The 115,343-nt window shown below is 55.6% G+C and carries 106 protein-coding genes, 4 tRNA genes and 1 pseudogene; 37 read left to right on the top strand and 74 right to left on the bottom strand.

Annotated features, from left to right (window positions below; genetic code table 11):
* Nucleotides 1-42: 42 nt before the first annotated feature.
* Both ACG98I_RS02965 and ACG98I_RS02960 read right to left on the bottom strand, forming a co-directional pair.
* Nucleotides 43-1,041 carry an NADP-dependent oxidoreductase gene (locus ACG98I_RS02965; RefSeq protein WP_394718256.1) on the bottom strand — a complete coding sequence of 333 codons (999 nt, stop codon included), beginning with the start codon at nucleotides 1,039-1,041 and terminating at the stop codon, nucleotides 43-45.
* Between the two features lie 50 nt (nucleotides 1,042-1,091).
* Complete coding sequence (locus ACG98I_RS02960) at nucleotides 1,092-1,478, bottom strand: DUF1304 domain-containing protein (protein ID WP_394718254.1); 387 nt, start codon at nucleotides 1,476-1,478, stop codon at nucleotides 1,092-1,094.
* A gap of 133 nt (nucleotides 1,479-1,611) precedes the next feature.
* On the opposite strand from ACG98I_RS02960, the gene ACG98I_RS02955 reads away from it, so the two are divergent.
* Nucleotides 1,612-2,187 carry a TetR/AcrR family transcriptional regulator gene (locus ACG98I_RS02955; protein ID WP_394718252.1) on the top strand — a complete coding sequence of 192 codons (576 nt, stop codon included), beginning with the start codon at nucleotides 1,612-1,614 and terminating at the stop codon, nucleotides 2,185-2,187.
* Between the two features lie 163 nt (nucleotides 2,188-2,350).
* On the opposite strand, the gene rplL is transcribed toward ACG98I_RS02955, so the two are convergent.
* From rplL to ACG98I_RS02900, 11 genes and pseudogenes are all read right to left on the bottom strand, one after another.
* Nucleotides 2,351-2,740 (bottom strand): 50S ribosomal protein L7/L12, encoded by a 390-nt coding sequence (gene rplL, locus ACG98I_RS02950; protein WP_394718250.1) that lies wholly within the window; start codon nucleotides 2,738-2,740, stop codon nucleotides 2,351-2,353.
* Between the two features lie 76 nt (nucleotides 2,741-2,816).
* On the bottom strand, nucleotides 2,817-3,332 hold the full coding sequence (gene rplJ / locus ACG98I_RS02945; protein WP_394718248.1) for a 50S ribosomal protein L10: 516 nt from the start codon (nucleotides 3,330-3,332) through the stop codon (nucleotides 2,817-2,819).
* 258 nt (nucleotides 3,333-3,590) lie between these two features.
* A complete protein-coding gene (locus tag ACG98I_RS02940; protein WP_394718819.1) occupies nucleotides 3,591-4,106 on the bottom strand; it encodes a DUF1990 domain-containing protein in 516 nt (171 codons plus the stop codon).
* 202 nt (nucleotides 4,107-4,308) lie between these two features.
* Nucleotides 4,309-5,013, bottom strand: coding sequence for a 50S ribosomal protein L1 (gene rplA / locus ACG98I_RS02935; protein WP_394718246.1), 705 nt, complete (start codon nucleotides 5,011-5,013; stop codon nucleotides 4,309-4,311).
* Nucleotides 5,014-5,095: 82 nt separating this feature from the next.
* Complete coding sequence (rplK, locus tag ACG98I_RS02930) at nucleotides 5,096-5,539, bottom strand: 50S ribosomal protein L11 (RefSeq protein ID WP_394718244.1); 444 nt, start codon at nucleotides 5,537-5,539, stop codon at nucleotides 5,096-5,098.
* A 164-nt stretch (nucleotides 5,540-5,703) separates the two neighbouring features.
* On the bottom strand, nucleotides 5,704-6,666 hold the full coding sequence (gene nusG / locus ACG98I_RS02925; protein WP_394718242.1) for a transcription termination/antitermination protein NusG: 963 nt from the start codon (nucleotides 6,664-6,666) through the stop codon (nucleotides 5,704-5,706).
* Between the two features lie 120 nt (nucleotides 6,667-6,786).
* Nucleotides 6,787-7,104, bottom strand: coding sequence for a preprotein translocase subunit SecE (gene secE, locus ACG98I_RS02920; protein ID WP_394718240.1), 318 nt, complete (start codon nucleotides 7,102-7,104; stop codon nucleotides 6,787-6,789).
* A gap of 137 nt (nucleotides 7,105-7,241) precedes the next feature.
* Nucleotides 7,242-7,317 (bottom strand) — tRNA-Trp (locus ACG98I_RS02915).
* A gap of 74 nt (nucleotides 7,318-7,391) precedes the next feature.
* Nucleotides 7,392-7,463, bottom strand: a tRNA-Met gene (locus ACG98I_RS02910).
* A 48-nt stretch (nucleotides 7,464-7,511) separates the two neighbouring features.
* Nucleotides 7,512-7,584: transfer RNA gene (locus tag ACG98I_RS02905), tRNA-Thr, on the bottom strand.
* A gap of 155 nt (nucleotides 7,585-7,739) precedes the next feature.
* Nucleotides 7,740-7,940 (bottom strand): annotated as a pseudogene (locus ACG98I_RS02900) (helix-turn-helix domain-containing protein); the annotation flags it as partial.
* A gap of 23 nt (nucleotides 7,941-7,963) precedes the next feature.
* Here ACG98I_RS02900 and ACG98I_RS02895 point away from each other — a divergent pair.
* Nucleotides 7,964-8,947 (top strand): SLC13 family permease, encoded by a 984-nt coding sequence (locus ACG98I_RS02895; RefSeq protein ID WP_394718238.1) that lies wholly within the window; start codon nucleotides 7,964-7,966, stop codon nucleotides 8,945-8,947.
* A gap of 131 nt (nucleotides 8,948-9,078) precedes the next feature.
* On the opposite strand, the gene ACG98I_RS02890 is transcribed toward ACG98I_RS02895, so the two are convergent.
* Nucleotides 9,079-9,161, bottom strand: a tRNA-Tyr gene (locus ACG98I_RS02890).
* Nucleotides 9,162-9,280: 119 nt separating this feature from the next.
* Entirely contained in the window at nucleotides 9,281-10,270 is a 990-nt protein-coding gene (locus tag ACG98I_RS02885) for a polyprenyl synthetase family protein (RefSeq protein ID WP_394718236.1), read from the bottom strand.
* Nucleotides 10,271-10,379: 109 nt separating this feature from the next.
* Here ACG98I_RS02885 and ACG98I_RS02880 point away from each other — a divergent pair, with 109 nt between their 5' ends.
* Nucleotides 10,380-11,594 (top strand): geranylgeranyl reductase family protein, encoded by a 1,215-nt coding sequence (locus tag ACG98I_RS02880; RefSeq protein WP_394718234.1) that lies wholly within the window; start codon nucleotides 10,380-10,382, stop codon nucleotides 11,592-11,594.
* 12 nt (nucleotides 11,595-11,606) lie between these two features.
* Here ACG98I_RS02880 and ACG98I_RS02875 read toward each other — a convergent pair whose 3' ends face one another.
* The 8 genes from ACG98I_RS02875 to ACG98I_RS02840 all read right to left on the bottom strand — a co-directional run bounded on the left by ACG98I_RS02875 (nucleotide 11,607) and on the right by ACG98I_RS02840 (nucleotide 19,226).
* The gene (locus tag ACG98I_RS02875; protein WP_394718232.1) at nucleotides 11,607-12,296 is read right to left on the bottom strand and encodes a demethylmenaquinone methyltransferase; all 690 of its coding nucleotides are present in this window, start codon (nucleotides 12,294-12,296) and stop codon (nucleotides 11,607-11,609) included.
* Nucleotides 12,297-12,306: 10 nt separating this feature from the next.
* Entirely contained in the window at nucleotides 12,307-13,494 is a 1,188-nt protein-coding gene (locus ACG98I_RS02870) for a glycosyltransferase family 4 protein (protein ID WP_394718229.1), read from the bottom strand.
* Nucleotides 13,495-13,589: 95 nt separating this feature from the next.
* A complete protein-coding gene (locus tag ACG98I_RS02865) occupies nucleotides 13,590-14,024 on the bottom strand; it encodes a DUF3592 domain-containing protein (protein ID WP_394718227.1) in 435 nt (144 codons plus the stop codon).
* The gene (gene menD, locus ACG98I_RS02860) at nucleotides 14,014-15,642 is read right to left on the bottom strand and encodes a 2-succinyl-5-enolpyruvyl-6-hydroxy-3-cyclohexene-1-carboxylic-acid synthase (protein WP_394718225.1); all 1,629 of its coding nucleotides are present in this window, start codon (nucleotides 15,640-15,642) and stop codon (nucleotides 14,014-14,016) included. The genes ACG98I_RS02865 and menD overlap by 11 nt, the downstream gene beginning before the upstream one ends.
* Nucleotides 15,643-15,678: 36 nt before the next feature.
* A complete protein-coding gene (locus tag ACG98I_RS02855; protein WP_394718224.1) occupies nucleotides 15,679-16,137 on the bottom strand; it encodes a hypothetical protein in 459 nt (152 codons plus the stop codon).
* Between the two features lie 11 nt (nucleotides 16,138-16,148).
* Nucleotides 16,149-17,117 (bottom strand): S41 family peptidase, encoded by a 969-nt coding sequence (locus ACG98I_RS02850; RefSeq protein ID WP_394718222.1) that lies wholly within the window; start codon nucleotides 17,115-17,117, stop codon nucleotides 16,149-16,151.
* Nucleotides 17,110-18,543, bottom strand: a complete 1,434-nt coding sequence (locus tag ACG98I_RS02845) for an FtsX-like permease family protein (RefSeq protein WP_394718220.1) — start codon at nucleotides 18,541-18,543, stop codon at nucleotides 17,110-17,112. Before ACG98I_RS02845 ends, ACG98I_RS02850 begins: the two co-directional genes overlap by 8 nt.
* Entirely contained in the window at nucleotides 18,540-19,226 is a 687-nt protein-coding gene (locus ACG98I_RS02840; RefSeq protein WP_394718218.1) for an ABC transporter ATP-binding protein, read from the bottom strand. Before ACG98I_RS02840 ends, ACG98I_RS02845 begins: the two co-directional genes overlap by 4 nt.
* A gap of 114 nt (nucleotides 19,227-19,340) precedes the next feature.
* Here ACG98I_RS02840 and ACG98I_RS02835 point away from each other — a divergent pair, with 114 nt between their 5' ends.
* Nucleotides 19,341-20,066, top strand: coding sequence for a sensor histidine kinase (locus tag ACG98I_RS02835; protein WP_394718216.1), 726 nt, complete (start codon nucleotides 19,341-19,343; stop codon nucleotides 20,064-20,066).
* Nucleotides 20,067-20,070: 4 nt separating this feature from the next.
* Nucleotides 20,071-20,727, top strand: coding sequence for a response regulator (locus ACG98I_RS02830; protein WP_394718214.1), 657 nt, complete (start codon nucleotides 20,071-20,073; stop codon nucleotides 20,725-20,727).
* Between the two features lie 11 nt (nucleotides 20,728-20,738).
* Here the strand turns inward: ACG98I_RS02830 and ACG98I_RS02825 are convergent, their stop codons facing one another.
* Both ACG98I_RS02825 and ACG98I_RS02820 read right to left on the bottom strand, forming a co-directional pair.
* The gene (locus ACG98I_RS02825; RefSeq protein WP_394718212.1) at nucleotides 20,739-22,640 is read right to left on the bottom strand and encodes a VWA domain-containing protein; all 1,902 of its coding nucleotides are present in this window, start codon (nucleotides 22,638-22,640) and stop codon (nucleotides 20,739-20,741) included.
* Between the two features lie 98 nt (nucleotides 22,641-22,738).
* Nucleotides 22,739-23,764 (bottom strand): o-succinylbenzoate synthase, encoded by a 1,026-nt coding sequence (locus tag ACG98I_RS02820; RefSeq protein WP_394718210.1) that lies wholly within the window; start codon nucleotides 23,762-23,764, stop codon nucleotides 22,739-22,741.
* 35 nt (nucleotides 23,765-23,799) lie between these two features.
* Here ACG98I_RS02820 and ACG98I_RS02815 point away from each other — a divergent pair, with 35 nt between their 5' ends.
* Together ACG98I_RS02815 and ACG98I_RS02810 are read left to right on the top strand one after the other, a co-directional pair.
* Nucleotides 23,800-24,747: a 1,4-dihydroxy-2-naphthoyl-CoA synthase gene (locus tag ACG98I_RS02815; RefSeq protein ID WP_394718208.1), complete on the top strand. Its 948-nt coding sequence runs from the start codon at nucleotides 23,800-23,802 to the stop codon at nucleotides 24,745-24,747.
* Nucleotides 24,748-24,934: 187 nt separating this feature from the next.
* Nucleotides 24,935-25,396, top strand: coding sequence for a DoxX family protein (locus ACG98I_RS02810; protein ID WP_394718206.1), 462 nt, complete (start codon nucleotides 24,935-24,937; stop codon nucleotides 25,394-25,396).
* A gap of 218 nt (nucleotides 25,397-25,614) precedes the next feature.
* Here ACG98I_RS02810 and ACG98I_RS02805 read toward each other — a convergent pair whose 3' ends face one another.
* Complete coding sequence (locus tag ACG98I_RS02805) at nucleotides 25,615-25,914, bottom strand: hypothetical protein (protein ID WP_394718204.1); 300 nt, start codon at nucleotides 25,912-25,914, stop codon at nucleotides 25,615-25,617.
* 43 nt (nucleotides 25,915-25,957) lie between these two features.
* Nucleotides 25,958-26,638, bottom strand: a complete 681-nt coding sequence (locus ACG98I_RS02800; RefSeq protein WP_394718202.1) for a metal-dependent transcriptional regulator — start codon at nucleotides 26,636-26,638, stop codon at nucleotides 25,958-25,960.
* A gap of 93 nt (nucleotides 26,639-26,731) precedes the next feature.
* Here ACG98I_RS02800 and ACG98I_RS02795 point away from each other — a divergent pair, with 93 nt between their 5' ends.
* Genes ACG98I_RS02795 through ACG98I_RS02770 form a run of 6 tightly spaced genes read left to right on the top strand, consistent with a single transcriptional unit; the run spans nucleotide 26,732 to nucleotide 32,577 of the window.
* Complete coding sequence (locus ACG98I_RS02795) at nucleotides 26,732-27,670, top strand: metal ABC transporter substrate-binding protein (protein ID WP_394718200.1); 939 nt, start codon at nucleotides 26,732-26,734, stop codon at nucleotides 27,668-27,670.
* Nucleotides 27,667-28,377: a metal ABC transporter ATP-binding protein gene (locus tag ACG98I_RS02790; RefSeq protein ID WP_394718198.1), complete on the top strand. Its 711-nt coding sequence runs from the start codon at nucleotides 27,667-27,669 to the stop codon at nucleotides 28,375-28,377. The genes ACG98I_RS02795 and ACG98I_RS02790 overlap by 4 nt, the downstream gene beginning before the upstream one ends.
* Nucleotides 28,378-28,387: 10 nt before the next feature.
* Entirely contained in the window at nucleotides 28,388-29,275 is an 888-nt protein-coding gene (locus ACG98I_RS02785) for a metal ABC transporter permease (RefSeq protein ID WP_394718196.1), read from the top strand.
* Entirely contained in the window at nucleotides 29,259-30,101 is an 843-nt protein-coding gene (locus ACG98I_RS02780) for a metal ABC transporter permease (RefSeq protein ID WP_394718194.1), read from the top strand. The genes ACG98I_RS02785 and ACG98I_RS02780 overlap by 17 nt, the downstream gene beginning before the upstream one ends.
* A gap of 15 nt (nucleotides 30,102-30,116) precedes the next feature.
* Nucleotides 30,117-31,256, top strand: coding sequence for an o-succinylbenzoate--CoA ligase (menE, locus tag ACG98I_RS02775; RefSeq protein WP_394718192.1), 1,140 nt, complete (start codon nucleotides 30,117-30,119; stop codon nucleotides 31,254-31,256).
* A gap of 49 nt (nucleotides 31,257-31,305) precedes the next feature.
* Complete coding sequence (locus ACG98I_RS02770; RefSeq protein WP_394718190.1) at nucleotides 31,306-32,577, top strand: alpha/beta fold hydrolase; 1,272 nt, start codon at nucleotides 31,306-31,308, stop codon at nucleotides 32,575-32,577.
* 31 nt (nucleotides 32,578-32,608) lie between these two features.
* Here ACG98I_RS02770 and ACG98I_RS02765 read toward each other — a convergent pair whose 3' ends face one another.
* Both ACG98I_RS02765 and ACG98I_RS02760 read right to left on the bottom strand, forming a co-directional pair.
* Entirely contained in the window at nucleotides 32,609-33,790 is a 1,182-nt protein-coding gene (locus tag ACG98I_RS02765) for an NADP-dependent malic enzyme (protein ID WP_394718188.1), read from the bottom strand.
* Between the two features lie 232 nt (nucleotides 33,791-34,022).
* On the bottom strand, nucleotides 34,023-35,198 hold the full coding sequence (locus ACG98I_RS02760) for an MFS transporter (RefSeq protein WP_394718186.1): 1,176 nt from the start codon (nucleotides 35,196-35,198) through the stop codon (nucleotides 34,023-34,025).
* 170 nt (nucleotides 35,199-35,368) lie between these two features.
* Between ACG98I_RS02760 and ACG98I_RS02755 the strand changes: the two genes are divergently transcribed.
* The 3 genes from ACG98I_RS02755 to ACG98I_RS02745 are packed head-to-tail and all read left to right on the top strand — an operon-like array spanning nucleotide 35,369 to nucleotide 38,368.
* Nucleotides 35,369-36,241, top strand: coding sequence for a 1,4-dihydroxy-2-naphthoate polyprenyltransferase (locus ACG98I_RS02755; RefSeq protein ID WP_394718184.1), 873 nt, complete (start codon nucleotides 35,369-35,371; stop codon nucleotides 36,239-36,241).
* Nucleotides 36,242-37,141 (top strand): AEC family transporter, encoded by a 900-nt coding sequence (locus tag ACG98I_RS02750; RefSeq protein ID WP_394718182.1) that lies wholly within the window; start codon nucleotides 36,242-36,244, stop codon nucleotides 37,139-37,141.
* Between the two features lie 12 nt (nucleotides 37,142-37,153).
* Nucleotides 37,154-38,368 carry an alpha/beta hydrolase-fold protein gene (locus ACG98I_RS02745; protein WP_394718181.1) on the top strand — a complete coding sequence of 405 codons (1,215 nt, stop codon included), beginning with the start codon at nucleotides 37,154-37,156 and terminating at the stop codon, nucleotides 38,366-38,368.
* On the opposite strand, the gene ACG98I_RS02740 is transcribed toward ACG98I_RS02745, so the two are convergent.
* Nucleotides 38,365-38,691, bottom strand: coding sequence for a DUF4229 domain-containing protein (locus ACG98I_RS02740; RefSeq protein WP_394718179.1), 327 nt, complete (start codon nucleotides 38,689-38,691; stop codon nucleotides 38,365-38,367). The genes ACG98I_RS02745 and ACG98I_RS02740 overlap by 4 nt on opposite strands.
* Before the next feature lie 49 nt (nucleotides 38,692-38,740).
* Between ACG98I_RS02740 and ACG98I_RS02735 the strand changes: the two genes are divergently transcribed.
* Complete coding sequence (locus ACG98I_RS02735) at nucleotides 38,741-39,085, top strand: hypothetical protein (protein ID WP_394718177.1); 345 nt, start codon at nucleotides 38,741-38,743, stop codon at nucleotides 39,083-39,085.
* Here ACG98I_RS02735 and ACG98I_RS02730 read toward each other — a convergent pair.
* The 8 genes from ACG98I_RS02730 to ACG98I_RS02695 form a co-directional block, all read right to left on the bottom strand.
* Nucleotides 39,082-39,342 carry a helix-turn-helix domain-containing protein gene (locus ACG98I_RS02730; RefSeq protein WP_394718175.1) on the bottom strand — a complete coding sequence of 87 codons (261 nt, stop codon included), beginning with the start codon at nucleotides 39,340-39,342 and terminating at the stop codon, nucleotides 39,082-39,084. The two genes, ACG98I_RS02735 and ACG98I_RS02730, sit on opposite strands and share 4 nt — an antisense overlap.
* A gap of 5 nt (nucleotides 39,343-39,347) precedes the next feature.
* On the bottom strand, nucleotides 39,348-40,442 hold the full coding sequence (gene ccsB, locus ACG98I_RS02725; RefSeq protein WP_394718173.1) for a c-type cytochrome biogenesis protein CcsB: 1,095 nt from the start codon (nucleotides 40,440-40,442) through the stop codon (nucleotides 39,348-39,350).
* A 136-nt stretch (nucleotides 40,443-40,578) separates the two neighbouring features.
* A complete protein-coding gene (locus ACG98I_RS02720; protein WP_394718171.1) occupies nucleotides 40,579-42,213 on the bottom strand; it encodes a cytochrome c biogenesis protein ResB in 1,635 nt (544 codons plus the stop codon).
* Between the two features lie 27 nt (nucleotides 42,214-42,240).
* Nucleotides 42,241-43,032 (bottom strand): cytochrome c biogenesis CcdA family protein, encoded by a 792-nt coding sequence (locus tag ACG98I_RS02715; RefSeq protein ID WP_394718169.1) that lies wholly within the window; start codon nucleotides 43,030-43,032, stop codon nucleotides 42,241-42,243.
* Nucleotides 43,033-43,037: 5 nt separating this feature from the next.
* Nucleotides 43,038-43,652 (bottom strand): TlpA disulfide reductase family protein, encoded by a 615-nt coding sequence (locus ACG98I_RS02710; protein WP_394718167.1) that lies wholly within the window; start codon nucleotides 43,650-43,652, stop codon nucleotides 43,038-43,040.
* Nucleotides 43,653-43,709: 57 nt separating this feature from the next.
* Nucleotides 43,710-44,318, bottom strand: coding sequence for a histidine phosphatase family protein (locus ACG98I_RS02705; protein WP_394718165.1), 609 nt, complete (start codon nucleotides 44,316-44,318; stop codon nucleotides 43,710-43,712).
* A 3-nt stretch (nucleotides 44,319-44,321) separates the two neighbouring features.
* Nucleotides 44,322-45,653: a glutamate-1-semialdehyde 2,1-aminomutase gene (gene hemL / locus ACG98I_RS02700; protein WP_394718164.1), complete on the bottom strand. Its 1,332-nt coding sequence runs from the start codon at nucleotides 45,651-45,653 to the stop codon at nucleotides 44,322-44,324.
* A 729-nt stretch (nucleotides 45,654-46,382) separates the two neighbouring features.
* On the bottom strand, nucleotides 46,383-46,697 hold the full coding sequence (locus ACG98I_RS02695; protein ID WP_394718163.1) for a DMT family transporter: 315 nt from the start codon (nucleotides 46,695-46,697) through the stop codon (nucleotides 46,383-46,385).
* 39 nt (nucleotides 46,698-46,736) lie between these two features.
* On the opposite strand from ACG98I_RS02695, the gene ACG98I_RS02690 reads away from it, so the two are divergent.
* On the top strand, nucleotides 46,737-47,573 hold the full coding sequence (locus tag ACG98I_RS02690; RefSeq protein ID WP_394718162.1) for an NAD(P)-dependent oxidoreductase: 837 nt from the start codon (nucleotides 46,737-46,739) through the stop codon (nucleotides 47,571-47,573).
* 110 nt (nucleotides 47,574-47,683) lie between these two features.
* On the opposite strand, the gene ACG98I_RS02685 is transcribed toward ACG98I_RS02690, so the two are convergent.
* From ACG98I_RS02685 to ACG98I_RS02645, 9 genes are all read right to left on the bottom strand, one after another.
* The gene (locus ACG98I_RS02685) at nucleotides 47,684-49,105 is read right to left on the bottom strand and encodes a protoporphyrinogen oxidase (RefSeq protein WP_394718161.1); all 1,422 of its coding nucleotides are present in this window, start codon (nucleotides 49,103-49,105) and stop codon (nucleotides 47,684-47,686) included.
* Complete coding sequence (gene hemE / locus ACG98I_RS02680) at nucleotides 49,106-50,164, bottom strand: uroporphyrinogen decarboxylase (RefSeq protein ID WP_394718160.1); 1,059 nt, start codon at nucleotides 50,162-50,164, stop codon at nucleotides 49,106-49,108. It abuts the gene before it with no gap.
* Nucleotides 50,165-50,228: 64 nt separating this feature from the next.
* On the bottom strand, nucleotides 50,229-50,714 hold the full coding sequence (locus tag ACG98I_RS02675; protein ID WP_394718159.1) for a hypothetical protein: 486 nt from the start codon (nucleotides 50,712-50,714) through the stop codon (nucleotides 50,229-50,231).
* Nucleotides 50,715-50,762: 48 nt separating this feature from the next.
* Nucleotides 50,763-51,665: a hypothetical protein gene (locus ACG98I_RS02670; protein ID WP_394718158.1), complete on the bottom strand. Its 903-nt coding sequence runs from the start codon at nucleotides 51,663-51,665 to the stop codon at nucleotides 50,763-50,765.
* Nucleotides 51,666-51,729: 64 nt separating this feature from the next.
* Entirely contained in the window at nucleotides 51,730-52,719 is a 990-nt protein-coding gene (hemB, locus tag ACG98I_RS02665) for a porphobilinogen synthase (RefSeq protein ID WP_394718157.1), read from the bottom strand.
* Nucleotides 52,720-52,787: 68 nt separating this feature from the next.
* Nucleotides 52,788-54,512 carry a uroporphyrinogen-III synthase gene (locus ACG98I_RS02660; RefSeq protein WP_394718156.1) on the bottom strand — a complete coding sequence of 575 codons (1,725 nt, stop codon included), beginning with the start codon at nucleotides 54,510-54,512 and terminating at the stop codon, nucleotides 52,788-52,790.
* Nucleotides 54,513-54,827: 315 nt separating this feature from the next.
* Complete coding sequence (hemC, locus tag ACG98I_RS02655; protein ID WP_394718818.1) at nucleotides 54,828-55,721, bottom strand: hydroxymethylbilane synthase; 894 nt, start codon at nucleotides 55,719-55,721, stop codon at nucleotides 54,828-54,830.
* A gap of 41 nt (nucleotides 55,722-55,762) precedes the next feature.
* Nucleotides 55,763-57,115, bottom strand: a complete 1,353-nt coding sequence (locus ACG98I_RS02650; protein ID WP_394718155.1) for a glutamyl-tRNA reductase — start codon at nucleotides 57,113-57,115, stop codon at nucleotides 55,763-55,765.
* A gap of 234 nt (nucleotides 57,116-57,349) precedes the next feature.
* Complete coding sequence (locus tag ACG98I_RS02645; protein ID WP_394718154.1) at nucleotides 57,350-57,592, bottom strand: glutaredoxin family protein; 243 nt, start codon at nucleotides 57,590-57,592, stop codon at nucleotides 57,350-57,352.
* A gap of 112 nt (nucleotides 57,593-57,704) precedes the next feature.
* Between ACG98I_RS02645 and ACG98I_RS02640 the strand changes: the two genes are divergently transcribed.
* A complete protein-coding gene (locus tag ACG98I_RS02640; RefSeq protein ID WP_394718152.1) occupies nucleotides 57,705-58,769 on the top strand; it encodes an HAD family hydrolase in 1,065 nt (354 codons plus the stop codon).
* Between the two features lie 64 nt (nucleotides 58,770-58,833).
* Here the strand turns inward: ACG98I_RS02640 and ACG98I_RS02635 are convergent, their stop codons facing one another.
* The 5 genes from ACG98I_RS02635 to ACG98I_RS02615 all read right to left on the bottom strand — a co-directional run bounded on the left by ACG98I_RS02635 (nucleotide 58,834) and on the right by ACG98I_RS02615 (nucleotide 62,782).
* Nucleotides 58,834-58,935, bottom strand: coding sequence for a 30S ribosomal protein bS22 (locus ACG98I_RS02635; RefSeq protein WP_003855542.1), 102 nt, complete (start codon nucleotides 58,933-58,935; stop codon nucleotides 58,834-58,836).
* A gap of 364 nt (nucleotides 58,936-59,299) precedes the next feature.
* Entirely contained in the window at nucleotides 59,300-59,491 is a 192-nt protein-coding gene (locus ACG98I_RS02630; RefSeq protein ID WP_006823560.1) for a helix-turn-helix domain-containing protein, read from the bottom strand.
* A gap of 254 nt (nucleotides 59,492-59,745) precedes the next feature.
* A complete protein-coding gene (gene proC / locus ACG98I_RS02625; RefSeq protein WP_394718149.1) occupies nucleotides 59,746-60,543 on the bottom strand; it encodes a pyrroline-5-carboxylate reductase in 798 nt (265 codons plus the stop codon).
* Nucleotides 60,544-60,633: 90 nt separating this feature from the next.
* Complete coding sequence (locus tag ACG98I_RS02620; protein ID WP_394718147.1) at nucleotides 60,634-61,848, bottom strand: CPBP family intramembrane glutamate endopeptidase; 1,215 nt, start codon at nucleotides 61,846-61,848, stop codon at nucleotides 60,634-60,636.
* Nucleotides 61,849-61,852: 4 nt separating this feature from the next.
* A complete protein-coding gene (locus ACG98I_RS02615) occupies nucleotides 61,853-62,782 on the bottom strand; it encodes a hypothetical protein (RefSeq protein WP_394718145.1) in 930 nt (309 codons plus the stop codon).
* A gap of 34 nt (nucleotides 62,783-62,816) precedes the next feature.
* Between ACG98I_RS02615 and ACG98I_RS02610 the strand changes: the two genes are divergently transcribed.
* Nucleotides 62,817-63,749: a hypothetical protein gene (locus tag ACG98I_RS02610; RefSeq protein WP_394718143.1), complete on the top strand. Its 933-nt coding sequence runs from the start codon at nucleotides 62,817-62,819 to the stop codon at nucleotides 63,747-63,749.
* A 25-nt stretch (nucleotides 63,750-63,774) separates the two neighbouring features.
* On the opposite strand, the gene ACG98I_RS02605 is transcribed toward ACG98I_RS02610, so the two are convergent.
* The 7 genes from ACG98I_RS02605 to mshA form a co-directional block, all read right to left on the bottom strand.
* Nucleotides 63,775-64,527: an ABC transporter permease gene (locus ACG98I_RS02605; protein WP_394718141.1), complete on the bottom strand. Its 753-nt coding sequence runs from the start codon at nucleotides 64,525-64,527 to the stop codon at nucleotides 63,775-63,777.
* 2 nt (nucleotides 64,528-64,529) lie between these two features.
* On the bottom strand, nucleotides 64,530-65,459 hold the full coding sequence (locus ACG98I_RS02600) for an ABC transporter ATP-binding protein (RefSeq protein ID WP_394718139.1): 930 nt from the start codon (nucleotides 65,457-65,459) through the stop codon (nucleotides 64,530-64,532).
* Nucleotides 65,459-65,704 (bottom strand): AbrB/MazE/SpoVT family DNA-binding domain-containing protein, encoded by a 246-nt coding sequence (locus tag ACG98I_RS02595; RefSeq protein WP_394718138.1) that lies wholly within the window; start codon nucleotides 65,702-65,704, stop codon nucleotides 65,459-65,461. Before ACG98I_RS02595 ends, ACG98I_RS02600 begins: the two co-directional genes overlap by 1 nt.
* Nucleotides 65,705-66,076: 372 nt before the next feature.
* Nucleotides 66,077-66,769: a response regulator transcription factor gene (locus ACG98I_RS02590; protein WP_394718136.1), complete on the bottom strand. Its 693-nt coding sequence runs from the start codon at nucleotides 66,767-66,769 to the stop codon at nucleotides 66,077-66,079.
* Nucleotides 66,766-68,019, bottom strand: coding sequence for a sensor histidine kinase (locus tag ACG98I_RS02585; protein WP_394718134.1), 1,254 nt, complete (start codon nucleotides 68,017-68,019; stop codon nucleotides 66,766-66,768). The genes ACG98I_RS02590 and ACG98I_RS02585 overlap by 4 nt, the downstream gene beginning before the upstream one ends.
* 135 nt (nucleotides 68,020-68,154) lie before the next feature.
* Entirely contained in the window at nucleotides 68,155-68,901 is a 747-nt protein-coding gene (locus ACG98I_RS02580) for a phosphoglyceromutase (RefSeq protein ID WP_394718133.1), read from the bottom strand.
* 51 nt (nucleotides 68,902-68,952) lie between these two features.
* On the bottom strand, nucleotides 68,953-70,221 hold the full coding sequence (mshA, locus tag ACG98I_RS02575) for a D-inositol-3-phosphate glycosyltransferase (protein ID WP_394718131.1): 1,269 nt from the start codon (nucleotides 70,219-70,221) through the stop codon (nucleotides 68,953-68,955).
* 23 nt (nucleotides 70,222-70,244) lie between these two features.
* Here mshA and ACG98I_RS02570 point away from each other — a divergent pair, with 23 nt between their 5' ends.
* The 7 genes from ACG98I_RS02570 to ACG98I_RS02540 all read left to right on the top strand — a co-directional run bounded on the left by ACG98I_RS02570 (nucleotide 70,245) and on the right by ACG98I_RS02540 (nucleotide 88,137).
* Entirely contained in the window at nucleotides 70,245-70,721 is a 477-nt protein-coding gene (locus ACG98I_RS02570) for a YbaK/EbsC family protein (protein ID WP_394718130.1), read from the top strand.
* A 280-nt stretch (nucleotides 70,722-71,001) separates the two neighbouring features.
* On the top strand, nucleotides 71,002-72,714 hold the full coding sequence (locus ACG98I_RS02565) for a long-chain-fatty-acid--CoA ligase (RefSeq protein ID WP_394718129.1): 1,713 nt from the start codon (nucleotides 71,002-71,004) through the stop codon (nucleotides 72,712-72,714).
* Nucleotides 72,715-73,029: 315 nt separating this feature from the next.
* Nucleotides 73,030-74,745 carry a long-chain-fatty-acid--CoA ligase gene (locus tag ACG98I_RS02560; protein WP_394718127.1) on the top strand — a complete coding sequence of 572 codons (1,716 nt, stop codon included), beginning with the start codon at nucleotides 73,030-73,032 and terminating at the stop codon, nucleotides 74,743-74,745.
* A gap of 187 nt (nucleotides 74,746-74,932) precedes the next feature.
* Nucleotides 74,933-76,636: a long-chain-fatty-acid--CoA ligase gene (locus tag ACG98I_RS02555; RefSeq protein WP_394718126.1), complete on the top strand. Its 1,704-nt coding sequence runs from the start codon at nucleotides 74,933-74,935 to the stop codon at nucleotides 76,634-76,636.
* Between the two features lie 43 nt (nucleotides 76,637-76,679).
* The gene (locus tag ACG98I_RS02550) at nucleotides 76,680-77,846 is read left to right on the top strand and encodes an AAA family ATPase (RefSeq protein ID WP_394718124.1); all 1,167 of its coding nucleotides are present in this window, start codon (nucleotides 76,680-76,682) and stop codon (nucleotides 77,844-77,846) included.
* A gap of 471 nt (nucleotides 77,847-78,317) precedes the next feature.
* Complete coding sequence (locus ACG98I_RS02545; protein ID WP_394718122.1) at nucleotides 78,318-87,518, top strand: fatty acid synthase subunit beta domain-containing protein; 9,201 nt, start codon at nucleotides 78,318-78,320, stop codon at nucleotides 87,516-87,518.
* Nucleotides 87,519-87,678: 160 nt separating this feature from the next.
* On the top strand, nucleotides 87,679-88,137 hold the full coding sequence (locus ACG98I_RS02540) for a hypothetical protein (protein ID WP_394718120.1): 459 nt from the start codon (nucleotides 87,679-87,681) through the stop codon (nucleotides 88,135-88,137).
* 13 nt (nucleotides 88,138-88,150) lie between these two features.
* Here ACG98I_RS02540 and ACG98I_RS02535 read toward each other — a convergent pair whose 3' ends face one another.
* Nucleotides 88,151-89,263, bottom strand: a complete 1,113-nt coding sequence (locus tag ACG98I_RS02535) for a UDP-N-acetylmuramate dehydrogenase (protein WP_394718118.1) — start codon at nucleotides 89,261-89,263, stop codon at nucleotides 88,151-88,153.
* A 24-nt stretch (nucleotides 89,264-89,287) separates the two neighbouring features.
* On the opposite strand from ACG98I_RS02535, the gene ACG98I_RS02530 reads away from it, so the two are divergent.
* The 3 genes from ACG98I_RS02530 (at nucleotide 89,288) to ACG98I_RS02520 (ending at nucleotide 91,516) form a co-directional block, all read left to right on the top strand.
* Nucleotides 89,288-89,779, top strand: coding sequence for a DUF2505 domain-containing protein (locus ACG98I_RS02530; protein ID WP_394718116.1), 492 nt, complete (start codon nucleotides 89,288-89,290; stop codon nucleotides 89,777-89,779).
* Nucleotides 89,780-89,824: 45 nt separating this feature from the next.
* A complete protein-coding gene (locus ACG98I_RS02525; RefSeq protein WP_394718115.1) occupies nucleotides 89,825-90,643 on the top strand; it encodes a class I SAM-dependent methyltransferase in 819 nt (272 codons plus the stop codon).
* 63 nt (nucleotides 90,644-90,706) lie between these two features.
* The gene (locus tag ACG98I_RS02520) at nucleotides 90,707-91,516 is read left to right on the top strand and encodes a DUF2993 domain-containing protein (RefSeq protein ID WP_394718113.1); all 810 of its coding nucleotides are present in this window, start codon (nucleotides 90,707-90,709) and stop codon (nucleotides 91,514-91,516) included.
* Nucleotides 91,517-91,589: 73 nt separating this feature from the next.
* Here the strand turns inward: ACG98I_RS02520 and ACG98I_RS02515 are convergent, their stop codons facing one another.
* From ACG98I_RS02515 to ACG98I_RS02480, 8 genes are all read right to left on the bottom strand, one after another.
* Complete coding sequence (locus ACG98I_RS02515; RefSeq protein WP_394718111.1) at nucleotides 91,590-92,108, bottom strand: deoxyribose-phosphate aldolase; 519 nt, start codon at nucleotides 92,106-92,108, stop codon at nucleotides 91,590-91,592.
* A 101-nt stretch (nucleotides 92,109-92,209) separates the two neighbouring features.
* Complete coding sequence (locus tag ACG98I_RS02510) at nucleotides 92,210-92,509, bottom strand: DUF2516 family protein (protein ID WP_394718109.1); 300 nt, start codon at nucleotides 92,507-92,509, stop codon at nucleotides 92,210-92,212.
* 201 nt (nucleotides 92,510-92,710) lie between these two features.
* A complete protein-coding gene (locus ACG98I_RS02505; RefSeq protein ID WP_394718107.1) occupies nucleotides 92,711-93,283 on the bottom strand; it encodes a CGLAU_01105 family protein in 573 nt (190 codons plus the stop codon).
* 141 nt (nucleotides 93,284-93,424) lie between these two features.
* A complete protein-coding gene (locus ACG98I_RS02500; protein ID WP_394718817.1) occupies nucleotides 93,425-94,699 on the bottom strand; it encodes a DUF445 domain-containing protein in 1,275 nt (424 codons plus the stop codon).
* 242 nt (nucleotides 94,700-94,941) lie between these two features.
* On the bottom strand, nucleotides 94,942-95,316 hold the full coding sequence (locus ACG98I_RS02495) for a hypothetical protein (protein WP_394718106.1): 375 nt from the start codon (nucleotides 95,314-95,316) through the stop codon (nucleotides 94,942-94,944).
* 58 nt (nucleotides 95,317-95,374) lie between these two features.
* Nucleotides 95,375-96,124, bottom strand: a complete 750-nt coding sequence (locus ACG98I_RS02490; protein ID WP_394718104.1) for a succinate dehydrogenase/fumarate reductase iron-sulfur subunit — start codon at nucleotides 96,122-96,124, stop codon at nucleotides 95,375-95,377.
* Nucleotides 96,124-98,139 (bottom strand): fumarate reductase/succinate dehydrogenase flavoprotein subunit, encoded by a 2,016-nt coding sequence (locus ACG98I_RS02485; RefSeq protein WP_394718102.1) that lies wholly within the window; start codon nucleotides 98,137-98,139, stop codon nucleotides 96,124-96,126. The genes ACG98I_RS02490 and ACG98I_RS02485 overlap by 1 nt, the downstream gene beginning before the upstream one ends.
* A 33-nt stretch (nucleotides 98,140-98,172) precedes the next feature.
* Nucleotides 98,173-98,928 (bottom strand): succinate dehydrogenase cytochrome b subunit, encoded by a 756-nt coding sequence (locus tag ACG98I_RS02480; RefSeq protein ID WP_394718100.1) that lies wholly within the window; start codon nucleotides 98,926-98,928, stop codon nucleotides 98,173-98,175.
* A 412-nt stretch (nucleotides 98,929-99,340) separates the two neighbouring features.
* On the opposite strand from ACG98I_RS02480, the gene ramB reads away from it, so the two are divergent.
* Nucleotides 99,341-100,750, top strand: coding sequence for an acetate metabolism transcriptional regulator RamB (ramB, locus tag ACG98I_RS02475; RefSeq protein ID WP_394718098.1), 1,410 nt, complete (start codon nucleotides 99,341-99,343; stop codon nucleotides 100,748-100,750).
* Nucleotides 100,751-100,886: 136 nt separating this feature from the next.
* Here the strand turns inward: ramB and lpdA are convergent, their stop codons facing one another.
* Nucleotides 100,887-102,299 (bottom strand): dihydrolipoyl dehydrogenase, encoded by a 1,413-nt coding sequence (gene lpdA, locus ACG98I_RS02470; RefSeq protein WP_394718096.1) that lies wholly within the window; start codon nucleotides 102,297-102,299, stop codon nucleotides 100,887-100,889.
* A gap of 844 nt (nucleotides 102,300-103,143) precedes the next feature.
* On the opposite strand from lpdA, the gene ACG98I_RS02465 reads away from it, so the two are divergent.
* The 6 genes from ACG98I_RS02465 (at nucleotide 103,144) to rfbA (ending at nucleotide 110,600) form a co-directional block, all read left to right on the top strand.
* Nucleotides 103,144-104,556 (top strand): alpha/beta hydrolase-fold protein, encoded by a 1,413-nt coding sequence (locus ACG98I_RS02465; protein ID WP_394718094.1) that lies wholly within the window; start codon nucleotides 103,144-103,146, stop codon nucleotides 104,554-104,556.
* A gap of 170 nt (nucleotides 104,557-104,726) precedes the next feature.
* Nucleotides 104,727-105,803: an alpha/beta hydrolase gene (locus ACG98I_RS02460; RefSeq protein ID WP_394718093.1), complete on the top strand. Its 1,077-nt coding sequence runs from the start codon at nucleotides 104,727-104,729 to the stop codon at nucleotides 105,801-105,803.
* A gap of 41 nt (nucleotides 105,804-105,844) precedes the next feature.
* Entirely contained in the window at nucleotides 105,845-107,200 is a 1,356-nt protein-coding gene (locus ACG98I_RS02455; protein ID WP_394718092.1) for a M1 family metallopeptidase, read from the top strand.
* A gap of 50 nt (nucleotides 107,201-107,250) precedes the next feature.
* Complete coding sequence (rfbB, locus tag ACG98I_RS02450; protein WP_394718090.1) at nucleotides 107,251-108,252, top strand: dTDP-glucose 4,6-dehydratase; 1,002 nt, start codon at nucleotides 107,251-107,253, stop codon at nucleotides 108,250-108,252.
* A gap of 44 nt (nucleotides 108,253-108,296) precedes the next feature.
* Entirely contained in the window at nucleotides 108,297-109,715 is a 1,419-nt protein-coding gene (locus ACG98I_RS02445; RefSeq protein ID WP_394718088.1) for a sugar nucleotide-binding protein, read from the top strand.
* An 18-nt stretch (nucleotides 109,716-109,733) separates the two neighbouring features.
* Nucleotides 109,734-110,600: a glucose-1-phosphate thymidylyltransferase RfbA gene (rfbA, locus tag ACG98I_RS02440; protein WP_394718086.1), complete on the top strand. Its 867-nt coding sequence runs from the start codon at nucleotides 109,734-109,736 to the stop codon at nucleotides 110,598-110,600.
* 24 nt (nucleotides 110,601-110,624) lie between these two features.
* On the opposite strand, the gene ACG98I_RS02435 is transcribed toward rfbA, so the two are convergent.
* The 5 genes from ACG98I_RS02435 to ACG98I_RS02415 all read right to left on the bottom strand — a co-directional run bounded on the left by ACG98I_RS02435 (nucleotide 110,625) and on the right by ACG98I_RS02415 (nucleotide 115,318).
* Nucleotides 110,625-111,245, bottom strand: a complete 621-nt coding sequence (locus ACG98I_RS02435) for an MBL fold metallo-hydrolase (RefSeq protein ID WP_394718084.1) — start codon at nucleotides 111,243-111,245, stop codon at nucleotides 110,625-110,627.
* 58 nt (nucleotides 111,246-111,303) lie between these two features.
* Nucleotides 111,304-111,972 carry an SDR family NAD(P)-dependent oxidoreductase gene (locus ACG98I_RS02430; protein WP_394718082.1) on the bottom strand — a complete coding sequence of 223 codons (669 nt, stop codon included), beginning with the start codon at nucleotides 111,970-111,972 and terminating at the stop codon, nucleotides 111,304-111,306.
* 18 nt (nucleotides 111,973-111,990) lie between these two features.
* Nucleotides 111,991-113,097, bottom strand: coding sequence for an S-(hydroxymethyl)mycothiol dehydrogenase (locus tag ACG98I_RS02425; RefSeq protein ID WP_394718080.1), 1,107 nt, complete (start codon nucleotides 113,095-113,097; stop codon nucleotides 111,991-111,993).
* A 111-nt stretch (nucleotides 113,098-113,208) separates the two neighbouring features.
* Nucleotides 113,209-113,964 carry a GDSL-type esterase/lipase family protein gene (locus tag ACG98I_RS02420; protein ID WP_394718815.1) on the bottom strand — a complete coding sequence of 252 codons (756 nt, stop codon included), beginning with the start codon at nucleotides 113,962-113,964 and terminating at the stop codon, nucleotides 113,209-113,211.
* Between the two features lie 152 nt (nucleotides 113,965-114,116).
* A protein-coding gene (locus ACG98I_RS02415; protein WP_394718078.1) for an IS3 family transposase occupies nucleotides 114,117-115,318 on the bottom strand; the annotation gives its coding sequence in 2 pieces (ribosomal slippage) (nucleotides 114,117-115,024 and nucleotides 115,024-115,318; 1,203 coding nt in all).
* Nucleotides 115,319-115,343: the final 25 nt, after the last annotated feature.

The raw sequence follows: 115,343 nt of genomic DNA, 5'->3' as shown, positions 1-115,343 counted from the left end.
CACCCGGACACGCTAGACGCAGAAGCGCTAGACGCTGGCATGCTAAACGCGGACGAGCATCTTTCCGATATTCGCCCCACGCATCATGTCTAAGAAGGCCTCCACGGTGTTCTCTATACCCTCCACGATGGTTTCGTCATAGACGATTTTTCCTTCAGCGAACCATGCGGACATTTTCTCCCGGAACTCCGGAGCAATGTGCAGGTAATTGGCAAGCGTAAAGCCTTCGAGCTTCAGACCGCGGGTGATGATATTAGCCATATTATCCGGACCAGGCGTGCGGTCAGTGGAGTTGTATCCTGCGATGGCGCCACACAGGGCAATGCGCCCACCGTCGTTCATTACGTCCAGCGCCGCTTCCAAGTGATCACCGCCGACGTTATCGAAGTACACATCCACGCCTTCCGGCGCGGACAGCGCCAACTGCTCACGAACGCTTACTTCCTTGTAATTAAAGGCCTCGTCATAGCCATACTTCTCAGTCAGCAGCGCAACTTTTTCCGCAGAGCCGGCTGAACCAATTACGCGGCCAGCGCCCAGATGCTTGGCAATCTGACCAACGGCAGTACCCACCGCACCAGCCGCGCCAGAGACAAAGACCGTGTCCCCTTCCTTCAGACCCGCGATCGCCGTCAGCCCGACATATGCGGTAAGCCCCGTCATTCCCACAATATGCAAGTGCACGGACAATGGCTGACCTGGAATCTCCGGCACTGGGCGGAAAGTCTCAGCATCCGCTTGAATGACATCCGTCCAACCATGCTGGTGCAGAACCGGCGTACCCACAGGTAAAGAGTCAGATGCTGACTCAACCACACGGCCAACCGCACCACCAGTAATGGTTTCTCCCAGGGCAAAAGGAGCGACATAGCTACGCGCATCATTCATGCGTCCGCGCATATAAGGATCAACTGAGACAAACTCATTGCGGACCCGCACCTGCCCAGGCGCAAGCTCGCCATACTCCACCGTGGCTACACGGAAATCATCATGGGTAGGCCATCCGCTGGGACGGTTCATGAGTTGGATCTGTGTGCTCATAGAGTTTGTCATTTGCTTAAACTTCCTAAAATTTCCGAATTGATGTGGATTTACAGCACCAGAGATATCGCGAGGAGCACAACACCGACAGCAGGAATCACACCTTGCTTCAACGCAGCGCCCCGCTTATCAGCACTAGAAATGAACAGAATAGCGGCCGCTGCCACCATAGAGCCCGCGCCAACAAAAATCAGAGTCGCACCCACTGCTTGGTTGCCCAAGCCCAGAAAGACCGCCCCGACGAAGACCGCAATAGCCAAAAAGAGGTTATAAAGGCCCTGATTAAACGCCATCTCCTTGGTGTTTTCCGCATCCTGCGCAGACATGCCGAAGAGCGCACGTACACGATCGCTAGTCCACGCGAGAGATTCCATGTAGAAGATATACACGTGGATAAGGGCAGCTAGCCCGGTGAGAACAACTCCGGTGATAAGCATGGCGGTGGCTTTCTGGCAATTGCGACAATCTGCGGCCGCTTATTGAACTGAACGGTTCAAATATATACTGAAACGGTCAGTTCAGCTAGTCTGCTGGTAACTACCATTGGCAAAATCACGAGGAAGTACCCGAATGTCACGCACTGCAGCATTTGATAGAGAGGCCGCTATTAGGGCAGCTCGTGACGTATTTTGGCGCGATGGATACGCAGAAACCGCGCTGCCAACGCTGGAAAAGGCAACTGGGCTGAACCGCTCGAGCATCTACAACAGTTTTGGTTCCAAGCGTGGGCTTTTTGATGCCGCCGTGGACAACTATCTGGATGAAGTAGTTCGTCCCCGCCTGCGCCCTTTGCATGCTGATGTCGTCGCTGCCAACGCGCTCAACGACTACCTCACAGGATTAAGCACAGCTTTTGAAAACTTCGATCCCGCTCCCGGATGCCTATTGGTCAACGCTTCCGGTTCCAGCCTGGTGCTCGATGCGGAAGTTACTCGGGTTATCACCGACTACTTAGAGGAGCTCCGCCGGGCTGTCGAACGCGGAGTAAACGCAGCCCTCCCCGAGTTGGAGCCACTTGAGGCACAACGGCGAGTCGATGCCGTCGCAGGGCTCATCATCAGTGCCTTCACACTGGTACGACTTAACCCCGAGTCAGCCATCCAAACGCTGGATACCGCACGAGCCCTCATTGAACCGAATCGCTAGCTCTCCCGCCCCTCGCCTAACGCTCCGCTCCCAGGCCACGCGTCATGCGACCACTAGACGCTAAGCCTAGAATTCAAGGGAAACTCAAAGGATCGAAAAATCCCCCGGCAACCATCGGTGTGAACCAATAGTTGGCGGAGGATTTTTGAAATTAAGCTCTAAATTACTTGAGCTCGACGGAAGCGCCAGCTTCTTCCAGCTTAGCCTTAGCAGCCTCAGCGTCGTCCTTGTTTGCGCCCTCGAGGATAGCCTTAGGTGCGCCCTCAACGAGCTCCTTAGCTTCCTTCAGGCCCAGGCCGGAAACGATTTCGCGAACAGCCTTAATAACGCCGATCTTCTTTGCGCCTGCATCGGTCAGGACAACGTCGAACTCGTCCTTCTCCTCAGCAGCGCCAGCGCCTGCATCAGCACCTGGTGCAGCAGCAACTGCAGCAACTGGAGCAGCAGCGGTTACGTCGAAGACCTCTTCGAATTCCTTAACGAACTCAGAGAGCTCGATGAGGGTCATTTCCTTGAACGCTTCAATGAGCTCGTCCTTGGTGAGCTTAGCCATGGTAGGCATCCTTTCTGTAAACGGATTCTTCACAATCCGATTGCGTGTGGTTTATGTTGCGCACGATGTGTGCGACTTAAGCTTCCTTCTTCTCCTGCAGTGCAGCCGAGAGGCGTGCAACCTGAGAAGCAGGGGCGTTGAACAGGCCAGCGGCCTTTGCCAAGTTGCCCTTCATAGCGCCAGCCAGCTTTGCGAGAGTGGTCTCGCGGTTGTCCAGGTCAGCGATAGCCTTAACTTGGTCAGCAGACAGTGCGCTGCCATCCATGTAGCCAGCCTTAACAACGAGTGCTTCGTTGTCAGAGCTGAACTTCTTAATGACCTTTGCAGCGTCAACTGCTTCGCCCTTAATGAAGGCGATAGCGGTTGGGCCAGTCAGGTGCTCATCAAGGCCTTCGATGCCAGCTTCGTTGGCAGCGATCTTGAAGAGGGTGTTCTTGGCGACGGAGTAATCTACGTCAAAGCCCAGGTTGGTGCGCAGCTCCTGGAGCTGTGCAACAGACAGGCCACGGTACTCGGTGATAACGATGGAGTCAGATTCTGCAATCTTCTCCTTCAGCTCAGCCAAGTCAGCAGTGTTCTTTGGGTTTGCCATTTTCTTACTCGCCTCCTTTCAAAACATCTCTTATATGTTCCGCCGGAGCCTTTGAGATGCATAACATCAAAAAAGCCCCGTGCAAGAGCACGAGGCCACACAATCAAGTCTTTTAGACTCTGTAGTGCAACAAGTGTCTCCTGCGTGGGCTGCCCCAGTGAGTGCGGGGACCTTCGATCTGATTATTGCTCAGATAACCTACGGTCTTCGGTGAAACTTGAGCACGAACCATTTAAAGGTTCGTTCAAACTTCGACGCTTACTTTAACCGCCCACTACCATATTTTCCAAATCGCGGTTTCATTCCCCGCACATAACGCCGCGTTGCCCACCTTTGCACGACCCCCGCTGGACCGCTAAATAACCGCGCTAACCACCAGGAATGCTGCGAAAACGCCACGCATCTGCCAATAACTTCGCCTTCCAAATTCATCTCAATAATGAAGGCTTCCTCACCGCATTCTATGTGTCCATACTCAGTGCCATAGACCAGAACGGCCTGCCGAGTACCGTCCTCCCCCTCAGTCCGCGAGGCCGAAATAATCCGACACGGTGACACCGTTGGCCCAAAGTGCAGCTGCACAGTGCTTCCCTGCTGAGGCTTCCCGACCACACGCACTCCTACTGCTTTATGCGCCCGCCATGCAAAGAGGTTGTCCACCGCGCACTGGAAGTCCTGCTCCCCGTGTCCAATTACCTGCGCATAATCCACAACGTGCCACGGCTTCCCCGGTTCCCACGTCCCCGCGGTCAGGCACACGCTCGCCCCCACCATGTCGCGGGGGTAGGAAAGATTATGTGCCCTCCCCACATCGGCTTTCTCCATTAATCCTCCCAACAAGCACAGCTCCACGGTGAATGCCGTTGCCCCGATACTATCCGGCAGCATCCAAACACTCACCAGGATCGCAAAAGCGCCCCCACACAAATGGAGGCGCTGAGCGTTAGCTAGAAACTAGCAAGACAGAGTGTCTAAATTACTCTGCGAAGTTCTTCTGTACAGAACCATCGACTGGGATACCAGGACCGTTGGTGGTGGACAGGGTGACCTTCTTCAGGTAGATGCCCTTGGAGGAAGATGGCTTGATACGCAACAGCTCTTCGAGCAGTGCGCCGTAGTTCTCAGCCAGCTTCTCAGCATCGAAGGATGCCTTACCGATCATTGCGTGCAGGTTTGCAGCCTTGTCAACGCGGAAGGAGATCTTACCGCCCTTAACGTCAGCAACAGCCTTAGCAACGTCAGCGGTAACGGTGCCGGTCTTAGGGTTAGGCATCAGACCACGTGGGCCCAGGACACGTGCAACACGGCCAACCTTAGCCATCTGGTCTGGGGTTGCAATAGCAACGTCGAAGTCCAGGTTGCCAGCGTTGATTGCCTCGAGCAGTGCTTCGGTGCCAACGATGTCAGCGCCTGCTGCCTCTGCCTCGGTAGCCTTCTCGCCTTCAGCGAAGACAGCTACGCGGACATCCTTACCGGTGCCGTGTGGCAAAGAAACGGTGCCGCGAACCAGCTGGTCTGCCTTACGTGGGTCAACGCCCAAGCGGATAGCAACATCAACGGTTGCGTCGTAGTTCTTGGAGGAGGTTTCCTTAGCCAGCTTGGCTGCCTCGATTGGACGGTACAGGCGGCCAGCGTCAACGAGCTCAGCTGCTGCCTTGTATGCCTTGGAGTTCTTGCTCATTTAAATCAAATCCTTATTGATAAATGTGGTGGATTGTTGTGGTTTTAGCGGGCCGGAGCTGGCCCTGCCACATGAAATTGTCTTACGCAGGAGCGCCGTCAACGGTGATGCCCATGGAGCGAGCGGTACCAGCGATGATCGCTGCGCCAGCCTCGATGTCACGAGCGTTGAGGTCTGCCTTCTTGGTCTCTGCGATTTCCTTGCACTGATCCCAGGTGACGGAGCCAACCTTGTCGGTGTGTGGAACGCCGGAGCCCTTCTTCAGGCCTGCAGCCTTCAGCAGCAGCTTTGCTGCTGGTGGGGACTTCAGGATGAAGTCGAAGGAGCGGTCTTCGTAGACGGTGATTTCTACTGGGACAACGTTGCCGCGCATGGATTCGGTTGCAGCATTGTATGCCTTGCAGAATTCCATGATGTTGACGCCGTGTGCACCCAGTGCAGGACCGACTGGAGGAGCTGGGTTAGCAGCGCCTGCTTCGATCTGCAGCTTGATGAGGCCAGAAACCTTCTTCTTCTTAGGAGCCATCGAATTACCTCTTTCCGTGATACCGGAAACACATCACGATGAATAACGTGTCCCGTCCGGATGCCACCTTCGTGGCCACCGGGGAGTTGAATGAAAAAATCGGCGTGCGTAAAAAAATTACACACGCCGACTAACACTAATCTAGTAACTAGGTATTACCCAAATTAGCTTACGCGCTCAATCTCCGTTGGGGACAGCTCGACTGGGGTCTCACGGCCGAAGATGGATACCAAGCCGACCATCTTGCCAGTTTCTGGGTCGATCTCGGAGATGGTCGCAGACACGGACGCGAATGGGCCGGACAGGATGGTGACTGCCTCGCCAACTTCGTAGTCGTGCGCGTACTTCTTGGCTGCTTCCTGCTCTGGCATGGAGATGACCTGCTCGCCTTCAGCGGCATTCGCTGCAGCTTCGCCTGCCGATGCCGCGCCTTCCTTAGGCAGCAAGAATTTCGCAACGTCGCGGTGCTTAACTGGGGTTGCATTGCCCTCATTGCCCACGAAGCTGGTAACACCTGGGGTATCGCGAACAACCGACCACGCGGCATCGTTAAGCTCCATGCGAACAAGGACGTAGCCCGGAAGCAGCTTGCGCTTCACCAGCTTCTTCTTGCCATCCTTGTTTTCAATGACCTGCTCAACTGGAACAACCACGTCGAAGATGGAGTCTTCTACTTCCAGGGTCTGGGCACGCATGTCCAGGTTAGTCTTCACCTTGTTTTCATAGCCAGCGTAGGACTGGATGATGAACCACTGGCCAGGAAGCTTCTTCAGCTCCTTGGTGTACTGACGCAGACGGCGACGGTAGTCAGCTTCTGCTTCCGACTCGCCTTCAACTGCTGGTGCCGCTTCACCCTCAATAGCCGGTTCATCCGTAGCAGGAGTTTCACCGTGTTCGTCCTCGGCATTTTCATCCAGGACATCAGTGGTCTCAGAGTCGGCCACAGCTGCACCGGCATCGTCGAAGCCGGCGGCTTCAGCTTCTGCCTCGTATTCGGCGGTAACTGCTTCGGTCTCAGCGTCTGCTGCCTCTACCGCTTCAGCGGCCTGGGACTGCATGGATTCAATGAAAGCCTCGCCAACATTGTTGCCTTGGGATTCGTTGTTCTCTGCGTTGTTCTCGGTCATAATGTGCTCCATCTTCAATAAATTATCCCGCTGTTCCACGGGAAGGAACTAGCGGGATGATAGTGAACTTATTAGCCACTCTACTGCAAAAGCGTCACGTGGCACAACGTTAGCTAGCGGTTAGTTAACCAGTACTGCTTCTACGCCCATACCAACGAGGGTATCGACGCCCCAGACCAAAGCGGTCAGGATGATGAGGAAGGCGAAGACCACGATGGTGTACTGCACCATTTCCTTTGCGGTCGGCCAGACGACCTTCTTAATTTCGGTAACGACCTCAGGCACGAACGTTGCTACGCCGCCGCCTGGCTTGCTGTCACCTTCGCCGCCCTCAACGCGGACTACACGCTTGTTGCTGTATGCATCGGTTGACGTCTCAGCTGCGCCAGACATTTGGCGCTTACCTGTAGGGCGTTGTGCCCCCGTATTGTCAGTCACAGCGAGAATGCTCCCTAATGAAAAGTGCTAACTAAAAATCTTGCCAGATCTTGCGAACTTGAACGAGTCTATCAAAGCCCACCATAGCGATAAAAGTTTAGGCCCAGCCGGTTGGCTGGGCCTAAACTTTAAAACTGTGGCAGGGGCGACAGGACTCGAACCTGCAACCTACGGTTTTGGAGACCGTTGCGCTACCAATTGCGCCACGCCCCTTCGAGACGATGGTTATATTACCATCAGTCATCTTCTGGGATATAAAAAGCACCTGATAGACACTTTCAACCCGGTAGCGATGGCGAGAATTGAACTCGCGACACAGCGATTATGAGTCGCTTGCTCTACCACTGAGCTACACCGCCAGAGGCCATTTACTGACCCCGGCCGAAACCGTAGCCATAAATGAACAGAGCCCCCTGACAGAATCGAACTGTCGACCTTTTCCTTACCATGGAAACGCTCTGCCGACTGAGCTAAGGGGGCTTAGCTTCTTTGATTATACGCTTTCGCGCTCTCTCTGAAGCCTTGAAAAGATTAACCCGAAACGACATACAAACACAAATCGCCAGTTAAACCATGTTTTTCTCCGCATCTGATCAGCCCACAAATGGTCTTGAAATACGGCGTCCATCCCCGCCCTAGACTGGCTTGGAGTAGAAATGCTCTGGGCGCCCTGTTGCGCCATAACGAAGACGCACCTGCACGATTCCCTGACGAGCCATCGAAGCCAGGCGCCGCTGCGCTGTAGCCCGGGACACTCCGGCTGCTTCTGCCGCCGACTCCGCTGAATACTCACCATCACCCAAGGCATCGAGCAATAGTTGCTCCGTCGACGACCCCGTCACCGCTGCCGCCCTGGGCGTTGACCCCGCTGAGATTTTCCTACCGACGGTCCCTTCGCTCATCGTCGGCGTTATCGTCGTCTTCGCTTTCGCTTGGTTCCTCGGCATCTCTGAGCGCAACCGCCTCGGCGACTCCATCGATGACTCCCGCATCAATGACAGCATCGGCGGCGCCCCCAGTCGGTGGCTCCGCTGGCGGTTCTGGCTCCCGGAACACCGATGACAAGACCCCACACTCTGGCGGTCCTAACGGTGGCGGCGCAGCCACCGAGGTCCGTGAAAATAAGGTCGAACATCACCTCTCTGCTAACGCTCTGGAGGAAGAAGATCCACACGATGGCCTCACTGACACCATGTTGGATTCTCACCGCGCGACGCTTCGCCCGAAGCTAATTTGGTTCAACCTGATTTTGACCATCATCGTCATGGTCGCGCTCATCGCAGATATTTTCCCGCTGGCATTCATCTTCATGGTCGCCACTGCTTTGGCATTAACCGTGAACTTCCCCAAGGTCAAAGACCAAGCCACGGAGATGCTCTCACACACTCTTCTTCAATCGTTGGCGTGGGTCTCCATGGCTATTGCCGCAGGCGTCCTCGTGGGCGTGTTCTCCGGCACGGGCATGGTCGATGCCATGGCCTCCTGGATCACCTCCGTCATCCCGATCTCCATGGGTTCCTACCTCGCCGTCATCACCGGCCTGCTGTCAATCCCAATGACGTTCTTCATGTCCAACGACGCCTTCTACTTCGGCATCCTGCCGGTCCTCGCCGAAAGCGCCTCCCGTTTCGGTATCGAACCTGTCGAGATGGCCTGTGCCTCCATCACCGGCCAGCCAGTGCACATGCAGTCGCCTCTGGTTCCCGCCATCCTGCTGCTGGTGTCTTTGGCTAAGGTCAGCCTCGGCGATCACCACAAGAAGGTCCTGTGGCGCGCTGTGATTGTCTCCCTCGCGATGCTGGCCTCCGGCGTCCTGTTCGGAGTCATCCCACTCTCCGCCTAATCGCTTGAGCCCCCACACGCCGGCCCCGGCATCAACACCGTGAAGGCCGGCTTACCCCCCAAGCTCAAGCAAACCGCATCCGCAGATGCGAAAAGACCTCATCTGAATCTCTCAGATGAGGTCTTGTGTTGTGCCAGGTAGAAGATTCGAACTTCTGAAGGCATACGCCGGCGGATTTACAGTCCGCTTCCTTTGGCCGCTCGGACAACCTGGCAAGCACTACTTGGTGCGCTTCAATACTCTACTATGAGCACCCACAGTTAAAGCAAATCGGCAGGTAAATCACCGCTAAAGCGGGCGATTTACGGGAGAACGATGAGCCGCGAAAGCGGTTTACCCCACGCGTGCAGCAGTAAACGTTGCCAAGCTCAACAACGCGCGAGTAGCCGCAGTATCAGGCAAGCCAGCACACTCGGCAGAGACGATGTCCAGGTAGCGCTGAACATCCTCCAGCGCGCGCTCACGACCATTTGAAACGCGCAGCAGCTCCAAGGCTTGCTCAACCTCAGCATCGGTCTGCAAAGGACCAGTCAGCAACGCACGCAAGCCCTCCCCGGCCTCAGAGTCCTCCTCCAAGGCATAGAGGACGGGCAAGGTAAATACGCCTTCACGCAGGTCTGTGCCTGGAGTCTTACCGGACTCATGAGACTCGGAGTAGATGTCAATGATGTCATCAACAATCTGGAAGACCATGCCAATCGCACCGCCAATAGTGCGCAGGGCAATCGCATGCTCCTTCGAGGCACCACCGTGATAGGCGCCAAGGTAGCCAGCGGAAGCAATCAGCACCGCGGTCTTTTCTTTGATGACCTTGGTGTAATGCTCAATTGGATTGGCTTCACCCGCGCCGATGGTCTCGCGCATCTGGCCGGTAACTAGCTCTTCGAACGTCTCAGCAAAATGCTCAACAGTGTGGGTATCCAACTGACTCATCAGGCGGGATGCGTGCGCGAGCAACGCGTCACCCGCCAAAATAGCTACCGAGTTATTCCATCGTGAGTTCGCCGATTCCACGCCGCGGCGACGGTCCGCCTCATCCATCACGTCATCGTGATAGAGAGTTGCCACGTGCACCATTTCCACAACGGTGCCCGCTTTGACAACATTCTCGCTGCCCGCTGCGTTGCCATACTCGGACGCTAAAAGAGCCATGATGGGTCGGAAACGCTTGCCACCAGCCTCAGATAAGTGCTGTGCTTTGTCGGAAACAAAGGTCTCACCGCGGTTGGTTTCATCGTGCAGCAAGCGTTCAACGGCGGCAACGCCGGCAGCAATGCGATCATTGAGCTGGTCATCCCCCAGATCCACGGCGTGGTTGCTCATTGTTAACAAGTCCTTGTGCTCGATAAAACTAAATTTAGACAAACAATAACCGTAGTCGAACTAAGACGCATAACCCACTTCAGGGTACCCGCATGCGACAATAATCAGCATGGTTGAGCTTTTTGATGTTGCTGTCATCGGTGCGGGCCCATCGGGGGCGGCCGCTGCTTTGCACTCTGTGCGCCGCGGTTTCGATACGATTTTGATTGATTCTGCGACATTTCCGCGTGATAAGACCTGCGGCGATGGACTTACCCCACGTGGGTTGCACCAGCTTAACAAGCTTGGCGTTGCCGTCAATGAAACTTACCGCAATAAAGGCTTAAAACTTCATGGATTCGGCACTTCTGCGACCGCGCCGTGGCCAACAACGTATCCATGCGCCGAGGGCACAGCGTTGCAGCGGGAAAAGTTGGATGCATTACTTGCCGATGCCGCCCGTACCGCCGGTGCCACCCTTCTAACCGGAACTCCGGCCACCGACCCGATATTAGAGGGCAACCGGTTGGTGGAATTTAGTGTGGGCGATAAGCAGATCCGTGCACGTGAAGTCATTATCGCTGATGGTGTGCGCTCACCCTTTGGGCAGCAGCTGGGACGCATCTGGCACAAAGATGAGGTCTTTGGCATTGCTGCACGTTCTTATTGTGATTCTCCTTATTCTGATGAGCCGTGGATGCACTCACACGTGGAGTTACGTGATGAAGATGACGTCGTTCAACCTGGCTATGGCTGGATTTTCCCGATTGGTGATGGCTCAGTCAACCTTGGCTGTGGTGCACTTTCGACTGCGAAGCGCCCAGCGAAGGTCAATACCAAGAAACTGCTTGCGCAATACGCCAGCCAGCAGCGCGAACAGTGGAAACTCGGCCCTGAGAAATTTGTCACATCAGCTGCCTTGCCGATGGGAGGTGCGGTCTCCAATGTTGCTGGCGCCAACTGGATGATTATTGGTGACGCCGCCGCATGCGTGAACCCGCTCAACGGCGAAGGCATTGATTATGGCCTCGAAACCGCTGCCCTCGCAGCCGAGATTTTGGGCACAAAGAAAGACCTCACCTTGGTATGGCCAGATCTACTCCGCCAAAACTATGGTGAGGCCTTCATGCTTGCACGGACCGCCGCACGCGTGCTGACCTATCCGCAATTCCTGCCTATCGCGGGCCCGGTTGGCCTGCGCGGCCCCATGCACATCGCAGCGCGGCTCATGGGCAACCTCATAACTGACGAAGACCGCGACTTCACCGCGCGACTATGGCGTAGCGCTGGCTCCATCGTCGCTACTGCCCGTGCAGGCTCCCCGCTGTGGGACTCGAAGCTCTAAAGCCTTGACCGTCTAAGGCTTGACCGCAGAATGCAGAGCCACGATTCCGCCGGTGAGATTCTGCCAACCAGCTTCGGACCAACCATTGCGGTTGATAATCGCCGCGAGCTCTTCCTGCTCTGGCCACGCACGGATGGATTCCGCGAGGTAGACATAAGCATCCGGGTTCGAGGATACAAAGCGCGCAATCGGCGGCAGCAGGCGCATCAAGTATTCCTTATAGAAGGTACCGAAAACCGGGATGACGGGCTTGGAAAACTCCGCTACTGCTAAACGCCCACCAGGCTTGGTCACGCGAGCCATCTCACGCAGACCGAGCTCAAAGTCGTGGATATTGCGCAGACCATAAGAGATGGTCACCGCATCAAAGGTGTTATCGGCAAAAGGTAACTGCATGCCATCACCAGCCACCTTCGGCACGTTGCGGTCAGTACCGGCGGCAAGCATGCCACGAGAGAAATCACACGCCACACACCATGCACCAGACTTGGACAATTCCACGGTGGACACGGCGGTACCAGCAGCCAAATCAAGTACCTTTTCACCGGGCTCCAGATTCAGACGCTGACGCGTACGCTTGCGCCAACGGCGGTCTTGCCCAAAGGACAACACGGTGTTGGTGATGTCGTATTTTTCCCCGACGGCGTCAAACATGGACGCAACATCGACGGGCTTCTTGTTTAAATCTGCCTTTTTACCCACGCACACAAGTTTAAGCTACGCGCGCACCCAGAGCGCGAGCAGCCCACCGCGGCAGTTCCGGACGCTGGCCAAGGATGGTCAACGGCACCTTACGGGTAGATTCCAGCACTTCCTCGTAATAGCCCATCAGTTGACAGCACAACGCATCCCACGTCTTATTCTCAATCGAGGCACGAGCACGAACGCCGAATTCTGGATCATTAATGGCATCGACCGCCGCGGGTAGATCCTCAACGAAGGTGTCTACCTCCAGCAGGTAGCCGTTATAGCCTTCATCAATCAGATCAACGGGCCCGCCAGCGCGTGGACCGATGGTGGGAACGCCAGAGGCTTGAGCTTCTTGAATCGCCTGACAGAAGGTCTCAAACTCACCGGCATGAACGAAGACATCCAAAGATGCATATGCATGAGCAAGGTCTTCCCCGCCGAGTGCGCCGGTAAATACTGCAGTGGGCAGCTGTGCTTCCAGAAGTGGACGCTCAGGCCCATCACCGACGATGACTAACTGAATATCTTTACGGTCATTAAGTGCAGACAGACGGTGCACGCCCTTTTCCGCAGCGAGGCGACCAACAAAGCCGACAATCTTCTTCTTAGCGCTTGGGTCCCACTGCCGGCGTAGTTTCTCAGAGCGCTTGGAGGGATGGAAACGCTCGGCGTCCACCCCGCGTCCCCAGTGGCGCACGTTTTTAATGCTGTGCTTTTCTAAGTCGTCGATAGTCAACGAGCTGGGCGCCAGAGTCATCTGACAGGAATTGTGGATGGTGCGCAGCCACTCCCAGACGCCAAATGCAAGCGCTGATGCGTGATACTTAGTTGCGAATCCCGCGACATCTGTTTGATAAAGCGCGACTGCTGGAATGCGCAGCTGACGCGCGGAAAAAGCCCCCGCTGCACCGAGCACGAAAGGGCTAGCCAAGTGAATGATGTCCGGTTGGAATTCTCGCAGTTCACTATCCACCACCGAAGTAGGGACGCCCACGGGCAAAGAGTCGATGAGTGGAACCTTGACTGTGGGCACGCGGCGAATCGGGAACCCCAGATAGTCCGATACTTCCTCTTGGCCATCACGTGCGCCGGGTGCGATAACGAGTGCTTCATGGCCTTCCGCATGCAGGTGCTCAAGCACTCGCAAGACCGAATTAGTCACGCCATTAATATTTGGCAGGAAGGACTCTGCAACAATCGCTACACGCATAATCTCTCATCTTCGGCGTAAAAGGTTATCTTTGCGTAAAATCTGCACGAAATCGTGGAAAATTTAGCGTGCAGCATGCGCACCCGTGCCCCATACTAGCCATGAGTTTTGGTTTTGGTGCCACCCTTACGGTAGTTGACCAGCCACCATACACCACCCGCTATGAGTGAGCTCACAACCGCAACGGATATCGCCGGAATGATGGACAATGTCCATTCGCGGCCCTCAACTTTGACTAGTTCCGGATTATCGCCTGAATATGTCACCCAGACCTGCTGCCCGGGGGCCAGTCCTGTGGGATACAGCAGCCCCGTCGACGGCTGGTAATAGATTCCCTCGGCGTCCTGGTATTCCACTGCGGTGCGCATCCAATCAACGCCGGTAATGGTGCCCAGAGCACGCTGCGGGTCAGCGTTGATCTTCTGGTCATTAATGAAAGGACCAATCACCATCGCCGCAGATCCCAGCAGTGCGGCAGCATACAGTGCCACAATCAGCTGGTTGATGCGGCGGCGGAGTCTAAAACGCATTCTTGGAAGAAATCTCTTCGTGTAGTGCCCTGCGCGAGCTGCGGTTCACGCGGGCTTCCACAACCGTAATGCCCACGGCAAACTCTGCGAGCTCTGCCATCGTATCCAGTAATTCTTGGGCGGTGTCGGCGCGACGGTAGTCCAAGCCGAGGCCTTCAACGATTGGTTCAATGTCCACATCATGTGGGGTGCCAAATGCCTTCTCGAAGTCCCCACGCAAGGAGTTGTGTCCGGTCTCTAACGTTTCAAAGATGCCGCCGCCATTGTCATTGGCGATGACGATGGTGAGGTTTTCGGGACGGACTTCATCCGGTCCGATGATTAGGCCCGTTAGATCATGCAGGAAAGTGATGTCGCCGAGGAGTGCCACGGTGCGAGGTGCACGCGCGACATCGCGCTCGCGGCCTTGGATACCAATGGCGACGCCGATGGCTTGCGACAGCGAACCATCGATACCCGCAGCACCTCGCGCGGAGAAGGCATCAACACCATCAAAAGGCAAGCCCACCAGGGCCATGTCGCGAATCGGATTGGAAGAGCCGATAAAGACGGCATCGCCCACAGCGAGTGTATCGGCGACCGCAGCTGCCGCGTGCAAACCGGTAAAACCGTGGTCATCGTTTTCTAGTGCTTCACGCACGGCATCGGAACCAGCCTTCGCAGCGCCATCGCAAATCTGCATCCAATCGCTGGTTGGCTCCCCCGTTACTTTCACGGTGGTGCCAATGCGCGCGTGTTCCCCACGCGGGTTGGTGACCTGAGGAGTGCGTGAAAGACACACGAGATCCACGTCGGGGTCAGAGATCAATGCCAGCACATCACGGTGCAAAGTAGGATGGCCCACCACAATGACCTGGTCCACACGCGTGTTGACCACATAATCATTGGCCGAGACCTGGTCTTTGCGGAAGACGCGCGCGGCTGCTGGGTGCACCGGGTAATACGGTGCTGGCGCGGTGGGCTCAGCAATGGTCGGGACATCTTCCAGTCCCTCCACTGGCCAGGCTTCATCACCGGCAATCACCAAAGTATTACGCCTGAGGTCTACCTCGACCTCACCGTGGTTAACCCACCCTGCGACAGGTGCCCGCTGTTGAGTGATATCACTGGGTTTATCCAAAGCAGAATCACTCAACAAAGGTGCATCTAATTCCACGTTGATGTGTACCTGACGCTTGGAGGTAAATGCCTCTGCCATCGCAGGGATGTCCATGGCTTCGCTCACCTGAATCGTGTCGGCATAAACACCGAAAATGCCCTGCTGCTCAATGGTCTGGGAAGCGCCGGTGCCCACCAAGCGTTGCGGACGGTCAGCGCTCACAATAGCGAGCGGCACATGACTGTAATGAGCTTCAATCATGGCTGGCAATGTATTGGCCACCGCGGTGCCCGAGGTCATCACCACAGCCACGTGGCGTCCAGATACCCGTGCCAGACCCAGCGCCAAAAATGCGGCGGTGCGCTCATCAATGCGGGTATGAACGCGAATGTCCTCGCGCGCCAGAAGCGCCAAAGATAATGGCGAATTCCGCGAACCCGGGCACAGCACCACATCGGTGACATGCCTGGACAATTGCGCGGCGACGGCTTGTGCGAGAACTAAAGACTGCGAATCCATGTCTCTAATCTACTGTGTGTGGCAAATCAACTAATGCTACTGCCCAAAAATGTCATTGACCCAGTCTTCAACGTCTTCTGGATCTTCCGGAACCTCCGGCAAATCAGAGAGATCCGGCACCGGGCTATCAGTCACCGTAGAGGTTTCGGTTTCAGTTTCCGTGACCGTTTCGGTCTGCATCTCAGTTTCAGTTTCCGTGACCGTTTGGGTTTCGGTCACCGGTGCTGGGTCAGGCGCATTCGCCTCTTCGACGGAAGTGCGCCACAGAAAGAGCAATGCACCAGCTGCTAGCAGAGCTAGCGCCGCAATCACGCCCAACGTAACTGTCAGACCCTTGCCGCTGCTTTCACCAGCAGGTGCTTGCTGCCCATAGCGCTGTTCATCATTGGGGAAGTTATATTGCTGCTGGTATTGCTGCTGCTCATAGTTTGGCTGCTGCGGCTGCTGGTTTGGGTCGTCATCGCCGGGGAAATATTGCCGTGGTCGATCATTCATGGTGTAACAACCTACCGGCAACCGTGTTCCGAAAGCCAAGCCTGGGCTGAGGCCATTGCATCATCCACCTGATGATCAGGCGCAATGGGGTCATCGCCATAAACCTGACCATTCCGGTCCTTATCCTGCGCGATTGTCAGCATTAAATAGCTGCCATCCGGATAATCATAAACGGTATTTGCCGTGGCAAACCCCGCGGTCGGTTGACCAAAAGACACAGCATTTTCCAAGCCTTTAAACGCCAACATGGTAGCTTCGCCCGACGATGCAGTCTTTTCATCCACCAGCACAGCGATGGGGATATCGGTGTTTTTCTCTGCTTCCACGCTGAGTGCTGTGCCACCGCCGGATACCGAGGTACCATCGACGGTCACGGCGCTCTCAGTGTAGGGAGAGTGAAAGAACATGGCGTCGCCATCGGGGAGTAATGGCGAAAGACCTGCCACCATCGGCCCCATGTCACCGCCAGTATTGCCACGCAGATCCACCACGGCGCACGTGGCATTCTGCACGCCTTCGGCAATGGTGTCAGCGTAGGCCTGCACATCAGCGTTGCGGTTAACCGCTGGCAGCGTCGCAACAACCATCCCTCCTTGGCGCTTAATAGTTGGCTGCTCATCGGTTTCGATGTCTTCGGATTGGGCCGCGGATTCCTCCGGGGTAAACAGGCTGGAGTGTTTGCCGCCGGCGGCTTCTACTGCTTTACGTAGTGGTTCGTAGAGCTCCTCGCGGGTATTCGCGGATTCAATCGCGGCTTGGGCTTCGACCTTCGCGCGGGCGAATTCTTGCGAATCCGCGTGAATGCCTTGGGTCTCTGCCATGGTAAGCACCGAATTACCGTAGCGCTTAGGGCTATCGTGGCCTAAGAATATCGGCTTGCCCGTGTACATGGCACCCACGGTGGGGCCAAGGAAATACACGGCAGCTGCGATTGCCGCAAGGAGAAGCACAGAGACGGAAAGTACTATCTTCTTAACCATTATCGCGTCCAATCTCGAGGGTGTTTGTCCGAAGCGGTTCCACAGCGACGATGGCGATGAGCGTCATCAACCAACCAATGCCTAAGAACGTAATCGCCATGGCGACGCGGCCTAATACATTGACGTCGGCTAGGGCTCCGGCGAGCATTGTTGAAGCAACCAGCACGCCGAAAGAGAAGCCAATAAGTGAGACGATGATGATGGGACCAAGCGTTTCAGCGATCTGCGCGCGCAGGTAGAAGCCACGGTTGACACCGATTAAGTGCAGCGAGCGATTAAGGCTGGCCTGTTCAAAGATGTGTGAAGACAGGCTCAAGAAGATAGCCATTGATGACAGCACGAAGCCGAAGCCCAAGGTGAGCAGCCCACCGGTGGTGACATCGCCGAACATCATATAGGTGCCGCGTTCTTCCTGGATGAGGCTTGCCAGGCCGTCATTTCCAAATGGCGAAATGATGAGGAAACCAGCAATCACGCCAAAGAATGCAGTGGAAGCACTGCGGCGCCAGGTGGTCTTCGCATCTGCGACGATTCGCTGGCTTGCCACAAAGTGTGCGTTGCCGGGCAATAGCGCCAGCATGCGGTAGATAACCTGCAGTACAAACGGGGCGAGCCAATTGATCAGCAGCACGTTAACCGCGATTACGCCTGCGACAATAGCCATTGCGAATGCGCCGTCATCCATGCTGGTGTTGCGCACCAAAAGCAGCGTGCCGATGGTCACCACCGCAAACATGATAGGGCCCCGGTATTTAAGCGCCGGCGGCATTTCCTTGCGGGTCACGCCAAGGGGCGAGACACGCACGCGCTGCATACCGGCAATTGATGCGCCAACAGCCAGCAGGAAAATCACGGCGGCGACCACCGCGTATCCCCACCACGGCAAGATGAGCTCAGCCGCACCAATAGACACTTCCTGGAAGGTGAGATTGCTAAACACAGGAACAAGTAGGAAGCTAAGCAGCCCGCCGAGAACAATGCCGATGATTGCTTGGACTGCGGTCTCCAACATGGTCATCCGCGTGATATCGCCAGATGACAGCCCAATAAGGCGCAGGGTGGCCAGACGCTTTTCGCGTCCCGATGCCCCCAGCACCGCGGCCTGGGCGGTCAGCGAAAAGATGGTTGGTACCAGGAATGCACACGCAAACAGCGCGAGCACAACCCATGGCGCCATGACTCCGTTTTGCAGCTCAGGGCCGGCATCATCAAGCCCGAGTGCTTCCATAACGACCTGAAAGTCTTCCGGACGCTGCGCCCGCTCATAAAACATCCAGGTGCCACCGGCGACGAGGAAAGCAACGGTGGAGCTTACGGTCAGGCTCATAATCGCCAAGAGCGTGACCACGCCGGTGCCGGTGCGGGTGCGCAGCGCGGCTTTATGCAAATCCAGGACCAAAGTGCTGGTCTTCATCGTGGTGCTCATCGGCGGCCTCCTACCAGTCGATCGTCGTGAATGATGCCGTCGCGGATTTCGATACGGCGCTCCATCCAGTCGGCCACGCGCGCATCATGCGTGACCATCACTAGGGCTGCGCCGGTGCGCTGCACGATGGCGGTCATCATCTGCATGACCTCATGGCCAGTGGCTTGGTCCAGCGCGCCAGTCGGCTCATCGGCAAAAATCACCGATGGCGAGGTGACCAATGCGCGGGCAACCGCGATGCGCTGTGCCTGGCCGCCAGAGACCTGACCCGGGCGACGGTCCATCAGCGTTCCCAATCCCAGCTGGTCCAGTAATTCTTGTGCTTTCGCCCGCGCTTTGGCGCGCGAGGTGCCGTTGAGCATCGCTGGCAGCGCGACATTATCTATCGCGGAAAGCTCGGGCAACAGCTGATGGTCTTGGAAGACAAAGCCGAAATCCGAAAGGCGGGTACGGGAGCGGGTGGCATCAGGGGAATCGGAAAGCACGTGCTCTTTGAACACCACCTTTCCCGACGACGGCGTGAGCACGCCCGACATGCAATGAAGCAGCGTGGACTTGCCAGAGCCCGACGGTCCCATGACAGCGACGGTCTCACCGGCGCGAATATTGAGCGTGATTCCAGACAGAACAGGTGCGCCACCAAAGTCTTTGGTGACGTCATCAAGGTGCAGTAAATTTTCCATGTTCACTATTTCACTCGGATGGCCAGATATAAACCATGGTGCCAGCGTTGCACTTTCCGGTAGTGCTAGCACTACCTTGGGAGCGCTAGGCCTGGCCGCGCTACGCTGGGCTGCATGTGGTTTAAGCGCGGACAACGCACATCAGCTTCAACTTATGAAGAAGCCCAAGCTCAGCGCATTGCTGAGCTGACCAAATCCCGGCGCGCTATTGCTGATGCCTATGAGGTTGAGCGCCAACGCATTGAGCGCGACCTGCACGACGGCACGCAGCAATACCTGGTGGCAGCGTCGATCAAACTTGGAGAGGCCCTGCTCGATGCCCCACCGGAATCAGCAGAGCTCATCAAAACGGCACAGCACGATCTCAACCGCGGGCTCGAAGCACTGCGAAAAACCGTACGCGGTATCCACCCGCAAGTCTTGGCCGAGCGCGGACTGGTGGCCGCGGTCAAAGACATGGCTGCCGGCTACGGCCCACACGTCATGGTGGCTGCGCCGCATCCATTGCCGAAGCTCTCCCCCAGCGTGCTGGCCTCCGGCTATTTCTTCTGCGCCGAGGCTTTAACTAATGCCGCGAAATACGCGCCGGGCGCGGATGTCTCTGTCTTATTGGTTGCCGATGAGAATCTCCACATCACAGTCGTTGACCAAGGCCCCGGCGGTGTGCGAATGGTAGAAGGCGCAGGGCTCGCGGGCATGCGCGATAGACTCGATGCCTTTGGTGGATGGTTGGAAATCACCTCTCCAGCAGGTGGGCCCACCAGTTTGTCCGCGCGGATTCCGCTATTGGTTGAACGCGGTACCCCGACTTTCACACGCCACGATGAGGAAGGAAAATAGAGTTATGACACAACTTTCCATCGTCGTTGCTGATGACTCCGCGCTGCTACGGGAGGGAATCGCCGGGCTTTTAGAACGCCGTGGACATAATGTCATCGGCCAAGCTTCTAGCGCGCCCGAACTCATTGAGGTGGTCGAACGCCAGGTGCCTGATGTGGTTATCACCGATGTGCGCATGCCACCTTCGATGTCCGATGACGGGCTTCAGGCCGCGGTCCAATTGCGCGGGATATACCCGGATTTAGCTGTCATGGTGGTCAGCCAATACGTCGCGCCCGTGTATGCATCAGAGCTTTTCGCCGATGCCACCGGTGGGACCGGCTACCTGCTCAAAGACCGCATTAGTGAGGTGGCATCCTTCCTGGATTCTTTGGCGATTGTTGCCTCCGGCGGAACGGTCATTGACCCCTCGGTGGCAAGCGCCTTAATGTCCACCTCGCGTTCAGGCCTTGCCACATTAACTCCGCGGGAACAAGAAGTCTTAGAACTCATGTCCCAGGGGCTGTCCAACAAGGACATCGCTGCCAAGCTCGTGCTGTCGTCTGCGGCCGTGGCCAAGCACGTGTCCAATATCTTTATGAAATTAGGCCTTGACGCATCCGAGGATAACCGCCGCGTCAAAGCCATTTTGGAGTACCTGTCAGCGCAGAATCTGCACTAACTATTCACTAGCTATTTCTGACGACGAATCAGAACCACGGCCGCACCGATGAGCACCAGCACGCCGACGCCGCCGAGCGTCCAGCCCATCGCGCCGAACCCGCTATCGGATTCTTCGGCTGCTGCCTGCGGTTCGTCTTCAGAGGAATCTGCTGCTCCCGCTTCTCCTTCAGCTGGTGCGGAAGTTTCTTCGCTCGCCGCGCTGAAGGTCGGTCCGGGTTGAGGTTCACCGTCGATGAGAGCTGCGAGTGAGTAACGGGCGGTGTGCTGCTCACCGTCCCCGACTTCTCCATTCTCCCCGCCGCCGATGCGCCGGTAGTTCACGGAAATGTATTGCTCGCCGTCTAGCCATAGACGATTAGTTGTTGAAGTCCCGTCATCAATGTTGCGGTAATTCAATGGGGCTGCGTGTCCGATGGTCGCTACAGAGTCATTAGATGGTGATGCTGTCTCTGCGTTCGCAGTCGGTTGGCGCGCTGCGTTGAAAAGCTTGATCTCTAGCTGGTCAGCACTGACGCCAGCGGCGCGTTCGACGTCAGTGCCGTCGGGACGAAGGGTTGCGGCGAGGCGCTGGCCATACTCGGCGGGCACTTTATAGAAGTGTGTTTCACCTGGCACGATGTCGGTCTCCACTGCTTCTACGCCATCCGCAGGTATCTCAGCTGCATCATCAAACCAGGTGCCGGGGTTTGTATCGCTGGTCTTAGCGGGCAAAGAAACCTCTGCGACATCGGAATCTGCTTCAGGTTCAGGTACGTCCGAAACATCTTCGCCGGCCATGCGGGTAATGGTCAGCTCCAGCGGGATGTCTTCGCCTTCCATGAAATTGCCGCGCCGTGAGACGGAGAAATCCACATGACCATCAGCACCGCATTCCTCACTTGTTTGCTTGCTGATTAACGCGCCTGCCTGCACACCCTGGGCAGATGTAGAATCTACTGAATTCCAATCAGCAGCACGGCATGCAGAATTAGCAAAATCAATGCTCAATCCAAAGCTGCTATCGGCGAGTCCGCCGAAGCTTGGCGGCTGTACAGTCAGCGCGGAGATTGCGATACGCTCGCCTTCCTCAACGGGGATCCGCCAGTGTTGGGCATCGCCATTGATCTCATTGAGCGCCGCACCTGGATCGTGCAGCGGGGTTGAGAATGACGTGACGTCTGCGGGGACCTCAGTTGGCGTGGTCTCACTATCGGAGCCCTCGTATTCCTCCAAGTCAGACTCATACGCGTTAATGGAGCGCGTGTGCAGCACCCGCATGGATTCCGCCAAAGAATCTGCGTCATTGGCATCCAAGTATTGCCCGCCGCCAGCTTCGGCAATGCACTCAAGCTCAGTGCGAGCTTCATCATCAACCAGGAAGCCAACGGTGTTGATGATTAAATCGATGCCTTGTTCATGCAGGTCCTTAGCCACATCACACACCGGCGGCGGCGCGCAGGTATCAATGCCATCAGAGACTAACACGACATTGCGGGGGCCCTCATCCGGTAATTCATCAGCGGCCTGACGCAGTGCCGGGCCCATTGGTGTGTAACCGGAGGCCTCGATGTCATCGACCTCCCCGCGGATATCCTCTAGTTGACCAGCGCCAACCGGCGCCAGCGTGGTGACATCCTCACAGCCGGCCTCGCGTTCCTCGGGCGCATTTGAGGTTCCCGTGCCGTAAGTAATGAACCCGAGCTCCGAATCATCACTCACTCCGTCAAGGAAGGTATGGGTTGCTTCTTTGGCGGCATCCATGCGGGTCTGCCCACCTGCATCGGTTTGTTCCATCGATCCCGATGCGTCGAGGATAACCATGGTGGGCGGGACATCAGATTCCTGTGATTCCTGCGCCACCGCAGCGGGGGCGCAGCTTATTGCAAGACCAATAGCGGCAATAATGCTCGCAATAGCTTTTCCTTTGACCATGCGCCCTAGACTAGCTAGCGGTTATTCACCTCACAATCACCAAAGATTATGAGAAACTGAACACCAGTTGAACAAGCGCTGGTCAGGTACGGGAAAAATTATTTTGAATTCAATAGTGAATAGCATTCCCGGGCGCGGTTAAACCACCAATCGCGGCGCTCCGACGGTGCTGCCAAGGCCACCACGCGGTCCAGGTCAGCAGCAACGGGCGCGGCAGGCAGTGCACCATCCACCAGCTTGTGCGGCACGGCAACATCTTCGATGAACAAGGAACCAGTGGCCAAACCCGCCGCGGCAGGAAGGACATCAATATCTTCATCGTCATAGATGATCGGCAGCGCCGCCACGGTAGCCAGCCCCATATTCATGCCAACGGCCGTATCCAGCGCTGATGCAACAGTGATATCCATGTGGCGCTCGCGCAGCTGGCGCGCAATCTCCAGGGTCTTGCGAACACCGCCCAAGGGCGCGGGCTTAACAATGGCCACGTCTGCCGCCTGCAAATCCGCCACCTTGAATGGATCCTGTGCTTTTCGAATGGACTCATCAGCAGCTACGCGCACAAATAGTCCATTGCGCATGAGCTGACTGCGCACCTCAGCGAGCTCTTCCGCCGTGCGGCAGGGCTGCTCCATGTAATCCAGCGGCATCATTTCTTTCGCCGCGGCGATAGCTTCTTCAACGCTCCAGCCACCGTTGGCGTCCACGCGAATAATGGGAGACAAACTCGGGTTATGTTCCTGGGCATATTCGCGCACTGCATTCACACGCGCGATGTCATCTTCCAAGGTTTGTCCTGGCTCAGCGACTTTGACCTTCCACGTGCGTACACCTGGGTAGCGGTTCATAACGTCTGGAACTTGCGCCGCATCGACCGCGGGGATGGTGCCATTGACCTCGACGGTGTCACGCACCAGTTCCGGGAAACCTTCATATGCTGCTTCCAGGCCCGCTGCCAGCCACGGCGCGGATTCCTGGGCACCATATTCGAGGAAGGGGGCGAACTCGCCCCAGCCGGCGGGGCCATCGATAAGCAATGCTTCGCGGGTGGTCACTCCACGGAACTTGACGGCCATGGGAAGGGCGACCACATGGGCGCGGTCTAGAATATCGTCGATCTGCATGCTTGCTACTTTAGGCGGCGACTAGATTAGAGTGCATGACTGCAACCCGAACTTATAGCACCGAAAATCCTTTTGACGCTTCCCAGTGGAAAACCGTGGAGGGTTTTTCCGACCTCACCGACATCACCTACCACCGTCACGTGGGCGAAGGCCGCGCCAATGGCATCGTGCGTATCGCTTTTGACCGACCTGAGGTCCGCAACGCTTTTCGCCCACACACCGTGGACGAGCTCTACCGCGTACTCGACCATGCGCGCCGCACCCCGGACGTGGGCACCGTGTTGTTGACCGGCAATGGTCCGAGTGAAAAAGATGGCGGCTGGGCTTTTTGTTCCGGCGGCGACCAACGCATCCGTGGCCGCTCCGGCTACCGCTACGCCGACGGCGAGACCGCTGACACCGTCGACACCGCCCGTGAGAAGGTTGAAGGCGGCCGCCTGCACATCCTGGAAGTCCAGCGCCTCATTCGCACCATGCCGAAGGTGGTCATTGCTGTGGTCAATGGCTGGGCTGCTGGCGGCGGCCACTCCCTGCACGTGGTCTGCGATCTCACCATCGCATCCCGCCAGGAAGCTGCATTTAAGCAGACCGACGCCGATGTCGGATCCTTTGATGCCGGCTATGGCTCCGCCTACCTGGCCAAGATGGTCGGTCAGAAATACGCCCGCGAAATCTTCTTCCTCGGCCGCACCTACTCCGCTGAGCGCATGCAGCAGATGGGCGCGGTCAACATCGTGGCCGACCACAAGGACATTGAACAAGAAGCAATCGAGGCCGCCCGCGAAATCAACACCAAGTCCCCCACCGCGCAGCGCATGCTGAAGTTCGCCTTTAATCTCACCGATGACGGCCTGATGGGCCAGCAAGTATTCGCCGGCGAAGCCACCCGCCTGGCCTACATGACCGACGAAGCCGTCGAAGGCCGCGATTCCTTCCTGGAAAAGCGCGACCCGAACTGGGACGAGTTCCCTTATTACTACTAGGAAATACAACAGCCCCGCGCGAATTACTCACTCGGGGCTGTGGGGTACCTTGCGCCGACCTTTGTCGACGCCATCTACCGCAAAATTACCCCGACACGTTACTACGTCCAAGCTACGTTAGAAGACGTTAGAAAATTAGTTAAAGCTTTAAGTTGACGCGACAACATCGATGATTTACACTTTCGCCATGCTGAATTTCACTTCAACCTTTAAGTCTCCAACTGAGTCCGCCGGCCTCCTCATTGCACGCATCATCCTAGGCGTAGTTCTCATTGCCCACGGCTGGCAGAAGTTCAACGAGTGGACCATTGCGGGAACTACTGATACCTTCACCGGTATGGGCGTTCCTGCCGCTGGCATCGCAGCACCTATCGCAGCTGCCATTGAACTTGTCGGTGGCATCTTGATTCTCACCGGTCTGATTACCCGCATTGCTGCCGCACTCGTTGCACTGCAAATGGTTGGCGCCGGTATCTGGGGCGGCCACTTCAGCTCCGGCGTCATGGTTACCGAGAACGGCTGGGAGCTAGTTATGGTTATCGCCGCTGTTGCAGTAATTCTTCTCGCAGCAGGCCCTGGCCAGTACGCCGCAGACAACTTCATCTTCAAGAACAAAGAAGCTGCAGCCAAGACTCCAGTAGCTGCCTAACCTCAAATCCCGGACAATCTACCAAGGCACCTCACCTGGCTTGGTTCCGCAATGAGTCCGCGTCATTTTCCGCCGGCACCTTCAGGTGCCGGCCTTTTAGGTTTTCCCGCGATTAATGTCGATTAATCCTCAATCCCACATGAGAAGGCAATCCGCAGCGGCTGTACGAATGGGCGTCAACTTGATTATGTTGTCCCCGTTTTGCCCGCGCCGTTGAATTAATCTTCGTCAAACAGCTCGATATATTCGCTTTCGTCCCTCTCGGTCAATTCACTCAGAGCTTCAATAGCTTCTCGCGGCCAGCTCCCAGGCGGACCATACATCATGTACGGACGCCCCTCAAAGTCGATATACATGCCGGGGAGGCCATCATTCGTGACCACCAAGCCGTCATCCATGACGATTCGAGCATCAGCTGGCTCTAAAATCCAACCGCCGCTACTCAGTTGAGTCGAAGGTACCCACTGATACGTAGGGTCGAAATTGTTTGCAATTTCTATCGTCTGTTCTTTATCCATGCACCCAAGTTATCGGCCGGATCGGACAGGCAAAGACTGGAAGCTATTCCGTATTCGAACGCACCGTAATTTCGTGCGCGGCGACCTCAGCAAGCGCAAAGGGTTCACCGCCATCGACACTGATGTGCAATAGCCCGGCAAGTGGCGGTTGCACTAGCTCAACCTCAGTACCAGGGCGCATGTTTTGTGCTGCAAGGAAGCGCAGCAGCTCAGGATCGTCGTCATTAACCTGTTCCATAACGACTTTTTGGCCCACCGAAAGCCCCGCAAGAGTGCAGGTAGAAAGTGGGTCGGTGGAGCCATCGGCACGCGGAATCGGATCACCGTGCGGGTCGCGGGTGGGGTGATTCAGGTGGGCATCAAGACGCGCAATGAAACGATCCGAGCAGGCATGCTCCAAGACATCCGCCTCTTCATGCACTTCATCCCACGTATATCCCAGCGTATCCACCAAGAAGGTTTCTAATAGTCGGTGACGTCGTGCCACCTGGTGTGCTAGCTCGCGGCCGAGTTCCGTCAACGTCACCCCTCGGTATCGCTCATGCAGCACCAATTCCTGCGCCGCCAAGCGCTTTACAGCTTCCGATGCGGTGGGAAGTTTTTGCCCCAGCGCGCCTGCCAAATCCCCCAACGCGAGGGGAAGGTTCGCCCCGCTGCGCTCCTCATGATCAAACAATTCTTTGAGGTAGTCCTGGGTGCGCTCCGGCAAATCTGTCACGTGCATACCCCCATCCTAGTCACGCTGTTTCCAAATCATTTCTTCATACGTATGCTTTCAAATGTTCAAGGCATTGAACTTAGAATTTCAAGGATGGAAATGCAACGAATTCTGTGTGCTCTAACCACGCTCAGTGCAGCTGCAGCGCTCACTGCTTGCTCTTCTTCTGCAGCTGAAGATGCTGCTGCCTCTGATGGTTCCAAGCCAATGACCATTTATGCCACCACCGGCTACTTGGCGGATGCGGCGCAGAACCTTGCGCCAGACGCAGAGGTCATCACCATGGTCGGCCCTGGAGGAGACCCGCACACCTACCAGCCTTCGACCAAAGACATCGAGCAGATGCAGTCCGCGGACCTGGTTTTGTGGAATGGCCTGCACCTAGAAGCGCAGATGATTGAGCAACTAGAATCCCTCGGAGAAAAGCAGTTGGCCGTCGGCGATCAGCTCGATACCTCCAAGCTTCTTTCATGGGACGAGGTAGGCGACGGTGGTGAGCAGCTTTATGACCCTCATATTTGGAACTCACCGGAGCTGTGGACCGAGGTTGTAAGCCATATTGGTGACAAGCTCGCCGAAGTCGATGCCGCTAACGCGGATTCCTACCATGCCCATGCCAAGGCCTACTCGGAAGAAATCGACGCCGCGGCCCAAGCCACGGAAGCAATGCTTGCCGACGTCTCCTCTCGCACCCTTATTACCGGCCACGATGCGTTCAACTACTTTGGCGACACTTTTGACTTTGAAGTTCACGCCACGGACTTCGTCAGTACTGATGCTGAAAAGTCACCCCAGGAGATTTCAGAACTCGCGGATCTGATTGCCCAGAAAGAAATACCAGTTATCTTCCAGGACAACCAGGCCAATCCGCAGGCCATTACCGCGCTACGCGAAGCGGTAGAATCCCGCGGCTGGGCAGTGGAGGTCTCTGATGAAGAACTCTTCGCAGATACCCTCGGCGCAACTGAGCCAACTGATACTTATCTGGGGGCTTTTGCCCACAATGCTCAAGCGGTAGCAGAAGGCTTAAGTAAATGATCGATATTGAAAATCTCTCGGTCAGCTATGACGCCAATAAAGTACTGGACTCAATCAGCGCGCATGTCGAACGCGGCCGTATAACCGGTCTTGTCGGCGCGAATGGCGCAGGTAAATCCACTCTCGTCAAAGCAGCCGTAGGCCTCGTTCGCGCTGAGCCCGGCGCGCGCATCACTTTCGCTGCCAAGTCACTGGAACATTTTCGTGACCGTCTCGGATATATGCCGCAACAAGCTGCCCTCGATTGGTCCTTCCCAGCAGTCGTGGAAGACATCGCGATTATGGGCCTTAGTGCACGTCTGCCGTGGTATCGCTGGCCTGGCAAAGAAGAAAAAGCCGCAGCACATCGGGCATTAGAGCGTACCGGTGCGGCCGACTTGGCCAAACGACCGATTTCAGCACTATCCGGCGGCCAGCGCCAAAGAGTGCTGCTGGCCCGCACGCTGGCCGCCGAGCCGGAAGTGCTCATCCTTGATGAGCCTTTCGCGGGTGTGGATGCGGCCAGCCAGGATGCCATCGTCACAGTTCTTCAAAGGCTGCGCGATAACGGTGTCACGGTCTTGCTGGTTCACCACAATTTGGCCGAGGTCGCAGAATACTGCGATGACGTCATTTTGCTCGGTGCCCACGGCATCATTTCCTCCGGCCCCACCGCCGAGACGCTTACCGACGGTGCCATCACTCAACTATTTACCCTCCCACGGTGAACCACCACTGATGAACCCACTCGATCTCCTCACGGACTACACCTATACCCAAGCGCTGCTGGGCACAGTCATCATCGGTATCTGCGCCGGCGCACTCGGACCGTTGGTATTGGTCCAGCGTCAAGCACTTATTGCTGATGCCATTTCCCATTCCAGTTTGCTCGGCTTACTCGGCGCCTTCCTCGTCCTCGCCACACTCGGTTTTGACGGCCGCAATCCGTTGGCGCTTATTGCCGGTTCCATCATCACCGGCCTGGTTGCCGTCGCGATTATCTCCGCGATCACCAATCGCACGGTGATTCACCGGGACGCTGCCATGGCCGCGACATTAACGACTTTCTTCTCACTCGGCATGCTGTTGCTTCAGTACATTTCCCGTAATCCCATCCCCGGCAAAGCCGGAATTCAGGATTATCTTTTGGGCAATGCCTCGACGCTCACACGCGCTGACGTGATTTCCGCACTTGTCATTGGCGGCGGTGTCCTGCTTATCCTTTCGTTGATACACCATAAGCAGTCCTCTGTCGTCTTTGACGCCCCTTTCGCCCAGCTAGCAGGGCTACACCTAAATACCATCCGCGCTTTGGGCTTTTTCGCACTGGTGGCTATTACAGTCATTGGCGTCAAAGTGGTTGGCGTCGTGCTCATGGTCGCGGTCGTCATCGCACCCGCCGTCGCCGCACGACAATGGAGCAACCGGCTTCTCCCCTTCATCTTCAGTTCCGCTGCGATTGGTGGGGCATCGGCAAGCGTTGGCACTTATCTATCCATCGCCGCGGGCGAAACCGCGGTCGGTTCCATCCCCACAGGCCCCGCGATTGTCTTGGTCCAAGCGCTCATCGCAGCCATATCTTTAACAGCAAAGAAGGTACGCACCACTCATGTCTTTAGCTCTTAGCGCCTGCCTTTTGGCCATCGCAACGGCGCTGGCCTGTGCTATTCCCGGCGTTTTCATCGTGTTAAAGCGCGATAGCATGCTTATCGATGGCATCGGGCATGCCGTTTTACCCGGCATCGCCATAGGCTATCTGTTTACCTCCGATATTGATTCTCCGTGGCTATTATTGACTGCCGCGCTCGGCGGGCTGGCCGTGGCCCTGGGCACCGATTGGCTAGGGCGCAGCGGAATCATCACCAATGATGCCGCGCTCGGTCTCATCTTCCCGGCGCTTTTTGCCGCCGGCATTGTTCTGATTTCCACGCGCATGTCCAATGTGCACTTGGATGTTCACGTGGTGCTCATCGGTGACTTAAATCTGGTGGCGTTTACTAATCCCGGCTATAGTCTCATCATGTTTGGGGTGGCAGTGATCAATGCTGTGTTCATCCTGGTAACCATGCCGCGGCACACCGCTGCCATCTTTGATCCGGCGTATTCCTTTGTCGCGGGTATCCGTACGCGCGGACTGCACACTGTGTTTATGGCGTTGGCTGCGGCCACCTGCACCGGCGCTTTTCACGCAGCCGGTGCCATGTTAGTCATCGCGCTCATGGTCTTTCCTGCCATCTGCGCGCGCCTTCTGACCAATCGGGTGCCGATGATGTTCGCCCTAGCCTGCCTTATCGCCGTGTGCACCGCACCCATTGGCTTCTGGCTGGCTTATCACGCGAACGCGTCAACCTCGGCGTTTATGGCCGTGACCTACGCGGGAATCTTTGTCATAATTCTTGTTCTTCATTTCATTATCGTTCCACGTCGCACCGCGAAAGTTGGTATTAACTGACTAAGGTTTTAAGTCGTGCCACATGTTCTTCGTCCTTTACCTATCCCACCTGCCGATCCGCTAGCTATCCTTCCTGACCTGGAATTAGCCATTACGGGCCGCTATTCGCTCCTACCTTTGCCCGCTGCGGATAAGACCAAGTCCACGCTGTTGAAAAATTCACAGCGCGCGGGCGAAGAAATCGACGCGGATATCGCATTGGTGGTGCCCACCTCAGGTTCGACTGGCACTCCGAAGGGCGCGCAGCTCACGGCTCATAATCTGATCTCTAGTGCAGATGCGACCTACCAGTACCTGGGCGGGCCAGGGCACTGGTTGCTCGCGATGCCAGCGCACCATATCGCCGGACTGCAGGTTCTTATTCGCTCCATGGTTGCAGGGGTCGAGCCCTTGGCTATCGATGTCTCCGCCGGCTTTAATATCTCCGAGTTCGCGCGTGCTACCCGGGAGTTAAAAGAGACGGGCGAGCGCACTTATACCTCGCTCGCTCCACTGCAGTTGGCCAAGGCAATGGATACCCAGGTGGGTATCGAAGCTTTGCAATCCTATGATGCAATTTTGGTCGGCGGTGCTGCCACTAATCCGCAGTTGTTGGAGTCAGCAGCCAAAATGCAGATCAACGTTGTGACCACGTATGGCTCTTCTGAGACTGCCGGTGGCTGTGTCTATGACGGAGTAGCCTTGCCCGGCGCGCAGGTACGCGTGGATGAGGGCCGCATTTATCTAGGTGGGCCAACCATCGCGCATGGTTATCGCAATGCGCCCGGCCATGAAGCTTTCGCGGAGCCCGGGTGGTTTCAAACCTCTGATGGCGGTGTCTTAGAAAATGGCGTGCTCACCGTGACAGGGCGCTTGGATAACATCATCGATTCCGGCGGGCTCAAGCTACACCCAGAGGTGCTGGAATCTGCCATGCTGAAAATCCCAGGTGTGGAACAAGCCTGCGTGGTTGGCACCCCGCACCCACGCCTCGGCCAGGCGATCGTCGCCGCGTATACCGGGTGGGCATCTATGCCGGATATCCTCGAAGCCCTTGAGGAAGCCGACATCCCCCGCTGGCAGCTGCCCAAAGAACTCAAGCGCTTGCCGGATATGCCCGTTACCGGCCCCGGCAAGATCGACCGTCAAGCGGTGCTGAAGCTCTTTAGCGCTTAAACTAAAATCCCACCACGTGGGCACGGTGCACGCCGTAGAGTTGAATCCCATGAGCACTAATAGACACTCCGGTTTTGATTTCACCGCCCACACCATCAACGTTGCCTGGGATCCGTTCAACGCGCCTAACGGCGAGACTTTGGAGCTTTTCGCCCGCGAAATCGTCGCACCCGATAAGCATGATGCCCCGGCCATCGTCTATCTTCAGGGCGGTCCCGGCTCCCCTGCCCCGCGCCCATTAGCAGCGAGCGGCGTTATCGGTGAGATGCTCAAGGAGTTTCGCGTCATCCTACTGGACCAGCGCGGTACCGGTAACTCCCACCGCATTGATACCGCCAACCCGGCAGATGTTGAGCGCCTGACTCTGCTGCGCCAGGAGTACATCGTCGAAGACGCCGAGGCTCTGCGCAAGCATCTCAACCTGGATAAGTGGTCCCTATTTGGTCAGTCTTTTGGTGGATTCTGCATCACGTCCTATCTCTCTCGCTACCCAGAGTCCGTGGAGCACGCCTACCTCACCGGTGGTCTGCCCACGCTTAATAAAACCGTCGATGACCTCTACCGCACCACCTATGACAAGCTCACGGTGCGCCATGACCGTTTCTACCGCGAGTACCCCTGGGCCGAAGAGCGCATTCGTGAAATCTGCGCACACCTCGATGAATCAGATGAAACACTGCCCACCGGTGAGCGCCTCTCCTCACGGCGTTTCCGTACCATCGGCATCAACCTTGGGCGCGGCACTGGTTTCCACTCACTGGCGTATCTGCTGGAAAACCCTTTCCACACCACGGGTGGCGAAAAGCGCCTGCGCACAGATTTCCTCAACAGTATCGGCACGCAGGTTTCATTCCAATCCAATCCGCTTTATGCATCCATCCATGAGTCCATCTACGGCGGTGTCGGCGGGCAGGCCGCCACTAATTGGGCAGCACACCGGATGCGTGAAGAAATCCCCGGCTTCGAAGAAGCAGCAGACCCACGCACGGCGGACAAGTTCTATCTCACAGGCGAGCACATCTTCCCCTGGCAATTCGACGAAGACCCAGCTCTTATCCCCGACAAAGATGCCGCGATGGCTGTCGCCGCGCACGAATGGTCAGCGTCCCCCTATGACGCCGCAGCGCTTGCCGATGCCCCCACCAGCGCCGCCGAGGTCTACCTCGATGACATCTTTGTGCCTTTCGAGGATTCCCTACAGACGGCCGATGCCTATGGTGACCTACGTTATGAGGTCACCAATCTCTTTCAGCATGATGGCATCGGCCATGATGGCGCCGGAATCTTCCAACGCCTGCGTGGACTTATCAAAGACCACTAGCTGAAATGAACTCCAGATAGTGGCACACTGATTAGTTGGCGCCGTGGGTCTCTGCGGCAGCCTGAACCGCAGCCTTGACCGCTGGTGCAACGCGTGAGTCGATAGCGGCTGGAACAATGCGGCCTGGATCGAGCTCATCAGCCACGATAGACGCAATCGCTTCAGCGGCAGCCAGCTTCATCTCTGGAGTAATCTTTGTTGCCTTTGCAGCCAGTGCACCGGCGAAGATGCCTGGGAAAGCCAGGACATTATTGATCTGGTTCGGCAGGTCAGAGCGGCCGGTGGCGACAACTGCGCCGTACTTGTTGGACAGCGCCGGATCAATTTCCGGGGTTGGGTTGGCCAGGGTGAAAAGGATTGGCTCTGGTGCCATCAGCTGCAGGGCTTCTTCGCCGATATTGCCGCCAGAAACACCAATGAAGAGCTCAGCGCCGGTAAAGGCTTCATTGATACCGCCGGTAACCCCGCGTGGGTTGGTCTTTTCTGCCAGGGCACGCTTGGTTGGGGTGAGGTCCTCACGAGATTCGTGGATGATGCCGCGCGAGTCGAGCACGATAATATCGGTCGCACCAGCGTTGGTCAGCATATCCACGGAAGCTACGCCCGCAGCACCAGCACCGGAGATGACAATCTTCAAACCGGCCAGTTCACGGTTGAGCAGCTTCAGGGAATTGCGCAGTGCCGCGAGGATGACCACGGCGGTACCGTGCTGGTCATCGTGCATAACAGGGATATCGAGGCGCTCAATGAGCTTCTGCTCGACCTCGAAGCAGCGTGGCGCAGAGATGTCTTCGAGGTTGATAGCACCGAAAGATGGCGCAATCGCAGCGATGGCCTCAACCAGCTCGTCGACTTCGTGAACGTTCAAAACAATCGGAACGGACTTCAGTCCTGCGAAAGAGCTAAACAGCTGTGCCTTGCCTTCCATGACCGGAAGGGATGCCTGCGGGCCGATATTGCCCAGGCCGAGTACTGCCGAACCATCAGAGATCACAGCAACGGTGTTGCCGATACCGGTGTGGGTGCGGGCAACCTCTGGATCTTCAACGATAGATTCGCAGACCTTCGCGACACCTGGGGTATATGCCAGGGAGAGGTCGCGCATATCGCGAAGCTCACGGGTGGAGCCGATAGAGAGCTTGCCGCCCTCGTGGGCGTCGAAGATTTCTTCCTCGGTGAGGTTTACAGTGCTGCGGTTGAGCGTACTAGTCATGGTTTTCGCCTTGTGTGGAGTAGGTTGTGCTTTCTAGTCCAAACACACTAACCAATTCTGTAGCTCAATAGGCAATACGCTGTGCGCACATTTGTAAACTCCGCGTTGACCTTTGTTGCTATCCTTGCAATTACCCCCATTAACAATGAATATTAATCACGCGAAGGCAGTGGCCGCCCTTATGAAGCAGCCACTCTCTACAGCCCTTTTCGCAGTCTTCTCTCGCAGCCTGCTATCGCAACAATGGGCGTGACCAGAGCGCGAGCACGAGCGTGGAGGCCAAGCTGAGCCCTGCCATAATCCACAAGGTGCCGGCGGTCCAAGCATTATCCACAGCGAGAGCACCGACTGCTGCGCCGGAGGCGATACCGACTTGATAGGTCACCACATACAGCGATGACGCTGCATCGGGATTATTACGCCCCGCGTGCAAAAAGATGGTGGTCGCCAGCGTCGGCAGCGCGCCATAAGCGCCACCGAAGACAATGACCGCCAGGAAGATGGCGACCACTGCGAGTGCGCCTTCCAAGCCGAAAGCAATCTGGCCGATAATAGCCGCGATGACAAATAACGTGGTGGTGTGCACGCTGCCGCGCAGCATACGGCGGTCAACGGTTCGGGTCGCAACGGTCACGCCAATAAGACCCAGCGCGCCGAACGCGAAAAGCCCCAGGGAGACAAAGCTTGCGCCGGCGGTCTCCGCCAGAATCAGGCCGAGGTAGGTATATGCGGCGAAAACACCCGTGGTGGCCAGCAACAAGAATACGACCAAGGAAATCAGCCCCCAGGGCATGGTGCGCTGAGAGGTAGATTCCGCATCGTTTCCCAAAGACGGCAGCGAAGGAACAGTCGGAATCAGTACGGCCACAGCACCTAGTGCCAGCACGCCAAGCAGCCAGGTCGCATTGCGCCAGCCGATGAGCTCACCCACCCACGTTGCCAATGGCGAACCAACCACCAGCGCCATGGTGGATCCAATGGAGACCACACCCACTGCTTTACCGGTATGACCCGGTGACATGCGGGCGGCCATCGGCCCCACCAATGCCCAGAACACGCCGTGGGTCAGCGCAGCAATGATGCGACCGAGCGCGAGCATTCCATAATTGACGGTCAGGGCCTGAATCACGATGCCCGTACCTAAGAACGCCAAAGTAATGAGGAAAATACTGCGCTTATTAAACCGCTTTAACCACATCATCGCGGGGATGGTTACTACCGCGACCACACCGGCATAGAGGGTCATGAGCAGACCTATTTGGGATTCGGCAACACCCAAATCAGTCGCAATCGGGCGGATGAGGCCCACGGCGAACATTTCAAAAGTGACGTACACAAATGCCGCAAAACTCATCGCAGTTAGTGGAACGACAGGAAACCGTGACTCGGTAGTGGTGGCTGTGCTCATGGGCTCATCCTTTCTTCATTTGTCCTATCAAACCCTAGTAGTTCAGTCGTGAAAACGCGCAGTCGAGAACAAGGAATTTAGGGCAAAAGTAATGAGGTTAACCATCGGCAAGCTTGAGCTTCATAGAGCACTTTTAGCAGCAAATTTTCCATCGTGAGACAATGAGTCCTATGTCTAGTGCAAAAAATTGGCTTGAGGGCGCGCGCCCACACACCTGGGCGAATGCATTCGCCCCTGTCTTTGCTGGTAGCGGCGCTGCCGCAGCCATCGGTGGGTTCCATTTCGGCCGGGCTCTGCTTGCACTGATCGTGGCGTGGGCGCTGATTATTGGCGTGAACTTTGCCAACGATTATTCCGACGGCATCCGCGGTACTGATGATGATCGCACCGGCCCGCAGCGCCTCACCGGCGGTGGCCTGGCCAAACCTCAGCACGTGAAGTTCGCAGCTTTCGGCTGCTTCGCCGTCGCAGGTATCGCCGGCATCTGGCTCTCGTTGGCTGCTGGCGCGTGGTGGTTTATTCTCATCGGCGCATTCTGTATCGCCGGCGCCTGGTTTTATACCGGCGGCAAAAACCCTTATGGCTACCGGGGCTTAGGCGAGGTCGCCGTCTTCGTTTTCTTCGGCCTGGTTGCGGTACTCGGCACCCAATTCACTCAAGCCGGCACGCTGTCTTGGACGGGCCTCCTGCTGGCCCTGGGCATCGGCGGTATGAGCGCCGCAGTGAACCTGGCAAATAATATCCGCGATATTCCCTCCGATTCACAGACCGGCAAGATTACGTTGGCCGTGCGCTTGGGCGATGCTCGCTCCCGCATGCTATTTACCATCCTGCTCACGCTGCCGGTGGTCTACACCATCCTGATTTCCATCGGCTCCTGGCTCGCGCTCATCGGTTTGGCTTATATTCCTTTCGCCCTCACCTCAGTGCGCACCGTTAATAAGGGAGCGCGCGGACCGGAGCTCATTCCGGTACTGGGGCTCACCGGCCGCGCCATGCTGATTTGGGCGGTTACCGTCGCACTCGCCGTGGCGCTGGTTTAAATGCTCGGCGTCATCACTGGTTTTGCCATCATCCTGGCCGTCATCGCGGTCGGGTATCTTTTAGCGCGCACTAAGATCATCCGCTCTGATATAGAGCGGCTCATGTTCAACCGCGTCGCCTTTTATGCGGCCACGCCGGCGCTGCTTTTCGATGCCGTCTCCAAATCCGAACCCGAAAATTTCCTGACGCCAGTCACCCTCGTGATCACAATTGCGACCGTGGCAGTCTCCGTTATTTATGGCGTCATCTTCTTCCGCCAAGGCGCAGCCGGAATCGGCATCGGCGCCGGCTCGGCCAGCTATTTCAATTCGGTCAATATCGGCTTACCGGTGAGCATCTACGTCATCGGTGATTCCACGCATGTCGTGCCCATCATGCTATTGCAGATGATGGTATTCACGCCCATCATTTTGGGCATGCTCGGCGGGGGTTCTTTCCTCAGTTCAGTAAAATCCGGACTTCTGAATCCGGTGGTACTGGCATCCATTGCTGGTTTCATCGTCGCGGTGGTCGGTTGGGAAGTCCCGGCTCCCGTCGCTGAACCTATTGCACTACTTGGTGGCGCATCCATCCCGATGGTGCTCATGAGTTTCGGCGCCTCGATCTATGGCAGCAGCGTACTGTCGGATACCTCTGCACGTCCAGCTGTGCTGACCGCCACGGTATTGAAGCTGGTTGCCATGCCGGTGGCAGGCTACCTCACCGCTACCCTGCTCGGCCTTGAATCAGACTTAGTCTATGCCTGCACCATCCTGTGTGCGTTGCCGACTGCGCAGAACGTCTACAACTTCGCCGCGACCTACCAAAGTGGGCAAACAATTGCGCGCGATACGGTATTCATCACCACCTTCGCATCCCTGCCGGTCATGCTGATCATCGCAGCGCTCTTCGGACGTTAATCGGGAGTTGTTGTGATTGAGAAGCTGACTGCTGCCGCTCATGCAGGTGAGCTAGAGCATGCTTGGCAGGACCTTGTGCACCAAGGTACCCCGCTGGTTGATGGCACTACTGCTACTTTTCTTCTTCGCCTGAGCGAGTTGGACCTCGACAAAGCCGAGCTCGCCGCGGTGCGCGGAGTGCATCTTTTTCTCAACCGCATCACTGATAAGCAGCATTTTAATACAGGCCTGATGCGGCAGGTTCCCGAAACCGATATTTGGGCGTTAGAAATGGAACTCTCCCCCACTTATCGTGGTTCTTATGGCTTCCGACTGCTCACTGAGAAGGAACTAGCGGGTGATGCTGCCACCCAGCGCCCACCGCACAATGGTTTCCTCACTGTTGCTGACCCGCATGGCACAGAACGTTTAGATAACGCGGGCGGACTGTCAGTGGTCTCGGGCGTACATGCCCCTGAAAGCACTGCGTGGACTCACCGACCGGTGAATATTCAGGGAACAGTTATCTCAGGGCACTTGGCCGGATCTGATATCGATGTAATGGGTTATTTCCCCGCAACAGACAAGCCTTGCGCGGTTCTGACGCTTTTTGATGCCGAAGCCTGGTTCGACCGCATTAGCCTACCGACTGCACTCGAGGCCGCTATGGCCGCTGGCATGGGACCGGTTGCGGTGCTTGGGGTGCGCAATCGGGATACGCCCCATCGGATGCAGCAGCTACGCGCCAATAAGGATTTCTTAGCTGCCATTGCCACGGACGGTACCGCGTGGCTGCAGAAGCACGCTGCGCACGCGGGCGTGATACTGGATAAACAGCGTCATATTATTGCCGGTCAATCTCTAGGCGGGCTCTCGGCGCTGATTGCAGGATTGCAGTATCCAGAGTCCTATCACGCTGTCATCGCGCAATCGCCATCTTTGTGGTTTAGCCCTGATGTGCCCGGTGCCCCAGGGGCTCCACACAGCACCCAGCGTTCCACCCCACGCGATTTGGACAAACCAAGCCATGGTTGGCTGGTCGAGCAGGTCTATCAAGCAGATAGGGTGCCCGCACGCATCATTATTGATGTGGGCGCGCGTGAGGGCGCCATGGTTAATAAAGCGCACCTGCTGGATATGGCCCTGAATACGCACAAAGCCCGCCATGAGCTCAACGTCTACGATGGCGGGCATGATTACGCTTGGTGGCGCGTGGCGCTCATAGAGCACCTCTTTGCACTTGCTTAGATGTCTTCGTCCTGACCACGGCCGGACAGCTCGCGCTGCACCCAGGCCTTGTGTTCTTGACGCTGTCGGGAGTATTCCGCCAAAGACTCGGTGGCTTCCGCGCGCCACTTGGAAAAGACCAGCATGGACAGCGGCAGCGCCACAAAAAGCGCCAGCAGCGCAGTAAAGACCAGTGGGACCGGGGCATCGATTGCGATGGCCAAAGCCTGAATCACGATGGTAAGACCAATGAACAGTCCCAGGCGTGCGAGACCATATTTCACAACGGCGCGGCGCGACTTCTTACGAAGTTCTGGGTCTGGGGTAGGTGCTTGATCATTCACAGGCAACTAGTTTACCTCCTCAGGTTATACGCCCCGTATCATGGGCTATATGGGTCGACTACTACTTCTTCTACTGCTTATCGTCGCTGTTGTTTTGGTCTGGAAGGCCTTCGGTCCAAGCTCCTGGAAGCGCAAGACCGCCGTTCAACAACAGCAGCCGCAGCGTGAAATCAAGGGCCCCGACGATGATGAAGATTTCTTGTGGAACCTAGAAAAAGAAGCCTTCAAGCAGCGCCGTGCGCGCGAACGCGCTGAAGAAGAAAAGCGCCGCAATAATCCTCAAGCTCAAAATCGCGGAGATGCGTCAGGAGATAAGTCCGGGGATGACTCGCGTGGTGAATCTGACGGCGAATCAAGCGGCGACAATTCTGGTGAAGCGCCGAAAGATTCTTAATCAGCCTGGTCGCGCTGAGTAAGAGTGAAATCAAAATTCAGGGCATTAGCGACTGCAACCACTTTCTCCCAGCGCACGCCTTCCCCACCGTGTTCGATGGTGTGCAGCGTGGAGCGGGATACCCCGACAGTTTTCGCGAGGTCTTGCTGCACAATGCCATAATCGCGGCGGCGCTGCGCTAGCTGCTCCCCTAGAGCTACCAGCGCTTCATTCTCACTCGCTGGCTTGCCCAGTTTCTTGCGGGTTGGATTACTCATTTCCGTTAGTTTAGTCCGGCGTATGAGTGAAGGCCAGAGACCACCATGTTGATGAAGAAGAGGTTAAAGATCATCGTGACCAGCGCGACGATATTGATCCATGGCGCAAACTTCGCCCACGATGGAGTCGCACGCGCATGCAGGTATGCGGCGTAGAGAATCCAGGTTGCAAAGGACACGGTTTCCTTCGGGTCCCAGCCCCAGAAACGACCCCAGGCGGCTTCCGCCCAGATGGCACCCAGCACGATGCCTAGGCCGAAAACGGGCAGGGTGACCACGGCGACGCGGTATGCGAGCTGATCGAGTTTCTTCTCAGCAGGCAGTGGCTTCGCGATCGCACCCATGAAGCCCTTCTCCTTACCCTTTGGCTGGGAACGGCGAATGAGGTGCAGCACCGAAGCAATACCGGAAACGATACCGAGTGAACCACCCAGGGACACGATAGTCACGTGGATTGGCAACCAGTTGGATTGCAGTGCCGGAACAACTGGAGCGGATTCAGCATAAAGTTCGGTGGATCCGTAGAACATTAGCGCGAGCAGTGGAGTCAGAATCCAAGGCCACAGGGTGCGCCATTCCTTGCGCTGCATAGCCACCATCATCACGAGCATTGCGCCGAAGGTAATAGCCAGCATGTACTCATAGAGGTTGCCCATTGGGAATCGTGCAACCGCCAGGCCGCGCAACACGATGGACGCAAGGTGCAGAACCAGGCCCACCCACAGCAAAGAGTTGGTCATGCCGCCAAGTCGGTCCAACTTGGACTCGCTCTTTGCCAAATCTTCTTTCAACTGCGAATAAGACTTGGTCGAGGAATCATCGGAGCCATTTGCATCATCGACGAGAACACCGGCGGTACCGGTACCGGCAGTGCCGGTGCTTTCCGATCCTGAGTTCGCCTCCGCATAGGTACCCGACGCATATGCGCCGGTGGCCTTGGTGGAATCAGCCTTAGCAGCTTTGACCTCACGGCGTGAATTGATCACGCCGTTGAGACGGCCGTAGTACATCAGGGACAAAATCAGCGCGACCGCGTAGATAATAAACGCCGTCTGGAATGCAATATCTGAGAAATTAGAAAGGTTTTGATTAACCGGCATGAGAATTCTTACCTATCGGAGTTAGACCGCTAAATGCAGCTTATATGCACAGGACTCTACTACTTTTGTACTCCCGTGACCAACTTTCGGACGAGTCGGATGCTTCAAGCGAGATGCCCAAAGCGGGGAGTTGGATTTAGTCATCGACGAAGATTGCGTCTTCCTCGACTTCGTCCGGATCTGGTAATTCCATGAACTCGCGGTAGAGCTCATCGAATTCCTCAGACCAACCAGCGCGGTCGGTACGGGCCAGACCTGCCATCTCAATCGAGGTACCCGCGCCGTTATCGAGTGGGCGCAGACGAATCCAAATGCGGCGGCGCTTAATCACCAGTGAGAACACCAGCGAGATGAGCATCGTGATGGCAGAAAGCAGGACCCACTTTTGGGTTGGGTCATAGGAAATCTGGAAATTGGCGAACTCATTGGCGCCGTTGAAGGTGATTTCGGTGCCATCGTCCAGCGTGACTGATTCATCCTTGAGCAGGTTAACGCGATCAATGCGCTGGAGCTGGCCAGAGTGCACCAGTGAGGAATCCAGGTCGAAGATGGACTGGGCATTACCTGTATCCAAACCGGCATCGCCACGGTAGATATCAACCGCCATTGCCGGATCCATCATCGCTGGGAAACTCGAGGTCAGAAGCTCATTATTATCGCCTTCCCACTGGGCGGTAGGTGCAAAGAGACCCTGAATAGCGATCTGGTTTTGACGGCGCTCATAGAGATCCGGGTACATGCCCGCTGGTGGGTCAAAACGCATCACACCAGAAGAGAGGAAGAAGGTGGGATCATCTGGGCGGAACTGCACCGTTTGAGTACGAGTCTCACCATTGGGCCACTCCACCGTGACGGTTGGGGCAAAACCGTGGCCCTGCAAGTAGATTCGGTTATTGTCCGTACGCAGCGGGTGATTGACCTGGAGCTTATAGTCTTCCCAGGTTTCTGGATCGGTGAAAATATCCTCGCCCTCGGCATAGGAGATATTCGAGGTGAACATCTCAGCCTGGCCATTCGGCAAGTAATCACCAATGAAGTCATGAGCTTGGAAGCAGAAGTCGTGCAGGCCGGTGCCATCGAAAAGCGAGCCTGCGCGGAAGCTGTCATAATTCGACAGCGAGGTATTGCAAAATTCGGTGGACTGCTCCAGATCACTGGAACCGGTATTGGTCACCACGATGACTTGGCCCTCGTAGTAGACCAAACGACCAAAGGCAACGAATACCAGGATGGCGACCAAAGAGATGTGGAAGATGAGGTTCGCCAGCTCACGGGCATAGCCGCGCTCAGCGGAAAACGTGTGCGCACCCGCTCGGTCTTCGTCGGGCTTAAACTCAGAGACTCGCCACTTCTTCAGCATGGTCTGAGCTTGGGCGTGCATCTCATCGAAGCTGCGCTCAGTCTCACCGGTGGCATACATCTGCATGCGGTTGAGGTTGCGCGGCGCACGCGTGGGTGGGGTCTTCCAAGCCTTGTAGTGATCCCAGGAACGCGGAATAATACAGCCGACCAGAGAGATGGTCAGCAGCACGAAGATGGCGGTAAACCACGTGGAGTTAAAGACATCGAAAAGCTGCAGTGAGTCGTAGATTTCTGCGACGCGACCGTTGGATTCAATGAATTCATTGACATTGGATTCATTCAAATCACGCTGTGGCAGCAGAGATCCGGGGATCGCTGCCAGTGCGAGCAAAAAGAGCAGCGCGAGTGCGGTGCGCATGCTGGTGAGCCAATGCCAGGATCGGCGAAGCCAAGTACGGATTTTCTTCATGGCGAGGACAGTCTCCTATTCTTACGCTTAAATCAGCGTCATGCCGTATTCGACGGTCCATTGACGAACCCAATTGATGAAGTATGCCCACGCGCCGGACACAAGCAAGAGCCCCACGATGATCATGGCGATGCCGCCAAAAATCTGGATCTTGCGGGAGTGCTTGCGCATCCATTCGATACTGCGCATCGCACGAGCAGAGCCCAGTGCAACGAGCAGGAATGGCAGGCCCAGACCCAGGCAGTATCCGATGATCATGATGGTTCCGCGTAACGCGGTCATGCCTTCGGTACCAGCTGAGACTGAGATAATGGCAGCCAAGGTGGGGCCCAAGCAAGGGGTCCAACCTAGAGCGAAGACGCCACCGAGCAGGGGTGCACCGAGCCAGCTGGTCCAGCGGCCTGGTGCCATGCGCGTGTCATTTTGCATAAAGCCAATGCCGCCCATGAACACGATGCCCATCAAAATGGTGACAATGCCACCGATGCGCATGAGCAAATCTGCATTGAGGGTAAGAAGGGAGATAGCGCCAAAGACTGACACGGTGGCCAGCACGAAGACGACGGTGAATCCGAGAATAAATAAGAGCGCGGCGCCAACCACTGCCCATTGGCGTTGTTTGGTCACCACCGGGTTATTGTTCTTGAACTCGACCTGGCCACCAACGATGCTGGCCAGGTAGGACATATATCCCGGAACCAAAGGCACCACACACGGTGATGCAAAAGAGACCAGTCCGGCTGCGGCGGCGGCCAAGATGCCCAGCAGCAGCGGCCCGGATAGGGCTGCATCTGCGAAAGCGCTTCCAATTTCAGTCACGTAATTTAGCTCGCTTGTTCTTGCTCGAGGTCATCAATGACTTCTAAGAGGTCAGTATCTGTAATTCCGCGCAAGAAAACAGCCGCTGGGCGGTGCTGTTCATCGAGCACAATCGTGGTGGGAACCACCGAAGTAGGAACACCACCCAGGGCTGCTGCGGTCTTAAATGGTGGATCGTAGATAGATGGGAAGGTGACGCCATTGTCTTCCTTGAAATCGCGTGCAATCTGCGGGTTGTAATCGCGCACGTTGATGCCCAGCACGGTGCCCAGCTCACGCTCTTCCAAGTCTTCCTGAACGCGCTGCAGGTCATCGACCTCAGCACGGCACGGTGCGCACCACTGGCCCCAGGAATTCAAGATGACGATCTCGCCCTCATAATCATCGAGCGAAATAGTCTCACCTTCATTCATCAAAGACTCACCCGAGAAAGACTGCAGCGGTTTACGCTCTGCTTCTTCGTAGAAAATCTCTTGCTGACCACCCGGGGTGATGAATTCGAAAGTGCCGCCCACAGCAACTGCGTTTTGGGCATTCTCGGACTCTTGGGCACACGAGGCCAAGAACACGCTGGCTACCGCGAGGGTGGCCGCCGCGACGAGGCGCTTGGAGTCAAACATGAAAAGAGACTTTCTGGGGTAAAAGTTTGAAAGGTGCTAAAGAAAAGATTCTGGTGACTAGATACTTTGCGCAGGTGAAGAGTAGAAAATATCGATGATCTGGTCATCGCTGAAGACAACGGACGTCACCGATCCCAAATCGCATTCGCGGTTCCACGGTGCATGCGGCAAGCGCAGTCCTAAGACCGTGCGCTGGACCATAACGATTGGCAGCTGGTGGCTAACCAAAATCGCCTCATCGCCTTCCGCATGCATGCGGGCGCGTTCGACGGCGTCCATCATGCGTGCAGCAATCTCAGTGAAAGGCTCACCCCAGGATGGCTGCAAAGGATTACGCAGAAGCGGCCATCGCTGTGGATTCCACAGGGCTGAGCGTACGCCCTTGACGTGGAGACCTTCAAAACGGTTTCCCGATTCGATCAGGGTCTTATCTATCTCCACATCCAGGCCTGTGACCTTGGCAAAAGGCTGTGCGGTTTCCTGGGTGCGCTGCAAAGGAGAAGCTGCCAGATAGGTCACATCGTGGCCTTCGAAAGCCTTCGCGGTGCGTGCTGCCATGGAATGGCCGCGGGCAGACAGGTGGTAGCCGGGGATCCGGCCGTACAAAATCTTGTCTGGGTTATGAACCTCGCCGTGGCGCACGAGGTGGACGATGGTTTTCGTCACAGCTTAGGAGTCCTTCCCGGGGGCGGTTGCCTTCGCCGCAGCTTGTGCCGCTGGCTTGAGGGCTTTTTCAATTACCTCAAAATCATCGTCCGTCAGCGCATCAGATACAAACCAGGTCTCAAATGGGCTTGGTGGAACCATGACGCCGCCGGAAAGAAGCTCGTGGAAGAAAGGAGTAAAGCGGAAGGTATCGGCTGCCTTCATGTCATCGAAGTTGCGGCCTTCGCCCTCAGCAAAGCGGATGGACAGCATCGACGATGCCCGCTGCATATTATGAGCCACGCCTTCGGCGCTCAACGCAGAAGAAATCAGATCCGACAAGCGGTCAGCGTGCGCGGCGAGGCGGGGATACAGGGATTCATCGGCAAGCTTGAGCGATGCCAAACCTGATGCCATGGCCACGGGGTTACCCGACAACGTACCTGCCTGGTAGACCGGACCTACCGGAGCCAGGTAATCCATGATGTCTGCGCGTCCACCAAAAGCAGCTGCTGGCAGACCACCGGAGACGACCTTGCCGAAGGTCACCAAGTCACCGGCGACATTATCCACGCCGAACCAGCCCTGGTGGGAGGTGCGGAAACCAGTCATGACCTCATCGAGGATGAGCAGCGCGCCATCGGCATGCGCGATATCTTTGAGCGCCTGGTTGAAGCCCTCCTGCGGTGCGACGGTGCCCATATTGCCGGCAGCAGCCTCAGTGATGATGCAGGCAATTTCGCCTGGGTTATCAGCGAAAGCCTGCTTGACGGCATCGAGATCGTTATATGGCACAACAATGGTATCGGCTGCCGAAGCACCGGTAACACCTGGGGAATCTGGCAGCGCCAGCGTTGCAACACCGGAACCGGCGGCAGCCAACAACGCATCCACGTGGCCGTGGTAGCAGCCATCAAATTTCAAGACCTTGGCGCGGCTGGTAAAGCCACGCGCCAAACGTACAGCGGACATGGTGGCCTCGGTACCGGAATTAACCAGGCGAACCTTTTCCGCTGCGGTGCGGGAGATGATTTCTTCCGCCAGGAGCGTCTCCCCAATGGTGGGCGCGCCGAAAGACAAGCCGCTGGTGGCTACTTCCTGCACCGCCTTGACCATTTTTGGGTGGGCGTTGCCGTGAATCATGGGGCCATAAGAGCCAACGAGGTCGACGTAGGTATTTCCGTCAACATCGGTGAGCTGGGAGCCCTGAGCGGATGCAATCACGCGGGCTTGGCCGCCGACAGAACCATAGGCACGGACGGGAGAATTTACTCCACCTGGGGTAACTTTGCTTGCGCGCTCGAACCACGTAGCAGAATTAGATGATGTGTCCTGGAAAGAAGGCATAGCCCTCATTGTACGTATTTTCTCGCTATACAAAAGTTTGAGTAAATGCTGTGATGCGCCTTCATTAGCGACCCGCTAGACTCTGATCTTGATTCAGGAAGGAGAAGTTTCGGGGGCGGGGCTTCTCATAAATAGCCAGACTCGGGGGTTCGGCATTGTTTCAGGGTATTTTTTCGGCCGTTAAGCACGCGAAATCACAAGGCAGATTGGCACTGCGTGCGGGTGTAATCGCTGTGTTGGTGGCGAGCACACTCGCAGCGTGTACAACTGAAGAGGTTGCCACTGAGCAGGTCGCGGCAACCGCTACTTCTGAGTGGCAGCCGGCGCACCAACCACAGCCGGTTTCCCGGCGCGATGGCTTTGGCGCCAGAGCCGGAGAGTCACAGAAATCACATACGTCTACGCAACCGTCTGAATCAGAAGAGGCGACTGCTTCTGCCGAGCCAGCACCAGCCGAACCAGGATCCTCTGAGCCCGCGGCGAATCCTGCGTCTGAGCAACCGATTGAACAGCCCGCACAGCGTCATACACCTGCGCCGCAACCTGCACCACAGCAGCCCCCAAGACCCACACCGCAACCTGCGCCGCGACCCGCTCCGCAGCCAGCACCACAACCGGCGCCGAAACCTGCGCCTGCGAAGAAGGAGCCCGAGCAGAAAGGCCCGGTCTTACACTTTCCGGGCACTGACTTGCCATCACTACGCCTAGTGATTCCTTAATGCACGTGGGCCGCTGAGGTTAGTTGACGACTTTGAGTCCTATGATGCCGGCGATGATCATCAATAGGAAGATGAGCTTGGCCATGGTGACGGCTTCGGCGCCGGTGGCGAAAGAATAGATGATGGTCAGTGATGCACCGACACCGACCCACACGGCATAAGCTGTTCCGACTGGGAGTGATTTCATCGCCCAGGCGAGTCCTCCCATGGAAATCACCACGGCGAGGGCAAACGTAACGGACGGCCATAGCCGGGTGAATCCGTCTGATTTGGATAAGGCGATTGCCCAGACGGATTCGAAAGCACCTGAAGCGATGAGTACAAACCAAGCCATGACCCCTACTTTTACACTTCTTTGGCACAATGGGTTGTTATGAACATTGCATTTTTAGGAACTGGCCGTATGGGCACGGAGCTTGCTCGCCACGTCATGAAGTCGCATGAGGTCACCGTGTGGAACCGCACAGCGGAGCGCGCACAACCATTAGTAGATGAGGGCGCAACGCTCGCGGACTCCCCGGCCGCAGCAGTGGAGGGTGCTGAAGTCATCATCACCTCGTTGTTTGGCCCGGATGATATCCGTGAGGTTGTCATTGAACCGAAGTTGATTCCAGCAGGCGTGACCTGGATTGACACCACCACCGTTTCTCCGGAAGCAGCACGTGAATTCGCTGATGCAGTGGAGTCTTATGTCCACGCACCGGTCGTTGGTTCCTTGATCCCTGCACGTAATGGCGAGCTCGGCGTTTACGTGGGCACCCCGGATGATGCACGCCGCGACGTTGCGCTTGATATTGCACGTCCATGGGCTGGTGAGAACAAGCTGATTGGTGTGGATTCTGCTGCCAAGGCTGCCACAGGCAAGCTACTGGCTAACCTGGCACTGTCTGTCACTGCACAGGGCGTATTGGAAGCTCTCAACCTTGGCGAATCTGAAGGCCTGGCACAGGAAGAAGTCCTGAAGATGCTGGACATAACGGGCCTGGCGTTCATGAAGAACATGAAGGCCCCCTTCATTCTGGGTGAGCGCGATACCGCTCCTGGTGATTTCACCGTGGATGCCCTGTGCAAGGATTCCAAGCTGATGGTGGACACCGCTGACCAGGAACTGCCGGCAGTTCAAGCTGCCATCAAGAACTTCGAGCGCCAGCAGGAATTGGGCCACGGGGATGAGGACTTCTCATCCATCTTTGTTTACCGCAAAGATTAACTACCTTGCTTCAGCTGCTAATTAACGAGTAAAGGCCCCGAGCACAGGACTATTCCTGTGCTCGGGGCCTTTTGCCATAGTGCGCAAAAAGTTTCGCGACTGTGAAAGATTTATCCTTCGAGAATGCGCTTGGCTGCAGCGCGGGCATCTGCGACAACGGCCGGAACACCAACACCGCCAGCCCAGGCACCGGTGACGTCCAGTCCTGGTTGCGCATTGAGTTCCTCACGCACGGTTGCAACGGTGGCCAGGTGGTTCTCGTCGAAACGTGGCAGGCCACCGAACCAGCGCTGGGTGTAGATTTCGCTCACGCCAGCTTCGCGGGCATCAAAACCGGTGATGGTCTTGAGATCATCGAGGGCGTAATCCACCAAGGTATCTTCGTCCTCACGCGCCAAGGAGTCATCACCAAAGCGTCCGAAGCTTGCGCGAATGACTGCGCCATCACCGATTCGGTCCTTGATGTGTGGCCATTTCTTGGAGCTAAACGTAAACGCCTTCGCGTGCACGCCCAGCTGGTCAGATGCGATAAGGAGTCCGGAATTATCGGGGAGACCAGCATCGGAATCAAACTTGAAGCCCACTACAGCAGAGCTTGCGAGCTTGACTGATTTGAGGGCATCAGCAGCTTCTGGTGCAACCTTCGATAGCAGTCGCGCCGTGGTGGGCGCTGGGGTTGCCAAAATGACGCGGTCATAAGGTTCCGTATCCCCCGGAACGCCCTGTCCAGCAATGGTGTACGTGGAGGTCTGAGCATCAAAAGTGATGCCGGAGACGAACGTATCCAGGTGGATATCTGCGCCGGATTTCTCCGCCAGGGTTTCATAAAGCTCGGCATAACCACCGGAGAAAGCATTGAAAACAGGCTTGGTTGGACCATCAGTCGGCGCGGGGCGGGACTGTTCAATCTTGACCACCGCACCGGAGAGGGTGACCTTCTCCCCCGCTTCAGCCAAGGCATCAAAAGCTTCGGCCAACTGTGGGACGGTTGCGCGGATGCCTAAATCATCGGCCAGGCAAGAGTAAACGCCACCAAGCAGTGATGAAACTACACGGTCAACAACTTCATCACCGTAGCGCTCACGCACGAGCTTGCCAATGCTCCGGTCCTCCCCGACCGTCCAATCAATTGCTGCGGATTGTGCCTCAGCATCAATGGTGCGGGTAGTGTCTTCGCTGACCAAGTGTGCAATCGGTGCAGAGGTGGATGGAATTCCCATGACGCCACCGCGCGGCAGATTCTGCAATTTATCACCAGAGTAGACCAGAGAGGACTTTCCGGAAGGCTCCACTAGGGAGTCCGCGAGGCCGAGCTCAGTGAAGAACTCGACAGCGTCTTCGCGGCGAGCTAAGAATGCCTCAGCGCCAAGATCAACCGGGCCATCGTTGAAAGGCACGGTAAAGAGCTTTCCGCCGATACGGTCTGAAGCTTCATAGACATCCACCTGAGAATCCTCAAATGTCGTTAGCTCACGAAGCTCATATGCCGCGGTTAGCCCGGCTAGTCCTGCGCCGATAATGGCAATTCTCATTTAGCCCTCCTCGTGGATGATAGATACTGCACGCGTGATCGCTTCCGCTTCAGTAGTTGGCAGCACACCATGCCCCAGGTTCCAGATATGTCCGGTTGCATGGCCTGCTGCCTTCGCGCTCGCAACCTGCTCGCGGATCTTGCGAACAGCACCGCGAACAGCGTCATCGCCAGCAAAAAGCAATGCAGGATCCAAGTTACCCTGCAGCACACGTGCACCATTATCAGCGTGGATACGCTGTGCTGCATCATCCATGCGTACGCGGTAGTCCACACCCATGACCTCAGAACCAGCTTCCGTCATGGCAGAGAGCAACTCACCGGTGCCCACACCGAAATGAATACGTGGGATAACGCCTTCAACGTGCTTCAGGATCTGCGTGGAGTACGGCAAGACATACTCTCGGTAATCATCGCGATTGAGGTAGCCCGCCCAAGAGTCAAAGAGCTGCATTGCATCAATACCAGCATCTACTTGAACATCCAGGAAATTGGTGATGGTCGGAACCAGACGTTCCATCAGTGCGTGCCAGGTCTTCGGCTCAGAATGCATCAAAGCCTTGGTCTTTTCATGGTTCTTCGATGGCCCGCCCTCAATCAGGTAAGACGCGAGGGTGAATGGCGCACCCACGAAACCGATGAGTGTTTGGGAGTCATTGAGTTCATCAAGGATGATCTTGATTCCCTCGGCGACCTCAGGCACGTGATTGTCCAAGATAGGGAAATTCTTCACGTCTTCAATGGTCGTGATGGCCTTGTCCATGACCGGACCGCGGCCGGCAACAATCTCTACACCGACACCTGCCGCCTTGAGCGGAACCACAATATCGGAGAAAAGGATTGCGCCATCAACATCATGGCGGCGGACTGGCTGCAACGTGATTTCTGCAAGCAGCTCCGGCATGAAACACGAATCCAGCATCGAGATGTCCTTGCGTGCTTCCCGGTATTCCGGCAAGGAGCGCCCCGCCTGGCGCATGAACCAGACTGGTGGGCGTGATGGGGTCTTTCCAAGAGCAGCATCAAGCAAAGGAGCATTGGTGAGGTTACGTTTCGACATACTAGTCATTATGCCTGACTATCATTCAAAAGTATGAGTTGTGCAGCTGGCATGGCGTGCGTGTTTAATCCCAGCTCGGGTCGCCGGCCTTCTCAGCGATATAAGCATTGGCGGAAGGCCGAAACATCATTACCAGCGCGGTAGCGATGAAAATCGGGATGAGAATGAGGAAGAAACCGGATACACCAATGAGATAGCCCGCGACAATGACAAAGAGCACGACGCATGAGGTCGCGGTGATGACTCGACGACCAATCTTTGAGCCCTGCGCCAGCTGCGGCGCGGTCAAAGAGAAGATGATTGCACCAATAACATTGGTGCCCGCAATCAGGTAGCGGTTGAATTTCACCGCGCCTGGCTCTTCAGTCACAGGCTCCGCACCAGTGCCGAAGAAGCCCACGAGACCAGCGCACAGCATGATGACGGCAGCGACGATCAGAACCCAATACGCCCAACGCAAGGGAGCGGGCGCCAGTTCCTGGGGAACGCTGGGCGGGGTGTAACTGCGGTTGTAATCAACCGGTCCTTCCCGCCTATCGTAGTCATTCATCGCGTCTACCCTTCATCCACAATCTGGTGCGTGCTCACAGGCTTTACTCTACTTAGAGTCTTTATCCCTGTCGCTGTCTTTCTTATCGCCCTTATCGCTATTCTTGTCATTTTTGCGCCAGCGATTCAGCATGCCCTTGAACGTGCCATAGTCTTGCTCGTCTTGGACTTTCTTGGAGCCCTTGCCCGAAGAATTCTTCTCATTCTTCTCTTTGAGCTCACGCGCGCGCTGTTCCTGGCGTTCCTTTTGCTCTTTCTCCATCTGGCGGAGCTTTTCCATTTCGCCGGTGTATTCCAGGGTTTCTTCACGGGAAGAGAACACCAGCACCAAAATAGCGGCAACTCCTACCAGAATCTGGAGCGAGCCATCAAAGACATACAGCCAATCCGGTGCATCCGAACCAGTGGTTGGGCGAGTCACAAACACCAAGAAGAGGCGGAATGTGAAGTACAAGGAGAACACGAACAGCATTCGTCGCGCGGTGCCAGCATGCTTGGACTTCTTATTCAACAGCCACAGCATCCATGCCAAAATGCCGATGATGGTCAGCGAGATAATAGTTGTCAGCGCCAAAGAACCCCACGCGGTGAGGGTGACCATGGTCCCGGAAAGCTCTGATTCCTCGCCCACTGTCTGACGAGCCGTGGCCTTGAGCACCTCAAAGTTTAGAACCGCTAGGATAAAAGAGAAGATCTGGTGAATAAACTCCAGCGCGATGGCACCAGCCATAACCTGCAGCAGCAGCTGCACGGATTCGGGTTTTCCATCGAGCAGCTTCTTGCCGCCCTTTTCAGGTGGCGTCGGTGCGGCCTCGTGGTGCTCAGGAAGCTTGCGGGAATCCTCGTGCCCCTGTGGTTCCGCAGCAGGAGCCTCCCCGGTCTTTTGCTCCCCGCCGAGGTTAGGCGAAGAGGGGGTGGTGTGCGAAGCTGCGGACATCGTCGCGGGAATCACAGTGTGGTGGCCTCCTTGAGACTGCGGCGAGAAAAGATGAGCTTATAAAATTGTGCTGCGCCGGCTAGGACTTTTTGAGTTCGCGCGCTGCTTCGGTAGCGAAGTAGGTGAAAATCTGGTCAGCGCCGGCACGCTTAATGGAGATTAAAGACTCCATCATAACGGCCTTTTCATCAATCCAACCATTAGCGCCCGCCGCCTTAATCATCGCGTACTCACCAGAGACCTGGTAGGCAGCAACAGGGACTGGAGAACGCTCCGCCACGCCAGAGAGCACGTCCAGGTAAGGAAGAGCTGGCTTGACCATGACAAAATCAGCGCCTTCTTCAACATCCAGGTCTACTTCCAACATGGATTCGCGGTAGTTGGCTGGGTCCTGCTGATAGGTGCGGCGATCGCCCTGCAGAGAAGAGCCCACGGCTTCACGGAAAGGACCGAAGAAGGCCGATGCATACTTCGCCGAGTACGCCATGATGGCGACGTCTTCGAAGCCAGCGGCATCGAGGCCTTCACGGATAGCGCCGATTTGGCCATCCATCATGCCTGAAGGGCTAACAATGTGTGCACCAGCGCGAGCCTGCGCAATGGACATGGCAACGTAGAGCTCCAAGGTCTCATCATTGAGCACGTTTCCGGCATCATCAATGACGCCGCAGTGGCCGTGATCAGTGAATTCATCCAGGCAGGTATCAGCCATGATCAGCAGGTCATCACCGAATTCTTCGCGCAGGATGCGAATACCCCGGTTGAGAACACCTTCAGGATCCCACGCAGGTGAACCTTGCGCATCCTTATCAGAATCCAACGGGACGCCGAAGAGGTCCACGCACTTAACGCCAGCTTCTAGTGCTTCGCGCGCAGCGGTGACCAGGGACTCTTCAGTGTGCTGGTAAACGCCCGGCATGGAGGTGATTTCGCGTGGCTCATCAATGCCATCTGCGAAAAACATCGGCAAGATGAAGTCCTGCGGTGAAAGCTGAGTTTCCGCTACCAGCGCTCTAATGGCTGAGTTCTGGCGCAAACGACGTGGACGACGATGTGGAAAATAGCTCACCTTAAATCAAGCTCCTTATAGCTTCGAAACGAAATCAGACTTGAAAGTTAAAAAGCTTCCAAGCTCTTTTAACTTTCAACCTTAATCGTCTTCTTACGCGCGCGACGCTTCTTGCGTGGAGCAGGCAGATTACCAGCTGCGCGTAGACCGGCAACGTGGTCGGCGAGGGCATCAACTAGCGATGGCACATCCGCTACTTCCGGCACCACGTCAACGCGCAAGCCCATCTCTTCGGCTGCAGCCTTGGTAGATGGACCAATACACGCGATGATGGTGCGCTGGTGCGGCTTGCCGGCTATACCAACGAGGTTGCGCACGGTAGAACCGGAGGTAAATGCAACGGCATCGAAGCCACCGGACTTGATCATGTCGCGGACTTCCGCTGAAGGCGGTGCCGCACGCACGGTGCGATAAGCCACGACATCATCAACTTCCCAGCCCAGTGCTTCCAGGCCGGTAACCAGTGCTTCGCCAGCGATATCAGCGCGTGGCAACAGCACGCGGCCCACGGCATCGATATCTTCGACGTAATTCGGGAAGACATCCACCAAGCCTTCAGCGTTTTGGCGGTTAGGCTTTGGCAGAACCTCTGGCTGCATGCCCTTCTTACGAATCGCATCGGCGGTCTTCTCGCCCACTGCAGCCAAGTTTACCCCGGCGAAGTCACGTGCATCCAGGCCGAGTTCAAAAATCTTGTCCCACACGGCAGTAACCGCATTGACGGAGGTAAACACGATCCACTTGTAGCGGCCTTCGACAATCCCCTTGATAGCACGGTCCATCTGCGCTGGGTTGCGTGGCGGCTCGACCGAAATAGTTGGAACCGACTGCGGGATTGCGCCATAAGATGCCAGGCGCGCAGACATTGATGCTGCCTGGTCCTTTGGGCGTGGCACGAGCACGCGCCAGCCATAAAGCGAGCGGTTTTCCCACCAGGAGTACTTAGTGCGGTCATCAAAGCTACGGCCCAAGGTGATCACCAGTGGTCCCACGAGTTCAGCATTGAGCTTGCCGATAGTTCCTAGGTTCGTTTCATAAGTCCGCTGCAAACGGGTCGTGCCATGCACGGTGACAAAAGCTTCAGTATCCGCAGGCAAACCGCGGTTGAGCAGCTGAGAGGAAATTTCCGGCAGGTGCTCAGCGGTAGCCTGCAGCACTAGTGGCTGTGCGGCTTGCGCAAGACGTGCCCAGTCCACGTCGCCGTCGGTGACATCTGCTTCGGTGTAGGTAGAACCCAGTGCCAGACCAGCGAAGGAAGGCACGGTGGAAGGCAAAGACATGCCTGGTACAACCTGGAATTCCAGACCGGCTGCTGCGACCGCGTTGATTTCTTCCTTGATGGATTCGCGATTCAGCGGATTGCCGGAGACCAAACGAATGACATCGAGGGATTCCGGGTGGGAGTGCTCAACAGCAAAAGCTTGGGCATCATTCAATCCCTCGGTCAGCGCCTGCACGTTAACTGTGGCATTCGACTGACCATTAGACGGAGCAGCTTCACGCAAATCCGCTGCGGTTGGTGCAGGCGGACGTGGTGGCTTGCGTCGTGCGCCTTGCGCCTTGGATTCGGCAACCAATTGCTCGTAGTGCTCTTCGTATGCTTTAAGCTTGTCCTCAGGGACTGGAAGAGCCGAGCCGACTATGTCTCTGACGCCGTTTAAAACCTCAACATCAACGATTGCGATCGCATTATGTGCAAGTACTTCGCGGGCGCGCACGGTCAGCAAATCAGGGTTTCCTGGGCCTGCGCCAACGAAGATGACTTTGCCAAGCTGGGGCACGGCATTGCTCATTAAAGGTTCTTTTCTAGTATCAACGGCCAAATATGCGGTCAGCGTTAACAACGCATTCCACCATCATAAAATCGTCCCGATGGTGACTGCGCCGACGCTAACCATTTAGCCAATGTGCAAAACGGAAATTTTAAGCTGGTCTTTGACACTTAAAAGCCCAGGGTTTTAACGCCCTGGGACTATAAAAGGGAGCCGATATAACTCCCTCAGAAGACCATGTGATATCTACACCATATAAGTTGACCTAGCCCTAATCAAAACCCGCGCCTGGCGTGGGTGATATAGAGCAGTGATCACGGCCTCGGCTGAACGCTCTTATTCAGCATCCAGAATGCTGGATGCGCCTTGTGCAAAGAGCTTCTCTGCTACTTCCAAGCCCAGCTCGGCGGCATTTTCTAAAGGACCAGTCTCTTGCGCCAATAGCTGCTTGGAGCCGTCCAGGGCAAAAACGCCACCGTAGATAGTGATGATGTTGTCTTCGATCACAGAGGTCGCTGCAACTGGTGCGGTACAACCTGCTTCGAGGCGGCGCAAAATAGCGCGTTCGCCGGCCGCAGCCAAACCCGCGCGGGCATCTGCCACAGCGTTAACGGCATTGACCATATCAGCATCATGTTCATTGACTTCCACAGCCAACGCGCCCTGGGCAGGAGCCGGCATAACGGTCTGCGGATCGAAAACTTCCGTGGCACGGTCGGCGTAGCCCGCACGGACGAGACCAGCATAAGCCAAAACGACGGCATCGAGTTCACCATCAGTGACCTTGGACATGCGGGTTTCGATATTTCCGCGCAGTGGGCGGATATCCAGATCCGGACGGATGCCTTTGAGCTGGGAAATACGTCGCGGTGCAGAAGTACCCACCTTTGCACCCTCTGGCAGGGTCTGCAAGGTCATGCCATCACGAGCGATGAGCGCTTCGCGGTTATCTTCACGCGTTGGCACAATCAGGTGGAACCGCTCATCTGGTGCGGTTGGCAGATCCTTGAAGGAGTGCACCGCGACATCGCATTCCCCGCCATGCAGTGCCTCACGCAAGGCGTGGGTAAACACACCAACGCCAATGCGCTCAACTGGTGCCATGTTGACATCGCCCGCGGTGGTCACGATGTGGAGCTCACCTGGGGTGCCTTGCTCCGCAATCCAATCACGCACATGACCAGCTTGGGTGGTAGCCAGCTTGGAGCCACGGGTACCAATCTTTTTCAAAGGGGTGCCCGAAGTAGATTCAGGTTGAAGATTTACCATTATTAAACATCCTTTCCTGATGCGGGCATATCAAGGTTCTCCGGTAATTCTTTAACATCAACGGACACACCGGAGCCTTCTAGCTGCAGGCCGAATAGCTCCTGCAGAGCAGTTTCATGACTGACCGTACCGTGATCAGCAGCGAGTTTCTTCGCGCGCACGGTTGGTTCATGCAAAAGCTTATCCACAACGCGCTTTAAGGCGTGCGAGACATCGCCTAATTGTTCATCGGTTAGCTCTGGCGACTTTTGCTGCAACCTGCCCATTTCGCATTCAACGACATCTGCGGCACGGCGGCGCAATGCGGCAACCGCTGGCACGACATCACGAACGCGCTGGGCGGTGCTATATGCCTCCAGCTCCTCACGCACAATGCTGCGCGCTTCTGCCTGTGGGTCACTTCCACCCGCGACTTCGGTATCAGCCGCATCCAGCGAATTGCTTAAGCGCTCAATATTAATCAAATGCACGCCATCTAGCTCCATGACTGCGTCATCAATATCGCGTGGCAAAGACAGATCAATCATCATCAAATCATGGCCCTGCGGCACATCTGATTTCTTGAGCGTAAAGCCTTGGGCGCCGGTCGCGGAGATGGCCACGTCGACATCGGCAAGCACCTGCGCACGCTGGGAAAAATCAATCGCTTCCGCTTGCACTCCAGCCTCTTGAGCATGGCCAGCGAGACGCTCGGCGCGCTCGAAGGTACGGTTGGCGATGATCAACTTCTCAACGCCCAAACGCCCCGCCTGGGTAGCAGCCAAAGAACTCATGGCGCCCGCACCCAGAATCAAGGCAGTCTTGCCCTTCAAATCAACCGTGCCCATAGCCATCATGGCCTGGTCAAAAGCAAAAGACACCATGGATGAGCCGGCCTCATCAATCTGGGTCTCTGAATGGACGCGCTTGCCGGTGTGCAGCGCAGCCTGCGCCAAAGCATGGATGCGCGGACCAACCGCGCCCTGCTCGGCGGCCAGCTGGTACGCGGTGCGAACCTGACCAATAATCTGCTGCTCACCAATCACCATGGAATCAAGACCAGCGGCAACGGTCAGCATGTGCTCTGCGGCGGCATCCGCGTAACGGACATAAAGATAACCACGCAGCTCATCTTCATCTACGCCAGAATTTTCAGCCAACACCTTCACCACATCTTGGACGCCAGTGTGGAAAGAGTTGGTGACCGTATACACCTCAAGGCGGTTACAAGTGGATATAATCATGGCCTCTGACAATGAAGGCTTATGCGTTAATACATCGCATGTGTCATTGCGAACTGTGTCATCCATGCTGAGCCGTTCCAGCAGCGCTACCGGCGCTGACTGGTGAGACATTCCCACAACGAGCATGCTCATGAACTTTCCTCCACCAAGGCGTGTGTACGAGTGCGATTCCACGGTTTATCAATTCCCAATAAACTCATAACCTGCTGAAGCATAGTGCTGCCTGGTCATAAGTGGGAAAAGTTGGGGACGGGGAACGACTCTCGCACCGCACTCCTTTAAATCAATTCTTAATCAATAAAAAGTACGATATCTAAGATCAAACCAAAGGATACCCTTTTCGTGCGCTAAACCCGAACTGGGCGGCTAAAGGGCAAGCTCTGCTGCTAATTCTGCATTATCTACTTCCCACGCACTAAACTCTTCGCCGTCAACCACCACTACGGGCACGCGATCGCCATATTCAGCTGCAAGCTCCGAATCATGGTCAACATTGCGAATAACAAGCTCAGCACCTGCCTCAGCAACAACGGGTGTGATTTGTTCTTGAACGCGCTTGCAGGAACCACAGGTGGTCCGCACCATCAACTCAACGATATGAATCTTCATTCTCCTTCAACCGGCTTATTCTTTCCTTCACATCACGGGAAAGAGGCAAACGTACTACGATGGACACGTTACCGATAACTTTAAGTTTTAACCCCTAACCCAGGAATGCGCGATGTCTTCTCACCCTACCCCTCCTGGCTTTCCTGACTCTCCTCGTGATTTTTTGAGCAACTGGACGGCCAGCCGCGGCAATCTGCGTAACTTCTTGGAAAATACCTATTTCCCGCCGATTGATGATGAAGCACAGCGTGAGGCTGGCGAAGCGGCCGCAAGCGCGGCAATTGAAGAGGTCTACGGCCTGGACTTGGACTCTTATGCCAAGGGCGTGGATTCCGTCTCTGGTTCTTTCGATGCTGCGGGCGCTAAGCACATCACCGCACAAGACCCAGACATTCCCATTGATTCCGGTACTGCTGCCTTCTTTGATGTGGATAACACGCTCATTCAGGGATCTTCGCTGATTTCCTTTGGCTTTGGGCTTGCCCGCAAGAAGTACTTGACATTCCGGCAAATCCGCACGATGGCCTGGAAGCAGCTTAAGTTCCGCATATCCGGTAAAGAAAATGCCCAAGACGTGGATACTGGCCGTGAACTAGCCCTAGAGTTCTTCAAAGGCCGCTCCGTGGATGACATGGTGGCACTCTGCGAAGAGATCGTGGACAATTCGATGGCCCGGCGCGCATATCCGGGCACGCGCTCTTTGGCGCAGATGCACCTGGATGCCGGCCAGCAGGTCTGGTTGGTAACCGCTACCCCAGTTCAGCTGGCACAGATTCTGGCCCACCGCTTTGGATTTACGGGCGCTTTGGGCACCGTTGCTGAAGTCAAAGACGGCAAGTTCACCGGCAAACTCGTGGGCGATATTTTGCACGGCCCCGGCAAGCGCCATGCGGTGGCAGCACTAGCCACGATTGAGCAGCTGGACCTATCGCGCTGCACCGCCTATTCCGACTCCGCCAATGACGTTCCCATGCTGTCGATGGTCGGCACAGCTGTGGCCATTAACCCGGATAAGAAACTGCGCGATATCGCCGAGGACGAAGGTTGGCTCATCCGCGACTATCGCTCTGTCCGCCGCGCAATCCGCACCTACGGTCTTCCTACCCTGATTACCGCGGTCTTTTCCTTTGGTTCTTGGCGCTATCTCCTCAAGCGCAGCACCAAAGACACTGACTAACCCAAAGAAACAAGGCCCTGGGAGTTCACTGAAGTGAAATCTCAGAGCCTTGTTTAAAGAAGCTTTACTTGCCCAGCTTACGACGCTGCACACGGGTGCGGCGCAGCATCTTGCGGTGCTTCTTCTTGGACATGCGCTTACGGCGCTTCTTAATAACTGAACCCATAGTAGGTTTCCTTTCAAAGTTTTAGTACGTACTAAACCTGTCAGCTCCATTGCCCACTTAAGGTGCACTCTTTAGCAGGCCGCAGCCAGTGTTGCGCGCGAAAGGCGCTGCCACACACGCGCAACCGCGCACAGTCGCTGACACGAATGGCTATCATTCTACTTCTCGTAGTACCAGCTCACCAAACCGCCCATGATTAACCCCCTCAATCAACAAGCAAGGCCTCCCCCTATCGCCCTTGCTCCACGGGGCTCCACGGGGCTTCGCGCCCGCTTCGACGCAAAGCAGCGCCCTCCACCTTCTGTCCACGTTTTACCGTGAGACATAAAGAGGAGGGCGCTGCGATTAAAACGCATGCGGAGGATTATCCGACGTCGTAGACCGAGTTATTCAGGTAATCCTGAACTGCCTTGTCATTCACGCGGAAAGAACGTCCCACGCGAACAGCTGGCAGATCGCCTGCGTGAACCAATCGGTAAACAGTCATCTTCGAGACGCGCATGATGTCTGCGACCTCTGCGACTGTTAGAAAGGTTCCCTTATCTTCATTTGCCATAATTCAATACCTTTCAGCCCGAAACGCGCTGTAGGCTTCCCCTCCCACAGGATGATCACGTTCGTGCTGGGACTAGCCTAGCGTGAAACATGTGACTAATGCGACTCAAGTGTAAAAATTTCCTGTCACAACTAACTCATTTACCCCCGTAAGTATCACAAGCACGTTATTTACCCTGCGGAACTTTGGAACCAGAGGAAACTGGAGTCAGATTTGTCACATTTGTGTCATCTGCGGAATAAGGGCGCCGATTGCTAGCTCATCGAGCGAGTGCGTTCCACGCATTGTTCAATAGCGCGGAAGAATGCACCACGAATGCCGGATTCTTCCAATTCTCGCAGCGCCGCAACGGTAGTGCCACCTGGTGAGGAAACACCGTAGCGCAGCTGGCCCGCATTCTTATCTGATTCCACGAGCATCTGGCCAGCGCCTGCGGCGGTGGTATTGGCCAATTCTTCTGCTTGCTCACGGGTCAGTCCCAGGTTCACGCCGGCATCAATGAGCGCTTCGGTCACCAGGAAGTAGTAGGCCGGGCCGGAACCAGCCAAGGCAGCAGCGACGTCCATCTTGTCTTCTGTGATCTGCAGAACCTCGCCCACGGTGGACAGCAGCTCCTTGACGGTGTCCAGCTGCTCTTCTGTGACGTTTTTACCTGGGACGACAATGTTCATGCCATTTCGGACCAGCATTGGCGTATTAGGCAAAGAACGCACGACTGGCACGTCTTCGCCCACTGCACCCTCGAGCTTGTCCAGGTTGATGGCTGCCGCCATGGAAACCACCACGGCGCCTTCCTTCAAAGAATCATTGATTTCCTTGAACATGTCCACGATTGCATATGGCTTCACGCAGACAAAGACCACATCGGCACCGTCCACGGCAGCGTGGTTGTCATCGTTGGTGGATACCTTGTAGGTCTGCTCGAACTCCTTGCGGCGTTCGGGCCTGCGGTTGGTGACAACGATGTCTGAAGGGTTAAAACCGGACGCGGTGAGACCACCGGCGAGTGCTTCGCCGATCTGGCCGCCGCCAATAATTGCAATTTTAGTCATACCATCCAGGTTGCCAGACATTAAGAAAGCCGGCCACCACCTTTCGGTAGTAGCCGGCCTCAATGTCGTCGCATCAAGGGCGAATGGGGTTTAAAGCAGAATAATCAGCAGTGGGCCGAACGTCAGAATCAAACCGACCACGCCCGCCAACGTCATCGAAAACGCATCGCGTGCTGTGCGTAATGCGTGGACGATGCCCACCATCGCGCCAGTAACAACGAGCGCCAGGATGGAGACGATAATGCGGTCGAAGCTGCCCCAAAGAACCTCAAAGCCCTTAAAGACAACCGCACCAATGATGATGCCCACCAGCGCCAGCACCACAATGTTCACTGCGCTGAGCTTGCCGTCATCCTCCGCCTCGGGCTCCGCGACCTCATCATCAGAATGCTTTTCAAGCTCGGCAAAATCCTTGACTACTGGAATTTCACCAGTCGCATCGGACTCTTTCGCTGCACCTGGCTTCTCCGCGACCTTCTGCACCGGCATGACCGTGGTTTCCTTGGTCTTTGATTCCGGCTTCGATGCTGACTTAGCTCCAGCGGTCTTCTTCTCAGCAGGCTTAGCGTCTGACTTCGCAGTATCAGCCTGATCAGCGTCTACCTTCTTGATGACGCTCGTGTCATCATTCGCTGGGGATTCTGCCTTCTTCTCAGCAGGCTTTGCCGCAGTCTTGCTATCAGCAGCCTTTGCCTCACCAGACTTAGCTGCAGGCTTAGCGGACGCTGCTCCTGCAGCACCAGCGGTAGCAGCTCCAGCAGCCGCTGCACCGGCTGTCGCCGAGCCAGATTTCTTTGGCTCTGACTTCTTCGCGTCCTTAGACGCCTCCGCCTTCGTTTCGGCCTTTGCTGCGGGCTTATCAGCTGGCTTGGAAGCTGACTTTTTGGCAGGCTTCTCAGTAGACTTCTTCTCGTCAGCGGCCTTCTTCTCGGCCGGTTTAGCAGCAGACTTCTTTACTTCTGGCTTCTTGGCAGCAGGCTTAGCTTCGGTCTTCGCTTCTGGCTTTGCCGCGGCGGACTTGGCCTCGGTTGATGTAGGTGCGTCGGATTTCTTTTGAGCAGGGGCTGGGGACGCGGCAGAACTCGAGTGGCGCGAGCGCGGAGACTCAGCCTCAACACGCTTGATTGAGCCCGTGAGCTCGGCGACGGACACGCCTCCCTCATCGAGGCTGCGACGACGGCGCCTGCGTGGGGTTTCTTTGCTGTCCTCGCTTGATGCAGAACTGCCGGTGTCCTTACGGCCCTCACGCTCTTTAGCGTTGCGAGCCAGCAGTTCAGCAACTGTTAATTGCTTATCCTCAGCCATGTTCCTAATCCAGTCCCTTGTCAGTCCGCTGCAAAATCACGCCTTCTCGCAATGCCCATGGACAAATCTCAAGCTTGTCCAAGCCCAAAGCACGCATTGACGCTTCAGCGACGAGTGCACCGGCAACAATCTGATGTGATCTATCTGAGCTTACGCCCTCCAGATCAGCGCGGTCTGCTGCTGTCATTCGAGAAATAAAGTTTATCAGCTGACGCAAACCAGCAGCCGTCAACGTGCGCTGGACGAAAGGACCAGCCGATGACGGCGCCGAACCAGTCAAACGCGACAAAGAGCGCAGCGTCTTAGAGGTACCCACAGCCAGGCGCACAGGGCCTAGGTTCCTCATCTGAGAAGCCGGGCCTTCTAGCTCAGCATCGATGTAGTCGCGCAGGGCTTGGACATGCTTCTTTGCCGGTGGGTCAGTATCAAACCAGTTATGGGTCAACCGGCCCGCGCCTAAGTCGAGGGAGAACGCCATCTCCGGGTGTTCGTCCGAACCGGTGGACAGCTCTAGTGAGCCACCGCCGATATCGATATTGGTGATGCGGCCAGCGGACCAGCCATACCAACGGCGCACAGCCAAGAAGGTCAGCTGTGCTTCTTCCTCACCGCTGAGCACCTCCAAGCGGACTCCGGTTTCTTTCTCGACGGTGCCCAAGACCTCATCAGAGTTCGGCGCGGAGCGCACAGCGGAAGTAGCAAACGCGATGAACTCATCGCAGTCCAGCTTGTTGCCCAGCTCAGCTGCTTCGCCAACGGCAGAGACAAGCTTCTTCACACCTTTGGCGTGAATGTTGCCGTCTTTGTCCAGCTGCTCAACAAGACGCAACGGAGTCTTCCAGTCACTCATCGGGGTCGGACGACCGCCATTAGTGGCGTTGACTGCCACGAGGTGGACAGTATTGCTTCCGACATCTAATACACCTAATCGCACACTCAACAGCGTAGTAGGTCTACCGTGTGTAAGTGTGAATCGCCCGGATTTTTTGCAGCAGTATCAACCGTCGTCGAAAACCATTCACCTTGGTTTTCCCGCGTCATCTCCGGCCGCCGCATCCATTAATGCAGGCCGCGAATTAGCACCAGATTTTCCCAGGGAGTGGTTTGAGTTTACCGACCCGGATGATGAATTCCACGTCTATAGTGTGGATTTAACCTGGTTAGAGTCCCATTACACTTGCCAATTCGGCACCGAGCGATGCTTTGGTATTGATTCAAATAACCCGGATGTTGGTTGTTGCGGACATGGCGCTTTCATGGCGGATGAAACCGACCGTGATCAGCTCTATGACGCCGTTGCGCAAATGCCAGCGAAATATTGGCAAAACCGCCCAGCGGGGGTAGACGAATTCTTGAAAGCGGAAGATCCACTCCAGATTGAGCCGTGGCTGGAGTGGGATGAATTAGATGGCGATGATGGCGAGCCAGAGCCCGCATTGAAGACGCCAGTCGTCAACGGCGCGTGCATCTTCGCCAACCGGGCAGGCTGGGAAACCGGTGCCGGTTGCGCCCTGCACCAGTGGGCAATAGCTGAGGATTTAGACCTCACCGTCGTTAAGCCTGAGGTGTGTTGGCAGCTCCCGATTCGCCGCCACGAAGAGTGGGAAGAGCGTACCGATGGCCAAGAAATCCTGCGCACCACCATTGGCGAATACGACCGCCGCGGTTGGGGCAACGGCGGCGAAGACTTCGATTGGTACTGCACCACGGATTCCGCCTGCCACAACTCCCCCGAGCCAATGTGGCGCTCGCATATCTCAGAACTCACCGCACTATTGGGCAAGGAGACCTACGAAATCCTCGCTGCTAAATGCGAACAGCGCGCAAAGCTTCGAGATGCCGCCAAAGACATGGGCATGAGCTTGCCGATGCACCCAGCCAGCCAAAAAGCTGGTTGGTAGATAGACTCCCCGAGTTTAAATGTCCTTAGCGTGCAGGCTCCCAGCGGAAACGAGTTCGGCCGATTGTTCCCGCTACGACGAGCAAGCCAACGAGGAGCAAAAGCTGCATCGCTAAGGATGAAATGGAGTCACCATTCCAGGCCCTTTCAGCGCCATCAACAAACCACCTGACCGGTGAGTATTGGATAATCTGCTGAATCCCTTCGGGCATAACCTCGACTGGTGTAAATGCGCCCGAAGTTAGCATGAGCAAGATCATCAGTACATTTCCGATTCCCGTTGCCGCTGCAGTTGATGGGTAGATTGCCGCGAGCGCACAGCCGACGGCAAGAAACGCACCTAATCCGACGAGGCAAACGACAAATACAGCGAGGAAATTTTCTGGCAGCGTCACGCCGAATGCCACGATGCCAATGGCTAGAGCTGCAATCATGCTGACGATGCCCGCAATAAAGTGCACCGTCTGACTGGCCAACATGAAGGTTGAACGCGACAATGGAGTAAGGCTTAAGCGTTGAAGCGCGCCTGAATCACGTAGCGAAAGTAGTGCGATCGGCACTTGCAGCACACCAACCATTGCCAGCACTACTGATGCAAATGCAGGAAGCGTCCCATCGAGGAAACCTTGTCCCCCAAATTCCGGTCGGGGCTCATTTCCGAATATAAGTCCTAGGGCAATAACAAGCACTGGAGCAAAGGCTACAGAGAAGAACAGACCAACCGGGTCCCGCCTTTGGGAACGCCACAGTGCTTGAACTAAACCTCGATACTTTTTCATAGTCATAGTGTTTGTTCTTCCAAAGAGATGGGACGACCCGTCAAAGCCAAGAAGACGTCTTCCAGACCAGGCGTCGATGAGGTCATATTAGAAACTGTGAGATTTAGTGCTGATAGTTTCGTGAAAACCTGCTGCAACCCCGAAGTTGATCCTCGGAACGTCAACTCGCGTCCATCGAGTTCAGCGTCTCTCACTCCGGGAAGCTCGCACAGCTGCAGCTGATCCGAAGGCTTCTCATCAAGAATCAATACCGCCGAAGTATCGCCTGCATAAGATTCGACGAGACCGGACACGCTGTCCAGCGCAACAATGCTTCCATGGTCAATAATCGCCACTCGGTCGCACAAACGCTCAGCTTCTTCCATGTAATGAGTGGTGAGAACCACCGTTGTTCCCTCATCACGCACTTTCTCGACTAAAGACCACATATTTCGTCGTGACTGCGGGTCGAGAGCAGTGGTCAGCTCATCCAGAAAAGCTATCTCGGGACGATTAAGCAAGGCCAGCGCGATAAATACGCGTTGGCGTTCACCACCTGAAAGTCTTTCAATTCTGCTTTGAGCCTTATCTTCAATATCAAGGAGTTCTAATAGCTCAATCCAAGGTCGGGGCTCTGGATACAAGGACGAATACAACTCCAGCGCTTCAGAAACTTTCAGTCGTGGAGGCAATGAAGCATGCTGAAGCTGGACCCCAACTCTGTGAGATAACTCGTTCTGGTCCTTCGTCGGGTTAAGACCGAGGACTTCAATCTGTCCATAACTGGGTTCATCCAATCCTTCTAGACAGTTTAGAAGAGTTGTCTTTCCTGCTCCGTTGGGTCCGACGATGCCGAAAATCTCACCTTTCTGGACAGAAAATGAGACATTTTCGAGCGCCGGAAAGCCCTCAAAACTTCGACTGACTTTTGTGCAGGCTACGACTTCTTTCATTATTGGTCACCTGGTCCTAGGTTTGGCGGACGCTGGTGCGGCATTGCTTGCGCCACGATTTCATCCAAAGCTTCTTGACGCATGATGGCAATCCCCTGATCGGCGTCAGCCAGCAAAAGAAGTGTGTCACCTGGTTTGATGTCAAAAAGGTCACGCGCCCCTTTGGGGATGACCACTTGTCCTTTTGGTCCTACTTTTACTGTTGCTGCAAATTTTCCAGGGGGAGGCCCTTGCAAATCATCCATAACAACCCTTTCTACAAATTGCTACAAGTATAACTTGTATAACCTGAAGGGTAAGGCCTTCCCTGAATTTTGTGATTGGCCGCCACGAAAGCTACGAAGGTTGGTTGGTAGAAATTTCTACCAACCAGCCTTCGCCATGTGCTTAGCACTCGGTCCGACGAGCTTGCCGAGAAAAATACAGCGATACCAACGCACCGAGAAACGGAACAAAGATAATAACTACGAGCCTCAACAGCACCCGCGTCCAAACCTCCTTTTCCCGGAGCAGTTCGGCTATGGCCCAAATCGCCAGTACAACCGATAGAACGCCGGCTGCCATGACGAAGCCGTCCAGCGCGGAAGGAATGAGCGGATTCATCTTTAGGTCTCGATCTAGATATCGAACTTATAACCCAGTCCGCGCACGGTGACCAAGTGCTGCGGGCGAGAAGGCTCAGATTCAATCTTGGAGCGCAGGCGCTTGACGTGAACATCGAGGGTCTTAGTATCGCCGACGTAGTCAGCGCCCCAGATGCGGTCAATGAGCTGACCGCGAGTCAGCACCCGGCCTGCGTTTCGCAGCAGGTACTCGAGCAGATCGAATTCCTTCAGCGGCATGGAGACGGGTTCCCCATCGACGGACACTGTGTGGCGTTCCACGTCCATGCGTACGCGACCGCCTTCGAGAATTTGGTCCTCAAACTCTTCGACTTCTTCGACCGCTTCGCCACCGCGGCGCAGTACCGCACGAATGCGTGCGATTAGTTCACGGGAAGAATAAGGCTTGGTGACATAGTCATCCGCACCCAGCTCGAGGCCCACGACTTTGTCGATCTCTGAGTCACGCGCTGTGACCATGATGACCGGGACTGAGGATGTAGCGCGCAGCTGCTTGCACACATCAGTGCCGGACATACCTGGCAACATCAAGTCGAGCAGGACGATGTCGACCTCATGACGCGCAAACTCTTCGAGTGCAGTCTTGCCGTCGTGCGCGACGATAGGGTCAAAGCCCTCTTTACGCAGAAGGAATGCCAGCGGATCCGCCAGCGATTCTTCATCCTCAACGATGAGAATGGTCGTCATGACGTTTTATCCTTTCGACGTGAAGTAGCCCGGGCGACCGCGGATTGCAGATCTGGCCGTGGAGACTTTTCAGTTTCATTATCCTCTGCCACCGGAATTTTTTCCGGCAGTGGCTCGTGATAAATCGGAAGTTCAATTGTAAAAGTTGATCCAGTACCCAAGCGGGACCACAATTTAATGTTTCCGCCGTGGTTAGCAACAACATGCTTTACTATCGCTAATCCTAGGCCAGTTCCACCTGTCTGACGCGATCGGGCTTTATCAACGCGGAAAAAGCGCTCAAATACCCTATTTTGGTCATCCGGTGAGATACCAATACCGCGGTCAGTTACTCGGATGGCCACGATGTCGTCACTCACGCGCTTTTGCGAAATCGACACTGGCATCGATTCCGGTGAATAGTGCACCGCGTTGGAAATCAGATTAGAAACCGCGGTGACAAGGAGTGACTTATCGCCTTCCACCTGAGCATCAACGCTCAAACCGCGGGTAATCTGGATTCCATGGGATTCTGCAGAAAGCTGATTACGAACAATCGCCTCATTGACAATCGAGTCCACGGATACCGGCTCTAGCTCAGGAAGCGCCTCTGCACCCTGCAGCTTGGAAAGCGCAATGAGCTCATTAACCATACCAGCCATGCGGTAGGCCTCTTTTTGCACGCGGGTACCGAAGTATTCAACATGCTCAGAGTCCTGAGGGTCATCAAGCAGCGCCTCTGCCAGCAGGGCAATGCCACCAACCGGGGTTTTCAGCTCATGCGAGACGTTAGCCACGAAGTCACGACGTGCAGCTTCCATGCGCACTGATTCGGACTGGTCAGTAGCAAAGATGATGACAAAGCGGTCATCGATCAGCGTCAGAGGTTTCACCAACGCCCGAATCTGCAGCACGCGATTACCGGTGCGGCGCGTGGAAATCGGATGATCGATGGTGCGTTCTTCTTTATCTTCGAAGACTTCCTCTGCCACCTGCCACAGCTCTTGATTAATAGAGCGGTCATGCACCAGTGTCATCTCATGCGCTGCTGGATTAGACAAGATGACATCACCGTCTTTATCCACCACCGTCACACCGGTGGGCGCGCCCTGAACCGCTAAGTGAAGAACCTGGCTCACCGTGGTGACCTGGTTGGCTTCGATCGAACTGGAGCGCCGCGAGCTCAACAACCGGCGGTGGATAAAGCGGTACGCAGGCATTGCAATGATGCAGACAATAATGCCTGCGATGAAGGCAATAACCGTGGCCACTTATTTACCAGTCCTGATTCTTCGAAATTCTAAATAATGATTCATGCATGCAATCACCCCAGAGCAATCGTGCATAGTGCTCTGGGGTCATGACTATAGTGCCGGTGAGAAGATCAGACCAGCGCTAGAGAATTCTTACTTGCCGCCCTGGGCAGCTACAGCAGCGGCACCAGCAGCTGCTGCTTCTGGATCCAGGTAGGTGCCGCCTGGGTTAACAACCTCACCGGATTCATTCAGCTCATAGACCAGTGGAATACCCGTTGGGATATTCAGGCCAGCAATATCATCATCAGAGATACTGTCCAGATGCTTGACCAGCGCACGCAGGGAGTTTCCGTGCGCAGCAATAAGAACAGTCTCACCGCGCTGGGCACGAGGCAGGATTTCTTCCTTGAAGTAAGGAATGAAACGCTCAACAACATCCTTCAGGCACTCGGTGCGTGGGACCGTATCCAGGTTTGCGTAACGGACATCATTTGCCTGAGAGTACTCAGCGTCATCGGCAAGCTCTGGCGGTGGGGTGCCATAAGAACGGCGCCACTCCATGAATTGCTCATCGCCGTACTTATCCTTGGTCTCAGCCTTGTTCAGGCCCTGCAGCGCACCATAGTGGCGCTCATTCAGGCGCCAGTCACGGATGACCGGGATCCAATGGCGGTCCGCTGCGTTCAGGGAAATATTTGCGGTGCGGATCGCACGACGCAGCAACGAGGTGTAAACAACGGAAGGCAAGATGTTGTTTTCTACCAACAACTCGCCGCCGCGCTTTGCCTCAGCCTCGCCCTTTTCAGTCAAGTCAACATCCACCCAGCCGGTGAACTGGTTGGATTCATTCCACTTGGACTGGCCATGGCGTAAAAGAATTAGCTTTCCATTAGTCATGCCTTCAAGCATGCCACGAAAATTACGCGCTCGCGCATTAAAAAATGTGATTTAGATACCGGCAGCCTGACGCGGGCCGTGGCACTCAGATAAATCCACCTTCAATGCCTCGTCATAGACCTGCAGCAAGTCCTTCGCTGATGCCGCCCAGCTGAATTTCGCCGCATGCCCGACTGCTGCTTCGCCCATGGCAATACGCCTGTCATCATCATCCAATAACTCCGCCAAGGCATCCGCCCACTGGGTGGAATCGTGGCCATCGACCAGCAAACCCGTGACTTCATGATCAACGGCGATGGGCAAACCGCCAACGCGGGCCGCAACCACTGGGGTTCCCGTGGCTTGTGCCTCCATGGCAACCAGACCGAAAGACTCGTTGTAGCTGGGTACCGCAACAATATCGGCGGCCTGGTACACAGCGACCAAATCCTGCGGTGGACGCGCATCAATGAAACGAATCCGGTGCGCAACCCCCAGCTCACGCGCTAGCTCGTGATAGCTTTGCACATTCGACTGTGTTCCGGATGCGCCGCCACAAATAACCACGCGCAGATTGCGGTGTGGGTCGCGCTGAAAGAGCTCAGCCGTTGCCCGAATTAGTACCTCCGGGCCTTTGAATTTCTGCAAGCGCCCCACGAAAGCCACGACTTTGGTGTGCAGTGGGATACCCAGCTCACGGCGGCTGCGCTCCGTATTGCGATCGGTACCAGGTGTAAAGAGCTCCGTATCGGCGCCCGGAGTGATCACCGAAATATGGCATTCCTCGGCATCATAATGCGCAATGAGCTCTTGTTTTTCATCTTCGGTATTGACCACCAAGATGTCTGCGTTATCAGAAAGCTGCTGCTCACAAATGCGGCGTGCCTCTGTTTCAGGAGAATCATCCGCCGCACGGTACGCATTCTTCACCGCCGCTAAGGTGTGCGCGGTATGCACCAAGGGGATTCCCCACAAATCCCGTAGTAGCCAACCCACCTGTCCGGATAGCCAATAATGCGAATGAATCAGGTCATAGTGCAGTCCATTGCACTTAATAAACTGCACCATGCCGCCAGAAAATGCTGCAAGCTGCGTGGGTAGTTCTTCCTTGCTCAATCCTTCATAGGGTCCAGCGACGATATTAATCACGCGCAGGTGCGGTTCAATTTCTACTACTTCACCCTGACTCGGTCTGGTCGCTCGGGTGAAAATATCCACGTCCACGCCCTTACGCGCCAGCTGCGTCGCGATGGACAACACGTACACATTCATTCCGCCCGCATCACCGGAACCGGGTTGCGCGATGGGCGAGGTATGCATTGAAATCATGGCGACTCTCATATGCAATATCTTAGACTTTCACCATGAGCCACACATCTGAAGACAAGATCCTAGAAGTCATTAACGTTGATAAGGAGGTCTCTGACACTGCATCCTTCATGACGCGATATAACGTCTTACCCAGCCAAAGCATTAATTCCATCGTGGTCACCGTCAAGAGCAATGGCGAACGTACGCCCTATCTGGTGCTGGTTCCGGCCACCCACGCTTTGGATAATAAAGGCATGAAACAAGCACTTGGTGGCAAGACCTCCTTTATGCCCATGGAAGATGCCCTCGCGCTTACTCATATGGAACGCGATAGCATCGGTCCTGTTGGCGCTCCGGATGACCTGCAGATTGTCACTGACTCATCTGTGCTCAACGAGGATTCCTACATCATTGGTGGCGGTAAGTTGGGCAAAAAGTACCGTATTGCCCACGATGAATTACTCCAGCTCATCGACATTGATGCACGTGATATTTTCAATCATCGCCCAGCTACGCCAACCGACGAATAGCTAATCTTTAACTAAGTACTTCCGCAGACAGCCCCGAGATACACGGCGCTCGAGATACATGGGCCGATACCGGAGTCTCGAAATTTGATTCATTCGACTTATTGTTTCTCTGGTGATGCAATTTACTTTCGGTGCTGAGGGATCCCTCAGGTTTATGGCGCTACACTGGTTGTCAACAAATACCTAATTAACCATCGACATTCATTCGCCTCCCGGCCTGCTGAGATTCAATGTCTTTCAAAGAGCCAGGGGCGAATCAACGACGACCTAGAAGGATTCAATGTCTGCAAACGACACTAAAGCTTGGCTCCAGTACTACCCGGAGTGGACGCCACATTCGCTCGATTATGGCGACACCACCCTATTGGATGTTTATGACAATAACTTGGCCATCAATGGACACAAGACTGCGTTAAGCTTCTTCGGCCGCGGCCAATCTTATGCCGATCTTGACCGCCAGGTACGCCGTGCTGCGGCTGGCCTACGCGCCTTTGGTGTACGCCCCGGCGACCGTGTTGCCATGGTGCTTCCTAATTGCCCGCAGCATGTTGCCGCCTTTTATGCAGTGCTCAAGCTCGGCGCATCGGTTGTGGAACACAACCCGCTTTATACCGCGCCAGAGTTGGAAAAGCTTTTTAAGGACCACGGCGCTCGTATCGCTATTGCCTGGGACAAGGCTGCACCAACGCTAGAGAAGCTCCGCGGCACCACCAATTTGGAAACGGTTATTTCCGTCAACATGATTGATGCGATGCCAACTTTGCAGCAAATCGCGCTGCGCATTCCCATCCCACCCTTGAAAGCTAAGCGCGCCCAGCTCACTGGCGAAGCACGTAATTCTGTGCCATGGGATACGTTGATTGGCAATGCCATTGGTGGCGATGGCAGCGATATCGAATCTGAACCCACCGTTGATCGTGACACCACCGCCGTGGTGATGTACACCTCCGGCACCACTGGTCAGCCAAAGGGCGCTGAGCTAACCCATGGTTCTCTCTTCGCCAATCTAGCCCAAGGTAAGGCGTGGGTTCCAGAGCTGGGCGACCAAGATGAGCGCATGCTGGCGGCACTGCCGTTCTTCCACGCATATGGCCTGACCATGAACCTGACGTTGTCACAATTTATTGGTGGTGAGCTTGTTCTCCTGCCATCACCACAGATTCCACTCATCATGGACATCATGAAGAAAAATCCACCGACATGGATTCCGGGCGTACCCACCCTCTACGGAAAAATCGTGGAGGCAGCAAAAGAAAAAGGCATTGCCATCAAGGGCATCCGCAGCTCCTTCTCTGGCGCGGCATCACTGCCCGCCGCAACTGTTGAATCCTGGGAAGAACTCACCCAGGGGCGCCTGGTCGAAGGATTTGGCCTCACGGAGTGCTCCCCTATTCTCATCGGCAATCCAATGACTGATGATCGCCGTCCTGGATATGTGGGTATTCCATTCCCTGACACCGAAATCCGCATTGTTAATCCGGAGAATCCAGATGAAGTCTTGCCGGATGGCGAAGAAGGCGAAATCATCGCCCGCGGCCCACAGGTATTCAAAGGCTACCTCAATAACCCGGAGGCCACTGAGCAGGCTTTCCATGATGGCTGGTTCCGTACTGGCGATTTAGGCGTAATGGAAGAAGATGGCTTCATCCGTCTGGTTGCCCGTTTGAAGGAAGTCATCATCACCGGTGGGTTCAACGTCTACCCCGGCGAAGTTGAAGAAGTTTTGATGTCCCACCCGGATGTTGAGGAAGCTGCCGTTGTTGGCCGCCCACGCGAGGATGGCTCTGAAGATGTTGTCGCATGCTTGACGCTAAACGATGGCTCTGCCCTAGATCCCGAGGGCCTGAAAGAATTCGCTCGTGAACGCCTGACCCGCTACAAAGTACCGCGCACCTTCTACCACTTTGAAGAATTAGCCAAGGACCAGCTGGGCAAGATTCGCCGCCGCGAAGTCCAAACCGACCTCATTGAGCGCTTGGAGAAGCAACAGTAAGCGGCGAAAAAATTACATAAAGATTGACCCACATTGCGGGCTTATTGATCACCAAGGATTCAGCAATTCACACATGGTGACTAGTCCTCAATGTGGGTTTTCTTTTGCGCCGGGGGTTCTACATGGGGTGAGGTAAAGCAGCTTTCCTGCGACAAACCGCTCAAATATGAGGTTTCCATCATGTTTTACATGTACTATAAGGGGCGAAATAGTTAGCTCTGGAAACACATTGTCCGTTTCAGCGGATTGGCATTTGCAGAGTTATTAAAGAAACTCATCGCTTTACCGCAAGCCCGAACATTTGGAAGGACCCGCATGTCCGCATTTGAAACCAAGGCCTGGATTAAGCAATATGCCCCATGGACCAAGGCCGAACTCGAGTACACAGATGACACCCTGGCATCCATCTATGACACCAACCTTGAAAATAATGCTGACAGGCCTGCGACCTATTTCTTCGGACGCAGCCAAACTTTTAAAGAGCTAGATCAACATGTTCGTGCGGCTGCTGCTGGTTTGAAGGCTTTTGGCATCCGCCCTGGTGACCATGTGGCACTAGTATTACCTAATTGCCCTCAGCACCTGGCAGCATTCTTTGCTATTCAAAAGCTTGGCGCGATTGTGGTGGAACACAATCCGCTTTATACCGCGCATGAGTTAGAGGGTCTGTTTAAAGATCACGGCGCACGCGTAGCAATTGTTTGGGATAAAGCTGCGTCTACTTTGGAAAAGCTGCGCGGCACCACGGATTTAGAAACTATCGTCTCCGTCAACATGACGGAGGCCATGCCACGCCGCATGCAATTGCTGCTGAGCATTCCTATTCCTCCAATTACCACTAAGCGCGCCGCGTTAACGGGTGAAGCGCCAAATACTGTGCCCTGGTCAACGCTCATTTCACAAGCCATTGGTGGCAATGGCAAGGACCTTGTCTCAGCAGAGATTGACCCCGACGACACGGCGATCATTTTGTATACGTCCGGTACCACCGGTGCCCCTAAAGGCGCGATGATCACCCATCGCAATATCATCAGCATCTGCCATATGGGCAAGGCATGGGTTCCGGGTCTTGGTGAGAAACCCGAACGTTTCTTAGCAGCACTGCCTTTCTTCCATGTTTATGGCCTGACCATTGAAGCAGCCTTGGCGATCTTCGTTGGTGCCGAACTCATCTTGCTTCCGGCACCGCAAATCCCATTGGTGATGGATGTTATTAAGAAGCACACCCCTACCTGGGCACCTGGTGTACCGACTTTGTACGAGAAGATTTTGACCGCAGCCGAAGAAAAGGGAATGGATAAGTCAGCGCACCCGATTGCCAACTCTTTCTCCGGTGCTGCAACCCTGCCAGTACGCACTGTTGCCCGTTGGGAAGCATTCTCTGGAGGCAATCTGGTGGAAGGTTATGGACTGACGGAAACGTCCCCGGTTATTTGTGGCAACCCGATGGACGGCAACCACCGTCCGGGCTATGTCGGCCTACCGTTTCCAGATACCGAGGTCCGTATTGCCAACCCAGAAAACCTCGATGAAACTATGCCTGATGGCGAGGAAGGTGAACTGCTAGTCCGCGGCCCACAGGTATTCAAGGGCTATCTCAATAATCCAGAAGCTACCGAAGCGACCTTTCACGGTGATTGGTTCCGTACTGGTGACGCAGGCGTTATGGAAGAAGATGGCTTTGTCCGTCTCGTAGCCCGCCTCAAGGAAATCATCATCACCGGCGGATTTAATGTCTACCCTGCTGAGGTCGAGGAAGCGATCTCAGCGCATCCAGATATCGAAGGCATTGCCGTAGTTGGACGCCCACGTGATGACGGATCCGAAGATGTAGTCGCCTGTGTCACCCTGCGCGACGGTGCCGCCCTGGATCCAGAAGGACTCAAGGAGTTCTCCCGCGAGCGGCTAACCCGCTACAAAGTGCCACGCACTTTCTACCACTTCGATGAATTGGCCAAAGACCAACTAGGCAAGATTCGTCGCCGTGAGGTCCAAGCAGATCTTCTCCAGATGTTGGAAGACAAAAAGTAGCGAATATAAAACCCGCTACCTCCCCATGACGTAATCGACTCGTCCTCCCAAGCGATAAGTCTTGGTGCACTAAGCTTGCAAAGGAGAACTACACTTCTTTGCCACTTTGCAGGTTGGCCCCCTTTAAGCTTGTCACGCTGACCCTTGCAGATGCACCATCGATAAACTATCCCTGGGAGGACGTCTTATGTCGGCATTTCAAACCAAAGCATGGATCCACAATTACGCCGAGTGGACCGAGCCTCATCTGGACTACGGCGATGACACGCTGGTTGATTTCTACAACAACAATCTAGAGAAGAACGGCAATAAGTCCGCGACCTATTTCTTCGGACGCACCCAGACTTATAATGACTTGGACCAGCAGGTTCGCGCTGCCGCAGCGGGTCTTAAAGCCTTTGGCATTCGCCCTGGCGACCGCGTGGCGTTGGTTCTTCCTAACTGCCCACAGCACATTGCTGCTTTCTACGCAGTACTCAAGCTTGGCGCGACCGTGGTTGAACACAACCCGCTCTACACCGCGCATGAGTTGGAAGGACTATTCAAAGACCACGGCGCACGCGTGGCAATTGTCTGGGACAAAGCTGCTCCCACCTTGGAAAAGCTGCGCGGAACAACCGAGCTTGAAACGATTGTCTCCGTCAATATGACTGAAGCAATGCCACGCCGCATGCAGCTATTGCTGCGCATCCCGGTTCCACCAATCACTTCGAAGCGTGAGGCCCTGACAGGTGAGGCACCAAATACCGTTCCTTGGTCCACCCTGTGTTCCCACGCCATTGGTGGCTCCGGCAAAGACACCGAGTTTCCTGAGGTCACCCAAGATGACACCGCATTGGTGCTGTACACCTCCGGCACGACCGGGCAACCGAAGGGCGCAATGCTCAGCCACGGAAACATGGCCTCGATGGTTGTCATGGGTGATGCCTGGGTGCCGGGCTTACGCGATAAGCAACAACGTTTTCTCGCTACCTTGCCGATGTTCCACGTCTATGGATTGACGATGGTCGCAACACTGGGTGTCTATGTCGGCGCTGAGATGGTTCTGCTGCCAGCGCCGCAGATTCCGCTGATTATTGATGTTTTGAAGAAGCACACTCCCACCTTCGCGCCAGGCGTGCCAACGCTTTATGAGAAAATCATCGCGGCAGCCAATGAGAAGAATATTGAAATCACGGGCATTGATAATGCTTTCTCAGGTGCGTCTACCCTGCCGGCTTCCACTGTTGAGGACTGGGAAACCCTGACCGGCGGCAAGCTCGTGGAAGGCTACGGCCTGACTGAGACCTCCCCAGTTATCTGTGGCAATCCCATGAACGGCAAGGTTCGCCCGGGTTATGTCGGCCTGCCATTCCCCGATACCGAAATACGCATTGCCAACCCAGATAATCTAAATGAAACCATGCCTGATGGTGAGGAAGGTGAGCTGCTCGTTCGCGGCCCACAGGTATTTAGCGGCTACCTCAATAAGCCTGAAGAAACCGAGGAGGCTTTCCACGGCGACTGGTTCCGCACCGGCGATGTTGGCGTCATGGAAAAAGATGGCTTTGTCCGTCTCGTAGCCCGCATCAAGGAAATCATCATCACCGGCGGATTCAACGTCTTCCCTGCTGAGGTAGAAGAAATCTTACGTACCCACCCTGACATCACCGATGTCGCTGTGGTGGGACGCCCTCGTTCCGATGGCTCCGAAGACGTCGTCGCTTGTGTCACCCTGCGCGATGGTGCAGCGCTTGATCCAGAGGGCCTCAAGGACTTTTCCCGCGAACGCCTCACCCGCTACAAGGTGCCGCGTACCTTCTACCACTTCGAGGAATTAGCCAAAGACCAGCTGGGCAAGATTCGACGCCGCGAGGTCCAGGCAGATCTACTCAAACTGCTGGAGAAGTAAATGACCTAAAGCGCGGGGCTATGTATTTATGTAACTTATACATATGTCCCCGCGTTCGAAGAATCCTGAGCTTCCACAAGAATCCCCAAATCCTTTTCGTCCAACCTTTGGTGCTTCACCGCGCTTTTGGGCTGGGCGAAAAGTCATTCTTGATGGGTTCGCTGAAGCACTCGATAGCCCGGTTGGCCACCCTGACCGGGCTATGTTAATAAGCGGCACCCGCGGTATCGGAAAGACCGTGTTGCTCACGGAGCTCGAGGATCTCGCGGAAGAACGTGGCTGGATTTCTGTCCGCGCTATCGGCGGCACCGGTATGGCCGATCACCTCATCAATACGGCCATTCCGTCACATATTTCAAGGCTTAACCCTCAGGCAGAAACTAGATTAAAGACACTCGGCATCGCAGGACTTGGCCGGGTGGAGACCGAATTGGACCCACGGTATGGGCAGCTACAGCCAGTCCCCACGGTGGAGACTCGTATCCGCCAGCTTCTGGAATTTACCAGTGGCAGCGGCGTATTCATTGCCATCGATGAAGTCCAAGACGCACCAAGTGAAGACCTAGCAGCAGTGGCGCAGGCCTTCCAGAATCTCATCAAAGATGAACTTCCCGTGGCGCTCGCCTTCGCCGGACTCACTGTGGGAACGCGTGACTTATTGGATTTGCCCGGCACCACATTCCTGCGTCGCGCCAGCGCATATGAGCTCGGCCCATTGACTGCCGATGACACATTAAGCTTGCTGGCCTCTACTGCCGATGGCTCCGGTGTCCATTTCGGAACCGCTGCCGCCCGGTGCGCCGCCGAGGCATCATTCGGGTTTCCTTACCTAGTGCAGCTCATCGGCGCACTCGCGTGGCGAGTAACGAAGGACAACGATCAGAGCGAAGTCACCGAACCCATCATCAAGGAGATTCTTAAAGAAGCCATCGATACATTTGGTTCGCAGGTTCACCGGCCAGCACTACGTCACATCACCGATCTGCAGCGTGAATTCTTACGCTCGATGGCACGCCTTGGCGGCAAGGAACAATCTATCGGTGAGATTGCCGGACTGCTGGATAAAACCACCACTGGCATTAGCCGCGTCCGTGCAGCCTTAATCAAACAAGAAATTATTGAGCCGTCCTCCCACGGATACGTGCGCTTCACCCAGCCGTATATGGGAGAGCATCTGCTGGCTGAGCCACGCACACGGTACGTCCAGTAACTGATATTTGCTCTACCCGCTACGTTTCGCTGCAGAATGCACGGCAAAAATTGCGCACCTAATAAACCCACCCACCCCTTTTTGTAAAATATTGGGATTTCCCACCCAGACTAAAAACGGGCATTGGCCGTTTTGCTCAAATTTGTGCGCTCACGGGTGACAAAATCATGGCCAGAAAGCAGGCATTTTCAGCTAAATAACAGCCCTTTTACACGTCAATTTCACGTTAGATTTGAAGTGATTGTCGTGGTCAGGCCACGATCGGTTACAAGATCCAGAAAGATGAGAAAAACCTCACATTTGGGTGTGTGAGGCTCCAAACTTACGCTCAAGTAGGCTACGGTGACGTAATCGCGATAGTTTGTTGTTTCTAACAAACCCACAACGTTCATCGCGGCACTTTTGCTGGCTAGGTCAATGACCTCAGCCACGAACAATCTCACCGATACGTGTAAAAGAGGACTACCTGATATGTCGTTGACCCCCTTGCTTACCTTGAACAATGACAGCACTGCCCCGGCAGTGCTGTTTGCGGGTCAGGGTTCTGCATGGCAAAAGGCCATCGCTGATGCCGCCGCCAGCCACCACCAAGCAACGCGCCTGCGTGAGATCTTGGATGAAGTACGCTCCACCACCGGCCCGGTAGCGCGCATCATCGCGTCGTCTTGCCCAGGTGTTTATGAGCGTCTGACCGAGCTGGCTAATACCCCTGCCGGCGAGGCACCTACTGCACATGAATATGACGCATACCCTGCATACTCCATCCCAGGTATCGTTCTAGGCCAGATTGGCGCGATTGATCACCTGCGTGAGCTGGGTGTAGACGTTGACAATGCGCAGCTTGCTGGCCACTCCCAGGGTTCTTTGGGTGTCGCCGCTGTTAAGGACGCACGCCAGGCACTGGCTATCGCCGTGTTGATGGGTACCGCAGCAGCTGTCACCCAGGGCGCGAATGATTCCCGCTCCCACATGCTTTCTGTCCGTGGTGTTCCACGTGAGATGGTTGAGGAATACCTCGCTGGTGATGCTGCTATCGCTGTGGTCAACGGCCGCATTCACTTCGCGCTTTCTGGTAGCCCAGAAGATTTGGCTAAGACGGAATCCAACATCGAAGAAGCAGCGAAGTCCTACAATGAGGCGCTCGAAGAGCGTCTCATTGGTGGTTCTGAAATCAACCCGAAGTTCGACGTCCTGCCAGTAGCGCTGCCATTCCACCACGCATCCCTGCAAGGCGCAGCGGACCTCACCGTGGACTACGCACAGCAGTGTGGCCTAGACACCGAGCTCGCGCGCAAGCTTGCAGACTCCATCCTGGTTCAGCCACACAGCTGGGTTGAGACTGTCGCTGGTCTCGATTCCAACTACCTGCTTTCCCTCGACCGTGGCTTGTCTACCCTGACCGCACCACTGGTTGATGGCACCGGCAAGGTTGTTATTCCTGCTGCCACCGCTGCTGAGCGCGATAATCTGGCAACCCCAGGCACTGAGCTGCCAACCGCTGTGAACTTTGAAGAGTTCTCACCAAAGCTGATCTCTTTGCCTAATGGCAAGTCCTACACCCAGACCCGTTTCTCTGAGTGGACCGGTATGTCCCCCATCATCCTGGGCGGCATGACCCCAACCACCATGGATCCGGGCATTGTTGCAGCAGCTGCCAACGGCGGCTACTGGTCCGAGATGGCCGGTGGTGGTCAGTACTCCGATGAAGCTTTCACCATCAACAAAGATGGCATGATGGAGCTTCTGGAGCCAGGCCGCACCGCAGCGTTTAACACCATGTTCTTCGACCGCTACCTGTGGAACCTGCAGTTCGGTCAGGCACGCATTGTGCCGAAGGCCCGCGCTAATGGCGCAGCGTTTACCGGTGTCACCATCTCCGCTGGTATCCCTGAGTTGGATGAAGCGAAGGAATTGCTGGACCAGCTCACCGCAGATGGCTTCCCATATATTTCCTTCAAGCCAGGTACCACCAAGCAGATCCAGGACTGCATCGCGATTGCTGCAGATAACCCTGAGCACCGCATCATCATTCAGATCGAAGATGGCCACGCTGGTGGCCATCACTCGTGGGTTGACTTGGATGAAATGCTGCTGGCCACCTATGCATCGGCACGCCAGCATGCCAACCTCGCCATCACCGTCGGCGGCGGCATCTACTCCCCAGACCGCGCGTCTGAGTACCTGACCGGTACGTGGTCCACCAAGTACGGCCTGCCAATCATGCCAGTTGATGGTGTCTTCTTAGGCACCGTTGCTATGGCAACCAAGGAAGCAACTGCTAACGATGACGTCAAGCAGCTGCTCGTTGACACCCCAGGTATCTCCCCGGAGAAGAATGGCGGCTGGGTTGGCCGTCTGAAGGCTGATGGCGGCGTGTCCTCCTCCCAGTCCCACCTCTTGGCTGACCTACACGAGATTGATAACTCCTTTGCTAAGGCATCTCGTCTGATCACCAATACCCCTATTGAGCAGTACGAAGAAAAGCGCGATGAGATCATCGCTGCTCTGGAAAAGACCTCCAAGCCTTACTTCGGCGATCTTTCGGAAATGACCTATGAACAGTGGGTTTCCCGCTTTGCTGAGCGCGCCTACCCATGGGTCGATCCAACCTGGCATGACCGTTTCCACGATCTGCTGCAGCGCGTTGAGGCACGTCTCAATGACGCTGACCACGGTGATATCCCAACCCTCTTCCCTGCACTCGAAGATTCCGAGAACGCACCAGAGGCAGTAGCTAAACTGATTGCTGCTTACCCGAATGCAAAGACCACCAAGGTCAACACTCGCGATGAGGCTTGGTTCCCAACCCTTATCCGCAAGCACGTTAAGCCAATGCCATGGACCACCGCGATTGACGGTGACCTCAAGGAATGGTTTGCGAAGGACACCCTGTGGCAGGCACAGGACCCACGCTACGACGCTGATGGCGTTCGTATTATCCCTGGTCCAGTTGCTGTTGCTGGCATTACCAAGAAGAATGAGCCAGTTGCTGAGCTGCTCGGCCGCTTCGAGGACGCAACCACCGAAGCGCTTTCCGATGCCGGCGTTAAGGCCGAGGAGCTGTACTCCCGCTTGGCTTCGGCTAAGACCGCAGAAGACTTCCTGCGCAATGCTCCAACCATTATGTGGCATGGCCACCTCATTGCTAACCCAGCATATGAGCTGCCAGAAGACGCATTCGACATCATTGATGATGGTGAAGGCTTCGCCATCCGCATCAACTCCGATTCTTACTGGGATAACCTGCCTGAAGAGCAGCGTCCTTTCTACGTCAAGCACGTGGATATCCCAGTTGCACTGTCTGAGGCAGTAGCAACCGGTGCATCCCCAGTGGTGGATGATGCACGTCTGCCAAAGGCTGTCTTTGACCTGCTCGCTGGCGTTGCTGGTGTTGGTTCCATCTCCGAAACCGGCGATGAAATCACCGCACTGCCAAAGGTCATCGAAGGTTCCGTTTCTGAAGAGAACCCATATGGCCTGGTGGAGTACTCCTTCACCCTGCCTTCTACCCTGCTGACCGCACACACCGCGGTTACTGGCGCAGCACTGGGCACCGCCAAGGCTGGTACCCCGGACGCACTGGTTGGTCCTTGCTGGCCAGCCATCTACACCGCCCTGGGTACCGGTCGTTTGACCGAAGAGCACGGCGAGCCAGCTGGCACTGACTTCCCAGTCATCGAAGGCCTGCTCAACGCTGTTCACCTGGACCACGTCGTTGACGTGCGCATGCCACTCGAGGAACTCGCAACCGGCGCTAAGGGCGAAGGCCGCCGCATTGACGTGACCTCCCGTTGTGCATCCATCGCAGAATCCAACGCTGGCCGCATTGTCACTGTTGAACTGGAACTGCGTGATGCAGAAACCCAGGAAGTCGTTGCCACCCAGATGCAGCGCTTCGCCATCCGCGGCCGCGCAACCGGCGCATCCGTACCGGTTCCTGCTCCAGCATGGGGCGGCGGCAAGTCCCAGGACAAGGTAGAGACCACCCCACGTTCCTTCGTGGACCGCGCGGTTGTTACCGCACCAGCAGATATGACCCCATTCGCGCTGGTCTCTGGTGACTACAACCCAATTCACACCTCCACCAACGCAGCACGCCTGGTCAACCTGGAAGCACCACTGGTGCACGGCATGTGGCTCTCGGCTACTGCCCAGCACTTGGCTGGCAACCACGGCACCGTGGTTGGTTGGACCTACTCCATGTTCGGCATGGTTCAGCTCAACGATGAAGTTGAAATCACCGTCGAGCGTGTAGGCCGCAAGGGCATCCACGCCGCATTCGAGGTCACCTGCCGCATCGACGGCGAGGTCGTCTCCCGTGGCCAGGCACTGATGGCACAGCCACGCACCGCTTATGTCTACCCAGGCCAGGGCATCCAGGCTGAGGGCATGGGCCGTGGTGACCGTGATGCATCCGCAGCAGCACGCGAAGTATGGCGTCGCGCAGACCGCCACACCCGCACCGAGCTGGGATTCTCCATCCGCCAGATCATTGATGACAACCCAACCGAGCTGGTTGTTCGCGGCACCAAGTTCATCCACCCGAATGGTGTTCTGCACCTGACCCAGTTCACCCAGGTTGCTCTCGCCGTTGTGGCTTATGCCCAGACTGAGCGTCTGCGCGAAGCTGGCGCTTTGGGCACCAACTCCATGTACGCCGGTCACTCACTTGGTGAGTACACCGCGCTGGCATCCTTGGCGAATATCTTCGACCTCGAAGCCGTCATCGACATCGTCTACTCCCGTGGTTCCGCAATGGGCACCCTGGTTGAGCGCGATGAGAACGGTAATTCCAACTACGGCATGGGCGCGCTGCGTCCAAACATGATTGGTGTTCCAGCTGACCAGGTTGAGGCATACATCGCCCAGACCGCCGAAGAAACCGGTGAGTTCCTGGAGATTGTTAACTACAACATCGCTGGCCAGCAGTACTCCATCGCGGGCACCAAGGCAGGCCTGGCAGCCCTGAAGAAGAAGGCCAACGCCGTCAAGGACCGCGCATATGTCACGGTTCCTGGCATCGACGTGCCTTTCCACTCCCAGGTCCTGCGCGGCGGTGTTCCAGCATTCGCTGACAAGCTCGATGAGCTCCTTCCTGCAACCCTCGACCTGGATGCCCTGGTTGGCCGCTATGTACCAAACCTGGTGGCTGTCCCATTCGAGCTCACCCAGGAATTCGTTGACAAGGTCGCGCCAATGGCGCCATCCGGCAAACTGGATAACCTCAAGGTCGCAGACATGGATGAGCAAGCTCTTGCTCGTCTGCTCATGATTGAGCTGCTGTCCTGGCAGTTCGCTTCCCCAGTTCGCTGGATTGAAACCCAGGAGCTGCTCTTTGGTGAAGTTGATCAGATCATTGAGGTCGGCCTGGCCGCATCCCCAACCCTGACCAACCTGGCTAAGCGCTCCATGGCGGTGGCTGGCGTTGACCTGCCAGTCTTCAACGTTGAGCGCGATCAGGATCAAGTCATGCTCCAAGACGTGAAGGAAGCTCCAGCTGCGACCTTCGATGTCGAAGAAGGCGAAGCGACCTCTTCCACTAAGGCTTCCAGCGGAACCACCGCTGAAGCATCTGCGGCTGCTTCTTCTGATAACACCCAGGCAATCCCATCGGCTGAGCCACAAACCGTTGCATCCGCCCCTGCGCCTGCAGCGGCAGCTGCAGGCGGCACCGCGGCTGCCGATGCACCGGACCTGCCATTTAGCGCTGCAGAAGCCATCATGGTTCTGTTCGCTTTCCAGAATAAGATCCGCCAGGACCAAATCAATGACTCCGATACGGTCGAAGAGCTCACCAACGGTGTCTCTTCCCGCCGTAACCAGTTGCTGATGGATATGTCCGCTGAAATCGGTGTGCCAGCTATTGACGGCGCCGCTGATGCTGACGTGGCCACCCTGCGTGAGCGCGTCAAGACTGCCGCTCCGGGCTACTCCCCATTCGGCACCGTTCTGTCTGAAGCAATCACTGCTCGTCTGCGCCAGCTCACTGGTGCAGCAGGTGTCAAGCCTGCTTACATCTCTGAGCGCGTCACCGGCACCTGGGGTCTGCCTGCTTCTTGGGCATCGCATGTTGAGGCGGAAATCCTGCTCGGCTCCCGCGACGAGGACTCCGTGCGCGGTGGCTCCCTTTCCACCGTTCCATCCTCTGCTTCTTCGAAGTCGGATGTTGATGCGCTGGTCGATGCCGCTGTTCAGGCCGTCGCAGCCGCTCACGGCACCTCCGTATCCATGGGTTCTGCTGGTTCTGCTGGCGGCGGTGGAGTCGTCGACTCCGCAGCTCTGGATGCTTACGCTGACACCGTCACCGGTGAAAACGGTGTACTGGCAACCGCTGCGCGCCAGGTTCTGGCACAGCTCGGTCTGGTCGAAGAAACTCCTGAGACCCCAGAAACCGATAACACTCTCTTTGAGACCGTTGAGGCAGAGCTGGGCACCGGTTGGGCAAAGACCGTTACCCCATCCTTCGATGCCAAGCGCGCGGTACTTTTCGATGATCGCTGGGCTTCCGCACGTGAAGACCTCGCCCGCGTTGCGCTCGGTGAGCTCGACCTTCCGGTAGAGCGTTTCCGTGGCACCGGCGAGACCATCGCGAAGCAGGCTGAGTGGTGGTCTAACAACTCCGCTGCCTCCACTGGCGCTCACGCGAAGGCAACTTCTGCTGAGACCCTGCAGGCTATCGCTGCTGCGGCACGTGAAGAACTGACCGGTGAATTCGCTGGTGAAGTCGCACTGGTCACCGGTGCTGCACCTGGTTCCATCGCAACCGCACTGGTTGAGCGCCTGTTGGAAGGCGGCGCAACCGTTATCATGACCGCATCGCGTGTCAGCCAGTCCCGTAAGGAATTCGCTCGCAAGCTCTACGCGGCACACGCCATCCCAGGTGCTGCGCTGTGGGTTGTTCCAGCGAACCTCAGCTCCTACCGTGACGTTGATGCTCTCATCGACTGGATCGGTAATGAGCAGCGCGAATCCGTAGGCAATGAAGTCAAGATCACCAAGCCTGCTCTGACCCCAACCCTGGCATTCCCATTCGCAGCACCATCTGTATCCGGTTCCGTTGCGGATGCCGGCCCACAGGCTGAGAACCAGACTCGTCTGCTGCTGTGGTCGGTCGAGCGCACCATCGCTGGCCTGTCCAACCTGGCTCAGCAGGGCGTAGGAACTCGCTGCCACGTTGTTCTGCCTGGTTCCCCGAACCGCGGCATGTTCGGCGGCGACGGCGCATACGGCGAGGTCAAGGCAGCTCTCGATGCCATTTTGGCCAAGTGGTCTGCAGAAGCCGGCTGGCCAGAAGGTGTGACCCTGGCTCAGGCCAAGATCGGTTGGGTCTCCGGAACCCACCTCATGGGCGGCAACGATGTACTCATCCCGGCAGCGCAGGCTGCAGGGATCCACGTCTGGGACCCAGAAGAGATTTCTTCCGAACTCATGTCCCTGGCTTCCAAAGAATCCCGCGAAAAGGCAGCACAGGCTCCACTCGAGCTGGATCTCACCGGTGGTCTGGGTACCTCCAAGATTTCCATTTCCGAGCTCGCTGCCCAGGTGCGCGAGGAATCGGAGCAGGAGGCATCGACAAGCGGCTCTTCGACAAGCGAAGCACCGGTAAACGTTGAACCTGTCACCATCCAGGCTCTTCCTAATGCCCGCGAGGTAGAACTACCTGCAGCATTGGCTGAAGGCGAAGTTGGCGAGGTCACCACCGACCTGGATGACATGGTTGTCATCGCTGGTGTCGGCGAGGTCTCCTCTTGGGGCTCCGGCCGTACCCGCTTCGAGGCTGAATACGGCCTGCAGCGCGATGGCTCTGTTGACCTGACCGCCGCTGGTGTCCTGGAATTGGCATGGATGACCGGCTTGGTCTCCTGGTCCAATGACCCACGCCCAGCGTGGTACGACGAAGAGGGCAATGAAGTCAACGAGGCGGATATCTACGACCGCTTCCGCGACGAGGTTGTTGCACGCTCCGGTGTGCGCACCCTGACCGATAAGTACAACATGGTTGACCAGGGCTCCATTGACCTGACCTCCGTGTTCTTGGACCGCGACATCGTGTTCACCGTGCCAACCGAACAGGAAGCACGCGATATCGAAGAAGCGGATCCAAGCTTCACCAAGCTGCGCGAAGTCGACGGCGAGTGGGAAGTCACCCGCCTCAAGGGTGCAACCGCACGCGTTCCACGCAAGGCAACTTTGACCCGCACCATCGCAGGTCAGATGCCAGACCACTTCGATGCCGCCAAGTGGGGCATCCCAGACCACATGCTTGATGCGCTTGATCGCATGGCTGTCTGGAACCTGGTTACCGCAGTGGATGCGTTTACCCAGGCGGGCTTCAGCCCATCTGAGCTGCTCCAGGTCATCCACCCAGGCCAGGTTGCTACCACCCAGGGCACCGGTATCGGCGGCATGGAATCCCTGCACAAGGTCTTCGTGACCCGTCTCCTCGGTGAAGACCGTCCTTCCGACATCCTGCAGGAAGCACTGCCAAACGTGATTGCAGCGCACACCATGCAGTCTTTGGTTGGCGGCTATGGTTCGATGATTCACCCAATCGGTGCTTGTGCAACCGCTGCGGTGTCCATCGAAGAAGGCGTGGACAAGATTTCTTTGGGCAAGGCTGACCTGGTGGTTGCCGGTGGTATCGATGACGTTCAGGTGGAATCCCTGACCGGCTTCGGTGACATGAACGCAACCGCTGAGACCAAGAAGATGACCGACCAGGGCATCGACGGCCGCTTCATCTCCCGTGCGAATGACCGCCGTCGTGGCGGCTTCCTCGAGGCAGAAGGCGGCGGCACCGTCCTTCTGGTTCGCGGCTCCCTGGCTCGTGAAATGGGTCTGCCGGTCTACGCTGTGGTTGCTCACGCGGCATCCTATGGCGATGGTGCGCACACCTCCATTCCTGCTCCAGGTCTGGGTGCTTTGGGCGCTGGCCGCGGCCGTAAGAACTCCCGCCTGGCCAAGGGCCTGGCAGGACTTGGTCTGACCCCGAACGATGTGTCGGTTCTGTCCAAGCACGACACTTCCACCAATGCCAATGATCCGAATGAGTCGGAGCTGCACTCCATCCTGTGGCCAGCAATTGGCCGCGACGTGGACCAGCCTCTGTTCGTCATCTCGCAGAAGACCCTGACCGGTCACTCCAAGGCTGGTGCAGCACTGTTCCAGACCGGTGGATTGATTGACGTCTTCCGCACCGGCCGCATTCCAGCGAATAATTCTCTGGACTGCGTGGATCCGCTGATTGAGCCAAAGGCGAAGAACCTGGTCTGGCTGCGTTCCCCACTGGATGTGGAAGCAGCTAACCGTCCGGTGAAGGCCGCCGCGCTGACCTCCTTGGGCTTCGGCCACGTGGGTGCACTGCTGGTTTATGCTCACCCAGGTGTGTTTGAGGCAGCGATTGCTCAGCAGGTTTCCGCAGAAGCTGCCGCTGAGTGGCGCGAGAAGGCAAATGCTCGCTTGCTGGCTGGTGCCGCTCGCTTCGAGGCCGGCATGATTGGCAAGGAAGTTCTCTTCGAGGTCATCGACGGCCGCCGTCTGCCTGACGCAGCTGGCACCGTCGAGATTGAGAACTACGGCCCAGTTTCCGCCGACAAGGCCGCAGAAATTGCTCTGCTGCTCGACGATGACATCCGTCTCACCGCCGAAGGCACCTTCCCTGTAGCGAAATAGCGCCACATCAGTAGGCAATTAAGAGTGTGCGGGTCAGAGTATGAAACTCTGGCCCGCACACTTATTTTTCTATTGCGATGCCTTCCTATTGGAAGTAGTCTTTCGGCTAACAGCTCCACTGCTGTACTTAAGCACCGAGTTTCCAGGGAAGGGGAACACCGTGACATTTCTTGAAGGCTATGAAGCCCAATTTGGAAACCGTGTCTCTAAATTTGTCGAGGTGGAAGTTCCCCGGGTTCTAGATTCCCTCGACGAGCAAGCGCGCACACGTGTAGTTGAAGGAACAGGAGATTTCCCGAAAGACATCATCCAAAAGGTCCTGGCATCCAATGTTGAAGAACATCAGAAAATCTACGACATCGTCGTAATTGCCGGTACGTGGATGAATGCTTCATCCGGTACTCATTGGGCCGTTGGCCCGTTGAACGAAGAACCCTACGCGGAAAGAGTCGGCATAGGACTGGAGGATACGAGCAAGGGTGCTTTCACTCCTCTTTTGGCCCACATCGAAGAACTTGTTTCAGACGAAGCTAGCCCTTCTCCGGACAAAGCTTCCGTACTAGACCGCCTAGCTGCCTTCGCCGAGTTTGATAAGAAGTGGGCCGCAGAAGAGCAGTAACCAGCCTGCAATACTAAATTTCGGTACCGAGCCAGACTGGTTCGGGGATGAGCTTAACGTTGAATTCGTCAAAGACGCCGTCGCGGATGGTACGAGCCAAATCCACGATATCCTTGGACGTAGCCTCGCCGCGGTTGGTCAGGGCGAGAGTGTGCAGGGTGGACAGACGCGCTTGGGCGTCGGTGCCGGGGTAGCCGCGCTTGAACCCGGCACGCTCAATCAGCCAAGCTGCTGAAAGCTTCTTGCCTCCCTCGGCGTCGAAACGTGGCATGGACTCAGCGACTTCCTCACCGAGTTTTTCTGCGACGCGAGCAGCGACGTGGTCAGCCTTTTCTTCGGTCACAATCGGGTTAGTGAAGAAGGAACCAGCAGACCAGGTGTCCTTGTCGGAAGCGTTGAGCACCATTCCCTTGCCGCGGCGCAGCTGCAGTACGGTGTCACGGACCTCGGCAACGGGACGGCGGTCACCGGGGTTCTCGGTCAGCTGGCGAAAGTTCAGCGGGGCTGAGAGGCCATCGGTAGTAAGTTGCAGCTCGATGGCGAGCACGACGGCGCGCTCGGTGAACTTAATATTGGAATAGCGATAGCGCAGGTCGAGCGTGGAAGCCTCTACCCACTCATCTTCTTTAGTCTTGCGGTCATAAAGGCGAACCCAGGTGAGCACGTCTGATACCTCAGTACCATAGGCGCCGACGTTTTGGACAGGCACAGCACCCGCGCGACCTGGAATGCCGGACAGGCACTCGATTCCGCCCAGCCCTGCTTCGACGGCTGCGGCAACCACCGCATCCCAATTCGCGCCGCCGCCAGCGCGGACGATACCGGAATCTTTATTGACCTGGATATGCTCAAATTCGAGCGAGACAGCCACGTAATCTAATTCGCCCTGGCCCATGGATTCATCCGCAACCAAAAGGTTGGATCCGTCACCAACGATGACGAGCGGAATATTTTCACCATCCAGCACGCGGACTACGAAGCTCACTGCATCCGCATTGTGGCAGCGGACCGTGTAGCGCGGTTTTCCGCCTACACGCAGCGTCGTCATATCCGCGAAGGTCACATCATTGTCCACCTCTACGCCGACAAATTCTTTCAGGTGCTGGGTCATAAGTTCATCGTTCACACCTACCAAGGTAGTCTGTATTTTATGTCAACCCGTAGCGAAAACACCGTAACTATCAATCACCCCATTGAAAAGGTGCACCAGGCGTACTCCACCAAGGAATTTTGGGAGCACATCGTAGCTAACCTCTCCCCAGAGCCAGGCGAAGTCAACGAGTTCAACGGCGAAGAAGCAACCCTCTTCGAGGTTCTTCCAACTACCCTGCTGCCAGAAGCAGTTCGCGCCATGGTTTCTCAGTCTCTGAAGGTCAAGCGCGTTATCACCATCGGCAAGCTGGAAGACGGCAAGCTGCCTGTTGCTTTCAACGCTGATGTGAAGGGCACCCCCGTTGATTTCAAGGGCGATATCAACCTGGTTGGTAAAGGTGATGCAACCAAGCTGAACTACACCACCGATGTTTCCATCAACATCCCAATGATGGGCGCTGCCATCGAGCCTAAGGTCGCAGAAGCTTTGGAAGAGCTCTTCGGCAACGAGGCTAACCTGGCTGAGCAGTGGATTTCTGAGAACCTCTAAGGTTTTCTCTACCGCTTGAAAATCTAAAACGGGCTTAACTTTCTCATGGCCGACCATGCACATAACCTGCGCGCCGCAGCAAGTGCTGGTCGGCCTTTTGGCGTTATTACCCGCGGCACCACCAACCACAACCGGTTGCGGCGCTGCGATAGATGGATGGCGCATCACCCGGAGATTTCTTCCCTACTGCGCATGACGCCTGAGCCTTTAGCGCTGGATGTGGGCTATGGCGCGTCCTATACCACCACCGTGGAGTGGGCGACGTGGCTGCGTACCGTCAACCCAAATGTGCGAGTGACGGGTCTGGAAATTAACCCGGAGCGTGTGCTGCCGCCGCGTGATGGCGTCAATTTTGAGCTCGGTGGATTCGAATTGCGTGATTACCAACCGCAGTTGGTTCGCGCGTTTAATGTGCTGCGCCAATATGACGTAGACCAAGTACCAGCCGCATGGGAATCGGTATGCTCCCGGCTTGCACCCGGTGGCTTCTTTGTCGAAGGTACCTGCGATGAACTGGGTCGGCGCAGTACCTGGATTTTGCTGGATGCCCATGGCCCAAAGACGCTGACGCTGGCGTGGGACCCCTTCGATGTGGAAACCCCTTCGCAGCTTGCCGAGCGCCTGCCTAAGGTGCTCATCCACCGCAATGTGCCGGGTGAGCCTATCTACGATCTATTGCAGGCTGCCGATTCCGCCTGGGCGCAAGCTGCCGGCTGGGCACCGCATGGCCCGCGAGTGCGCTGGCGTGAGGCCCGGAAACTCATGATTGCGCAAGGCATCCCGTTGCATCCCATTCGCCGCCGCATTAGGGATTGTGGGATGACGGTTGATTGGAATGTAGTCGCGCCTGCTGCCGAGCTATGAATTGCACCCGGGAATGGTGGCTCGCATTGCCCAAAGTGGTGCACATGCGTCACACTAGTACCTATGGCAAAGACTAAATCAGCGGGCTCAACCGCGTGGAAAATCATCGTCGGCATTTTGGTGACGCTGCTTATCATCGTCCTATTAGCCGAGTTTGGAATGCGCTGGTTTACAGCGAAGCAGATGAAAGACCAATTCCACGCCTCCGCGCAAGAGGATGGCATTGAAGTATCCGAAGAGCCCTCGGTGAGCTTCGGTTCTTCCCCGCTGATTTTTGGCATGCTTTCTGGTGAGATTCCGCAGTTGGATATGCACACGCCATCGACCCTGCAGATTAATGGTGATGTGATTACCGGCCAGCCAGAGACTGAAGTTTCCATGGAGGGCATGACTCTTTCTGAAGATCCAGTTGCGCGCAGCCTAACCGCCACCACCACCATTCCGGATGATTACCTGCTGATTACTTTCCAAGATGCTATTGCTTCGCAGTCCGGCGTGGATATTCTGCGCGATGTGGTGGTCACGGATATCACCGCGAATGCTGAAGGTGGAGTCTTGGAATTCCAGCTCGGCGGCGGCCTGGCCACGATTTCTTTGAAGCCGACCGCAGTAGATGGCCAGATGAATCTGGAAGCAACCGACTCCACCCTCTTCGGAGTAAGTCTGCCGGAGCAGGCAACGCAGTCCATTTCTGATGCACTGAGCCAGGGCATGGCAGACCAATTCACTGGCGATTTGGCTGTTCAGGACATTGTGATTGGTGATGGCACCATCGCGCTGACCGTGCATGGTGAAAACGTCAACTTTAATGAGCTGAACCAGCAGATGGGTCAGACGACTGATGCCGTCCAAGACCCAGCCCCCTCTAGCTAAATCCTAGGTGGGACAACCTCGATGGGGAAACCCCCGTGGGAAAACCATGGTTGGTCGAAGCTAACCTCGACTATTAAAGGTCAACGATATGAAGCGGCAGGCCGTCTGCCGCTTTTTCTATTGCCTCAGTAACTTCCCGCGCGACGATGAACGCGAATCCAGCCTGGCGTGCAGCGTAAGTGGCTGCTGTCTGCGCGGCGGAGTTGTTTTCCGGCGCAATCAGTCCCAACTTCACTGGGTCGGGGCAGGCTTCATTGAGAGTGATGAGCTCGCTGAGAATCGTGTTGGAATCCTCAATGGTGTCATCCACGCTGACCCAGACTTCTTCAGCGCCTGATTCGACTGCTAGGCGCGCTTCAGAGGCTTTGATAAGTGTGTGGTGGCGCCCAGTGGGATAACCGGCCACAGCGACGATGACGGCAGGCAATGAGCCTTTCTCAACCAACTGCGCGGCCTGGGTGATGCGGGTCGGGTCCACCACCAACCGAATACGCTGCTCCCCGATATGAGGAAGTGAACTCAGCTGCTTAATAGAGGCAGTTAGTTGCTCTGAAGAAACTCCCAGGAGCGATAGTGCATGGAAATCATTCATTGGTGGATTCTCCCCTTCGGGTCGAATTTCTTAAATGGATACTCAGTACAGATAGAAAAAGAACGCAGATACTATGTCTGCGTTCTCAAAAAGAGTGCTGATTAATAGTTGTAATCACCATTGATGAGAGCTTTGAGTTGCGGGCGAACATCAAACCAGTAAACACCAGTTGCGACCGCACCCACCCACGACAGGATTGGCAGTGGGAAAATCATCGCAACGGCCGAGCCACCAAGAATGGCAGCCCAAATGTGCTTTGGCTGGCGGTCACCAGCTGGAAACGCATCATCGCGGGTCATAAGCACCAAGATGACACCGACTATTGCTGCAATTGCGAGCACACGGAAAAGGTATGTCTGGAAGTACATAACAATTGTTAATAGAGCAGTTGCGAAAGCCATGATGTGTGTCAGTCAGTCTCAATCATTAATGGTGGTGAACGCCAAAATTGATTAGGCGCATTTCTGTAGGTGATCCTATCAGTCCAGGTGTATTCCCACCTAGTACGAGCCCAACACGAGCCCAGTACCTAGCCAAGACAATCCAATCACAATGCGCACTGGCATCGAGCTCAGTGCGCATAATGGTGAGGTAAAAAGGGACTATTTATTGTCCTCATCAGTAGAAATGACTTCGCCTTCAATCACTTCAGCGGTCGGATCAGCAACGTCATCCCCCTTGGAGGCCGCAGAATCATTGACGGAGTCCTGCTCTGCCTTGTTTTCTTTGCGCTCATTCATACGCTCTTTGACGGTGTTCACGGCATCGGTGGCCTCTTCACGTACAACGCCAAACGCGCTGCCAACCTTTTCCTTCGCATCTGAATAGGACTCAGATTCGCGGGTCTCCTCTGCCGCGCGGCGCACGGAACCGGTGATGTCTTTGGCGAACCCGGAGGCGCGGTCAAAGAATGATTCCTTCTTCTCTTCGCCTACTGCGTCTGCCACAGTTTCTTCAGTTTCTTGTGCCTTGGACTGCTCTGAACGGTCCTCGCGGAAGCGGTTGGTGAAATCTTTTGCCAGCCCAAAAGCTGAGGCGCCAGCGGCCTTCAATGAATCTAAGGTCTCATTCGTCGCAGCATCACCCGTGTCCGCGGCTTCCTCTTTGCGGTGCTTAGGGCCGTCTTGTGCTGCCTGGTCATCATAGGAACCGTATGGGGACTTCTCTTCGGCCATGTGGAACTCCTTTTCGCTCATGGATTGGGGCGAGAACTGGTTCAACGTCTAAACGCCACTCGCCTGATACTCGCCAGAGTTTTCCCTCCATAATAGCGGCCTGCGCCACACTTGGCCGAGCAAATTCTTAAGCCCCATGCTCTAAACGCCGAAAAGCAGGTGGTTGACCGTGTAAATGACTAAGCCCGCCAGTGCGCCGACGATAGTGCCGTTAAGTCGAATGAACTGCAAGTCTTTGCCGACCATGAGCTCGATCTTCTCGGAAGCTTCCTCTGCGTCCCAACGTTCAATTGTTTCAGAGATAATGCTGGTGACTTCGCCAGCATAGTTATCTGCCAAAAAGCGAGCACCGCCTTGGATACGGTTATCGAGAGATTCCCGAAGCTTGGGGTCTTCTTGGATATTGGTGCCCCATTTAACGCAGAGTTCCACAATCTTTTCACGCAGCATGGAATCAGTGGTCTCAGCCTGGGTGATGATGGCTTCAGCTGCCTTGGCCCAGATTGCTTCCGCCGCGCCTTGGACTGGGGTTGAGCCCATAATGTCAGCCTTCAGGGATTCAACCCGGCCGATAAGCTCAGGGTCGGTCTGCAAGTCCGAAGCAAAGTTGCGCAGTCCGCGGCGAATCGCCTGACGGGCTTCGTGGTCATCATCGTTCTTAACGTCCGTTGCCCATGACACCAGTTCCTTGTAGACGCGCTCGCCTACCAGCGAACGAGCAAAGCGTGGCGCCCATGTTGGCATCCGTTCATCGATGAGGGTGACCACTGGTTCTTCCATGGTCAGAATCTTCTTGTGACCCCAGTTGATGAGCTCATCCACAACTGGCTCAACCTTGCCATCCTCGATGAGACCTTCGAGTAAACGACCAAGCGGCGGTCCCCATTCTGGTTCGCCAAGCTTATCAATGAGCTGAGTTTGAATCAGCATTTCTGCGTCTTTGGGATCCAACGCGCGAATGGCATTCGCCGTCAAGCGACCGGCCTCACGGGATACTTTTTCTGCATTACTAGTCTGTGAAAGCCAGGCGCCCAGTTTCTCTGGAATATTGGCCTGCGCGACCTTGTCTGTGATCAGTTCCGCGTTGAGGAAGTTGTCCCCGACGAACCCGGACAGGGCTTCACCGAGCGTATCTTTCTTACGCGGAATAATCGCCGTGTGCGGGATTGGGATGCCCAAAGGATGGCGAAATAGCGCAGTAACAGCAAACCAGTCTGCAAGGCCGCCGATCATGCCGGCCTCCGCAGCCGCACGAACATAACCAACCCACACCGGTGCACCATCGGGCTGGTTCTGCCACCAAGAGCAAGCGATAAAGATGATGGCCGCAATAATTAGCAGCCCCGTAACGAATGCTTTGTGATTTCGAAGAATCCGTCGGCGTTCTGTTTCTGCTTCGGGAGAAGGACCAGGCATCTTGCGGAAGTCTTCACGTCTTTTTGGTGCTACGGCAACTTCACGTCCTTGGGCCGCGAGTGCCGGTGCGTCTACTTCGCCAGCATCAGCCGGCTCGATGGCCCTGTGTTTACCCATGGGTGGTCTTTCTCCAAAAATCCGAACGAGTCGAGGTGGTGTCTTACTTCAAATAAGTCTATGCGAACACAAAACCCGCTGGTATGAACCAGCGGGTTAAGTGATGGAGGTGTCAGCGTCAGTGATTACTGAGTACGCCCAGTTGCTTTACGGTACTGACGGTAGTAGCGGCGACCGTACCAGATGAGGTAGGTAGCGACAACGCCAACAATAACGGTAGCTACGATACCGATGATGAGCAGCATGTTGTGCTGTTCAGCAGTCTGCAGACCATCCGGCACCGTAAACACACCGAGTGCCCAGATGATGAGCCCCATTGGAGGCAGAACGGCCACAAGCAGGCCCATTCCAACCCAAGTCGAGGAACGAAGCAGGGAGGAGTGAGGGGCGCTCAAGGAGACTGGCTCGTAGCCCTCAATGTAGGAATCCTGAATCTTTCCGGAGAACTCTGGATAGGTTTCACTGCGGAAGTCAGCTACTGCATGATCATGTGCACTCATGGCGGCTTGGATCTCTTTCTCGTACCGTAAATTATTGTTTTCTATAGTTGACTATAGTCTAGTCGTCCTTGCCGCGGAAAGCTGCACGCGCACGTTCGCGGTTAACAGCAGACACAGCGGTCAATGGAATACCTGCAGGGCAGACATCGGCGCACTCACCGTACAGGGAGCAGTGACCGAAATTGGTCTCCAGGTCATCCACCATGTTGCGAGCACGACGGCCACGCTCATCCTGACCCAAAGGCATCAGGGAGAGGTGAACCAGCTTCGCACCAGTGAACAGGTGTGCAGCACCATTAGGGCACGCAGCGACACATGCACCACAGCCAATGCAGGCTGCGTGGTCAAGTGCGTACTCTGCGGTCTCGTGGTTGAGGTGCAGGGTATCTGCGTCTGGAGCGGTACCAGCATCCATGGATACGTAGCCACCCTGCTCCATGACATGGTCAAGAGCACGACGGTCAACAACCATATCCTTGATTACTGGGTAAGCAGCAGAACGGAATGGCTCGAGCTTGACGGTCTGGCCGTCAGTGAACTGGAACAGACGCTGCTGGCAAGCAGGGGTGTTCTGGCCAGGACCGTGCGGGCGACCATTGACCATAAGGCCACAGGTACCACAGATGCCTTCACGGCAGTCAGATGCGAAAGCGAATGGTTCTTCGCCTCGCTCAATCATCTGGTCGTTGACGTGGTCCAGCAGTTCGAGGATTGACATTGGTTCTTCAGCGTCATCCACTTGAACGGTTTCAAATGCACCGTCGTGGGTTGGTCCAGCCTGACGCCAGATTTCGAGAGTCAGCTTCATTACTTGTAGTTCCTAGTCATCAACGGGATCGAATCAAAGTACAGAGGTTCAGCGTGGCGAATGAACTCGCCTTCGTTTGCGCCTGGTTCCCAAGCAGAAACGAAGCACCAATTCTCATCATCGCGCTCAGCTTCACCGTCTTCGGACAGGTGGTCATCACGGAAGTGAGCACCACAGGACTCATCGCGGTCGAGAGCATCAATACACATGAGCTCACCAAGGTCGATGTAGTCAGCAACGCGGGCACCGTACTCAAGTACCTGGTTCATGTCATTTGCGGAGCCTGGGATACGTACGTTCTCCCAGAAGTCCTTGCGCAGTTCGCGAATCTTTGCAATCGAGGTCTTCAGGTCCTCGATGTTACGAGAAACGCCACAGCCCCAGTACAGGATCTCACCGAGCTGACGGTGGTAGTACGCAGGACCATGTGGGTTCTCACCACGGATGTTCATCAGGCGGTCAATACGTGCCTGTGAACGGTCCACGGCTGCCTGAGCTTCAGCAGAATCCTCAGCCAGCTTCTCCTCACCCAAGTGGTTAGCCAGGTAGTGAGGAATGGTGAATGGAAGGGTGAACCAGCCATCAACCGATGCGGACAGCAGGGAGTTTGCGCCCAGGCGGTTCGCACCGTGGTAGGTCCAAGATGCCTCACCGGCAGCAAACAAGCCGTCGATGGAGGTCATCTCATTGAAGTCAGTCCACAGACCACCCATGGTGAAGTGGCAAGTTGGTGCAATACGCATTGGGGTTTCGTATGCGGACTCACCAATTGCTTCTTCGTACATCTCGATGAGGTTGGAGTAACGCTCACGGATGGTGTCCTTGCCAAGACGCTGGATGGCGTCACGGAAGTCCAGGAATACGGAGTTTTTCAGAGGACCTACGCCGTAGCCGGCATTGATCTGCTGAGAAATCGCACGGGATGCAACGTCACGGGGAACGAGGTTGCCGAACGCCGGGTAGCGGCGCTCCAGGAAGTAGTCGCGCTCTTCATCCGGGATGGAGTTCGGATCGCGGTCATCGCCTTCCTTCTTAGGGGACCAGATGCGGCCGTCATTGCGCAGCGACTCCGACATCAAAATTGTCTTAGACTGCCAGGTCGAGTTCACAGGCAGACCAGTTGGGTGGAACTGGATGAAGCCTGGGGACGCGAAGAAAGCACCCTGCTCATACGCACGCATCAAAGCGCCAGCGTTAGAGTTCTTAGCCAAGGTGGACATGTGGTACACGTTGCCGTAGCCACCGGTACCCAGGATGACTGCGTGACCGGTGAAGGCCTTCAGCTCACCAGTAATCAAGTTACGGGTAACGATGCCGCCGGCACGCTTCTTGCCATTGTCCTCAAAGGTGATTACATCCTGCATGTCGTGGTGAGCGAAAAGCTCCACGTTGCCCAAGCCCAGCTGGCGGTAAAGCGCCGAGGTGGTGGACAGCTGCAGCTGCTGACCTGTTTGTCCACGGGTGTAGTAGGTACGGGAAACCTGCACACCACCGAAGGAACGGGTAGCCAAGGTGCCGCCGTACTCACGGGCGAATGGGGCACCAATAGCATTCATGTGGTCAATAACGCGTGGGGATTCCATCGCCAGACGCCAGCAGTCGGATTCACGGCAACGGTAGTCGCCGCCCTTAACGGTGTCCTTTGCGTGACGGTAAGCGGAGTCGTTGTCGACCTTCTTGGAACGAGAGGAGTTCACACCACCCTGTGCAGCAATGGAGTGCGCACGACGTGGGGAGTCGTGGTAGGTGAATACCTTAACGTTGTAGCCCAGCTCGCCGAGTGCTGCCGCAGCTGCACCAGCGGAAAGGCCGGTACCGACAACCAGAACCGTGAACTTACGACGGTTTAGTGGGGACACAAGTTCCATATGGTCCTTGTGGTAGCTCCACATGTCCTTCATTGGAACACCGTGTGGCTCGTTAGATTCCAGGATGTTGCCTGCAGCTACACCGTCAACGATGGACTTAGGGTGCGAGAAGTTCGGGTGTTCCCGCTTGAGTTCAGTATTAGTCATGGGTTTTACAAACTTTCCTATCAGTCCTATTTACTAGCTGACCCAGCCGAAAGCGATGGACAGCGGCATGATGATGTTGCCCAAGCAAACAACTGCTGGGATGACGTATGCCAAGAACAAGATGACCTGACGAGTCTTGAAGCCGGTCAGGCCCAAGTCAGCGCCCGCCAGCTTGATGCCGTGGGTCAGGTGCAAGAACAGGCATGCCATTGCCAGCACGTAGAAAATGGTGACTGGCCAGCGGCTGAAGGTTGCGATCATGTTTGCCTTCACAGCTCCATGCACAAACTCATCGGAAGCCGCTGGGGAAACGCCCATGGTCAAATCCAGGATGTGGAAGATGATGAAGAGCAAGAGGACAACGCCGGTAACCAGCATGGTGCGGGTTGCGAAAGAGTCCAGTCCGCCCACGAGGTTGGTGCGACGGAACTTGCCGCGAGACTCACGGGAACGGTTATGTAGAACAATTGCACCGTAGATGTGAGCAAAGAGTGCTACAAGCAGGACAATACGGATAACCCATAGCAAGGTACCGTGTGGCAAGAGTGGCTCACCCATGGAGCGCAGGAACTCACCGTAAACGTCCAGTGCTTCTTCGCCGCCCTTAGCTGGGGAATACAGTTTCAGGTTTCCGGCCATATGACCGACAACGAACAATGCGAAAAGTAGGCCTGTTACAGCCATGGTTAGCTTCAGCACCCAAGTCGGAGTTGACGGCTTGGCACGCAATGGCTCATTAGTAATGTGGCCGTGGTCTAATGCTTCACGGTCCGGGTTTTTAACAGTCATGACACCTCCATAGTCGCTATTACCTTACGCAGGAATAACGGGTGTTTACCAGTTGATTCACATCTCCCAGACCCTGTTTTCCAGCCTTTCCCATTGACTCGACTCCTCCTTTTAGGTAAGGATCACCTTTGTTAAATCTGGCAAATACCGTCGCACGCTTGGACTCAACCCTTTAAGCAACAGAGTTGTTGCGTAAATAGTTATGATCCTGTGAGGTTAAACACAGGCGGTTCCAAGGGTGAGGTATCCACCCCGATCGGTGTCATACTTTAGTAAGTGCTACCCCCACTGCAATGCCACATTCTTTACCAATCCCCTACTCACAGCCACATTTGCAGGTTCGTGAATAAGATTGTGACAATCTTTGCTAATTCATGCATAACAGCTATCTGAATTGTGTAATCTTGCGGCCATGAGTAAGACCTACGTGGGATCCCGTCTGCGCCAGCTCCGCCGAGAGCGCGATTTAAGCCAAGCCTCCCTTGCCGCCACGCTTGGACTTTCAGCCAGTTATGTCAACCAAATTGAACATGACGTTCGCCCCCTGACCGTTCCCGTCCTCCTGCGTATCACTGAAGTATTCGGTGTAGACGCAACTTTCTTTTCTCGCGACGATGACTCACGGTTGCTCGCGGAGATTCAAGATGTAGTCCAGGACAAAGAAGTCTGCCCAACTCCTGTTGAATTCCAGGAATTGAGTGAATTGGTCTACAACCATCCATCGGTTGCGCGCATCATGGTTGACATCCACCGTCGATACCGCAATGCCCGGGACAAGCTTTCCTTGGCAACCGATACTCGCCGTACCCGCGATGGTTCCCAAGCATTATCGATGCCGCATGATGAAGTCCGTGATTTCTTCTATGCCCGGCAGAATTACCTCGATGACCTAGACAAGACAGCTGAGAGGATCGCTGGCGAGCTAGACATATCGAATTTCAAGATTCGGGAAGCCCAAGACGCATTGGTTGAGCGGCTTAAGAATAAGCACAACGTGGAGGTCATAACCACTTCCCCGCTGGACGGAACCCAACACAGCTTTGACAAAGAAACCGGCGTATTAGCACTAGCGAGCCGCCTAACCGAAGGCCAGCGTGCATTCCGCATGGCTGCCGAGTTGTCGTTCTTGGAGGCAAGCGATCTCATCAATGATCTGACGGATGGAGAGCCGTTTACTTCCGAAGCTTCACTTAACCTCGCGCGTAAAGGTATTGCCAGCTACTTTGCGGCGGCCACGCTCATGCCTTATGACAAGTTCCATACTGAGGCTGAGCAGTGCGGATATGACATTGAGTATCTCTGCCAGGTCTTTGGCGTGGGTTATGAAACTGTCGCTTCTAGATTGTCTACGCTGCAGCGTCCCAATCAACGCGGCATCCCTTTTACCTTCGTTCGTGTGGATCGTGCGGGAAATATGTCCAAACGCCAATCAGCGACAGGTGTTCACTTCTCCAACTCAGGCGGCACCTGCCCGCTGTGGAATCTCTACGAGACTTTCGCACAGCCGGGCGTCATTTCACGCCAACTGGCACAAATGCCTGATGGGCGCAATTACCTATGGGTCGCCCGCTCCATTCGACATCCGCAGGGCCAATTCAATGACACCAGTAAATTATTCTCCGTAGGACTTGGCTGCGAAGCCCGTCATGCAGATCGCACCATCTACTCCGAGGGCCTGGATCTCACGGATCTTTCGACTGCAACACCCATCGGTATCGGCTGCCGCATGTGCCCGCGCGAAAACTGTGCCCAGCGTGCCTTCCCGCCGATCAATGAGCCTTTGGAAATCGATGCTCACCGTAGTTCCGTAGCACCTTATTAGTCCGCATCTGCTGATATCGATCCGTGCATAGATACAGATTTCAATAGGTAAAGGGCGCGACACCTTCATGGTGTCGCGCCCTTTACCTTAATCCTGCTGAATGTTGTGGAATCAGCTTCCACAACATTTTGAGGTTTTAGAGGTTAATCATGTGGCCCGCGATGCCGTGGGCAGCTTCCTTCATAGCCTCAGACAGGGTTGGGTGGGTGTGAACGTTGCGTCCGATTTCTTCAGCGGTGAGGTCGAAGCGCTGAGCCAGGGTCAACTCTGGCAGCAACTCGGAGACGTTAGCGCCAACCATGTGGCCGCCCAAGATTTCACCGAACTCTGCATCAGCAACGAGCTTCACAAAGCCTGCGGTCTCAGCCAGACCAGCTGCCTTACCATTAGCGGAGAATGGGAAAGAGGCAACCTTGATCTCACGGTCAGCGAACTTTTCCTTAGCCTGCTCTTCGGTGTAGCCGAAGGATGCAACCTGTGGGTTGCAGAAGGTTGCGCGAGGCATCATCATGTAGTCGCCCAATTCCTGGGTTTCTGCACCGGCGATGGTCTCAGCAGCAACAACGCCCTGAACCTCAGCAACGTGAGCCAGTTGCAGCTTGGCGGTAACGTCACCGATTGCGTAGATGCCGTCAACGTTGGTGCGCATGCGGTCATCAATGTCGATTGCGCCGCGGTCAGTCAGCTTAACGCCGGTGTTTTCCAGACCAAAGCCCTCGGTGCGAGGTGCGAAACCAATGGAGACCATGCAGCGGTCAACGGTCAGGGTGTCGGTCTTGGAGCCGTCCTTGGACTCAACCTCAACGGTCACGTTGTCGCCGTTGTCCTTGATGGAGGTGGTCTTGTAGCCGGTCATGACCTTAACGCCAAGCTTCTTGTACTGCTTAGCAATCTCCTTGGAGACGTCCTTGTCCTCATTTGGCAGAACGCGGTCCATGAACTCAACGATGGTGACGTCCACACCGTAATTAGCAAGTACGTAAGCGAACTCCATACCGATAGCGCCAGCGCCAACGATAACCATGGAGTCAGGAGCTTCTTCCTTGAGGATCTGCTCTTCGAAGGAAACGATGTTGCCACCGATTTCTACTCCTGGAAGGGAGCGAACAACAGAGCCGGTCGCGATAATCGCGTTATCAAAGGTAATGGTCTTACCCTGATCGTTGCCCTCAGTAATTTCCAGGGTCTTTGCGTCCTTGAAAGTACCCAGACCATCGATTTCGGTGATCTTGTTCTTCTTCATCAGGTAGTGGACGCCCTTAACAATGCCCTCAGAGACCTTGCGGGAGCGCTTGTGCGCAACACCGAAGTCAAAGCTGACATCGCCGGAAATACCAAAGGTCTTTGCCTCATGGTTAAAGGTGTGTGCCACTTCCGCGTTCTTCAGCAGAGCCTTGGAAGGGATACAGCCAACGTTCAAACAAACGCCGCCCCAGTACTGCTTTTCCACAACTGCGACCTTCTTGCCCAGCTGTGCTGCACGAATGGCGGACACGTAGCCGCCAGGGCCCGCGCCGATTACTACTACGTCATAATGTTCATTAGTCACGCCTACTAGGGTACTTAAATTGCTTCCTCAATGCCTGCACTGGGATGCCTTAATCTATGCAATCTGGCTATGGCGGCCGTTTTTACAGCACAGCTGGAATATATTTGGCTATAAAACCGCAAAACCACCCGGCGCACCGAGTGGAAGTTGCATGTTGGTAGCCCCCAAAATGAGGTACTACATAAATTCCTAGAAGAGGCCGAGGGACAGCGCCAGGTTAGAGGATGCCGAGGAGCCCATGTGAACGAATGGGCCGATTGCGGTGGTAAATGCCACGATCATGGAATCAATGATGCTCATGTTTGTGCTCTTTCAGGTTGTTTGGAAGCAAGTAGCGAATTCACACCCGGTTTTCCAGCCAAATGCCAGACTCACACCGCGCGCAAAGGTTTCGCTTGACATCTATTACTAACGTTTGTCAGCAATATGCCGTTACTGGTTAATGGACAAAGACCGTTTGACCAGTACTTCAAGCTAAACACAGAAAACACTCAGTCTCTGTACTTAACCCAAGCCCTGCTCGGCCCCTGTGAAGATTATGACATATTTGTCACTTTAGAACCACCATTAACATTTATTTGCTGTTAAGCTATGCTCGTTCCACGATTTCTTAACTGCTGTGCAGGTTTCATTAGCGAACTTTCAAGAATTTTCAGCCAGGCACCTTACCTCGGCCAGAAGCTTCTTAGAATGAGCTAACGAAAGTTGAATATCAGCCGATATTTCAACAGCGGAAAGATATCTCGCACATATAGATTTTTAAGACAGCTGACACGAATCTTCGGTGGTTACAAAGCTCGACCGTATTTTCTGTCGGTTCCCGTCAAAAAGGAAGCACCAGTTTATGAAACTCTTGCGCAACGTAACCGCGGTGACAGCAGCTATCGCCCTGTCAGCCGGCGCTTTTGCACTACCAGCTGTCGCACAGGACGGCTCTGAGACCAATTCACAGGACCCCGTTGACAACGGTGAGAGCACGCCTGCAGTTGACGGAGAGGAAGAAACTGAAGCCGCCGATCAGGTTGAGGTTGCGGAATCAGTTCCTAATCAGACTGCTGAGAATGATGAAGACCGGGACCACATCAACGATGGTGAAGCTAACCCAGAGCTGCTGGAAGACTTGACTAAAGCAGCCGGCGAGCAGCTCACCTCCCCACAAACTGAAGAGGAAGCGCCTTCCCCAGAGACTTTCGATACCGCAGCCACTGAACCAGCGACTCTGACCGAGCTGAGCTTGCAAGAAGAAATGCAGCCTTACATCAATACGGGAGTCAAAGCGCCAATTGAAAAGACGTGGATGGTGCGTTCCTGGAATAACACGGAATGGCGCGAGCTGGTGAAGCCATTTGAGGCGTATTCCCCATCCATGGGCGTTGATATCCCACTGGCTGTAATCACCCCGGATGGAACTTTTGATGAGAAACGTCCAACCATCTACATGCTCAACGGCGCTGGCGGCGCGGAGCAGGGCATGGACTGGATCACCGCAACCACCTATTCGGATCTGAGCCCAGATGAAAACATCATCGAGTTCTACCGGAACAAGGGTGTCAACGTTGTTATCCCGCAGGCCGGCGCTTTCTCTTACTACACCGACTGGGTGGAGTCCCCACAGTCCGGTTACCTCACGCAGGAAAAGATCCTGTGGGAAACCTTCCTGACCAAGGAACTTCCGGAAGTTCTGGAAAATGAGATCAACGGCAATGGCAAGCGTGCCATCGCAGGTATGTCCATGTCGGCTACCTCTGCCCTGCTATTGGCTGAACACAATCCAGGTTTCTATGACGCGGTTGGTTCTTTCTCCGGTTGTGCTGCAACCTCTCGCCCATTCCCTAATCTCTTTGCCAACCTCACCGTAAACCGCGGTGGCGGCAACACCACCCAGATGTGGGGACCACAGGGCGGCGAGTACAACGTCTACAATGACGCGCTGGTCAACTCCAATAACCTGCGTGACTCTGAGGTCTACGTTTCCTCTAACTCTGGTCTACCTGGTGCGACCGATATGGGTTCCTCCAAGATTGAATCCCAGGGTCTGTCTGCTGCGATGTCGGGTTCTGCCACCCTCATCATCGAGGGCGGCATCATTGAGGCAGCTGCTAATGCTTGTACTCACGATCTGAAGGCCAAGATGGATTCACAGGGTGTTGACGCTGACTGGAACTTCCGACCAACCGGCACCCACTCTTGGCCAGGCTGGCGCAAGGACTTGGCTGAATCCTGGCCAACCTTCGCACGCGGCTTGGATCTGGAATAATCATTCACGCTCGGTTTCACACCATCTCTGCGGATACGCAATCTGGTGTGAAGCCGCCACAGCGTAACATCCGAGCGTATAGCGCCCACGCGCGTAACGTCGCCCACCCCGGTAAAACCGCTTCGGCAGGTTATACCACATGATATTTAGATACGGATAAAGATTCACTCATGAAGCGTATGAAGACTCTTGTCGCAGCCCTCGCGGTAGCTGGCACCATGCTGGTTGCTCCGGCGGCGTCGGCAGCAACTGTCACCCCTGAACAGGTTGCTGGCAACACTCAGCTCTCTGAGGTTCGAGACTTGAACGTCACCCCGGAAGTTGAAGAGCAGCAATGGTTCCAGAAGTACGGCGATGATCCCCGTCTTTTGAAGCTAGAGGCGACCTCTCCAGCTATGGACGGCCGTGTCGTTCCCGTCGCAGTCATCCCAGCGCAGGACGCTAACCGTCCAACCATCTATCTGCTCAACGGTGCGGGTGGCGCTGAGCAGAACGCGGACTGGATCAACATGTCCCGCGCAGTGGATTTCTACTCCAATAAGAATGTCAACGTTGTGGTAGTTCAGGGCGGTGCTTTCTCCTACTACACGGACTGGAATACCAGCCCAAATAACAACTACCTGCAGGGCCCACAGAAGTGGGAAACCTTCTTAACCAAGGAGCTGCCAGGCCCACTTGAAGATCGACTGCAGGCGTCCAACAAGCGTGCGGTAGCTGGCATGTCCATGTCCGCTACTTCTGCTCTGCTCTTTGCTCAGCACAACCCAGGCTTCTATGACGCTGTTGGCTCTTTCGCTGGCTGCGCAGCAACCGCATACCCATTTGAGTATGAGGCAATGCGCTTGACCGTCAACCGTGGCGGCGGCGAGCCTGAGCAGATGTGGGGGGAGATGGGTTCCCGCAAGAACCGTTACAATGACGCGCTCATGAACTCGGAGAAGCTGCGCGGTACCGCGCTGTACATCTCCGCTGGTAATGGTCTTCCAGGCCGTACCGATATGCCTTCCTACTACACCGCACAGGGCATCGACCCAACGGTGGCATCGGTAGGCGCAGCAACCCTGCAGGTTGAAGGCGGCGTCATCGAAGCTGGCGTCAACCACTGCACCCACAACCTGAAGGCTAAGCTCGATAGCCAAAACATCCCGGCGACCTACAACTTCCGCGACACCGGCACCCACTCGTGGCCGGGCTGGCGCGAAGATATTCGTGAGTCCTGGCCAGTGTTCGAACGCGCGCTAAACTAGTCCGAATTAGTTTCGCCAATTACGGGCGGTAGTATTGCAGCATGATCAAGTCGCTGCTCACTACCGCCCTTAAGCATTTTTCTGGGGAGTTTAAAGATTCCTACACCGGGGTTGATTTCAACCTCGGTTTTTCGATCTCTCACTATGACTTGGACTTGGAATACCGCGTTGAGCCCAACCTGCTCTCCGGAACCGCAAAGCTGCACATCCAAGTTGGTGAGGACTTGGATAATCTCACTCTGGATTTGGGTGGGGCGATGGCAGCACGCCGAATTTCAGCCAATAATGGCATCAAGATCAGTCGCTTTCGGGTTTCCGGCGGCAAGATCCGCATTAGCTTCAATGACACGATTGCAGAGGGCACAAAGTTCATTTTGACCGTGCGCTATGGCGGAAACCCGCGCCCAATTCGCACCGCGTGGGGTGAGATTGGTTGGGAAGAAACCGAATCCGGAGCACTCGTGGCTTCGCAGCCTAATGGCGCGCCCAGCTGGTTCCCCTGTGATGACACCCCCAGCGAGAAAGCCACCTATGACATCAAGATTGTCGCCGATAATCCATTCACGGTTATCTCCAACGGCAAGCTGGTGTCCAAGAAGGCTTCCGGCAGCACAACTGCGTGGCATTACCGGGTAGATTCGCCGATGGCGACTTACCTTGCCACCATTCAGGTTGGTGAGTTCACCAAGTTTGAGCTCGGCCGCAACACCGTTGCTTGGGCACCGGCGCACCTACGCCCGCAGGTGCTGGAGGAATTCAAGCAGCAGCAGGAAATGCTGGATTATTATGAATCCATTTTCGGCGAATACCCCTTCCCCACGTACCAAGTTGTGGTCACCGAAGATGAGCTTGAAATCCCGCTGGAGGCCCAGGGATTATCGATCTTTGGCTCCAATCACGTGGCCGGCAATCACCGTTTTGAGCGTCTCATCGCGCATGAATTAGCGCACCAATGGTTTGGTAATTCCGTCGGTATTGCTGAGTGGAAAGACATTTGGCTCAATGAAGGTTTCGCGTGCTACTGCGAGTGGCTGTGGGTAGAGCACACCGGAAAGTCCACCGCGCATGAGGTTGCGCGCAGCCACTATCTGGTGTTGAGCCGCAAGGCCCAAGACCTGCTGCTAGCGGATCCGGGCACGCGCGATATGTTCGATGACCGCGTGTATAAGCGTGGTGCACTCACCGTGCATTCCCTGCGCCGTTTGTTGGGTGATGAGGCATTCTTCGTTGCTATCCGCAGCTATCTCAAGGATTCCCGCAATGGCACCGTTGTGCCATCAACGTTATTCGACAACATCAATGCCCAAGCAGAAAAGGCTGGCATTGCACTTGCCGATATCTCCGCTGTCCTCGATGCTTGGCTGAATGAGAAGGAACTTCCGAAGTTCCCTGCATAAGTTTCCCTGTGTAGGTTCTGCACGGCTAAGGCAGGGTAAGGTGTGTGCTCATGCGGACTTTTTCTCACATGCTGGTCACCGGCGGCGCAGGGTTTATTGGTGCGAACTTTGTTCGGCTGGTGGATAAGCTGTGGCCGGATTGCCAGATCACCGTGGTGGATAAGCTCACCTATGCCGGCAATCCGGACAATCTCGCTGGAACCAAGGCACAACTGGTTAAGGGCGATATAGCTGATGCACAGCTGATTGATTCTTTAGTGGCGCAATCTGATGTCATTGTCCACTTCGCGGCGGAATCGCACAATGATAATTCTTTATCTGACCCTTCCCCATTTATCACCACCAACATCATGGGCACGTTCACGCTGCTGGAAGCTGCCCGCAAGCATGATGTGTATTTGCATCATGTCTCCACGGATGAGGTCTTTGGTGATCTAGAAATCGGTGCACCCACCAAGTTCACTGAAACCACCGCTTATGCCCCTTCTTCGCCTTATTCGGCTTCAAAGGCTAGCTCAGACCATCTTGTGCGCGCGTGGGCACGTTCCTTTGGGCTTAAGGTCACGGTATCGAATTGCTCTAATAACTATGGCCCTTATCAGCACATTGAAAAATTCATTCCGCGCCAAATTACCAATATCCTCGATGGCCGCACCCCAAAACTTTATGGCACAGGTGAACAGGTCCGCGATTGGATTCACGTGGATGACCACAACTATGCGGTCCTTGAGATCCTCACCAAGGGCCGTTGTGGTGAGACCTATAATATCGGCGCCGACCAGACCGATATCAATAATCGCGAGGTCATTGAGCTGATTTGTGAACTCATGGGTCGCCCCGGCGAATATGAACACGTAGCCGACCGTCCGGGCCATGACCAGCGCTATGCTATGGATGCCACCAAGCTGCGCACAGAACTTGGCTGGGAACCCAAATACCCAGATATCCGTGATGGCTTGGCCGAAACAATCGCGTGGTACACAGAGAATGAATCCTGGTGGCGCGCCGATAAGGACGCAGTGGAAAATACTTACGCCGCCAAGGGCCAATAAGTTTCCTTTTCTTTTCCCGCACATTTCTTAGAAAGGCATTCGCAGTGCAGATTACCCCCACCGATATTGATGGCCTTCTCATCATTGACCTTGACGTGCACGGTGATAATCGCGGTTGGTTCAAAGAGAACTGGAACCGTGCCGCGATGGTCAAAGCTGGTCTGCCAGATTTCGGCGCGGTACAGAACAACCTTTCTTACAACGCCTCTGCTGGTGTTACACGCGGGCTTCACGCCGAGCCCTGGGACAAGCTGGTTTCTGTCGCCCATGGCCGCGTCTTCGGCGCCTGGTGCGACTTGCGGGAAGGCTCTGACACTTATGGGAAAATTGTCACCGCAGACATGGGACCAGATAAGGCCGCCTTTGTGCCACGCGGCGTAGCTAATGGCTTTCAAGCACAAGAAGATAACACCGTTTATTCCTATCTAGTCTCTGACCACTGGTCACCGGATGCCACCTATGCCGCGACCAATCTCAACATCGTTGATTGGCCACTTGCTCCCACTGAGATTTCCGAAAAGGACCGCAATCACCCTGCACTGGCTGATGTCACGCCGATGCCTCCGCGCAAAATCTTAGTGACCGGTGCCAATGGCCAGCTCGGGCGAGCTCTACGCGCAGCATATAAAAATGCCGCACACGTCGAATTCGCTACCCATGCCGATTTTGACATCACAGCAGACAACATCGCCACAGCACGCCCATGGCGTCAGTACCAGGCAATCATTAACTGCGCTGCCTATAACGATGTCAATGGTGCTGAGTCTGACCGTGCCGGCGCATGGGCCGTCAACGCCACTGCCCCAGCGCGCCTTGCCGCCGTCGCTGCGGAGAATAGTCTCACGCTCGTGCACGTCTCCTCCGATTACATCTTCGATGGCACCACAGATATCCACACCGAGGAAGAACTGCCCTCGCCACGCTCGGCCTATGGTGCATCGAAAGCCGCCGGCGATACTGCTGCGCAGACTGCACCGCGCCACTATGTCATTCGCACCGCGTGGGTCTTTGGCGAAGGCAATAATTTCATGTCCACCATGGCATCCCTGGCGCAGAAAAACATCGAGCCACTAGTCATTAATGACCAGCGTGGCCGCCCAACATATGCGGAAGACCTCGCCAAAGGCATCAAACACCTGTTGGATACCAAGGCCGACTACGGCGTTTATAACCTGACTTCTGGCGGTGATGCCGTCACTCGTGATGAAATCGCCATGGCTGTTTACATTGGCATGGGACACGACCCCGCCGAGGTACATTCGGTTACCACCGCGCAGTACAACGAGCACCGTATCCAGCAGGCCGCTGAAAAAGGGAACTCCGCACCTGCTGCTGCCTCCACTGCCGAAGCTCCCCGCCCCGCAGAGTCCACACTTGATCTCTCCAAGATTGAAGCCACTGGTTTCACGCCTACTAATTGGCGGGCATCGCTGGCTTTGTATCTCGCACTATTAGATTCCTAAAGACTAGGCTTGACCTTTATGAAGGGAATCATTCTCGCCGGCGGATCCGGTACTCGGCTATATCCGATTACCAAGGGCATTTCTAAGCAGCTCATGCCTATTTATGACAAGCCGATGGTCTACTACCCGCTCTCCACGCTGATTCAAGCAGGTATCCAAGAGATTCTCATCATCACCACGCCGGAAGATTCCGCTGCTTTCGAACGCCTCCTGGGTGACGGTTCCCAGCTCGGACTCATGCTCAGCTATGCTGTCCAGCCGCATCCCGAGGGCCTCGCGCAAGCATTCATCATTGGTGAGGAATTCATCGGCGACGACGATGTCGCGCTCGTCCTCGGCGATAATATCTTCGACGGTCACGGCTTTTCCACCGCGCTCAGCGAGTGCCGCAGTCCTGATGGCGGCATCATCTTTGCCTATGAGGTCTCCGATCCGCAGCGTTATGGTGTGGTCGAATTCGACGAATCCGGCCAGGCCCTATCCATTGAGGAAAAACCCATACAGCCCAAGTCCAATCACGCGGTTGTGGGCTTGTACTTTTACGACAATTCCGTCGTTGAAATTGCCAAAACCATCACGCCTTCTGAACGCGGCGAATTGGAAATCACCGCCATCAATGATGCCTACCTCAAACAAGGCAAGCTCCACGTCAAGCGCCTTCTACGCGGCGATGTGTGGCTGGATACCGGCACGGTGGATTCCATGTCCGAGGCCTCAGCCTACGTCGAGGTTCTGCAAAAGCGCACCGGCACCATCATTGGCTCGCCAGAAGTCGCTGCCTACCGTGAGGGATTCATTAACGCCGACACGTTGAATGAGCTGGCTGTCCCGCTAGAAAAATCGGGCTACGGTGCATATCTTCGCACCGCAGCCCGTGAGGACTAATAGCAGTTTCGTTGGAGCCGGAAATTAGTATCCGCGCTCGATGTACTCATCAATTCGTGCTGACTCAGCACCAACGGTGGTTTCAGCACCGTGGCCCGGGTACACCTTGGTTGTACCCGACAGGTTGAAGACCACGTTGCGCAGGGACTCGATGATGACGTCGAAGTCGGAGTACTTGCGGCCCGTGGCACCAGGGCCACCGTTGAATAGGGTGTCTCCGGATAACAACACATTATCTTGTGGCAGGTGCAGCACCACGCAGCCTGGTGAGTGACCAGGGGTGTGGAAGACGGTGATCTTTTCGCCGTCGAGCTCAAATTGCTGGTTATCAGTAAGCGGCACGTATGGTGCATCGCCATTAGCTTCGCGCCACAACATGTCATCTTCTGGGTGCAAGTGAACTTCCACACCAAAGTGCTCAGCCAGCTGTGGGGCGAGCTCGCAGTGGTCATTGTGGGCATGGGTCAAGATGATGCCGCGCACCGGACGGTCGCCGACTTCATCAATGACTGCTTCAGCGTTGTGCGCTGGGTCGACGATGTACACGCCACCCTTGCCGCCGAGAATGTAGACGTTATTGTCCACATCCCACTCACCGCCATCGAGGCGGAACTTGCCGGAGGTAACAAACTTTTCAATCTTCATGAATCTGCCTTTCTCTTGAAAAGATCAGGAATCTAGATTTGCCGGATAGATGAGAAACTTATGGAAGGATAACGCCCTTGGCTTTGTGGCCAACGGAGATGATCTCACCGGAGATAGAAGCCATCTTCGGTGACAGCAAGAACACGATGGTCTCAGCAACCTCACGCAACGAGGTTTGCCCGCCTGCGCGGTCAACTTCACCGTCCCCTTCGATGACAAAACCGGGGCTAATAGCGTTGACCGTAATACCACTCCCAGCATGCTGGTCAGCAAGGTTTTTCACGATGACATTCAACGTCGCATTGCGTGCCGATGCCGTCGTGGATGCCGTGACATAAGCGTTCATACCGCTCAATGCGATGACACGACCATAGCCCTGCTCACGCATGACTTCGAGTGCCGCATTAGCTGCACGCAAGAAAGTCATCGCTTTGCCATCAATGGCGGTGAGCACCTGCTGTGGATCATCAGCCTTTTCTGGGTCCAGTGTTTGTGCCGCTGGAGCCGAAGACACCACCAGCCCGTCAATCCTTCCGTGTTCTTTGATAACTGCGTCAATCCCGGCGCGAACGGATGCTTCATCAGCAGCGTCGATGGACAATGGGCTGCTGCGCGATGCCACGATTGGCGTCGCGCCTTCGGCTTCCAAGACTTTGACCACATCGGAGCCGATGGTGCCATTGCCGCCTAGGACGAGAATGACGTGGTCTTTAAGCTGTAGATCCATAGAGGTTTAATCTCCGTTTTAGATTTCGACGACTGAGCGCAGGACGTCTCCTGCCTTCATGGTGCCAAAAGCCTTTTCAATGTCATTGATGCCGATGCGCTCAGAGACGAACTTGTCCAGTGGGAAGCGGCCCTGCAGGTGCAGGTCCACATAGGTTGGGAAGTCGCGCTCTGGCAGGCAGTCGCCGTACCAGGCTGGGCGCAAGGAGCCACCGCGGCCATAGAAATCAATCGCTGCGATATCAATGCGGGAGGTCAAGTTTGGTACGCCCACCATAACCATGCGGCCAGCATGGTCACGGGAGTAGAACGCCTGCTGCCAGGTCGGCATGATGCCGACGGCGTCGATGGCAACGTCGGTGCCGAATCCATCGGTCAGCTCACGTACCTTGGCTACTACCTCGGATTCTTCGCCCTCGCCAGACAGCTCAGAAGAATCGATGGTGTGCGTTGCGCCAAATTCCTTTGCCCAATCGAGCTTCTTGGAATCAATGTCAACGGCAATAATCTTGGATGCACCAGCCAGCTTGGCACCGGCAATCGCTGCCATGCCCACACCGCCCAGGCCAAAGACAGCGACGGACTCGCCGCGCTGAATATCAGCAGTGTTGACCGCAGCACCGAGACCAGCCATGATGCCGCAGCCCATCAGGCCAGCAGCTGCTGGATCCTCGTCCGGGTTGACCTTCGTGCACTGGCCTTCATGGACCAGGGTCTTATCCGCGAAAGCACCAATGCCCAGTGCTGGGGTCAGCTCGGTGCCATCTTCCAAGGTCATCTTCTTGGATGCGTTGTGGGTGTTAAAGCAGTACTTTGGCTCGCCCTTCTTACATGCACGGCACTCGCCGCACACCGCGCGCCAGTTCAGCACAACAAAGTCGCCTTCTGTCACGTGGGTGACGTTTTCACCAACAGTTTCCACCACGCCTGCGGCCTCATGGCCGAGCAGGAATGGGAAGGCGTCCTCGATATCACCATCGCGATAAGCCAGGTCAGTGTGGCAAACGCCGCAAGCCTGAATCTTGACGATCACATCATTGGGCCCTGGTTCAGGGATGACAATGGTGACGGTTTCTACTTCTGCGCCCTTTGCACGGGCGATAACTCCGTTTACGTTTTCGCTCATATCGCCAGGCTATCTGAAAATGTAGTTCTCAGACGCTAAATAAAAAGTTCTCCTGCAAACCAGCTGTAAAACAGCCCGCTTGCAGGAGAACCTTAAGCCACAAAGTCAGGGTTATGAACGCTCCAGGATGCGCGCTACAGCCTCATGCCCACGTGCGTTGATGTGGATTGGCAGGTTGCCTGCACCACCGGTGAAGTCAATCAGGCCAGCGAAGTAGCGGTCGCCCGCGCCGGCGCACATGCCGTTGTGGCGGGTTTCGCCCTTAAGATCCACAAACTCGGTACCGGTTGCGCGTGCAAGGTCAACCTGCATCCACTGTGCGGAATCCTCCCAGCCGCGCACCTGTGGGATGTAGGTGGAATCGGCCGGGTTGGGACCAAAGTGCAGCAGGCAGTAGCGGTTACCGGAACCAATGGTTGGGTAGCCAACAATCTGAACACGGGCATTTGGCGCGGCACGCTTGATGCGCTCAATCTGTGGTGCGGTATAGCGCACAAAGCGATCCCGCAGCTGCTGACGGGAAAGATTCGAATTGTTATAGGTGTCATTAAAACCCGATGCGAAGATCACGCGCTGGGTATCTGCGGTCAGTGCACCATTGCGAATCGCTGCATCAATCTGGGTGGAAATCTGCGGCCCCTGGGACATCGATACCGCACCCGAGCAAGAATAATCACGCACAGGCAGTCCAACCTTGGCGCCGGTACGCTTAGCAAAGTTATAAGAGGAAGGGCAGTTCGCGCCGTTCTCCGTTGAGGAGGTCATGCGTGAAGAGAGATAAATATCCGCGCTTGGGTCCGCCAGAATGGAGTCACCGAAGGCTACTAAGTTTCGCTCTGCTGCCGATGCCGTCGGTGCCGCTACCATGGTCAGCGCTAGCAATGCTGCGGCGAGTAATGTACGAAGTTTCTTCACGGTTTAGACCTTCGATTCCTCTTCTATGTTTTGTATTCCCAGACAAAAGTACACTATATTCGCTAGCGGGCCCGACCCCCGGGAAGTGGACACGGAGGATTTAATCAAGAAGCAGATCTTAGGATAGCAGGACAGCGCTCCTCAAACACCACAGGAGCCAGATATTTACACCAGGAATGTCGGCGCACCGTGTTGTAACGGGTACACCAGCGGAAAACATCCCGCCGGCAGATCAACTGGTTGGCAAAGGTCTTGGAATCTTGAAGGACTTCCCTCTTCAGGGCCGCGTTGAACGACTCCGCCAAAGCGTTGTCCGCACTGGTCCCAATTGATCCCATCGACTGCCTGATCCCCAACTGGGTGCAGGTGTCCTGGAACGCATTCGATGTGTACACACTGCCGTGGTCCGAGTGGAAAATTGCTTCCTTCATGCTCCCTCGCTGGCCTTTGGCCATCACCAGCGCATCCTGCACCAGTGATGTGCGCATGTGATCGGCGATCGCGAAGCCAACCAGCCGGCGGGAATAGCAATCAATGACCGTAGCCAAGTACATATTCGACCCATCTGCAATCGGCAGATAGGTAATGTCACCGACGTAGACCTGGTTCGGCTTGTCGGCAGTGAATTTACGGCCGACAAGGTCAGGGAACACTGGTTTCTTCTGATCTGACACGGTGGTGGTGACCTTGCGTTTCTTGGTGTAGCCAAACAGTTTGAGTTCACGCATGATCCGCGCAACCCGCTTGTGATTCACGGGCTCATGACCCGGCTGGTCTTTAAGTTCAGCCGTAATCCGCTTGGCCCCGTAGCAACCATTTTCGGCAGTGAATACAGTCTTGACCCGTGCACCGAGGATGGCGTCGGATATGAGTCGTTTCCTCCGGGCTGAGCTGCTGTTTTTCCATTTGTAATAGGAGGACCTGCTGAGTTTCAACACGTCACATAACCGCTTAACCGAATGGTTCTTCTGGGCGTCGTCAACGAACTGGAAGCGGATCACCAGTTCGTCTCTTCCGCGAAATATTTAGCAGCCTTTCGCAGGATATCGCGCTCTTCGCGTAAGCGGCTGACTTCCCGTTCCAGCTGGCGGATCCGCTCAGCCTCGGTCACCGACATCGACGAGGGCGACTCTGCGGTGCGGGTTTTGGTACGCGCACCTGTCCCGTACTTTTTCAACCAGTTATGCAGGGTGGCACGGTTGATTCCGAGGTCCACGGCGATGGTCTTGAGCGAGGCACCTGGGGAGTTCTCGTAGAGCGCAACAGCGTCGCGCTTGAACTCCTCTGTGTAGGTCTTGCGTGGCATGGTGGCAGATTACCTTTCCCAGCAT

The sequence above is a fragment of the Corynebacterium sp. L4757 genome (assembly GCF_043673995.1).
Classification (GTDB): domain Bacteria; phylum Actinomycetota; class Actinomycetes; order Mycobacteriales; family Mycobacteriaceae; genus Corynebacterium.
The sequence above is the reverse complement of the archived record's forward strand: the minus strand, read 5'-3'. Positions and strand labels throughout refer to the sequence as shown.

Bases quoted from the DNA above. Each gene is read 5' to 3' on its own strand.
- ACG98I_RS02955 (WP_394718252.1), top strand. From the start codon at position 1,612: ATGTCACGCACTGCAGCATTTGATAGAGAGGCCGCTATTAGGGCAGCT.
- ACG98I_RS02480 (WP_394718100.1), bottom strand. From the start codon at position 98,928: ATGACTGTTAAAAACCCGGACCGTGAAGCATTAGACCACGGCCACATT.
- ACG98I_RS02710 (WP_394718167.1), bottom strand. From the start codon at position 43,652: ATGTTTGACTCCAAGCGCCTCGTCGCGGCGGCCACCCTCGCGGTAGCC.
- ACG98I_RS02620 (WP_394718147.1), bottom strand. From the start codon at position 61,848: ATGGCTGAGGATAAGCAATTAACAGTTGCTGAACTGCTGGCTCGCAAC.
- ACG98I_RS02660 (WP_394718156.1), bottom strand. From the start codon at position 54,512: ATGAGCAATGCCGTGCCCCAGCTTGGCAAAGTCATCTTCGTTGGCGCA.
- rfbA (WP_394718086.1), top strand. From the start codon at position 109,734: ATGAAGGGAATCATTCTCGCCGGCGGATCCGGTACTCGGCTATATCCG.
- ACG98I_RS02600 (WP_394718139.1), bottom strand. From the start codon at position 65,459: ATGAAAGAAGTCGTAGCCTGCACAAAAGTCAGTCGAAGTTTTGAGGGC.
- ACG98I_RS02505 (WP_394718107.1), bottom strand. From the start codon at position 93,283: ATGGCCGAAGAGAAGTCCCCATACGGTTCCTATGATGACCAGGCAGCA.
- ACG98I_RS02515 (WP_394718111.1), bottom strand. From the start codon at position 92,108: ATGAATGATTTCCATGCACTATCGCTCCTGGGAGTTTCTTCAGAGCAA.
- rfbB (WP_394718090.1), top strand. From the start codon at position 107,251: ATGCGGACTTTTTCTCACATGCTGGTCACCGGCGGCGCAGGGTTTATT.
- ACG98I_RS02940 (WP_394718819.1), bottom strand. From the start codon at position 4,106: ATGGTGGGGGCGAGCGTGTGCCTGACCGCGGGGACGTGGGAACCGGGG.
- ACG98I_RS02810 (WP_394718206.1), top strand. From the start codon at position 24,935: ATGCTGAATTTCACTTCAACCTTTAAGTCTCCAACTGAGTCCGCCGGC.
- ACG98I_RS02675 (WP_394718159.1), bottom strand. From the start codon at position 50,714: ATGAATGACTACGATAGGCGGGAAGGACCGGTTGATTACAACCGCAGT.
- ACG98I_RS02640 (WP_394718152.1), top strand. From the start codon at position 57,705: ATGTCTTCTCACCCTACCCCTCCTGGCTTTCCTGACTCTCCTCGTGAT.
- ACG98I_RS02510 (WP_394718109.1), bottom strand. From the start codon at position 92,509: ATGGCTTTCGCAACTGCTCTATTAACAATTGTTATGTACTTCCAGACA.
- mshA (WP_394718131.1), bottom strand. From the start codon at position 70,221: ATGAGAGTCGCCATGATTTCAATGCATACCTCGCCCATCGCGCAACCC.
- ACG98I_RS02865 (WP_394718227.1), bottom strand. From the start codon at position 14,024: ATGCGTTTTAGACTCCGCCGCCGCATCAACCAGCTGATTGTGGCACTG.
- ACG98I_RS02420 (WP_394718815.1), bottom strand. From the start codon at position 113,964: ATGGTAGCGGCACCGACGGCATCGGCAGCAGAGCGAAACTTAGTAGCC.
- ACG98I_RS02605 (WP_394718141.1), bottom strand. From the start codon at position 64,527: ATGAAAAAGTATCGAGGTTTAGTTCAAGCACTGTGGCGTTCCCAAAGG.
- ACG98I_RS02590 (WP_394718136.1), bottom strand. From the start codon at position 66,769: ATGACGACCATTCTCATCGTTGAGGATGAAGAATCGCTGGCGGATCCG.
- hemE (WP_394718160.1), bottom strand. From the start codon at position 50,164: ATGTCGAAACGTAACCTCACCAATGCTCCTTTGCTTGATGCTGCTCTT.
- ACG98I_RS02765 (WP_394718188.1), bottom strand. From the start codon at position 33,790: ATGACTAGTACGCTCAACCGCAGCACTGTAAACCTCACCGAGGAAGAA.
- ACG98I_RS02835 (WP_394718216.1), top strand. From the start codon at position 19,341: ATGTGGTTTAAGCGCGGACAACGCACATCAGCTTCAACTTATGAAGAA.
- ACG98I_RS02595 (WP_394718138.1), bottom strand. From the start codon at position 65,704: ATGGATGATTTGCAAGGGCCTCCCCCTGGAAAATTTGCAGCAACAGTA.
- rplA (WP_394718246.1), bottom strand. From the start codon at position 5,013: ATGAGCAAGAACTCCAAGGCATACAAGGCAGCAGCTGAGCTCGTTGAC.
- ACG98I_RS02735 (WP_394718177.1), top strand. From the start codon at position 38,741: ATGGGTCGACTACTACTTCTTCTACTGCTTATCGTCGCTGTTGTTTTG.
- ACG98I_RS02730 (WP_394718175.1), bottom strand. From the start codon at position 39,342: ATGAGTAATCCAACCCGCAAGAAACTGGGCAAGCCAGCGAGTGAGAAT.
- ramB (WP_394718098.1), top strand. From the start codon at position 99,341: ATGAGTAAGACCTACGTGGGATCCCGTCTGCGCCAGCTCCGCCGAGAG.
- ACG98I_RS02825 (WP_394718212.1), bottom strand. From the start codon at position 22,640: ATGGTCAAAGGAAAAGCTATTGCGAGCATTATTGCCGCTATTGGTCTT.
- ACG98I_RS02695 (WP_394718163.1), bottom strand. From the start codon at position 46,697: ATGGCTTGGTTTGTACTCATCGCTTCAGGTGCTTTCGAATCCGTCTGG.
- ACG98I_RS02755 (WP_394718184.1), top strand. From the start codon at position 35,369: ATGTCTAGTGCAAAAAATTGGCTTGAGGGCGCGCGCCCACACACCTGG.
- ACG98I_RS02435 (WP_394718084.1), bottom strand. From the start codon at position 111,245: ATGAAGATTGAAAAGTTTGTTACCTCCGGCAAGTTCCGCCTCGATGGC.
- ACG98I_RS02460 (WP_394718093.1), top strand. From the start codon at position 104,727: ATGAAGCGTATGAAGACTCTTGTCGCAGCCCTCGCGGTAGCTGGCACC.
- ACG98I_RS02465 (WP_394718094.1), top strand. From the start codon at position 103,144: ATGAAACTCTTGCGCAACGTAACCGCGGTGACAGCAGCTATCGCCCTG.
- ACG98I_RS02455 (WP_394718092.1), top strand. From the start codon at position 105,845: ATGATCAAGTCGCTGCTCACTACCGCCCTTAAGCATTTTTCTGGGGAG.
- ACG98I_RS02635 (WP_003855542.1), bottom strand. From the start codon at position 58,935: ATGGGTTCAGTTATTAAGAAGCGCCGTAAGCGCATGTCCAAGAAGAAG.
- menD (WP_394718225.1), bottom strand. From the start codon at position 15,642: ATGGATTCGCAGTCTTTAGTTCTCGCACAAGCCGTCGCCGCGCAATTG.
- ACG98I_RS02490 (WP_394718104.1), bottom strand. From the start codon at position 96,124: ATGAAGCTGACTCTCGAAATCTGGCGTCAGGCTGGACCAACCCACGAC.
- ACG98I_RS02555 (WP_394718126.1), top strand. From the start codon at position 74,933: ATGTCGGCATTTCAAACCAAAGCATGGATCCACAATTACGCCGAGTGG.
- ACG98I_RS02525 (WP_394718115.1), top strand. From the start codon at position 89,825: ATGGCCGACCATGCACATAACCTGCGCGCCGCAGCAAGTGCTGGTCGG.
- ACG98I_RS02485 (WP_394718102.1), bottom strand. From the start codon at position 98,139: ATGACTAATACTGAACTCAAGCGGGAACACCCGAACTTCTCGCACCCT.
- ACG98I_RS02685 (WP_394718161.1), bottom strand. From the start codon at position 49,105: ATGAGAATTGCCATTATCGGCGCAGGACTAGCCGGGCTAACCGCGGCA.
- ACG98I_RS02830 (WP_394718214.1), top strand. From the start codon at position 20,071: ATGACACAACTTTCCATCGTCGTTGCTGATGACTCCGCGCTGCTACGG.
- ACG98I_RS02785 (WP_394718196.1), top strand. From the start codon at position 28,388: ATGAACCCACTCGATCTCCTCACGGACTACACCTATACCCAAGCGCTG.
- ACG98I_RS02630 (WP_006823560.1), bottom strand. From the start codon at position 59,491: ATGGCAAATGAAGATAAGGGAACCTTTCTAACAGTCGCAGAGGTCGCA.
- rplJ (WP_394718248.1), bottom strand. From the start codon at position 3,332: ATGGCAAACCCAAAGAACACTGCTGACTTGGCTGAGCTGAAGGAGAAG.
- proC (WP_394718149.1), bottom strand. From the start codon at position 60,543: ATGACTAAAATTGCAATTATTGGCGGCGGCCAGATCGGCGAAGCACTC.
- rplK (WP_394718244.1), bottom strand. From the start codon at position 5,539: ATGGCTCCTAAGAAGAAGAAGGTTTCTGGCCTCATCAAGCTGCAGATC.
- ACG98I_RS02560 (WP_394718127.1), top strand. From the start codon at position 73,030: ATGTCCGCATTTGAAACCAAGGCCTGGATTAAGCAATATGCCCCATGG.
- ACG98I_RS02820 (WP_394718210.1), bottom strand. From the start codon at position 23,764: ATGCAGATCGACGATATTCTAGACCGCGCCCATGTGGTCGCCCTTCCC.
- ACG98I_RS02550 (WP_394718124.1), top strand. From the start codon at position 76,680: ATGTCCCCGCGTTCGAAGAATCCTGAGCTTCCACAAGAATCCCCAAAT.
- ACG98I_RS02645 (WP_394718154.1), bottom strand. From the start codon at position 57,592: ATGAAGATTCATATCGTTGAGTTGATGGTGCGGACCACCTGTGGTTCC.
- ACG98I_RS02570 (WP_394718130.1), top strand. From the start codon at position 70,245: ATGAGCCACACATCTGAAGACAAGATCCTAGAAGTCATTAACGTTGAT.
- rplL (WP_394718250.1), bottom strand. From the start codon at position 2,740: ATGGCTAAGCTCACCAAGGACGAGCTCATTGAAGCGTTCAAGGAAATG.
- ACG98I_RS02815 (WP_394718208.1), top strand. From the start codon at position 23,800: ATGACTGCAACCCGAACTTATAGCACCGAAAATCCTTTTGACGCTTCC.
- ACG98I_RS02500 (WP_394718817.1), bottom strand. From the start codon at position 94,699: ATGCCTGGTCCTTCTCCCGAAGCAGAAACAGAACGCCGACGGATTCTT.
- ACG98I_RS02965 (WP_394718256.1), bottom strand. From the start codon at position 1,041: ATGAGCACACAGATCCAACTCATGAACCGTCCCAGCGGATGGCCTACC.
- ACG98I_RS02850 (WP_394718222.1), bottom strand. From the start codon at position 17,117: ATGGTTAAGAAGATAGTACTTTCCGTCTCTGTGCTTCTCCTTGCGGCA.
- ACG98I_RS02845 (WP_394718220.1), bottom strand. From the start codon at position 18,543: ATGAGCACCACGATGAAGACCAGCACTTTGGTCCTGGATTTGCATAAA.
- ACG98I_RS02520 (WP_394718113.1), top strand. From the start codon at position 90,707: ATGGCAAAGACTAAATCAGCGGGCTCAACCGCGTGGAAAATCATCGTC.
- ACG98I_RS02795 (WP_394718200.1), top strand. From the start codon at position 26,732: ATGCAACGAATTCTGTGTGCTCTAACCACGCTCAGTGCAGCTGCAGCG.
- ACG98I_RS02960 (WP_394718254.1), bottom strand. From the start codon at position 1,478: ATGCTTATCACCGGAGTTGTTCTCACCGGGCTAGCTGCCCTTATCCAC.
- ACG98I_RS02770 (WP_394718190.1), top strand. From the start codon at position 31,306: ATGAGCACTAATAGACACTCCGGTTTTGATTTCACCGCCCACACCATC.
- ACG98I_RS02495 (WP_394718106.1), bottom strand. From the start codon at position 95,316: ATGAGTGCACATGATCATGCAGTAGCTGACTTCCGCAGTGAAACCTAT.
- ACG98I_RS02545 (WP_394718122.1), top strand. From the start codon at position 78,318: ATGTCGTTGACCCCCTTGCTTACCTTGAACAATGACAGCACTGCCCCG.
- ACG98I_RS02800 (WP_394718202.1), bottom strand. From the start codon at position 26,638: ATGCACGTGACAGATTTGCCGGAGCGCACCCAGGACTACCTCAAAGAA.
- ACG98I_RS02580 (WP_394718133.1), bottom strand. From the start codon at position 68,901: ATGACTAATGGAAAGCTAATTCTTTTACGCCATGGCCAGTCCAAGTGG.
- ccsB (WP_394718173.1), bottom strand. From the start codon at position 40,442: ATGCCGGTTAATCAAAACCTTTCTAATTTCTCAGATATTGCATTCCAG.
- ACG98I_RS02720 (WP_394718171.1), bottom strand. From the start codon at position 42,213: ATGAAGAAAATCCGTACTTGGCTTCGCCGATCCTGGCATTGGCTCACC.
- ACG98I_RS02430 (WP_394718082.1), bottom strand. From the start codon at position 111,972: ATGGATCTACAGCTTAAAGACCACGTCATTCTCGTCCTAGGCGGCAAT.
- ACG98I_RS02530 (WP_394718116.1), top strand. From the start codon at position 89,288: ATGTCAACCCGTAGCGAAAACACCGTAACTATCAATCACCCCATTGAA.
- ACG98I_RS02790 (WP_394718198.1), top strand. From the start codon at position 27,667: ATGATCGATATTGAAAATCTCTCGGTCAGCTATGACGCCAATAAAGTA.
- ACG98I_RS02650 (WP_394718155.1), bottom strand. From the start codon at position 57,115: ATGAGCATGCTCGTTGTGGGAATGTCTCACCAGTCAGCGCCGGTAGCG.
- ACG98I_RS02880 (WP_394718234.1), top strand. From the start codon at position 10,380: ATGGTTGAGCTTTTTGATGTTGCTGTCATCGGTGCGGGCCCATCGGGG.
- ACG98I_RS02750 (WP_394718182.1), top strand. From the start codon at position 36,242: ATGCTCGGCGTCATCACTGGTTTTGCCATCATCCTGGCCGTCATCGCG.
- ACG98I_RS02855 (WP_394718224.1), bottom strand. From the start codon at position 16,137: ATGAATGATCGACCACGGCAATATTTCCCCGGCGATGACGACCCAAAC.
- ACG98I_RS02885 (WP_394718236.1), bottom strand. From the start codon at position 10,270: ATGAGCAACCACGCCGTGGATCTGGGGGATGACCAGCTCAATGATCGC.
- ACG98I_RS02805 (WP_394718204.1), bottom strand. From the start codon at position 25,914: ATGGATAAAGAACAGACGATAGAAATTGCAAACAATTTCGACCCTACG.
- ACG98I_RS02840 (WP_394718218.1), bottom strand. From the start codon at position 19,226: ATGGAAAATTTACTGCACCTTGATGACGTCACCAAAGACTTTGGTGGC.
- ACG98I_RS02780 (WP_394718194.1), top strand. From the start codon at position 29,259: ATGTCTTTAGCTCTTAGCGCCTGCCTTTTGGCCATCGCAACGGCGCTG.
- ACG98I_RS02760 (WP_394718186.1), bottom strand. From the start codon at position 35,198: ATGAGCACAGCCACCACTACCGAGTCACGGTTTCCTGTCGTTCCACTA.
- hemL (WP_394718164.1), bottom strand. From the start codon at position 45,653: ATGAGGGCTATGCCTTCTTTCCAGGACACATCATCTAATTCTGCTACG.
- ACG98I_RS02870 (WP_394718229.1), bottom strand. From the start codon at position 13,494: ATGCGTGTAGCGATTGTTGCAGAGTCCTTCCTGCCAAATATTAATGGC.
- ACG98I_RS02425 (WP_394718080.1), bottom strand. From the start codon at position 113,097: ATGAGCGAAAACGTAAACGGAGTTATCGCCCGTGCAAAGGGCGCAGAA.
- ACG98I_RS02565 (WP_394718129.1), top strand. From the start codon at position 71,002: ATGTCTGCAAACGACACTAAAGCTTGGCTCCAGTACTACCCGGAGTGG.
- nusG (WP_394718242.1), bottom strand. From the start codon at position 6,666: ATGACCGAGAACAACGCAGAGAACAACGAATCCCAAGGCAACAATGTT.
- ACG98I_RS02690 (WP_394718162.1), top strand. From the start codon at position 46,737: ATGAACATTGCATTTTTAGGAACTGGCCGTATGGGCACGGAGCTTGCT.